This is a genomic window from Pseudomonas lini, from assembly GCF_001042905.1.
Taxonomy (GTDB): domain Bacteria; phylum Pseudomonadota; class Gammaproteobacteria; order Pseudomonadales; family Pseudomonadaceae; genus Aquipseudomonas; species Aquipseudomonas lini.
The window spans coordinates 230,686-346,028 of sequence record NZ_JYLB01000004.1 but is presented as its reverse complement, the minus strand read 5'-3'; the positions used below and the strand labels follow the sequence as shown (position 1 = coordinate 346,028).

Sequence of the window (115,343 nt, the reverse complement as noted above, 5' to 3'; positions counted from 1 at the left end):
TTTTCAGGTAAAAGTCGTCCCTGTCCACGATCGCTGCGGGCGGTTCCGTCAGCAACTTGCGCTGGTAAGGCCCCAGTCGTGACGCATGGGCCAGAGCACGCCCTGCATCGACATCCCAGGCTCCGGTTTGCAGAAAGTAGGGGGAAGACAAGTCGATCATGTGCACAAAGTTGCCGACCGACAGACCGTGGTGGCGCGCGACGGCGTCAATGGATACCCAGTGCTGGTAATAAGGCAGTCCGTTCGGATAACGTGCCTGGATCAAGGCCTCTTCAAGATCTTGCTTCGGTCCATGCTCGGTGATGAATTTTTCCAGCACCGCAACGATGATGTCGACCGAGGACACCGCTTGATGCACCGCGTTGAAATCCACAGACAACAGCTTCAAGTCTTTGCGGCGATCATGCAGCGGGTATTTTTGCTCGGCGACGCCATAGGGCTCGATACGGTCGCGGATCCACCGCAACAGCTCGATCAGATACGCAACCGGCGAAGCGCAGGACTCCAGGGCATCCGGTGGGCATAGCTCATCAAAAGGTGTGGCGAACAGCCGCTCATAACTGGGCCCGGCAACCATCGACAGCAATCCACTCGAAGGCCCTGCTGCGTGCTGTCGGTTGCCCGTCAGCCTGTGTTCGATGAACTGGCGACGCACATAGGTGGCCAGGCTGTTGGCCCGGCGCAAAAACTGCCGGGAATCTTTATCGTTCACCCCGTATTCGCTGACCAGTGCCTGGACGCCCTTTTCCACCAAAGGAAAGATGGAGCCGCCCTCTTTAAAGTAAGCCTCCAGCTCGGCATGTTTTTCATCCTTAAACACCTGCTGAAACAGTTGCAAGGCAGGGTGGTCGCTGGAGTCGCGATCGCTAGAGTCAGCCATGATCAGGTTCCTTGGGTCGATAACGATCCTGAACAGCCTGACGAACCCGTCAGGCCATACGTTCTGTCAATGAAGATTTGGCGCCACAAGCCGGCCACCGCATACTGCCAGAAATGACAGTAATGATGACCGTTCATCAGGAAGCTTGGGCTCAGGGCTCCGTGGAAGTCCCCGGCAACACTTCGAAGCGTTTGCTTTCGACCCAGTCAGATATCGTTGCGCCGTCCGCGTTATCGGTAATGGATTGCTTGAACCGGCACCAATTGCCGCCCTGGGGCAGCGTCTGCGATGCCCCGCCTTGCCAGCCCCCGACGTTGACAGGCACAACAGGCGTCCACATTTGCTCAGGGTTATACCAACTCACCACTTGCCCGCTGCCCGGCCTGCCCTGGCCTTTAAAGCTGACCGGATGGCCGGGCCAGTGTCCGGCTGCCGGCAGGTCAAAAGCCGGCATAAACGTCCCCAACAGAACGGGGCGCTCGGGAGAGTCTTCTGAGTCGAATTCGCCATACGAGGCCACGGCCACCACACCATAGCGACCACCGGGCAGATCGATGTCCACCGTCACCGACCAGGTACGGTCCTCAAGCACCGGGCTTCGTCCCTGCACCATGCGCCCGGCGCCGGCCAGTTTCACCGCGACCGTATCCCCCGGCACGCCGAAGCCTGACACCACTACCCGCCGACCGATGTGCTCGCCCGTGGCCGGGGTTTCGATAAACGGTGCGGCCGGCACGACGCTATAGGTCAGTGGAAGGCTGTCTTTGGAACTCTGGGTTTCAAAGGTTTGCCGGGCCCGGAGGGTTTTGGTGCCGACCGGCAACGTCACTTGGCCTTCCCAGCGACCATCGGCGTCCACTGGAATATCCCTGAGCAAAGGCTCGTTCACGCCCTCCAGCAGGACTTCGACCCGCCCGCCCGGCATTGCTGTCCCTGACAGCTTTGAGGTTCGCGGCAGTTTCCCGCCTTGCTGCGGCACTTCGATGGCCGGTGGCAAGAGCACCACGTCAAAAACGCAAGGAACACTGCGCTCGGATTCCCGACCATTGCGCACCTGCTTTGCGTCGATGGTGTAGCGACGAAAATCCAGAGTCCTGAGATCAATCGGCCACTCACCGTTGCTTGTGAGTGTTTCGGGCGAGCCCAAATCCCTGCCGAACTGAGCATCACGCAATTGCATCGTCGCCCCGGCCATGCCGTCCTGCCCCCAAACGGTGACGTCACGGCCCACCTCCGAGTTGGCGGTGGGGTATCTGATCACGGGTTTGGGAATGGGTGCATACACCACGAAGGTTTTGGACGATTCCTGGGAAGTCTGCTCGGCGCTGACCTGGGTGACGGTGACGGTATGGGTGATTTCCGTTGCAAACGGCGTATCGCGTCGAAATGTCCAGGTGCCGTTGTTGCCAGAAGGACGATGCACCGTGGCGCTGTCACTGTATTTGACATTCACCACAGCACCTGGCCAGCAAGTACCACTGAGCTGTGGCGACAGGCCGTTCTCTACAGGCGCGTCGAGGCCGGGCGCCAAGGGCGGGATGGTGACTTTGACAGTGACATAGTTCGGCGACCATTGATCGCCTACGAACTGCTTGATATGCACAGGTCGTTCGAACGTCGGCCCCCACACCGCGGATGCCCTGCTCGACCACTGGCCGCCGGCCACAATCGCATCAGGAGCGGGATGGGTGGCACCGCCTTCGTCAAAAAACCTCACCGTGGCACTGGTAAAGCCTTTGCCCGAAAAGGTCGGCTGATAGTCGGTCGTGTACCTCACATCGCTCACATCCGGCATTCCCCTCGCGACGGCAAAAGAGAATGGTTGCGAGGTTATCCAGCCACCGGCATTGTCGGAAACCTTCTGCATCGCCGTCAGCTGATAATTGCCAAAAGGCCAGTTGGTTGCTGTCGTTTCCCATTGCCCTCCTGTTACCTGGACAGCAGGTGGCGCCGTTCCACCTGGCCCGCTGACCACGGTGATCTCGACCGTTGCGCCGGTATGGCCAGTACCTGAAAACTTCACGGTGGTTTCGGTCGGGAAGGTGACAGTGGGGGCGGTCAAGGCAGGTGGACGAACCTTGACCGCCCGAGGATCACTGATACTGGATGGGACACTTTGTAAGGTTTGTCGCGCGACAATCGAAAACGGACCAGGGGGCATATCTCTGGTGAACGTCGTAATGTTCCACTGCCCGTTCGGGCCTACGGTCCCCTGTCCGACCTTGAACGAATGATCTAGATCCTTGAACACCTCGACCATCGCGCCCGAAGTGCCACCACCTCCGGATATCGGCCCTCGCGGATCGGTAACAGCGCCATTACCCGGGGTGGTAATCGTTGGCTTGCCAAGCAAAATGAAAGATTGTGGCGGTGACCAATCATTCATATTGAGATGTCCCGCCGTTATCTCAACGGTACCGCCATTTGGGTAGTTGGCCAGATTGAACTCCGCATCCCACGTGCGATTAGCTTTAACCGTTGCCGTTGCGTGCAGAATTCCCCCGCCGGGTGTCATGACGTTTATTGTTTTATCCGGCGTGCCCCGTCCTTTTAGTGAAAGCTGGCTACCTACCGCCACAACCTCACCCGGTTTCGGGGAGTCGATGACCGGTGCCACCCTCAACAAGGTCACCGTCTTCTGATTGGAGTTGACGGAAAAGTAGCTTCCGATTTGCTGCCTGGCGTAGAACGTCAGGGGTTGCGTCTCGCTTGGCAGGGTGACAGTCGCCATCCAGCGCTCTCCTGACTGCCACACATCTTCTCTCAACGGCCGGTTATCAGCGGCGTTATAGACGATAATCGTGCTGCTGTTCACGGCACCACGTCCTTCTACCGTGAATTGTGGTGTCAGTATTTCTCCGGAAGGGCTGTCTATGACCGGTGCGGGTACTTGCAAATTGAGGGTGATGGAGGTTGCTAATGCCTGGTATACCTCCAACCGATAAGCACCTGGCGCATATGGTCCATTTAACGTAACACCCCATGTACTACCATTTATTGCAGCGGTCGTGCCTCCGACGAACGTCGTCCCGCTGTACAGGCTCACCAAAATGGGCATCGAATCACCAAGGCTGGTGGTTCCGCTGACCGAAAGAGCGACAATAGGTATCGTGGCATAGTCCTGAGGGGAACTAATGACTGCGTTAGTGGGTTCAACCCCTTCATCATATTTCTGAGACATTGAAACGCCCCTTAAAAGCAGTTATCAAACGTTGTTATTTAATACAACCGCTCAAGCAAACTCACAACCACACAAAAAAGAGAGTTTAACGGGGACAGGTCAATAGGCAGTCACGCTTGCCGCCATAAATTCTAAAAAACGTGATGCTGTTCGTTACCCCACATATTACCGTCATTATTTGTTCCATCGAACTGGCACATGATATTTACATACAACCCTGAAGAAGCAGCGACAACGTCAACATATTTTACATAGTTATGCCACTCACCATCCTGATGGAGTGAATCCGGTGACTTCTCGAGTTTTTCATTCGAGGACCTAACCCTAAAGTCCATGTTTGCCCGGTACCAATTCTGGTATCGGGTCGTCATCCTGTACCGTAAAGTTCTAGTGTGTATCGTGCTTCCATTCGCTGACTTTTTGTATTGATACGTCATCCATCCCTGCAACTGTGGAACACGAGAGTGCTGACAAAAAACTTCGGCCGTTGGTGCGCCCGCCCAAAAATCCTCGTTAAGTAGTTCCTCTTCACTTATTTCATTATTAACTTCGCCGCTCATTTCAGCACCCTCCAAATAAAAGCGAATTACACGCTGAAAACCTAACTCAATTCAGAAAGAGCGACCACTATCAGAACTGACAGTCATCAATATCAAAACCACATATAAATGGACGTTTTAATTTCGAATGAGCTCTGGACATCGGCTGAAAACTACAACGTCTTGCGCCTTTGCCTACAGATCCGCCAGAATCCGCCGGCTTGTGCACCTTGGCGTTGCCCCGTAACTTGATCCGCGTCGCTGCCAATCAGCGGCCGGGTTTAGTCGCCCGGGCAGGTATTACGAAAGGTGCATAAGCGTCATCCAGTCGGGTATTCCCTATCCCCGCACTCGATGGTGGCTGTGCGCAGGGCGCCCTCGGGCGCGCCGGTTTTTTCGTAATCCTTCCCGGTCGACTAACCTGCGTACAGCCGCCACCCCCTCGTTTAGTCGCGAGACGGTGGCAGCCCCATTAGAGGATTTACGTTTATGTTCAAAGCAACTCCAAATCCCCCAGAAACCGACCCGATTTCCCCCTACGCCTCCCTCGATTCAAAAAAGCTCCACGCCGCCGCCGAAAAGGCCCTCGACCACTACCTCAAACCCGATATCGAATCGCTGCGCTCATCCCAGGACCGTGCCATGAAAATGTTCACCGTCGTACCTGATGCCAACCCCGAAGCCCTCGCCATCCAGACCTACGAAACCTTTTCTTCGGTGAGCATTCTGCTGCTCGACCTGGCTGAAAGCCTGGACGACAAGCCGCGGCATCTGGCGATGGCGATTTATCAGATGAGTGAGATGGGGTTGTTGTTGGCGGAGAGGTTGCTGGAAAGCGAGCGGGCGATTAAGCCGACGTAACGTCAAGATCAAAAGATCGCAGCCTTCGGCAGCTCCTACAGGGATTGACGTTCGTCCGCGATAGTGCGGCGAACATCAATCCCTACGTTCATCCGCGTTACTGGCGGCGAATACGTTCAATGTAGGAGCTGCCGCAGGCTGCGATCTTTTTGCCGTTCAGGCAGAGGCCGGCAAAGGCTGAAAACTGAAGTACTGCTTCAGTGCCTCGACCAATTGCCCATATTCCGGCGGTGCCTGTTGCAGGCTGAAGCCGGCGTCATAGTGGTGAGGGGTTTCGTCCTCGTGGCACCACAGGCAGCAGGCATTGAGGTCGATCACCTGCTGACAATGGCCATCCATGGGGATTTTCAGGCGCAGATTAAAATCGGCGCCCACCATCATTGGCAACTGGCTGATCAACATCAGCCCGTCCTCGGACAGATTGCCCAGAAAGCCAATGGGCTTGTCGGTGACGCTGTTGAACACTTTGAGAAAATACGGCAGTTGATGCCGCTCGATCCGGCGGTCAGTGAACATGCTGATTTCGCTACGCAAGGCCCTTAAGCAGGGCCGCACTAATGCTTCGGAACGGGGCCTGCTCTACTGCTTTATAGGCATAAGCCGCGCTCTCCCCGATCCTGGTGCGACAGTCCATCCATCCGCTGCCGCTTACTGCTGCCGATCACAGGTGTTACCTCGAATTAGAAACAAGGCTCTAAACCGATCTATTCGACTATAGCTCACCGCCGCCGGTCAGCCAGCCGCTTCAATCAGAACCGGGTCGGGCGCACCGCCGCCGCACTGCGAGTCGGGTAATGCCCCAGGCTCTGCAAGGTTTCCAGGCGGGCACGGGCGCGATACGCGTATTCGCTCTGCGGGTACGAGGCGATGATGAACTGGTAAGTCTGGACCGCGTCGACAAACATTTTCTGCCGCTCCAGGCACTGGCCGCGCATCATCGACACTTCCGGCCACACATAAGGCCGTGCGCGGCTGGCGCGCTCGACCTTGGACAGTTCGAGCATCACTTGCTCGCAGTTGCCGCGCTCATAGGCGCTGTAGGCGTTATTCAAATGATGGTTCATCGACCAACGGGTGCAGCCCACAACACTGAGGGCAAGAACGGCAATGAGCACGAATCGCATGGGGGATCTCCTGTCTTGAGCTCTGTATCGACCCGTTGTCGGAAATCTTCAGGAGGGCTTGCTGCAAAGTTGTCGGGTTCAATAAAGAAAGCAATAAGTAGTGCAAACGAACAATGACTACACCCAAAGACCATAGTAGCCTCTGCTTGCGCTTGAACTCAGGAGTCTTTGCATGTCCGTCCGTCGTACCAAAATCGTCGCTACCCTTGGCCCGGCCAGTAACTCGCCGGAAGTTCTCGAACAGTTGATTCTTGCTGGCCTGGACGTCGCCCGTCTGAACTTCTCCCACGGCACCCCCGACGAGCACAAGGCTCGCGCGAAGCTGGTGCGTGACCTAGCCGCCAAGCATGGCCGCTTCGTCGCCCTGCTGGGTGACCTGCAAGGCCCGAAAATTCGTATCGCCAAATTCGCCAACAAAAAGATCGAGCTGAAGATCGGTGATCAATTCACCTTCTCCACCAGCCATCCGTTGACCGAAGGCAACCAGCAAGTGGTCGGCATCGACTACCCGGACCTGGTGAAAGACTGCGGCGTGGGCGACGAGCTGCTGCTCGACGACGGCCGCGTGGTCATGCGCGTCGATACCGCCACCGCCACCGAGCTGCATTGCACCGTGACCATCGGCGGCCCGCTGTCGGACCACAAAGGCATCAACCGTCGCGGTGGCGGCCTGACCGCACCGGCCCTGACCGAGAAAGACAAGGCCGACATCAAGCTCGCAGCCGAAATGGAAGTCGACTACCTCGCGGTGTCCTTCCCACGTGACGCCGCCGACATGGAATACGCCCGTCAACTGCGCGACGAAGCCGGCGGTACTGCCTGGCTGGTGGCGAAGATCGAACGCGCCGAAGCCGTGGCCGACGACGAAACCCTCGACGGCCTGATCAAAGCCTCCGACGCGGTGATGGTTGCCCGTGGTGACTTGGGTGTGGAAATCGGCGACGCCGAGCTGGTAGGCATTCAGAAGAAAATCATTCTGCACGCACGCCGCCACAACAAGGCTGTGATCGTCGCGACCCAGATGATGGAGTCGATGATCCAGAACCCGATGCCAACCCGCGCCGAAGTGTCCGACGTAGCCAACGCCGTGCTCGACTACACCGACGCCGTAATGCTTTCGGCCGAAAGTGCTGCCGGTTTGTACCCGCTGGAAGCCGTACAGGCCATGGCGCGCATCTGCGTCGGTGCTGAAAAGCACCCGACCAGCAAGACCTCCAGCCACCGTATCGGCACAGTCTTCGAAAGCTGCGACCAGAGCATCGCGCTGGCGGCCATGTACACCGCCAACCACTTCCCGGGCGTGAAGGCGATTATCGCGTTGACCGAAAGTGGCTACACGCCGTTGATCATGTCGCGCATCCGTTCCTCGGTGCCGATCTACGCGTTCTCCCCGCACCGCGAAACACAGGCGCGCGCGTCCATGTTCCGTGGCGTCTACACCGTACCGTTCGACCCGGCATCGCTGCCGCCTGAGCAAGTCAGCCAGGCCGCGATCGACGAGTTGCTCAAATTGGGTGTGGTCGAGAAAGGCGACTGGGTCATCCTGACCAAGGGCGACAGCTACCACACCACCGGCGGCACCAACGGGATGAAAATCCTGCACGTTGGCGACCCGATGGTCTGAGTGATCGCTCGCTGAAAAACAAAAGCCCCGCCATGTGAATGGTGGGGCTTTTGCATTCTGATCCGAAAGAGATGTTGTTCGGTCTGGCCTCTTCGCGAGCAAGCCCGCTCCCACAGGGGATTTGTGGGTGACACAAAACCTGTGAACACTGCAGATCCAATGTGGGAGCGGGCTTGCTCGCGAAGAGGCCGGCCCAGACAACGAAAAACTCAATGCCGTTTGATGAATCCGGACAACGCCATCATCGCTTCCGGCGAACGCAGCCGCTGGGTGAACAACGCGCCCTCCTCTTCTATTACCTTGCGCACCAGTTCCCGATCCGGTGCTTTCATCAATTGCTTGCTGATGCGCACCGCCTCCGCTGGCAACGCCTCCAAACGCAACGCCATCTCCCGCGCCTTGGCCAACGCCGCTTCGCCACTGCCCAAGGCTTCAGTCGCTATCCCCCACGCCGCCGCCTGCTCACCACTGAACGCTTCGCCGAGCAGCAACAATTGCGCGGCTTTGGCATGCCCGAGCAGACGCGGCAGGATCAGGCTGGAACCAAACTCCGGGCACAAACCAAGATTGACGAATGGCATGCGCAACCGCGCATCCGTGCTGACGTAAACCAGATCGCAATGCAGCAGCATCGTCGTACCAATCCCCACCGCCGCACCGGCTACGGCGGCGATCACCGGTTTACGGCACTCCAGCAAATTGAGCATGAAGTGGAACACCGGGCTGTCGAGGTTGCTTGGGGGTTGCTGAAGGAAATCAAAGATGTCGTTGCCGGCGGTGAAACACTCAGCGCTACCGGTGATCAACACCGCATTGATTTCAGGATCGGTATCGGCTTGTTTCAGGGCCTCGGCCAGGTGACTGTACATCGCGCGAGTCAGGGCGTTTTTCTTCTCGGGGCGATTGATGCGCAGGGTCAGCAGGCCGCGCTCGCGTTCAAATCGGATGGTATCGGGCATGGTGAGTCTCGCGTCGTTAAACGATGCGCTCAACCACGGGGTAGAAAGACATCCGCCAGCAGTTGATTGCGCGGCAAACCGGCCAGGTACAGGCGCCGGGCAAAGGCGTCGACGCTGTCGGGGGCCCCGCAGACTAAGGCCAGGGTTTGCCGCGAAACAAGGCGCAGTTGCGCCAAAGCCGCGGGCAACTCGGCCGCCGTCCACAGCTCGATGTTCAGGTTCGGACGGCTGGCGGCCATGGCTTGCAGGGGTTTGGCCAGATAATGTTCATCGGCATCATGGGCCAGATGAATGACACGAATGGCGCCCTGGTGATCCTGACGCAACGCTTCGCGCAAAATACCGAACAACGGCCCCAGACCGGTGCCAGCCGCCAATAACCACAGCGGTCGGGTGTACCAGTCCGGATCGTAATGCAGTGCCCCGCCGCGCAACTCGCCGAGGCGGATCGGGTCGCCGATTTTCAAGCAACGCGCCGCATCACTGAATTCCCCCGGCTGACGGCAATCGAGGTGGAACTCCAGAAAGCGGTCTTCTTCCGGCAGACTGGCCAAAGAATACGGCCGCGCCACCTGGCCCGCCCACAACACTAGATGCTGCCCCGCCTGATAGCGCAACGGTCGCTCACTGGTCAGCCGTAAACGCAAAACGCTGGGGCTCAGCCAATCGCTGGCGGCTACCTGAGCGGCAAGCCCGTCACGCAGCGGGTCAAAAGTTTCGATTTGCAGATCATCGACCACCTGGCACTGACAGGCCAGCCGCCAACCCTGCTGACGCTGCTCATTGCTCAAGGCATCTGGACGGCTGTCGCTGGGCAAGCCCTCGACACATTTAACCAGGCACGCATGGCAACTGCCGGCGCGGCAACTATAGGGCACCGACACGCCGTTCTGATTCAAGGCATCGAGCAGGTTGCTGCCCGGCGCCACCGTCCATTGGCGTTCGCCGACCCGTAACTCAGGCATCGACATTCTCCCAGGCCGCCGCGCAACGGTTACGGCCATCCCGCTTGGCGCGGTACAGCGCCTGATCGGCGCGGTGCAAGGCGTCATCCAGATCGTCACCCAGTTCCAGCAACGTCATGCCCGCCGACAGGCTGAGGTGACGCACATTGAGGCCGATCATCTCCACATCCATAAAGGCAACGCGCAATCGTTCGCAGCAAGCGGTCAGACGTTCGGGATCACAATCGGGCAACAGCACCACGAACTCTTCACCGCCATAGCGGGCCAGAATATCGCCATCGCGCAGGCAGGCGGTGGCCACCCCGGCGAACGCTTGCAACACCTGATCGCCGGCGGCATGGCCGTGAACATCGTTGATGCGTTTGAAGTGATCGAGGTCGATCAACGCCAGGCCATGCACCACATCGGTTTCCATGGCGTTCAACTCGCGGGAGGCCAGGCGCAGGAAATGTCGGCGGTTAAACAGCCCGGTGAGTTCGTCGGTCGCCACCAGGTCTTCGAGCTGGCGCATCATTCCGCGCAGGGTGTCTTGATGCGCCTGCAAGGCGAACCGCCGCTGACGCATACGCTGGCGCGACATCTGCACGTAGCGGGCATAAAACACCAGCCACCCGAGCACCACAAACAGCACGCACACTTGCAACAGGGCCAGCGTCGGATCGGGCAGCTGAAAGTGGTAGCCCTCCCACAAGGTGATGGCGCTGAAACTGAAAAACACCAGAAACGCGCAACGGGCGAAAGCCGTGCGCGACAGATGAAACAACCCGAACAACAGAATCAGCAGGTAAAACACCAGAAACGCGCCGCGTGCCTCGTCCAGATGGGCGATCAGCCAGGTTTGCCAACCCAGCCCCAGCAGTATTTGCACTTCGGTCAGGCTCGGGTCGGAAAAGCGCAGGTTGCGGCCGCTGGAGAACACCGCGAACAACGCCGCCTGGCTGAGCACTACCAACGCGCTACCGATCGCCATGCCGGTGGCGGATTCTTGGTAGTGACCGGTGAAAAACGCCAGCCACAGCAGCAGCAAAGCCAGGGCGTAGGTGCCAGCTGCGAGGGCAAAGCGTTTGAGCAAAAGCCGCTGGATGGCGTTATGGGTCAATCGTTGATTCACCGTGAGAAAGGAGGCTGCCCGAGTGTCCTACTCTACAAGCCGAATGCCACTTTAGTGGCGAGTCTGATAAATGACCATTCAATTTTTGGGGCAAAAAACTGGCGTCAAAGCCATGACCCGAGTTCGGGATACCCGTGGCGAGGGGGCTTGCCCCCGTTCGGCTGCGCAGCAGTCGTAAAACCTGCCAATGCGGTATGTGTGTGTGTGTGTGTGTACCAGAAAGAATGTCGGGGAGCGCTTCGCACTCCAACGGGGGCAAGCCCCCTCGCCACAGGCAAGCCCTCTCGCCACAAAATCAGGTGCGTGTACAGGCCATCGAGGCGCGGTATACTGCCGCGCCTTTTTAGCGTCGCGCCAGCATGCCCGGCGTGCCTTGAAAGGTGCTTGCAACCGACCGATGCACCCAAGCTGCAAGCACCTTATTGAATGTTCCCGTCTTTTAGAGGAGCGCGACTCATGACCGTGATCAAGCAAGACGACCTGATTCAGAGCGTTGCCGACGCCCTGCAATTCATTTCCTACTACCACCCCGTGGATTTCATCCAGGCGATGCACGAGGCCTACCTGCGTGAAGAATCGCCGGCAGCCCGCGATTCCATGGCGCAGATCCTGATCAACTCGCGCATGTGCGCTACCGGCCACCGCCCGATCTGCCAGGACACCGGTATCGTTACCGTGTTCGTGCGCGTGGGCATGGACGTTCGCTGGGATGGCGCCACCATGGGCCTGGACGACATGATCAACGAAGGCGTGCGCCGGGCTTACAACCTGCCGGAAAACGTCCTGCGTGCCTCGATCCTCGCCGACCCGGCGGGCGCTCGCAAAAACACCAAGGACAACACCCCGGCCGTTATCCACTACTCCATCGTTCCGGGTAACACCGTGGAAGTGGACGTGGCGGCCAAGGGCGGCGGCTCCGAGAACAAGTCGAAAATGGCCATGCTCAACCCATCCGACTCGATCGTCGACTGGGTGCTGAAGACCGTTCCGACCATGGGCGCCGGCTGGTGCCCACCGGGCATGCTCGGCATCGGCATCGGCGGCACCGCCGAGAAAGCCGCCGTCATGGCCAAGGAAGTGTTGATGGAGTCCATCGACATTCACGAGCTGAAGAAGCGCGGCCCGTCCAACCGTATCGAAGAGATGCGCCTGGAACTGTTCGAGAAGGTCAACCAACTGGGCATCGGCGCCCAGGGCCTGGGTGGCCTGACCACCGTGCTCGACGTGAAGATCATGGATTACCCGACCCACGCCGCTTCGTTGCCGGTGTGCATGATCCCCAACTGCGCCGCCACCCGTCACGCCCACTTCGTGCTCGACGGTTCCGGCCCGGCTTCGCTGGAAGCGCCACCGCTGGACGCCTACCCGGAAATCGTCTGGGAAGCAGGTCCGTCGGCCCGTCGCGTCAACCTCGATACCCTGACACCGGAAGAAGTGCAGAGCTGGAAGCCGGGCGAAACCGTCCTGCTCAACGGCAAAATGCTCACCGGTCGCGACGCTGCGCACAAGCGCATGGTCGAGATGCTGAACAAGGGTGAAACCCTGCCGGTGGATCTGAAAGGTCGCTTCATCTACTACGTCGGCCCGGTCGATCCGGTCGGTGACGAAGTGGTTGGCCCTGCTGGTCCTACCACCGCGACGCGGATGGACAAGTTCACCCGTCAGATCCTCGAGCAAACCGGCCTGTTGGGCATGATCGGCAAATCCGAGCGCGGCCCGACCGCAATCGAAGCGATCAAGGACCACAAAGCCGTTTACCTGATGGCTGTCGGCGGCGCGGCTTACCTGGTGGCGCAAGCCATCAAGAAATCCCGCGTGGTAGCTTTCGCCGAACTGGGTATGGAAGCGATCTACGAGTTCGACGTCAAAGACATGCCTGTGACCGTTGCGGTCGATAGCAAGGGCGAGTCGGTGCACATCACCGGCCCTGCGATCTGGCAGCAAAAGATCAGTGAAAGCCTGGCGGTAGAAGTGCAGTAAGCACCTCCCTCACTGCCAAAAAGGCCGGGCCGTCTCCCCAGACGACCCGGCTTTTTTTTTGGATATCGATTTAACCCTTCGATCTAAGCAGCCACTTCGACCAATCCATTCGGTCTAGAAAAAACAGTTCTACCTGTCAGATCTGACAGGTTACGTTTCGCCTCCATCTTGATAGCGTTGATCCACCCACGCCCTACCGCGTGCGCACTGGATGAAACCCATGGCAGATCAAGACCTCAGCATCACGACGCCGTCCATCGCGAAAAGCTCATCGATCGCCACGATCGGCAAGAGTTGGGGCGCCGTGGGCCCGACGGGAGCTTCGGGGTTTGAGCTGCCGATACCGAATTCCTCAGGGCGGGGTTGGGATCCGCAACTGTCACTGACTTACAGCAGTCAGGCCGGTAACGGGACGTTCGGCATTGGCTGGAATCTGGGGCTCGGCCAGATCAGCCGCCGCACCAACAAGGGCGTGCCGCGTTACACCGACCATGACGAGATCATCGGCCACGATGGCGAAGTCTGGATGCCCGAGCTCGACGACGAGGGCGAGATCGAATCCCGCACCGAAAGCAGCTACAACGGAGTGGGCGTCGGCGAGCACACGGTGGTGCGTTACTGGCCACGAGTCGAAAGCGACTTTGCCCTTCGCGAACGCTGGCAACCCCAAGGTGATGTTCCGCCATTCTGGCTGGTGCATGGCAGTGACGGCTCGTTGCATGTCTATGGCAAAACCGCGGCTTCGCGCCGCTCGGATCCCGACAATCCGTTACACGTCGGTTCCTGGCGGCTCTGCGAGAGCATGAACGCTCACGGCGAGCACATCTGCTTCGATTACAAAATCGATGACCAGGATCCCGACCCCATCCATGACTACCGAGCCCAGTGTTACCTGCACCGGGTGTTCTACGGCAACTTCACGGCCAACCAGAATCTATACGCCTGGACAGTGGAAAACCCCGCTGAGCTGGATTGGCATTTTCATCTGCTGTTCGACTATGGCGAGCGCACCCGGTCGCTGACAGAAAAACCCGTGTATGACGGCGCCACGCTGCAACCTTGGCTGACCCGCCCCGATCCCTTTTCGACCTATGGGCAGGGTTTTGAGGTGGGCACGCGCCGACTCTGCCAGCAGGTGTTGATGTTTCATTATTTTCCTGACGAGTCAGGCGACAGAAAGTTGCTGGTTCGACGCCTGCTGCTCGAGTATTCGAAGAGTACACCGGCATGGACTTTCAGCCAGATAACCGCGGCTCACTATCAAGCGTACGACACCAGCGGTGCCGTGGAAAACACCCCACCGGTGGAATTCGATTATTCATCCTTCGTGATCAATAAAACCCCCGCACGGCTGCTTGAGCTGGACAATATGCCGGGCATCGAGGATGGCCAGTATTACCAGTGCGTCGACCTGTATGGTGAAGGGGTGCCGGGTTTCTTCTGCCGCTATGACCAGTGCTGGTACTACCGCGAACCCCTGCGCGCCGCATCGGGACCTGATGACATCGGCTACGGCCCTTGGGCAGCACTGAACAAAATTCCCGTCGCGAACCGCAACGCACCCGTGCAACAGATACTGACTGATCTGACCGGCGATGGCCGCCTGGACTGGATCACCGTGCAACCAGGCATGAGCGGCTTTCGCACGTTGAACTCGGATCGCAGTTTCGCTGAATTCATTCCGTTTACCGCGTTCCCGGTAGAGTTTTTGAATACCCTTTCGCAACTCGGCGATCTGTCTGGCGACGGGCTCAGTTCGCTGGCATCGATCGGCCCGCGCTCCGTGCGCATCTACGCCAATCGTCGCGAGGAAGGTTTTGCCCGGGGCGAAGAAGTCGAGCATAAGCCGGTAGATGACCGGTTACCGCTGTTCAGCAATTCCCCCAGCGAACTGGTGTTGCTGAGCAATTTGTTGGGCAGCGACATGAGCGAGCTGTGCCGCATCCGGCATAACGAAATCAAATGCTGGCCAAACCTGGGGCACGGCAAGTTCGGTGAGGGACGGGTGATCAGCGCCCTGCCGTTCGAGTATGGCGAATTCGATTCTGCACGGGTGCGGATCGCCGACCTCGATGGCTCCGGTGCGCCGGCACTGATCTATCTGAAATCCGATGCGTTCGAGATTTATCTGAACCGCGGCGGCAACGGGCTGGAGCAGATACCCGTCACCGTGCCGTGGCCCGAGGGCGTGCGCTACGACCGGCTGTGCCGGGTCACCTTCGCCGACCTGCAAGGCCTGGGCTGTGCCAGCCTGATCCTGACAGTGCCGCACATGAAGCCGCAGCACTGGCGTTACGATTTTGTGTCGGCCAAACCCTATCTGTTGACGGCCAGCAACAACAACATGGGGTGCAGTACCCGGGTGGTCTATCGCAGTTCCGCGCAGGAATGGCTGGATGAAAAACCGGCCGAAAACCCGGTGTGTCACTTACCGTTCCCCGTCCAGGTGGTCAGCAAACAGCTGCAGCTGGACGAAGTCACAGGCAACTGCCTGACCCAATCGTTCAACTATCGCCAGGGTGTTTACGACGGCCGGGAACGCGAATTCCGCGGCTTTGGCCAGTTGCAACAAACCGACAATGAAACCGCCACCGGCGACGACGACCCCGGCTTCACCGCGCCCGTGCGGATGTGTACCTGGTTCCATACCGGTCAGGCCATGGACAGGCCAAGGGATGGCTATTTCAATCGCGACGCAGAGGCCTGCCCACTGGGCGACACGTTATTCAGCCGCTATCACGCCAATGATGAATGCGACGAACCGGTTACGCCGCCCGACGCCACCACGGAGTACGAAATCGCCCGAGCGCTGGTAGGCTCGATCGCCAGAGCCGAAATCTGGGCTGCCGGGGACAACCCGGCCACGGCTCAGCCGTACTCGGTGGAGGAACACCGCTACCTGGTTCGCGAAGTACGGCCCAGAGATCAATATGCCGCTGCGGTGCTGCTGCCATTGGCGCTGGAGAAGATCGCCTACCAGTACGAACGTTTTATCGACGACCCGATGTGCCAGCATGGCGTGACCCTGTGCTGGAACGGATACGGCTTGCCCACCCATGCCGTGACCGTCAACCATGCACGCCGCCGCACCGAGTCGGACACGCCGCCCTTTACCGACCCCGATCAACAACAGTGGTGGCGCGACGCCCATGACGATGCGCAACAGTTTTACTACCTGAGCGAAACCCGCGCCCGGTTCATTGATCCGGATGAGGATCCGCAGCACTGGCGGCTGGGGTTGCCGTGGCAGCAACGCAGCAATGCGTTGGTGCTGCCCAAAGGTTCGCTGCCCGCGGGCCTCGCGCCGAATCAGGTTTCATATGAGCAACTTACGCAGCATCAGGGCTCACCCGAGTGGAATGCCCAACGAGTGCTGACGATGCAATCGGTTCAGCGTTACCTCAAGACCGCCGATCAGTCGCTTCTGCCCGAAGGCCGGGCCGAGTTCGAAGCCCTGGCCGGCCCGCTGGAAGTGGCACAACTGGACAAGACCGCGCTGGACGCCTACAGCAATCTGCCACCGCCCTTCGACATCCGGACCGAACTGGCCAGCATCGGTTACACGCCCATGCCATTGCTGTTCGAAACGCCCTCCCCGACAGATGACTTGTGGTCCGCCCGCTACGGTTTCGCCAAGTACGACAGCGTCGACCGTTTTTTCAAAGTGCGCGAATATCACGAGACCCCCAGCCACGGAGTGACCAAGGCCGAATACGATCCCTATTGTCTGGCGATCATCAGCGTCGAACTGCCGGACGGCTGTATGACCCGGATCGAATACGACTACCACGCGCTGCAACCGGTGCGCATCATCGATGCCAACGACAACGTTCAGGAAGCCATTTACGAACCGTCCGGACAGCCGTTGGCGATCAGTTTCTACGGCACTGAAGAGGGCATCGCCGCTGGCTTCAGACCGCTGAGCGAATTTGTGCGTCCGGTGGATCATCACCCGGATCCAGCCATCGAGAACCCGGTGGATGCCATACAAAAAGCCGCCAGCACGTTGCGTAAGGATTTGTTCAGCTGGATGGGGCAATTGCCACCTACCGTCAGCCTCGAACAACTCGCCGAATGGATCGCCAATGGTTATGTCCTGCCCAGTGGGCACATCTGCGCCAGCGCCCGTCAGCGGTTGCGGCAAGGCACCGACCTGACCGTGTCGAAACAAGCGTTGAGCGAGCTCATCGCGACAGTTCATCGCGAGCCGGTGCACAGCGTCGTCCTCAGCGCCGACCGTTATCCCGACGACCCTGTACCGGCACAGATCCAGATCGTCAAAGCCTGCGTGGACGGCTTCGGCCGGTCGCTGCAAACCCAACAACTGGTCGAACCGGGCATGGCGTATGCGGTGGCCGCCGATGGCTCGTTGATCGTCGACCGGGGCGAGTTACGCGAGGAGCTCGCCGCCACGCGCTGGCGCATCAGCGAACGGGTCGAATACAACAATAAAGGTCTGCCGGTTCGACAATTCCGGCCGTTTTTCGCCAATACCCATGGCTACGTCAACGACCATTCCCTGCATAAACGGGGCTATTTCGATCAACTGTTCTATGACGTGCTCGGTCGCCCGATCAAACTGATCAACGCCAAAGGGTATTTCTCCCGCGAGACCTATCATCCGTGGTACCACATCAGCGAAGACTTCAACGACACCGATGAGCCACCCCTGTCGGCGGAACCGCAGGGGTCGTGCCCATGACAGCCAGTGTCCATCGGCGCACGCCCTCGCTCACGGTAAGTGACAGTCGAGGCCTGCCCATTCGCCAGATCGCGTATCTGCGCACCGTCGTCGGTGAAACGGCTACCGCCCTGGTGAGCCGCCAACAGTACGATGCAGCTGGACGCCTGGTGGCGCAATGGGATCCGCGCCTGACCAGACCCAACCTCGCCACCGTTTATGGGTTGCGCGGTGCCCCCTTGAAAGTCGATAGCGTCGATGCCGGTTGGCGTTTGAGCCTGCCGGGGCTGGCCGGGCAGACGCTGCAACGCTGGGACGCCCGCGGCAGTCATTGGCGCACGACCTACGATGATCAGTTGCGGATGGTGGCCGTCGAGGAAAACGCACAACCAGACGTCGAAACCTTCACTTACGCCGATACCGCAGCCGGCGCCGGCCACAACCTGCGCGGCCAGTTGCTCGAACAAGTTGATCCGTCAGGCACCTTGCGCCTGAACAGCTACGGCCTGCTCCGCCAGCCGCTGCGCGAAACCCGCACCTTTGACGATGCCAAGGCCTTTGTCAGCCGCCGCACCTACAGTCCGCTGGGCGCCGTGCTGGAACAGACCGATGCTGGCGAGCACCGGCAACAATCGTGCTACGACCTCGCTGGGCAACTCAAACAGGTTCAGTTGAAGATCAACGGGCAAACCGACTGGCAGCCGGTTTTGGAGGGCGCGCAGTACAACGCCGCCGGGAAAATCATCGAACAACAGGCGGGCAATGGCGTGATCAGCCGCTGGAGCTACGACCCGGCCGACGGGCGTCTGCAGCGGCAACACGCGCAAAAAGATCAGCAGCCCACCCTTCAGGACTTTGAATACGTTTACGATCCGGTGGGTAACATCACCCACATCCTCGACCATGTCTTCTCTCCCAGCCATTTTGCCAATCAGCGGGTCGACGGCCATCGCGAATTCAGCTACGACTCGCTGTACCGACTGCACAGCGCCAGCGGTTACGACGACGGCCCGCCCGCAGACATCCCGGGCCTGCCACAGCCGACTGACCCTCAGGATCGACGCAACTACACACAGACTTACCAGTACGATCATGGCGACAATCTGATCAAGCTCAGCCATGTACGCGAGGGTGCCAGCCACACCCGCCAGATGTTCATCGACCCTGTCAGCAACCGTGGCGTGCGCTGGACTGAGGGTGATCCCGACCCGCAGTTCGACACGCTGTTCGACCGCCACGGCAACCTCCAGGCCTTGCAGCCGGGGCAAGGCCTGCGCTGGAACGCGCGCGATCAACTGGCATCGGTAACGCTGGTCCATCGCGACAACGGCCCCAACGACGAAGAGCAGTACCGCTACAGCCAAGGCGCGCGGGTCTACAAACGCCATGAAACCCATACCGCCACCACCCGCCATTTTCACGAAGTGCGCTATTTGCCGGGACTGGAGATCCGCACCCGGGACAACGGTGAGGTGCTGCACGTGATTATCCTGGGTAACGCCCGCTGCTTGCATCGGTTCGCCGGCAAACCGCTGGACATCGACGCCCATCAGCTGCGTTACAACCTGGACGACCACCTGGGCTCCTGCCTGATGGAACTGGATCAACAGGCACGACTGATCAGCCACGAAGGTTATTACCCGTTCGGCGCCACGGCGTGGATGACGGCACATTCGTCGCTGGAGGTCAGTTACAAGACCGTGCGTTATTCGGGCAAGGAAATGGATGTCAGCGGCTTGTATTACTACGGGGCGCGTTATTACGCGCCGTGGTTGCAGCGCTGGGTCAGCGCCGATCCGGCGGGGGATGTGGACGGGCTGAATCTGTACGGGTTTGTCGGCAACAATCCGTTGTCGTACGTGGATCCGGACGGCAGCCAGAAAGAGAAGCGCGAAATCGTCGATTACTCAAAGTTCATTACCGTACTCGGTGGCTATGCCGCCACCACACTGGACCAGATGCTCAATGTTGCCCATCAGCAGAATATCGGTAAGGAACTGCTGAAAAACCTGGTGGGAGAATCCATCAATGCCGGGATCGGCTTCGTCGGCGGCTATTACGGCAGCCAGAACTTCGACTTTCTCCTGCCCGATGACCTGCATGTGGCCAACTTCACCCTGCAGAGCAAACCCATGTATTCGCAAGGTGTGGTTGGCGGGAACATCGGCGGCGATATGGCGGGAGGGACAATCGCTCCCTTCACTCCGGCCGCAAGCCTGATCAGACCACTGATTCCACAAACGTCGGCGATGACCATACAAGCCATTGATCAAGAGGCCGGCATCAGCACGTCAGATGATTCGACGGACCGGGTGCAGGAAAGTGTCGGTTTCTTTCTGAACCGTGTCGTCGGGTCAGTGGTGCCGGCCGTCAGTGTGGCGCTCAACATGGGCTCCCGGGTGCAGGAAGCCGAGGACATCAAGAATCGCCTGGACCCGGTCAAGATCCAGAAGATCGAAACGATGCTTGAGAGCTGGAAACAAACCATTGAAGAGCGCTCGGCAGGCGTCGAAATGGCGTATGGCCGCTTGAAGCAGGAAACGGTGAATCCAATCGACCTGATCCCCAATGTGACGCACATGACCGACAGGTCAAATTACCAGCCCATCCGACGCAGTACCTTGCATCAACAGGGCAAGGCTGTCCTGGGGATGATCGAAAGCACCCAGACAATCGTGTCCTGGTACAAGGAAGATGGCACCACAGATAACCAGTACCTGAAGAAACAGGCACGTGAGAGCAATCGCGCGAACCAGCGACGTTGAGTTCGAGCCACAGCCCTTGAGCAAAAGGTTGCGACATGAGTCCACTGATGCATTGGCACACTCCGGAAATCACAGCCAGAGACCCTCGCGGGTTACCGGTGCGCCATGTCGCCTATTTGCGCAACGTACTCGATGGCCCAGTGCAGTCACTGATTTCCCGTCAGTCGCACAACGCCGCCGGCCATCTGGTCGAACAACGCGATCCACGGTTGGCCGAAGCTCCCTCACCGGCCAACCAGCAAACCATCCATCGCCTTGACGGCATGGCACTTAAAATAACCAGCGTCGATGCCGGCTGGCGGCTGAGCCTGTCGGGCCTGGCCGGGGAAGCGCTTGAGCGCTGGGACGCACGCGGCAGTCATTGGCGCACGACCTACGATGATCAATTACGCGTGACGACGGTCGAGGAAAATGCACAACCTGATGTCGAAACCTTCACTTACACCGATGCCTCGGCCGACGCCGGTCATAACCTGCGCGGCCAGCTGCTGAAACAAATAGATCCGTCTGGCAGCTTGTCCCTCGATAGCTACGGCCTGCTGGGTCAGCCGCTGCACGAAACCCGCACCTTTGACGATGCAAAAGGGTTTATCAGCAGCCGCACCTATAGCCCAATGGGCTCGCTGATCACCCAGACCGACGCTGGTGGCCATCAACAACAGATGCGCTACACCGTCGCCGGGCAACTCAAGCAGGTTTTCCTGCGACTCGCGAATCAAAGCCAGCCAAAGCCGATTCTGCAGGAGGCCCGGTACAACGCCGCCGCGCAAATCGAAACGCAGACGACCGCCAACGGTGTCGTCAGCATCTGGAGCTATGAGCCTGCCGACGGCCGCCTGATGACGCTCAAGAGCGGCAAGCCTGGCGAGACGTTACGACAAAACCTCGCCTATCACTATGACCCGATGGGCAATGTGTTACGTATCGAAGACCACAGCCTGGCAACGGTGTACTTCGCCAACCAGCGGGTCGATGGCCATCGCGACTTCACTTACGACTCGCTGTACAGACTGACCGGCGCCAGCGGTTTCGAGGCGCAAGTGCCCAATCTTCAACCCGGTTTGCCAGAACTGATCAGCCCCATCGACCCGGGTCGTCGCTACCATTACCGCGAACAGTACGACTACGACGCAGGCAACAATCTGACCGAACTGCGGCATGTTCGCGAAGGCAATACTTACACCCGGCGGATGCGCATCGATCCCCATGGCAACCGTGGCGTGAGCTGGGAGCAAGGTGATCCGGAGCCGATTTTCGACGAACGCTTCGACCGGCATGGTAACCAGTGCTACCTGCAAACAGGCAGCCAACCGCTGATCTGGAATGCCCGGGATCAACTGGCCAAAGTGACGTTGCTTACGCACAGCAACGGCCTGCCAGACGATGAAGAAACCTATCGCTACAGCCAGGGTGAACGGGTCTACAAACGCCACGTGACCCATACGCCGTCAATCACCCATAGTCGTGAAGTCCGTTACTTGCCGGGGTTGGAGATTCATGCCCGCAGCGACGGTCAGACGCTGCACGTCATCACCCTGACACTGGGGCTGAGCAGTACTCGCTACCTGCATTGGGCCGCCGGTCAGCCCGTTAATATCGAACCCGATCAATTGCGCTACCACTACGATGACCACCTGGGGTCGTGCAGCGTGGAACTGGACAGTCATGGCGCACTGATGAGCCTTGAGGCTTATTATCCGTTTGGCGGCACGGCGTGGTGGGCGGCGCACAATGCAGTGGAGGCCGATTACAAGACGATTCGCTACTCCGGCAAGGAAATGGACCTCAGTGGCCTGTACTACTTCGGCGCGCGTTACTACGCGCCATGGCTATGGCGCTGGATCAGCGCCGATCCGGCGGGTGATGTCGATGGCCTGAACCTATATGCGATGGTCAGCAACAACCCACTGCGCTACATCGACTCCATCGGCGCGAACCTGGAAGAAAGCGCGGCCCGCCAACAGATCACCGAGTATTCGAACCTGCTGTCGCAAGTGAACAGCGAGGTGAAAAAACTCAACTATCAACTTTATAACCTCACCCGTACCCGAGACATTTACAAAACCGGAGCCAAGAAACTGGCGTTTAGCGTGGTGACATTCGCCGTCACGATCAAAGCCGGAGCCTTCGGTGCCGTGATCGGGGGCGGAGCCGCCAGTGTCACCGGGCCGGCGGCACCTGTTTTAATGCCAGTCGCTGCTGCGGTCGGTGGTATTTTCGCTGCGGATGCGGCTAATAAAGTCATGGAGAAACTGGGCAACGAAACCACCCTGGGATACACCATCATGCCCGATCCCTCGGCACTGTCGGTGAGCCGGCTGAAAAGCAAGGCATCGGCCACCCCTTTCAGCGTGAAATCGGTGGTCAACAGTTTCAATCCACAGACTTCTGATGGTCTGACCAAAACGGTGATCGAAACCACCGCCAGAACCATGGGCAAACATCTTAAGGTGTCTTATCTGAAACAGGGTCTCGCCATTGCACGGCAATCGGCCCAATTGACCGAAGCACTCAATGATTCCTGGGGTCAGGGCGATCTTGATCAAATCAGCGCCAAACTGGATGAACTGACGACTTTTCTCGACAGCGAAGAATCCAAGGCCCTGATGAGTTTTGAAATATTGACAGACGCAGCGCCCGCCTCTGAGCAACTGGTCGGCGCAGCCCATATGCCGATGCCATCGGACAATGACCTGCCGACACTCCAACAGCAAATGAAGGTTGCCCGAAGTGCTATCAAGCAATCTAGAAGCTTGCTCGGTCGGGTGTCGCAATATTTAGTGGAAAAACGGCACGCGGCGTAATGCTCATGACTGTACCGAGGGTCTGAACATGACTTCATCCATTCATCACCGCACCCCAAGCGTAAAGGCCCACGACCCTCGCCGCTTGCCCGTCAGGCACGTGGACTACCTGCGCAAGGTGGCCGGCGGGGCCGTGGAAACCCTCATCACCCGCCAACAGCATGACGGTGCCGGACGCTTGGTGGCCAAATGGGATCCGCGCCTGTTCGGCATTGCCTCCGAACCCAACCTGGCCACGGTCTACACCCTTGCCGGCGAACCGCTGAAAATCGACAGCGTTGATGCCGGCTGGCGAGTCAGCCTGGCCGGTCTCGCCGGTGAAGCCCTGCAACGCTGGGATCAACGCGGTCACCATTGGCGCACCACCCATGATCCGCAGTTGCGGGTCATTGCCGTGGAGGAAAACGCTCAGCCCAACGTCGAAACCTTTACCTACGCTGCAGCCTCGGCCGACGCCGGTCACAATCTGCGGGGGCAGATGATTGCGCTGAACGACCCGTCGGGTACGGTGACCTTCCACAGCTTCGGTCTGCTCGGTCAGACGCTCAGCCAAACCCGCACGTTTGACGATGCCAGACCCCATTTCAGTCGCCAGACCTACGGCCCTCTGAACCAGACGCTGACACAAACCGATGCCGGCGGCCACTTCCAGGATTTGCGCTACGACGTCACCGGGCAGCTCAAGCAGGTGTTTCTGCTACGCAGCGACGCCAGCCAGCCACAAGCCGTTTTGCAGGATGCGCACTACAACGCCGCCGGCCAGATCATCGAATGGCACGCGGGTAACAATGTAGTGACCCGCTGGCGTTACGACGCCGCCGACGGCAGGCTGACCGCCGTTCAGGCCGCAGTGCCCGGGCAAGAACAACTGCAAGACCTGGAGTACGTCTTCGACCTGGTCGGTAACATGTTGCGCATCAATGATCACACCTTCAACTCCGTGTACTTCGCCAACCAGTCCATCGACGGCCACCGTGAATTCACCTATGACTCGCTCTATCGACTGAACAGCGCCAGCGGTCACGACGTTACACCGGCCTCTGACGTGCCCGGGCGTCCGCAGCCAAGCGACCCCAATGACCTGCGCAATTACACCCAGCATTACGAGTACGGCCTGGGCGGCAATCTGATCAAACTGGTACACAGTCGCGAAACGGGAGGTTACACCCGACAGATGCGAGTCGACCCGTCGAACAACCGCGCCCTACGCTGGAAAACGGGCGATCCACCGCCGGATTTCGCGGCGTTCTTCGACCGTCACGGCAATCAGGTGAAACTCCAGCACGGGCCGGACTTGATCTGGAACGCGCTCGATCACTTGAGCCAGGTAACGTTGCTCAAACACAGCAACGACCTGCCCGATGACCGGGAGGTTTACCGCTACAGCCAGGGCGAACGAGTCTCCAAACGCCACGAAACGCATACCGCCAGCGCCACCCATTTTCACCAGGTACGTTATCTGCCGGGCCTGGAAATCCGCACCCGGGATAACGGCGAAGAGCTGCATGTGATCACCTTGCCCGGCAACGTGCGCTGCCTGCATTGGCGCCATGCCCCCCCCGGGGACATCGAAAACAATCAGCTGCGATACAGCCTCAACGACCATTTGGGTTCAAGCCTGACCGAACTCGATCAGCGCGCCCGGGTGATCAGTCAGGAAACCTACTACCCCTTTGGCGGCAGCGCGTTGTGGCTGCCAGCCTCCAGCACTGTTGTCGACTACAAAACCCTCCGTTATTCGGGCAAGGAAATGGATGTGAGTGGGTTGTATTACTACGGCGTGCGCTATTACGCGCCGTGGTTGCAGCGTTGGGTCAGCGCCGACCCGGCGGGGGATGTGGACGGGCTGAATCTGTATGGGTTTGTGGGGAACAATCCGCTGCGGTATATCGATGAGTCAGGTTTTGTCAAAACAGAATCTCAAAGACGCGAAGAGTTGCGGGCGTTTGCCAGTAACATTTCTTCCGCAAACAAGATCGTCGACCGGTACGACTCCCTGCTTGGAAGGCTTTTTGAATCCAGCGAAAAAAATAAAATGATCGGCAAAAACGTCGCGATTACCTTGATAAGCGGCTTTTTAACCACAGGCGCGGGCATTGCAGGAGGTGTTCTCGGCGGGTTGGCAGGATCGGCCATACTTCCTGGGCCAGGAACCGGGGCAGGTGCCGCACTGGGTGCGCTGGCAACCAAAGAAGCCGTTTCTTACGGCATCAAGGAGCTCGGTAAAAAGATCAATATGGAACCGGGCCTGGTACCCAAGGCGAAAGAAATTACCTGGCAAAAAGCCGAGCAGAAAAATCTCCCGATATTTTCTCTAGCGTATGCCGAGATGACTTACAACGACTATCAACTAGGCACAGAGCAAGGACAAAAAAATGCCTTTAAATGGCTTGTAGAAAAGAATCTGAAAAAACTCATTACGTATGGTGCAGGTACTCTGATCAAGCTGGGGCAACTCTCCGAAGAGGCCGAAGATGGGCAGGACGGCTTAAGTCCCATGAAGCTGCAGCGTCTGGATGATGCCTATAGAGAAATGGAAATCGCTGCCACTGCGGGCTTTGAAAACGTCATGGAAAACTTTGCCCAAGAAGATTTCGTCATTCATAAGCCCGCCGGATTGAGATCGGATGAACAGACGATCACGTCTCAGAGCATTACCAATGACATGAACGCATTTCGGGGAAAAATCAAAAGGGCACGCGAGACAATAGTCAGGTACAAACAGCGGCAGGGCCAGGCTATTCCCTCAAGTCAGCGCGCGGCATAAATCGACATGGCTGTGCCATGGAAACCCTCATCACACATCAGTGACAATGCCGGACGCTTGATGGCGCAGTGGGGGTCGGCATCGCCCCCAAGCCTAATCTGCAGAGGGTCTACACCCTCGTCGGCGAACCGCTGAAAATCGAAACCTTCACTTACCCCGATGTCTCCGCCGACGCCAGCCAGCCGCAGACCATTTTTTGCAGGGTGCACATTACAACGCCGCCTGCCAGATCACCCCTGAGCACCGCGAATGGCGCGAACAGGACGCCGAGCCGAGCGTCTGCATGATATGGTGCCCGCCCGTCCTGCCATCCGTTAGCTCCAGCATGCTGCCGACTTCCCGTACCCTGCGTCTGTCGTTGTACACCCTGCTGATCGTCGCCGGTGCCGTCCTTGCCGCGACCCTGGCCATCCGCCACGCCGAGCGTCAGGCGCTGGAGGAAGACGCCGCCCGCGCCAATCAGCAGCTGGCGCTGTACGCCAATGCCCTGCACACCCTGATCGACCGCTACCGCGCCCTGCCCGCGGTGCTGGCACTGGATCCGCAGTTGCGTTCGGCCCTGGCCGGCCCGGTCAGTGCCGAACAGCAAACGGCACTGAATCTGAAACTGGAAAAAATCAACGGCGCGGCACAGTCCTCGACCCTGGAATTGCTCGACCGTACCGGCCTGGCCGTGGCCGCCAGCAACTGGCGCCTGCCCAGCAGTTATGTCGGCCACAACTATGGTTTTCGTCCCTACTTCAGCCAAACGCGGACCCAGGGCACCGGACGTTTTTATGCGGTGGGCGTGACCAGCGGCATTCCCGGCTACTTCCTGTCCAGTGCAGTGCTGGGCGACAACGACGAGTTCCTCGGGGCGATGGTGGTCAAGCTGGAATTCCCGGAACTGGAACGCGAGTGGAGCCAGGGCAGCGACACGCTGTTGGTCAGTGACGCACGCGGGATCATCTTCATTGCCAATCAGCCCGGCTGGCGCTATCGATCCCTTCGCCCGCTGAATGCCGGTGATCACGCCGAACTCAAAGCCACTCGCCAATACGACAAGCAACCCCTCACGCCGCTTGAGTTTCAATCCCTGCGCCGCTTCGACGACAACAGCGACTTGACCCGGGTCGAAGGCCCGGCCGGCACCGCGAATTACCTGTGGGAATCCCTGCCGCTGACCGCCGAAGGCTGGACGCTGCACCTGTTGCGTCGCCCGCAGGTGGCGTTTGAAGACCTGCGTAACGCCGGGCTCGCCGCCGCCGGGGCCTGGCTGACGCTGGTGTTTCTGTTGCTGTTCCTCAACCAGCGCTGGCGCCTGGCCAAACTGCGTCAGCGCAGCCGTGAAGAACTCGAGCGACTGGTGGAAGAACGCACCCGGGATTTGCGCACCGCTCAGGACGGGCTGGTGCAATCAGCCAAACTCGCAGCCCTCGGCCAGATGTCTGCGGCGCTGGCCCATGAAATCAATCAACCATTGACCGCCCAGCGCATGCAGCTTGCTACTCTGAGGCTGCTGCTCGATCACGGCCGTGTCGAAGACGCCTACAAGGCGCTCAAACCGGTGGACGACATGCTCACGCGCATGGCCGCCCTCACCGGCCACCTGAAAACCTTCGCCCGCAAAAGCCCCAGCGGTTTGCGCGAACGGCTGGATTTGGCGGCGGTCGTCGACCAATCCCTGCAGTTGCTGGATGCGCGCCTGCGTGACGAGCACATCAGCACCGTGCTACATCTGACTCGTCCGGCCTGGGTGCGTGGCGATGCGATTCGTCTGGAACAGGTGCTGATCAACCTGCTGCGCAATGCCCTGGATGCGATGCACGACAAACCCTGCAAGCGTCTGGAAATCCGCCTCGAAGCCGATGAACAATTGTGGCGCCTGACCGTCGCCGATAACGGTGGCGGCATTGCCGAAGAGCACTTGGCCAACGTGTTTGATCCGTTCTTCACCACCAAACCGGTGGGCGATGGCCTGGGCCTCGGGTTGGCGGTCTCCTTCGCCATCGTCCACGAATCGGGCGGACGCCTGAGTGTCGATAATGGTGAAAACGGCGCGGTGTTTACTATGACGTTGCCCATTGATCTGGAGGTGCCTGGCTGATGCTCAATTCGGTGATGGTGGTCGATGACGAAAGCAGCATCCGCAGCGCCGTCGAACAGTGGCTGAGCCTCTCGGGGTTCGAAGTGCAACTGTTCAGTCGCGCCGATGAGTGCCTCGCGCAACTGCCAAAACATTTCCCCGGGGTGATTCTCAGCGACGTGCGCATGCCTGGCATGACCGGGCTGGAACTGCTGGCCGAAGTCCAGCGCCGCGATGCCGACTTGCCGGTGATATTGCTGACCGGTCACGGTGATGTGCCGATGGCCGTCGAAGCGATGCGCGACGGCGCTTATGATTTCCTCGAAAAACCTTTCAGCCCGGAAACCCTTCTGAGCAGCCTGCGCCGCGCTCTGGACAAGCGTCGGCTGGTGCTGGAAAACCGTGCCCTGCACGAGCAAGCAGACAATCGCGCCAAACTCGACGCCACCCTGCTGGGGGTTTCCCGTGGCTTGCAGACGTTGCGTCGGCAAGTGCTGGACCTGGCGACGTTGCCGGTCAATGTGCTGATCCGGGGCGAAACGGGCAGCGGCAAGGAATTGGTTGCCCGTTGCCTGCACGACTTCGGTCCCCGCGCGGACAAGCCCTTCGTGGCGCTGAACTGCGCGGCGATTCCCGAGCAATTGTTCGAGGCCGAACTGTTCGGCCATGAGAGCGGCGCGTTCACCGGCGCCCAGGGCAAACGCATCGGCAAGCTCGAATACGCCGACGGCGGCACGCTGTTTCTCGATGAAATCGAAAGCATGCCGCTGGCCCAGCAGGTGAAATTGCTGCGGGTGTTGCAGGAGCAGAAGCTTGAGCGATTGGGTTCCAACCAGAGCATCCACGTGGATTTGCGAATCATCGCCGCGACCAAACCCGACTTGCTGGATGAAGCCCGGGCCGGACGTTTTCGCGAAGATTTGGCCTATCGATTGAACGTCGCCGAGTTGCGTCTGCCACCGTTGCGTGACCGGCGTGAAGACATTCCACTGTTGTTCGAATTCTTCGCCCAGAGTGCCGCCGAGCGTTTGGGCCGCACCTTTGCGCCCTTGAGCGGGCCGCAACTGAGCCATCTGCTGAGCCACGACTGGCCGGGCAATGTGCGCGAACTGGCGAACGTCGCCGAACGACAAGTGCTGGGCCTTGGCGAACCGGAACCGGTGGGGATCGATCCTGGCCAGTCACTGGCGGCGCAGCAGGAAGCCTTCGAAGCGCATTGCTTGCGCGCGGCGTTGACCCGGCATAAAGGTGATGTGAAAGCGGTGCTTGAAGAACTGCAACTGCCGCGCCGTACCTTTAATGAAAAGATGCAGCGGCATGGGTTGAACCGTGAGATGTTTTTGCAGGACAGCTGATTTGTGGTGCCTGAACTGGCCTCTTCGCGAGCAAGCCCGCTCCCACAGTTAATTCGAGGTGTGGGCAAATTCTGTGTTCACCGTAGATCCAATGTGGGAGCGGGCTTGCTCGCGAAGGGGCCAGCACTGACGAAGCAATACCACGCGTGAATAAGCGGTTTTCCGCTCGAACCCGCCCCTGAATAAGCGGATTTCCGCTCAACAGAACCCACTACCCCCTCTAAACCGGCCCTCCTCTCCTTGGCACAGCTCCTGCTATAGCTCCAGCAGGCTGCGTTTTAACGCGCTCCACAAAAACAATTAAACGAAGGATCCTTCAATGGATAACTCCAACGCCTTGCCTCTTGGGTCGGCTGCCGCGCCGGCTACAGAAAGAACCACCGCTAGCCGGATCAAATCGATCTTCAGCGGCTCTGTCGGCAACATGGTCGAGTGGTACGACTGGTACGTCTACGCCGCCTTCTCCCTGTACTTCGCCAAAGCCTTCTTCCCCAAAGGCGACACCACCGCACAACTGCTCAACACCGCCGCGATCTTCGCCGTGGGCTTCCTGATGCGCCCGATCGGCGGCTGGCTGATGGGCCTCTACGCCGACAAGGCCGGTCGCAAGAAAGCGCTGATGGCTTCGGTGTACCTGATGTGTTTCGGATCGCTGCTGATCGCCCTGAGCCCGGGTTATGAAACCATTGGCATCGGCGCACCGATCCTGCTGATTTTCGCCCGTTTGCTGCAAGGCCTGTCGGTCGGTGGCGAGTACGGCACCTCGGCGACTTACCTCAGCGAGATGGCGACCAAGGATCGTCGCGGCTTCTACTCCAGCTTCCAGTACGTGACCCTGATCTCCGGCCAGCTCATCGCCCTGGCGGTGTTGATCGTGCTGCAACAGACCCTGACCACCGAAGAGCTGTACGCCTGGGGCTGGCGCATTCCGTTTGCCATCGGCGCACTGTGTGCGGTGGTCGCGCTGTACCTGCGTCGTGGCATGGAAGAAACCGAGTCGTTCACCAAGAAAGAGAAAGCCAAGGAAAGCGCGATGCGCACCTTGATGCGCCATCCGAAGGAACTGATGACCGTGGTCGGCCTGACCATGGGCGGCACGCTGGCGTTCTACACCTACACCACGTACATGCAGAAATACCTGGTGAACACCGTCGGCATGAGCATTTCCGACTCCACCACGATTTCTGCCGCCACGCTGTTCCTGTTCATGTGCCTGCAACCGATCATCGGCGGGCTGTCGGATAAAGTCGGTCGTCGTCCGATCCTGATCGCCTTCGGTATTCTCGGGACACTGTTCACCGTGCCGATCCTGACCACCCTGCACACCATCCAGACCTGGTGGGGCGCGTTCTTCCTGATCATGGCAGCGCTGATCATTGTCAGCGGCTACACCTCGATCAACGCGGTGGTTAAAGCTGAATTGTTCCCGACCGAAATCCGTGCACTGGGCGTCGGCCTGCCGTACGCACTGACCGTGTCGATCTTCGGCGGTACCGCTGAATACATCGCGCTGTGGTTCAAGAGCATCGGCATGGAAACCGGTTACTACTGGTATGTCACGGCGTGCATCGCGGTGTCGTTGCTGGTGTACGTGACCATGAAAGACACCCGCAAGCATTCGCGGATCGAGACGGACTGACAGCTACATTGATGGAGGCTGTTATAGCCTCTTCGCGGGCAAGCCTCGCTCCTACAGGGATTGTGGTGCCCTTGTAGGAGCGAGGCTTGCCCGCGAAGGCCATGACTCGGTCTCACCTGAACAGCCCCCGCAATCTGCAACACCACAGCCCGGCCTTCGCCGGGCTTAGTCGCTTCTGGGGAGCACAGTGATTGAGGATGGGCTGGAAATATGCCGCTAGCCCTTGCACCATGACCGCCTCCCGAACGCCCCAGGAATTCACTGTATGCCCGACGACATCCATTTCTACGAACCCGCCAACGGCCACGGCCTGCCGCATGACCCGTTCAACGCCATCGTCGGCCCGCGTCCTATCGGCTGGATTTCCTCCCAGGACGCCAATGGTCGCCTGAACCTGGCGCCCTACAGCTTCTTCAACGCCTTCAACTACATCCCGCCGATCATTGGGTTTTCCAGCGTCGGGCGCAAAGACAGCCTGAATAACATCGAGCAAACCGGTGAATTCGCCTGGAACCTGGCGACCCGCCCATTGGCCGAGCAGATGAATCAGAGCTGCGCCATGGTCGGGCCGGAGGTCGATGAGTTCGAACTGTCCGGGCTGACCACCGTCGCCTCGAAAGTCATTCAGGTGCCACGGGTCGCCGAAAGCCCGGTGTCCTTTGAGTGCAAGGTCACGCAGATCATTCAGTTGCAGCGTGCAAACAAGGAAGTGGTGCCGAGCTGGCTGATTCTCGGCGAAGTGGTCGCCGTGCATATCGCCAAGTGGCTGTTGAAGGATGGGGTGTACGACACCGCCGCGGCAGAACCGATTCTGCGCGGCGGCGGGCCGGCGGATTACTTTCAGCTGGGGCCAGAGGCATTGTTCAAGATGTTCCGCCCGGGGGCGGTCAAGTAATTACCAGAGCAGGTCGGCGTCTTCTTTAACGTCTTTGAGGCGGGTCAGCTCTTTGGCCGCGGCCTCGTCGGCTTCATGAGCGGTCTTGAAAGTCTGGCCTTCCAGCACTTTGTGAAAAGTCGGGGCACCGGAACCACCGAGGGCTTTGACGGCAATCGCGGCGTGGTAACCGTCCTCGCCCGGTACTACTGCTGAAACGGCTTCGAAGTGTTCAAAGGCTTTGCGTGCCATGTCGCGGATCCTGGCTAATGGAGAATTGCGCCATTAAACCCTCAACCGACGAGTTTGTGTACCGCTGCCTGGGACTGGCCAAGGGCCTGGGCCGCCGAGACATCCTTGAAGGTATGGAAATCCAGACTATTGACCACCAGCTCCTGCACCAGCTCGGCAAAAATCTGCATTGCCGGGCTGCCGAAGTAAGCGGTCATGGCCTGTTGGTTGTCCCAGAAACCGGACACCAGCCACAGCTCTGGATCGCATTGCGAGTGCTGCAGGGCGAAGCTCAGGCAACCCGGCGCGTTGCGCGACGGCTCGATCAGGGCGCTCAGGCGCGCACCGAGTTCTGCCGAACGCCCGGCGCGGGCGCGGACGAAGGCCATATGACTGACGGGGATCTGCGTAGACATGTTCAACCCTCCCAGGTCATCCAGTGGCAGCCGAGGACGGGCTGCGACAGGATCCAAGATTAGGCGGCGCGCTCTGGTCGTCGTTAGTCGATTTCTGCCGGCTTGTTGCACAATCCTGCGCGGCTGCAGAAAGCGTCTGTAACAGCATGTAAACCATGGTCATGGCACTGTCATATGAGATTCGGGCAAGTGTGCTGAACTCATGTAGGAGCTGCCGCAGGCTGCGATCTTTTGATTTTGAAAGACCAAGTCAAAAGATCGCAGCCTGCGGCAGCTCCTACAAAAGCAAAGCCGCGCCCGGCAAACGTTGGAGCGCAGATCCACCCCGTGCAGAATCAGGCAAGCTTTTGGCAGGATGTGTCTACCGTTGTCCCTTGCACAAATTTAAGCTCAGCCCATCACCAACGCGTCACCGAGGATGCCCTGCATGTCGTCGCTCGATCATTTTCAAGCCCCGCTGGATGCCGACATGGAAAAACAGCGCGCGGAACTGGCCGCCCTCATCCGCCGTAACACGATGGAGGATGGCACTTATGCCACCGCCGTTGGTTCGCTGTTCATGTCGCGCCACAGTAAAAACCACGACTTCGCTCCAGTGCTGGCGCAACCGGCCCTGTGCATCATGGCCCAGGGGCGCAAGGAAGTGCGGCTGGCGGATGAATACTTCAATTACGACCCGCTGAATTACCTGGTGGTGTCGGTCTCGATGCCCTTGAGCGGGCGGGTGGTGAACGTCTCGCCCGAGGAACCGATCCTCGCCGTGCGGCTGGACATCGACCCGGCGGAAATCAGCGCGCTGATTGCCGACGCCGGGCCCATCGGCGTCCCCACACGGCCCACTGGCCGCGGCCTGTATGTGGAGCAGATCGACACGGCAATGCTTGATGCCGTGCTGCGTCTGGCGCGTTTGCTGGATACACCCAAAGACATCGCCATGCTGGCGCCGCTGATTCGTCGAGAGATTCTGTATCGGCTGTTACGCAGCCAGCAGGGTCATCGGCTGTATGAGATTGCCATCGCCAACAGCCAGAGCCATCGCATCAGCCAGGCGATCAAATGGCTCAACGGCAATTATGAGCAACCGCTACGCATCGATGATCTGGCGCGGGAAGTGAACCTGAGCGTGTCGACATTGCATCACCGATTCAAGGCGATGACGGCGATGAGTCCGTTGCAGTATCAGAAGCAGTTGCGCCTGCAAGAGGCGCGGCGGTTGATGCTGGCCGAAGGGCTGGAAGCTTCGGCGGCGGGTTATCGGGTGGGGTATGAAAGCCCTTCGCAATTCAGCCGGGAGTACAGCCGATTGTTCGGGGCGCCGCCGTTAAGGGATTTGGCGCGGTTGCGGTTGACCGTGTAATCAGATTTGCCCCCCCTGTAGGAGCGAGGCTTGCCCGCGAAGGCGTCGTATCAGCCAACAACAATGCTGAGTATGAAATCGCCTTCGCGGGCAAGCCTCGCTCCTACGGGGTGGTGGTGTTTTCTCAGGCGCTCAACACTCGACAAGCCTCCACCGGCAACGTCAACGACACCGGATGCCCAACACTCAAACCAATCCCCTGACACGGCGTGCTCAGCGCCGTAAACGACACCCCGGAACACTCGACCGTGGTCTCGATGGTCGCGCCGATATCCCGCACAAAGGTCACCTTGCCCAGCAAGCGATTGCCCGCCGTCGCCTGCGGTGCCGACAGTTGCAGGTCCTCCGGGCGGATCAGCATTTTCACCTTCTCTCCCACCACAATGCTGCTGCAGATCGGCACTTGCAGGGCATCGCCACCGGGCAAGCTGACCTTGCCGTTGCCCAGCGCCGTGGCCGGGAAAATATTCCCCGAACCAATAAAGTCCGCAACGAACTCATTGGCCGGATGCCGATAAATTTCAATCGGCGTACCCACCTGCTGCACCCGATGCTCACCCAGTACCACCACAATGTCGGCCATGGTCATGGCTTCGCGCTGGTCATGGGTGACCATGATGGTGGTGATGTTCAAACGCTGTTGCAGCTGACGGATTTCCACCTGCATCGACTCACGCAGCTTGGCGTCCAGCGCCGACAGCGGTTCGTCGAGCAGGAGGATTTTCGGCCGCGAAGCAATCGCCCGGGCAATCGCCACACGCTGACGCTGACCGCCGGAGAGTTTTGCCACCGGGCGATCAATCATTTCCTGCAGCTGAATCAGCTCCAGCAACTCCACCACCCGCGCCTGTTGATCAGCCTTGCTGACCCCACGCAGTTTCAGCGGATAGGCGATGTTCTCCCCCACCGTCATGTGCGGAAACAGCGCCAGCGATTGGAACACCATGCCGAAATTACGCTGATGCGCCGGCGTATGGCCGATGTCTTCACCGTCCAGGCGAATCTCGCCGCCGGTCAGGGTTTCAAGCCCGGCAATCATCCGCAGCAAGGTGGTTTTGCCGCAGCCCGAAGGGCCGAGGAAACACACCAGTTTGCCCTCGGGCAAATGCAGGTTCACATCTTTTACCGCGCAGGCCGAGCCGTAATGTTTCTCGACGTTTTCCAGAATCAGACCAGTCATGTTGCACCTCAAGAATCAGAACGAAACGCCACCTTCACCGACCAGCTTCTCCAACGCCCAGATCAGGACGAAGTCGATCAGCACGATCAGCACGGCAAACGAGAAAACGGTAGGGTCGAGCGAAGACACTGTGCGGCTGTACATCCAGATCGGCACGGTCATGACGTCGATGGTGTAGAGGAAATAGGTCACGGTGAATTCGTTGAACGAGACGATGAACGCCAGCAACATGCCCGCCAGAATCCCCGATTTCATCAGCGGCACCACCACATCGACAATCGCCCGTAGCGGTGAAGCGCCGAGCATTTGCGCGGCTTCCTCGACTTCGCTGCCGATGGAGAGCATCGCCGCCGTGCAGTTTTTCACCACGAACGGCAGCGCCAGAATCACGTGGGCAATCACCAGTCGCGAGGTGGTGATGTGGAAAGGCAGGCTGTCGAATACCAGCAGCAAGGCCAGGCCCAACACCACCATCGGGAACACCAGTGGCAGCGACATCAATTGCAGCGCCACGGCCTTGCCGCGAAACTCGCAACGGGTCAGGGCATAGGCTGCCGGCACCGCGATAATCGTGGCGAAAATCATGGTCAGGCAGGCCACCATCAAACTGGTGGTCATGGCTTTGCCGAGGCTCAGCACATCGCTGGAATCTGGCGATACGAAGGTGTTCCAGGCGGCCTCGTACCATTGCAGGCTGTAGCTGCTGGGCGGGAAGTCGAGGTTCGATGCGCCACTGAACGACATGACAATCATGGTCAGAATCGGCAGCACCGCCAGCAGCAAAATGAAGCCCGACAGGATGCCGGCGAACTTGCCGGTATCGCCCGGCAGCAGCGAGTGGCGCTTCTTGATCAGGGTACTCATTGCGAAGCCTCCAGCATGCGCCGACGACGGCCAGTGATGTATTCGGACAAGGTCATGATCGCCAGGGTGGTAACGATCAGCACCACACCGGCAGCAGACGCGGCGGGCCAGTTCATCAGCGGGGCGATCTGGTCATGCACCATCACCGCCAGCATCGGCACGCGCCGACCACCGAGCAGCAGCGGCACCACAAAACTGCTGGCGTTGTAGGCGAACACCAATGTCGCGCCAGTGATAATCCCCGGCAAACTCATCGGCAACACCACCTGGCGAAACACCTGCAAGCGACTGGCGCCGAGGGTGGCAGCGGCTTCTTCGTAAGTGCGGGCGACGCCGCGCATGGCGCTGGCAATCGGCAGCACGGCCAACGGGAACGCGGTTTGCACCAGGCCCATCAACACGCCGTTCTGGTTGTAGAGCAGCATGATCGGGCGCTTGATCAGGCCCAGGCCCATCAGCGCCTGATTGAGCATGCCGCCGGGGCCGAGAATCACCAGCCAGCCGTAGCTTTGCAGCAGCAGGTTGACCAGCAATGGCAGCAGCACCGCCGCGAGGAAGATCCGCCGCACAAACGGCGAGGTCAACCGCGACATGGTGTAGGCGACGGGGATCGCCAGCAGCACCGCAATCACCGCACTGATCAGCGCCAGGCGCAACGTCAGCAGCAACGATTTGAGGTAATAGGGTTCCAGCAATTGCGCGTAACTGGCCAGGCTGAACCCGGTCCATTCCGCGCCTTTGGTGCCGACGCTCATGCGCAGCACCAAGAGGCTCGCGGCAATCAGCACGCCGAGAAACAGCATCGACGGCGAGAGGAAAAGCCAGGCGCGCGCCGTCGGTGAGACACCCCGATTGATGCGCACGGGTGCGGCGCTTACCGGATGGGTCAGAGGTTGGTGTTCCATAGCAAAGGGTCTCGTCAATGGAAGATCAGGAATATCTCGCGCCCGGCCCGTGTAGGAGCTGCCGAAGGCTGCGATCTTTTGATCTTTTTCAGAGCCACCGAAGAGCAAGATCAAAAGATCGCAGCCTCCGGCAGCTCCTACGGATCAGGAAGAAAAGATTTCCGTGTAACGACGAATCCATTGGTCATGCACGGAGGCCAGGAAGGCGTTGTCGTGCATGATCGCCTTCTCGGCAATCTGCTCCGGCGTGAGGATGTACGGGCTCTTGCGTGCTTCGGCGGAGATGATCGCCTTGGCGTTGACCGGGCCGTTGTAGATGTCTTCGGCCATCTTGCCCTGCACCAGCGGGTCCAGAGAGTGGTTGATGAAGGCGTAGGCCAGGTCGATATCGCCCGGACGATTCTTCGGCATCACCGACAACATCAGGTCGGTGTAGAAGCCTTCCTTCATGCCGAACGTAGCGCCCAGACCGTAGGCCGGATCGCGAATCTGTTTCGGGAAAAACGCCGGCGCGTACAAGCCGCCCATGTCCAGAGAACCGGTGCGGAACAGCTCGGCGATCTGGTTCGGGTTTTCGCCCAAGGTCACGACGCGATCTTTCAGCTCGGCGAGTTTCTTGAAGCCTGGCTCGATGTTGTGTTCGTCACCACCGGCCAGTTTGGCGGCGATGATGATCAGGTCCATGGCCTCGGTCCAGTTCGGCGGCGGCAGGAAGATGTTCGGCGACAGCTCCGCGTCCCACAGGGCGGCATAGCTGTCTGGCGCTTCTTTGATGGTGCGGGTGCTGTAGACCAGGCTGTTGCACCACAGCAGGTAACCGATGCCGTGACCGTTGGCGCCAGTGCGGTATTGCTCCGGCACGTCGATCAGGTTAGGGATGCGGTTGAGATCGGGTTTTTCCAGCAGGTTGGCAGCAGCCAGACCTTCGGCGCCGACGCCGGCCAGGGTGATGATGTCGTACTGCGGACGATCGCCGCCGGCCTTGAGTTTGGCGACCATTTCCGAAGTGCTGCCGGTGCGGTCAGCGATGACTTTGCAGCCGTACTTGGCTTCGAAGGTTGCCGCGATATTGCGCAATGCTGCAAGGCCGGTGTCATCGGACCAGGTCAGCAGGCGCAGGGTCTTGCCCTGGAAGCGTGTGTCGCTGGCATTGGCCTTGATGAACGGCATGCTCATGGCCGCCGCCGCCACGGACGCCACGCCCACGGTTTTGATGAATTGACGTCTGTTCAGATCGTGCTCGCCCATGAAGGACTCCCTTTGTTTTTTTAAGTATGAGGTTGGTCGCAACCGTTGCATCCGCGCGGCCAGATCAGCTTCAAGCCCCCGGTTTTCAATGGGCCTTGGCGCTGCCAGCGGGTTCATCCTGAGGTCGTGCAAAACACCTGACTATCGATAAAAACTCATTGAAGCCATGACGCTGGCGCATGCCTCATCGCGAGGCATGCGCTCGCCTTTTTCGTGCTGTCAGACGGCCCGAATCACGTGTTTGATTTCCTGGAAAGCCTGCAAGCCCCATGGCCCCAATTCGCGGCCGATGCTGCTCTGTTTGTAGCCACCCCAAGCGGTCTGCGGGAAGATCACTTGCGGCGCGTTGATCCACACAAGCCCCGCCTGCAAAGCGTTGGCGACCCGATCAGCCGCTTCGGCGTCGCGCGTGACCACGCTGGCCACCAGGCCGAATTGGCTGTCGTTGGCCAGGGCAATCGCCTCGGCTTCAGAGGTAAAACTGCGCACGCAAATCACCGGACCGAAAATCTCTTCGCACCACAGCGCACTGTCGAGGGGCACGTCGATGAAAATAGTCGGCTGCAAAAAAAAGCCGCGTGACAGGTCCGCCGGACGATTACCGCCGCAGATCAACTTCGCCCCAGCGCTCAAACCGCGATCGATGTGCCCCAGCACACGTTGGTATTGCGCCTGATTGACCAGTGCGCCCATTTCCACGTTCGGGTCGAACGGGTCGGCCACGCGAATGGCTTCGGCGCGGGCCTTCAATCGCGCTACAAATTTATCCGCCAGCTCATCGGAAACCAGCACGCGGCTGGTGGCGGAACACATCTGCCCGGCGTTGAAGAAACCACCGCCACAGGCCACTTCCACGGCCAGCTCGATGTCGGCATCGGCGAGCACCAGCAGCGAAGATTTGCCGCCCAATTCCAGGCTCACACCCTTCACGGTTTCCGCCGCCCGCTGCATCACCTGCACCCCCACTGCGTTGCTGCCGGTGAAGGAAATCTTGGCGATGCGTGGGTCAGCCGACAGTGGTGCGCCAACAGCCAGGCCGGTGCCGCAGACCAGATTGAACACACCGTTTGGCAGACCGGCCTCGGCAATGATCGTCGCCAGTTCCAGCTCCGGCAGCGGCGTCACTTCCGACGGTTTGAGCACCACGCAGCAACCGGCGGCCAGGGCCGGGGCGAGTTTCCAGGCGGTGGTGACCATCGGGAAATTCCACGGCACGATCAGCCCCACCACACCGCATGGCTCGCGGCGCAAACGGGCGCTGAACTCGTCGCTCGGCAACGCCACGGCGTTGTCCTGTTTCGCGTCCAGGCCTTCGGCCAGATCGGCGTAATACTCGAACGTGGCGATTACATCGTCGACGTCGATGGCCGCTTCGAACAGCGGTTTACCATTGTTGCTCGACTGCAACTTCATCAACTGCTCACGACCGGCCTGCACGCCTGCGGCGATTCTGCGCAGGATCGCCCCGCGCTCGGCGCCGGTGGTTTTCGACCATTCTTTGAAAGCGTTGGTCGCCGCCGTGACGGCCTGATCGACAGCGTGTTCATCGCCGCCGTTGACGGTTGTCAGCAGCGCTTCGGTCGCCGGGTTGATCACGCGTAAATGTTCGTTGCCGGCCGACCATTGACCGTCGATGTACAGACCGTCGAGTGCCGTTGGGAAAGTCATGCGGAAAGTCATTTCGACACCGCCTTCATCCACGAAGTCTGATCGATTTCAATCAGGGTCGGGCCCTGGCGATCGGTGGCGAGACGCAGCGCGCTGCGCAGTTCTTCGACACCGCTAACTGCCTCGGCCGCGCAACCCAGCGCCTTGGCTACACCAATGAAGTCCGGGGTGTAGATGTCCACGCCAACTGGCTCGATGTCGCGGTTGACCATGTATTTCTTGATCTCTTCGTAGCCCTGGTTATTCCACAGCAGGACGATCACCGGGGTGCGCGCTTCCACCGCACTGGCCAGCTCCGGCAGAGTGAATTGCAGACCACCGTCGCCAATCAGGCACACCACCGGAGGGCGTGCGCCACCTTCGACGCTGCCACCGAGCCAGGCGCCAATCGCCGCTGGCAAGGCGTAACCGAGGGTGCCGTAACCGGTGGACGAGTTGAACCAGCGGCGCGGGCGTTCCGGGTTAAATGTGAGGTTGCCGGTGTACACCGGTTGGGTCGAATCGCCGACAAAAACCGCGTTCGGCAATTCGTGCAAAACAGTTTCCAGGAAGCGGGTCTGGGCCAGCGTCGGGGCGTCCCAGGATGCGGCCAATTCATCGCGCAAACGCACGGCACGCACCTGGCCCCAATCGTTGCGACGCTCGGCCAGCGACTGGTGGGACAGCGCACTCAGCAAGGCCTGAGCGGCGTTGCGCGAGTCGGCGACCAACGCGACTTTCGGCGGGTAATTACGCACGGTCTGGTCGGGGTCGATGTCCACGCGCAGCAGCACGCCGGGAATGTCGAAGCCGCCAGCGAAGGTGATGTCGTAATCGGTTTCGGCCAGTTCGGTGCCGATGGCCAGCACCACGTCGGCTTCGGCGACCAGCGCGCGAGTGGCTACCAGGCTTTGGGTCGAACCGATCAGCAGCGGGTGGCTGGATTCGAGCATGCCTTTGGCATTGATGGTCAGGGCCACCGGCGCATCCAGCAGTTCCGCCAGTTCAGTCAGTTCGGCCGCGGCATCGATGGCGCCACCACCGGCGAGAATCAATGGGCGCTTGGCACCGGCCAGCCAGTCGGTCATGCGGCTGATCGCGCTTGGCGAAGCACCAGCGCGATCGATGTTCACCGGCACGCTGGCGAGCAAGTCATCGGCCTCTTCGACCAACACGTCCAACGGGATTTCGATGTGTACGGGACGCGGACGGCCAGCCTGGAACAGCGCGAAGGCGCGGGCCAACACGCCCGGCAATTCAGCCGCCGACATCAAGGTGTGGGAGAACGCCGCCACGCCGCCGACCAGCGCGCTCTGGTTTGGCAGTTCATGCAGCTTGCCGCGACCGCCGCCCAATTGGCTGCGCGATTGCACGCTGGAAATCACCAGCATCGGGATAGAGTCGGCGTAAGCCTGACCCATGGCGGTGGTGATGTTGGTCATGCCAGGGCCGGTGATGATGAAGCACACACCCGGTTTGCCGCTGGTGCGCGCATAACCGTCGGCCATGAAACCGGCGCCCTGTTCGTGACGCGGAGTGACGTGGTTGATGCTCGAACGGGCCAGCCCGCGATACAGCTCCACGGTATGCACCCCGGGAATGCCGAACACCTGCTCGACCCCGTAATCTTCGAGTAACTTGACCAATACTTCGCCGCACGTCGCCATGTCTTTGCCCTTTTTGTTCGTTTGAGACGCCGGGCCTGCGCAGTGTTTATGATGGGTTGGCAGGTCCAGGGATGGCCTCATTGGAACGGGCGACGCGTAGCCGCAACAATGGATAAAAAGTCATACTAGCCATGTCTTCACGTCATACCTTGGATCCCAATGAAACGATTGCCTCCCCTGCCGGCGCTGCACACTTTTCTGATCACCGCGCAGTGCTGCAACTTCACCCGGGCCGCCGAACAGCTGCACATCACCCAAGGCGCGGTGAGCCGGCAGATCGCCGGGCTGGAAGATCATCTGGGTTATGAGCTGTTCATTCGCCAGGCGCGAGGCTTGAGCCTGACCGCCGAAGGACGGGAATGGCTGCCACGGGTGCAGCAGATTTTCGGCCTGATCGACGAGGCGGTGGAGCAGATCGGCGAGAAGCGCGAAACCCTGCAACTGAAAGCCCCGACCTGCGTGATGCGGTGGCTGTTGCCACGCCTGTTGCAGTGGCAAAAGGAACGCCCGGACGTGCCGGTGGAATTGACCACCACGGTGAAACACGGCGTGGATTTTCATCGCGAGCAGTTCGACGCGGCGGTGATGTATGGCCCGCCGCCGGACAGCTCACTGGCCTCCCGGCATCTGTTCGATGAGCAACTGACGCCCGTGTGTTCCCAACCGATGCTTGAAGGGCCGATGGCTTTGCAGACCCCGGCCGACCTGCAGCAACACTTGTTGCTGCACCCCACCCGCGATGAACGGGACTGGAACGCCTGGCTGAAGGCTGCGGATATTCGGCTGAGCAATGTCGGCAAAGGTCAGCATTTCGAAACCCTGGACCTGGCGATGTCGATGGCGTCCCAGGGGACAGGTGTAGCGATTGGCGATTGGTCGTTGATCGGCGATGACCTGAGTGCCGGACGGCTGGTCATGCCCTTTGACTTGAAGGTGAAAACCGGGTTGGCGTATTACCTGGTGTTCCCCGAGAAACCGGAACCTTCGCCGAAGTTGCGTGAATTGATGGGGTGGTTGGTGGAGCAGGCGCAGAGCCGCTAAGAGATGATCGTTCCCACGCTCCGCGTGGGAATGCAGCCCGGGACGCTCCGCGTCCCTTCCAAAGCCGAACGCGGAGCGTCCGTTGAGGCATTCCCACGCAGAGCGTGGGAACGATCAGACGATCAATACCCGACAGTAAACCGCTGGCGGGAATGCTTCGGTGTTTCCACTTCATCGATCAGCGCAATCGCGAAGTCAGCAAAGGTAATCCAGCTACGGCCTTCGGCACTCACCAGCAAGTCATCCTTGCCAACCCGAAACGAGCTGGTGCGCTCACCTTCGACGAACTCCGCCGACGGCGACAGGAAGGTCCAGTCCAGGTCCTTTTCCTGACGCAAGGTATTCAGGAACGCGGCACCGGCGCTGGCCTCGGCCTTGTATTCCTCGGGGAAGCCTTCGCTGTCGATCACCCGTGAGCCGTCCGGCAGCAACAGCGAACCGGCACCGCCGACCACCAGCAGCCGTTTTACCCCAGCCCTCTTCACCGGCTCGATAATCGCGCTGGCAGGGATGGTGGAGAAATGCGCAGCGCTGATCACCGCATCGTGCCCGGCCACGGCGGCTTGCAATGCTGCGGCGTCGAGCACATCGACGTTTTTGCTCACGACATCGGCACGCGGGGTGATTTTCGAAGTGTCGCGAGCGATGGCGGTGACGCTGTGACCGCGACGCAAGGCCTCTTCCAACAGTTGGCTACCGGCACGACCGGTGGCACCGATGATTGCGATGTTGCTCATGACGTTTCTCCAGTTGGCTTGGGTGAATCTGTATTGAGTTGTGCGGCATCGGGCGACGCAGAACCTGTGGGAGCGTGGCTTGCCCGCGAAGAACGATGACGCGTAATCCCTGAAAAACCGCGGTGCCTTCTTCGCGGGCAAGCCACGCTCCCACAGGATTTTCGTCATCCTCCTCTCCACTGCTCAGCGGATTACCACTTCATCTCGCCCTTGGCGACTTTGGCGCTCAGCTCCAGCGAGCTTTCTTCGCCCAGGGTCGGGTAGCGTTTTTTCATTGCCGCGATCAGTTCGGCAGCGTCTTTCGCCTTGGCGGTTTCTTCGTCGAAAGCCTTGATGTAACCGGCAGTGAACTGCACCGCCGCCAGAGAGCGAGCGCTCTCACCAAGGTAGTGACCCGGTACGATGGTTTTCGGCTTCAGCGCTTCGATCGCCTGCAACGTCGTCAGCCAATCGGCATGGGATTGCGGGGTCTGGGTGTCGGCCATCCACACGTGAATGTTTTCCGCGACCACCACGCCACCGACCACAGCCTTGATCGACGGGATCCACACAAAGCTGCGATCAGGCTGCTTGCCGTCCAGGCCGATCACCTGCAATTTTTGCCCTTCCAGCATCAGGCTGTCGCCCTTGAGCACCTGCGGCACGATGGTTTTGTTCGGTACGTCAGCGCCCATTTTCGGGCCCCAGAATGCCAGTTTGCCGTCGACGGTTTTTTTGATGTGATCAACCGTCGGTTGCGAGGCCAGCACCTTGGCTTTCGGGAACGCTTGGGTGACGGTGTCGAGACCGAAGTAGTAATCCGGGTCACCGTGGCTGATGTAGATGGTGGTCAGTTGCTTGCCGCTGGCGCGAATTTTTTCCACCACCTGTTCGGCCTGGGCTTTGCCGAATTGCGCGTCCACCAGAATCGCTTCTTTCTCGCCGCTGACCAGCACCGAGGTCACCGGGAAGATCGCGTTGGTGCCTGGGTTGTAGACGTCCAGCGTCAGGGTGGACGCCGCAGCGGCATGGGCCGCGAAGCCGAGCGTGGCGGTTGCCAGAAGAATGCGTTTGATTGAAGTGAAGCCGATCATCTGTTGCTCCGTTGTCCGAATGCCGTGTTTGGCGATGGGACAGAGCTTAGTTGCCTGGTTCGATACAAAAAATGCGATGCTTGAACATAGTTTGTTTCTGAAAGCGGGCAAATCATGGATCGTCTACAAGCAATGCGGGTGTTCGTTACGGTGGTGGACCTGGGCAGCCAATCGGCTGCAGCCGATCACCTGGACCTGTCACGGCCGGTGGTTTCACGCTATCTGGCGGAACTGGAAGACTGGGTCGGCGCGCGCCTGATGCACCGCACTACGCGCAAATTGAGTCTGACCGCCGCCGGCAGTGAGATCCTGCCTCGCTGTCGGCAGATGCTCGATTGGTCCACCGACATGCAGGCCGCCGTCAGCGAACCGGACGACGCACCGCGAGGCCTGTTGCGGATCAGCGTCAGCACCTCATTCGGCCAAGCGCAACTGGCGGACGCCATGGCGGCCTACGTCAAACGTTACCCCGGCGTCAGCATCGATATGCAAATGCTCGACCGCACGGTGAACCTGGTGGACGAACGCATCGACCTGGCTATCCGCACCAGCAACGACCTGGACCCGAACCTGATCGCCCGGCGGCTGACGGTCTGCCGCTCAGTGATCTGCGCCTCCCCCGCTTACCTGCGCGAGCACCCGACACCGCAACGGGTCGAGGACCTCAGCCTGCACAACTGCCTGACCCACTCCTACTTCGGCAAAAGCCTCTGGCATTTCGAACAGGACGGAGAGCCTGTTTCGGTGCCGGTGCAGGGCAATATCAGCGCCAACGAAGCCAGCACGCTGTTGCGCGCGACGATGGCCGGCGCCGGCGTGGCGATGCTGCCCAGCTATCAGGCGGGAGTGCATATCCACAGCGGTGAACTGATCCGCCTGCTGCCCCAGGCCGAGCCTCGGCAGATGAACATTTATGCGGTGTATGCCTCACGCAAGCACATGCCGGCGGCGTTGCGCAGCATGCTGGATTTTTTGGTGCTCAGATTTCCCGAAGAACCGGAGTGGGATATCGGGCTTTAAAGCTTCGCCAACTCCTGGATTTGGAATGCATTACTCTGTAGGAGCTGCCGAAGGCTGCGATCTTTTGATCTTCAACGGCGCCGAGAAGATTAAGATCAAAAGATCGCAGCCTTCGGCAGCTCCTACACAACTCACCCGCGCTGACCTATGCTCAAAGCAGTACCGGAAGGTATTCGTTCAGAGGTCAACGCCATGAACATCAAAACAAAAAGATACCTCGCCATTTTCATCACTTGCGCGGCGACGCTGGCGCTGTATGGCACGGCCGCCTGGCGTGTCGAGCAGTTGCGACAAGTGCCCCGCGAATACGCGAGCTGCAACTTCGAACGCTGCATTCCCCACAACGCGACCCTCAATGCCCTCCGGTAACGAACACCCTGTGGCGAGGGGTCAGGCCTCGTTGTCCTGATCGGCATGGTCCTGATCGGCCTTCAAACGGTCGCGAAAGGCCTTCGGTGAAATCCCCACGCGACGCCTGAACAGGCGTGTGAAGTTGGTCGGATCGGAAAACCCCAACACGTCGGACATTTCATAAATGGTCATGCTGGTGTAGGTCAGCAAGCGCTTGGCCTCCAGCAATTGACGCTCGTGCATGATCTGCAACGCCGGTTGCCCCGCCAGCTCACGGCACGTGCCGTTGAGGTGGGACACGGAAATTCCCAGCCGATGAGCCAGGTCCTCGACCTTGACGTGCTGGCGATAGGTTTCTTCCACCAGCTGAATAAAGCCATTGAGGTATTCCCGGGCCCGCTGCGGACGCTGGGTGGCGGTTTGGCGCTGAATCACCTGACGGCTGATCCACACCATGATCACGCTGACCAGCGAATGCATGAGCATTTCGCGCGCCGGTTGATGGCCGGTGTATTCGCTTTGCAGCGCTGAAAACAGGCTGTTGAGGTACTCGCTGTCCTTGCCCGCCGGGTAGCTTTCGGCCTGTGCTAGAGCGTTCACCGAATTGCCCAATTGTGCTTGCAGGTGGGCGATCAGCGGCGCGGCCAGCGTGACGACGAAACCTTCGACGTTCTCGGAAAACCGATAACCATGCACCGATAACGGCGGCAGAATCAGGATTGCCGGCTCGGTCAATTGTGAGCGTTTGCCTTCGATTTCAAGCTCTGCCTGACCTTTGAAAACGAAGAGTAACTGACACAAATCGGCGTGGCGGTGGGGTTTGATTTCCCATTGATGTTCGCGGCTGCGTTTGGAAATGGTTTCACAGTGCAATAAGTCAGGGGTCGGCCAGTCCAGGCTTTCACCGTAGAGTTTGAACACCGGAATCGATGGCAGGTCAGGCTTGTTCATCACTTCAATCCAGGCCTCGAGGGTAACGGGGCGATAATCGCACCGATTGGCAGAATGTACAGGTATCGGCTCAGTTTTCCCCTTCAATTGACAGACTCGCAAGTGAAAAATGCAAGTACTCGATCCATAAAAATCATTCACCGGTCTTGGCCGTGTGGAGCTTGCGAGTCATAAAAACAATGAAAACACTGAAAACCCAAGTCGCGATCATCGGTGCCGGCCCCTCTGGCTTGCTACTCGGCCAATTGCTGCATAACGCCGGCATCGACACCCTGATCCTCGAACGCCAGACCCCGGACTATGTGCTCGGACGCATCCGCGCCGGTGTCCTCGAACAAGGCATGGTAGAGCTGTTGCGTCAGGCTGGAGTGGGTCAGCGCATGGACGCCGAAGGGCTGGTGCATGCAGGCTTCGAACTGGCCCTCGATGGGCGCCGGGTACACATCGATTTGCAGGCGCTGACGGGCGGCAAAACCGTAACGATCTATGGCCAGACCGAGGTCACCCGCGATCTGATGGCCGCTCGTCGGGACGCCGGTGCACAGACGATCTATGAAACCAGCAACGTCGTACCCCACGGCATGAAAACCGCTGAACCCTTTGTCACCTTCGACAAGGACGGCGAAACGTATCGACTCGATTGTGACTACATCGCCGGTTGCGACGGTTTCCATGGCGTGGCGCGGCAGTCGATTCCTACGGACTGCCTGAAAGTGTTCGAGCGGGTTTATCCGTTCGGCTGGCTGGGGATTCTCGCCGACACGCCGCCGGTACATGAAGAGTTGGTCTACGCGCGGCATGAACGGGGTTTTGCGCTGTGCAGCATGCGTTCGCCGACACGTACCCGTTATTACCTCCAGGTTCCGGCCCAGGACAAAGTCGAAGATTGGTCCGATCAGCGCTTCTGGGATGAGCTCAAATCCCGTCTGCCGACTGCCCTCGCCGCCTCTCTGGTGACCGGCCCGTCGATCGAAAAAAGTATCGCGCCGCTGCGCAGTTTTGTGGTCGAGCCGATGCAGTACGGGCGGATGTTCCTGGTCGGCGACGCCGCGCACATTGTCCCGCCCACCGGCGCCAAGGGCCTGAACCTGGCGGCCAGCGACGTCAGTACGTTGTTCAATATTCTGCTGAAGGTTTACCGCGAAGGCCGTGTGGATTTGCTGGAGAAGTATTCCGAGGTCTGCTTGCGGCGGGTGTGGAAAGCCGAGCGGTTTTCCTGGTGGATGACCTCGATGCTGCATCGCTTCGACGAGCATGACGCGTTCAGCCAGCGCATCAGCGAATCGGAGCTGGCCTATTTCGTGGACTCCGAGGCCGGCCGAAAAACCATTGCAGAAAATTACGTCGGCCTTCCTTATGAGGCTATCGAATAGCCTGCTACCGACTTACACTGGCGAGCATCCCGCTCGCCTTGGCTGCTGCGGGTCCATTACTGCCCGCAGGTTTTACCCGTGACCAATCTCAACCAGCCTGAAACGCCCAAACCGGCCATTCGCAGCGTGCTGATCGCCCTGATGCTGGCGATCTTTCTGGGCGCGCTGGACCAGACCATCGTCGCCGTGTCGATGCCGGCCATTTCCGCGCAATTCAAGGATGTCAGCCTGCTGGCCTGGGTGATTTCCGGGTACATGGTGGCGATGACCGTGGCGGTGCCGATCTACGGCAAACTCGGCGATCTGTATGGCCGCCGCAAGTTGATGCTGTTCGGCATGGGGGTGTTCACCCTGGCGTCGTTGTTCTGCGGCATGGCGCAAAGCATGGAGCAACTGGTGCTGGCGCGGATCCTTCAGGGCATCGGTGCCGGCGGGATGATTTCGGTGAGCCAGGCGATCATCGGCGACATCGTTCCGCCCCGCGAACGCGGTCGCTATCAGGGTTACTTCAGCAGCATGTACGCGGTGGCCAGCGTGGCCGGCCCGGTACTCGGTGGCTACATGACCGAATACCTGTCTTGGCGCTGGGTGTTCCTGATCAATATTCCACTGGGCCTGGGTGCCTGGCTGGTAGCCCACCGCACGCTGGTGGGTTTGCCAGTGCCGCAGCGCAAGCCGATCATCGACTACTTCGGCACCTTGCTGATGATCATCGGCCTGACGGCGTTGTTGCTGGGCATCACTCAGGTCGGCCAGGGCCATTCGTGGCGCAGCACCGAAGTGTCGGGTTTGCTCGGTTGTGCGGTGGTGGTGCTGGCCGTGTTCGTCTGGCATGAACGGCGGGCGCGGGAACCGTTGCTGCCGATGCACTTGTTCACCAACCGCAGTGCGATTCTTTGCTGGTGCACGATTTTCTTCACCAGTTTCCAGGCGATTTCCTTGATCGTGCTGATGCCCCTTCGCTTCCAGAGCGTCACCGGCGCCGGGGCCGACAGCGCTGCGCTGCATCTGTTGCCGCTGGCCATGGGTTTGCCGATAGGCGCGTATTTCGCCGGACGCCAGACCTCGGTGAGCGGTCGTTATAAACCGATGATCCTGACTGGTGCCCTGCTGATGCCGTTCTCGATTCTCGGCATGGCGTTCAGTGCGCCTCAGGCGTTTGTGCTGAGCACTCTGTTCATGTTGCTCAGCGGCATCGCCAGCGGTATGCAGTTCCCGACATCGTTGGTGGGTACACAAAACTCGGTGGAACAACGGGATATCGGCGTCGCAACCAGCACGACGAATCTGTTCCGTTCCCTGGGTGGCGCGGTGGGTGTGGCGTTAATGTCGGCGCTGCTGCTGGCGTTGTTGCAGGATTCGAGTTTCGCGCATCTGGCCGGCTCATCGCTGATTGCCGAGGGCCATTCGGGGAATGTCTTGCTCGATGGTTTGAACGCCGCACCGGGGGATGCACAAAACGCCCTGCGCACTGAGCTGCTGCTGACCTTCCGGCATTTGCTGATGGTCAGCGCGGCGGTGTCGCTGTTGGGGCTGGCAGCGGCGATTGCCATGCCGAACAGAGTGTTGCGGGGGCGGGAGGACACGGTTCGATAGGAAGACCGAGGCGCCTGCAATCGCGAGCAGGCTCGCTCCCACATTGGATCTCGGCCGTATGCAACATCTGTGACCAATGGAGATTTACTGTGGGAGCGGGCTTGCTCGCGAAAGCGGTGAGTCAGGCAACATCAATGTTTGCTGTGTCGCCGCCTTCGCGAGCAAGCCCGCTCCCACATGGATTGCGCTTAACTGACTGGCATTGCTCCACAGGCCCCATCACTGCATCGGACTATTAAGGCCGGGTGCGCAGCTGTTGCTGCAGATTCTGGATCTGCGCCTGCAGGGTGTTGATGTTGCGGGTGACCTGGCCGCGGAAGGCGTCGAACTCGGCGGTGTTGGTGCCACCTGGTGTGGCGGCCGGGCGGTTGTCCTGTTGGCTTTTGAGTACGATCATGTCTTGCTCCAGGCGCTCGATAGCGGCGCTTGGATTGCCTTGTTTCTTCAGCGCAACGATGTCAGCGCCCAGGCTTTTGAGTTGGGCGTCGAATTGGCTGGTATCGTCCGGCGCGTTCTTCAACGCGGCCAGTTCGCCGCTCAGGGCTTTGACCTGGGCCTGCAACTGAGCATTGGCGGTTTGTTGTTCGGTGGCTTGCGCGGTCATTTGCGCCAGGCGTTTATCCAGATCAGAGGTCTGCCCCAGTACGCCTTGCTGCTGTTTGCTCTGGTCCTGAAGCTTGCTTTCCAGCTGCTTGCTCTGGTCCTGGAGTTTGCTTTCGAGCTGTTTGATTTGCAGCTTCAACGCTTCACTGCCGGTATTGACGTTGGACTGGCTGGCCACGACCTTGCCGGAAATGTCCTGCAGGCGCCCCGCCGCTTCCTCACTGATGCGCGCGAAACTTTCCTGGGTCGCCACCAGTTGCTGTTCCATCAGCGAGATCTGCTGAAAACTCCACCAGGCAAGGCCGGCGAAGGCAAAGAACAATGCGCCGACCAATGCCCACAGAGGGCCGGTGCTCGGGCCTTTGACCTTGACCACCGGTGTGGTGCGCGAATGCACGGAAGTGCGAGCGGTGGTCGGAAAATCATCGTCATCGAGACTGTTGGCGCGCAGGCTCGGGACATCGTCGAAGTCGTCGTTGGCATCGTTACGCATGGGCATTAGGGTCAACCTTTGTAAAACGCGGTGATGGCTTGATGCGGCGAAGTATAACCCCCGCTGCCGCACCGGTTGACCCTGAACCCCGAACTCGGTTCAGTCAGGGCCGCCCTTGTGTGTCAGCGAATGTCCTGAGCCTTCCACCAGCCGCAGAATTCATCGAGGGCGGTCCAGAGGCTGACTTTCGGATCGTAGTCCAGATAATGCCGTGCGCGACTGATGTCCAGGGTGAAGTTTTTGTTCATGACCTGCATGCCCAGCCGCGACAGTGTCGGCTCGGGACGACCAGGCCACAGCTTGCACACACCCTCGTTGAGCGCGGCAAGGCTGTAGGCCAAACCGTAGGAACGGTAACGGGTAACCTGTGGGACATCCATTTGGCGCATCACGTAATTGACCACATCCCACAACGGAACCGGCGCTCCGTTGCTGATGTTGTAGGCCTTGCCCAAGGCCGAACCGCTGGCCAGCAAGCTGCTGAGCAACGCTTCATTGAGGTTTTGCACGCTGGTGAAATCGACCTTGTTCAGGCCATTGCCGATAATCGCCAACCGCCCTTTGCGCTGCATTTTCAGCAGCCTGGGGAAAATGCTCATGTCGCCGGCGCCCGTCACGAAACGCGGGCGCAGGGCCAGGGTTTCGAGGCCGAATTCCTGCGCACCGAAGACTTTTTGCTCGGCCAGGTATTTGGTCGCGGCATAGGGATGTTTGAAGCGCTTGGGCACCTGTTCTTCAGTCAACCCCAGGTGATCGCGGCCATCGAAGTAGATCGACGGCGACGACAAATGCACCAGGCGCCGAACGCGCTGTTTCAGACAGGCCTCGACCACGTTCTCGGTGACTTCGACGTTGCCTTGATGAAAGTCCTGATACCGCCCCCACAAACCGACAGCGCCGGCGCAATGGACCACGGCGTCAACGTCTGAACACAGGTCGCGCGCCAGTTGCGGGTCGCTCAAGTCGCCCTGAATGAACTCGGCGCCACGGCGCACCAGATGCTCGACACTTTCGGCCCGGCGACCGTTGACCCGCACGTCCAGGCCCTGCTCCAGGGCAAAACGCGCAAAGCGTCCGCCAATGAAGCCGCTTGCGCCGGTGACCAGAATCTTCATGAATTGCTCCGAATATTTCGTTTTGCGTTTTGCGCTTTGCATATTGCGTAGGGCGTGAGGTCTTGACGCTGCCCGTCAGTCCAACGGCACCAGCCATTGCTTCGACGAGCGCACCAATTGATCGGTGAGTAACCCCAACAGCTGACCGCCATTGCGCCAATGATGCCAGTACAGCGGCACATCGATCGGCTTATCTGGCAAAAGCTCCTGCAATTGACCGCGCTCCAGTTGCTCGCGCACCTGCAACTCAGGCACCAGGCCCCAGCCAAGCCCTGCTTCCGTGAGGCGAAGAAAGCCTTCGGACGATGGGCATAAATGATGTTCGAAACCGCCGTCCACACCGAGGGAAGCGAGGTAGCGATGCTGTAGGAAGTCATCCGGGCCAAACACCAGGGCTGGGGTTTTGGCCAACTGATCGGCGCGCACACCGTCGGGAAAATGCCGGGCAATGAAGGCCGGGCTCGCCATCGCACGGTAGCGCATCGCCCCCAACAGAACGCTGCGCGCTCCGGCCACCGGCCGTTCACTGGCGCAGACACACCCCGCCACTTCGCCTGCGCGCATGCGTTTAAGGCCAACGGTCTGGTCTTCTACTACCAAATCGAGCAACAGATGTTGTTCCGCGCAAAAGTCGCCCACCGCCTCGGCCCACCAAGTTGCAAGACTGTCGGCATTCAGCGCGATACGCAGGCGTTCCGGCAGGCCTTCTTCGTCCAGCGCCGGGACCAACGTTTGTAGATCGCGCTCAAGCAATCGCACCTGCTGCACATGGTTAAGCAATCGCCGGCCAATCTCCGTCGGCGCCGGAGGTGTGACCCGCACCAGCACCGGTTGGCCGACGCGTGCCTCCAGCAGTTTGATCCGTTGGGAGATGGCCGATTGGGACAAACCCAACACCTGCGCGGCGCGTTCGAATCCGGCCTGTTCGATCACGGCGGCGAGCGCGGAAAGTAATTTGTAGTCGAACATCAGTTTTCCTAATGGGCGATCAGTACTATTGGTTTTTCTTATACAGCCTTCAACTGGAGAATGGCCAGCAAGAACTCTTGAACAAGGATCACCGATATGGCTGGCGAAACGTCATTGGCAACCCTGCTGCGCAGCATGAGCCCGCAACTCAACGACGGCGAATACGTGTTTTGCACATTGCGCGACGGCAAGCTGCCTGCCGGCCTTGAGATTGTCGGCAGCTTTCGCGAGCGGGAAGGCCTGACGGTGATTCTGGAACGTTCCCACGCTGAAAAGGCCGGTTTCAGCTTCGACTACGTCGCCGCCTGGATCACCTTGAACGTGCACTCGGCCCTCGAAGCCGTCGGTCTGACCGCCGCGTTCGCCACCGCATTGGGCCAGGCCGGCATCAGTTGCAACGTGATCGCCGGCTATTACCACGACCATTTGTTCGTCGGCCAGGCCGATGCCGAACGCGCCCTGCAGGTACTGCGGGATCTGGCGTCCAACGCGGAGTAATACGTATGTGGCAAAGCTATGTGAACGGCCTGTTGGTGGCCGCGGGGCTGATCATGGCGATCGGCACCCAGAATGCATTTGTGTTGGCGCAGAGCCTTCGGCGTGAACATCACCTGCCGGTGGCGGCGCTTTGCGTGACCTGCGATGCGTTGCTGGTGGCCGCCGGAGTGTTCGGCCTGGCGACGGTGCTGGCGCAAAACCCGACCCTGCTGGCCATCGCCCGTTGGGGTGGCGCAGCGTTTTTGCTGTGGTACGGCAGCCTGGCGTTGCGTCGGGCTTGCTCGAAACAAAGCCTGCAACAGGGTGAAAATCAGACGGTCCGTTCATTGCGGGCGGTGCTGCTGAGTGCGTTGGCGGTGACGCTGCTCAACCCGCACGTTTATCTGGACACCGTGTTGCTGATCGGTTCTCTCGGCGCACAACAGACCGAGCCCGGTGCTTATGTGGTGGGCGCGGCCAGTGCGTCATTGTTGTGGTTTTTCACTTTAGCCCTTGGCGCGGCATGGCTCGCACCATGGCTGGCACGGCCAAGCACCTGGCGAATCCTCGACCTGTTGGTCGCCGTCATGATGTTCACCGTAGCGTTCCAGTTAATCATCGCTTCATGATTTATTCCAAAAGGCTCTGGAACCTCTATTCCACACAGTTGTTGCGTGGTTATGCCGCACCCCCGGTGCTATGATCCGATCCCTGCGCCGCAAAGAGTACAAACTCCCCGGCGCATGTCTGGCCGCCCGTGATCGGCCTTGCGCTCACCGCAACTGACCTGATTAGGAGAATCATCATGGCTTTCGAATTGCCGCCGCTGCCTTACGCACACGATGCCCTGCAGCCGCACATTTCAGAGGAAACTCTGCAATACCACCACGACAAGCACCACAACACCTACGTCGTGAACCTGAACAACCTGGTGCCAGGCACCGAGTTCGAAGGCAAGACCCTGGAAGAAATCGTCAAGACTTCCTCGGGCGGTATCTTCAACAACGCCGCTCAGGTCTGGAACCACACTTTCTACTGGAACTGCCTGGCGCCAAACGCCGGCGGTCAACCAACCGGCGCGCTGGCGGATGCCATCAACGCAGCTTTCGGTTCGTTCGACAAGTTCAAGGAAGAGTTCAGCAAAACCTCCATCGGCACCTTCGGTTCCGGTTGGGGCTGGCTGGTGAAAAAGGCTGACGGTTCCCTGGCCCTGGCCAGCACCATCGGCGCCGGCAACCCGCTGACCAGCGGCGACACTCCGCTGCTGACCTGCGACGTCTGGGAACACGCTTACTACATCGACTACCGCAACCTTCGTCCGAAGTACGTCGAAGCGTTCTGGAACCTGGTCAACTGGAAGTTCGTGGCTGAGCAGTTCGAAGGCAAAACCTTCACCGCTTAAGCTTCACGCCAGTCAAAAAACCCGGCTTTTGCCGGGTTTTTTATGGGCAGGGGAAATGGGTACATCCCTACAGCCGCCTTCGCGGGCAAGCCTCGGGGGAGCGGTCATATACAAAATCTGTGTACGACACAAATCCTGTGGGAGCGGGCTTGCCCGCGATAGCGGTGTGTCAGGCTCAGGGATGTTGGATGTGCCGCCGTCATCGCGGGCAAGCCCGCTCCCACAGTATTGCGGTGTATTTGAGAGCTACGCCGTCCGTCATGGATGGGTCAGTTGTCAGGCAGTCTTCGGGGGCAAGCCTCGCTCCTACAGTAGGAGGGCGCTTTCCCACAACACGAGTGGCATTCGCCCTCTTGCCCTCACATCGCAGCGGTCTAACATCAACCACAAGGAAAAATTGTCCCGCTCCCCTCAAGTTGAGGCCCCCAACAACCGACACAGTACTAATAGGGCAAATACTCAAAACAACAGCATATCGGCCAAGCTACCGGCAAAATCACCTGGGTTGGAATGTCCCTTTGACTGACATCACGGGATTGCCAATACTCATGGCAACTTGACGCTACCCGCACGGAACAAGGAATAACCCTTTGAAGCTGGAACTCAAGAACAGCTTGTCGGTGAAGTTGCTCCGGGTCGTGCTCCTGTCGGCATTGATCGTCGGCGTAGTCTTGAGCTGCGCGCAGATCGTTTTCGATGCCTATAAAACACGTCAGGCCGTAGCCAGCGATGCCCAGCGCATCCTCGACATGTTCCGCGACCCCTCGACCCAGGCCGTCTACAGCCTGGACCGGGAAATGGGCATGCAGGTGATCGAAGGCCTGTTTCAGGACGATGCCGTGCGCATGGCCTCCATCGGCCATCCTAACGAAGCCATGCTTGCGCAAAAAACCCGTGAACTGCAGCACTCCAACAGCCGCTGGCTGACTGACCTGATCCTCGGCAACGAACGCACCTTCACCACCCAACTGGTGGGCCGCGGCCCCTACAGCGAGTACTACGGCGACCTGAGCATTACCCTCGACACGGCCACCTACGGCAAGGGATTCATCGTCAGCTCGGTGATCATCTTCATCTCTGGTGTATTGCGCGCCCTGGCCATGGCTTTGGTGCTGTATCTGGTCTATCACTGGCTGCTGACCAAACCGCTGTCGCGGATTATCGAGCACCTGACCGAAATCAACCCGGACCGGCCCAGCGCCCACAAGATTCCGCAGCTCAAGGGTCATGAGAGAAACGAGCTGGGCGTCTGGATCAACACTGCCAACCAGTTGCTCGAATCCATCGAACGCAACACTCACCTGCGCCACGAAGCGGAAAACAGCCTGCTGCGCATGGCCCAGTACGACTTCCTCACCGGTTTGCCGAACCGCCAGCAATTGCAGCAACAACTGGACAAAATCCTCGTCGACGCTGGCAAATTGCAGCGTCGGGTTGCGGTGCTGTGTGTCGGGCTCGATGACTTCAAAGGCATCAACGAACAGTTCAGCTATCAGACCGGCGACCAGTTGCTGCTGGCCCTGGCCGATCGCCTGCGGGCTCACAGCGGTCGCCTCGGCGCCCTCGCCCGTTTGGGTGGCGACCAGTTCGCACTGGTCCAGGCCGACATCGAACAACCCTATGAAGCGGCCGAACTGGCCCAAAGCATTCTTGATGATCTGGAAGCGGCGTTCGCCCTCGACCATCAGGAAATCCGCCTGCGCGCCACCATCGGCATCACCCTGTTCCCCGAGGACGGTGACAGCACCGAGAAGTTGCTGCAAAAAGCCGAGCAGACCATGACCCTGGCCAAGACTCGCTCGCGCAATCGCTATCAGTTCTATATCGCCAGCGTCGACACGGAAATGCGTCGGCGCCGCGAGTTGGAAAAAGACCTGCGCGATGCCTTGATCCGCGACCAGTTCTACCTCGTTTATCAACCGCAGATCAGCTATCGCGATCATCGCGTGGTGGGCGTCGAGGCGTTGATTCGCTGGCAGCATCCCGAACACGGGCTGGTGCCGCCGGACCTGTTTATCCCGCTGGCCGAGCAGAACGGCACCATCATCGCCATCGGCGAATGGGTGCTGGATCAGGCCTGTAAACAATTGCGCGAATGGCACGATCAGGGTTTCGACCTGCGCATGGCGGTGAACCTGTCCACCGTGCAATTGCACCACGCCGAGTTGCCGCGGGTGGTCAACAACCTGTTGCAGATGTACCGCTTGCCACCGCGCAGCCTGGAACTGGAAGTCACCGAAACCGGCCTGATGGAAGACATCAGCACCGCCGCCCAGCATTTGTTGAGCCTGCGTCGCTCCGGCGCGCTGATCGCCATTGACGACTTCGGCACCGGTTATTCATCACTGAGCTATTTGAAAAGCCTGCCGCTGGACAAGATCAAGATCGACAAGAGCTTCGTTCAGGATCTGCTTGATGACGACGACGATGCGACCATCGTTCGCGCCATCATCCAGCTGGGCAAGAGCCTGGGCATGCAGGTGATTGCCGAGGGTGTGGAAACTGCCGAGCAAGAGGCCTACATCATCTCCGAAGGCTGCCACGAAGGTCAGGGTTATCACTACAGCAAACCGCTGCCGGCACGGGAATTAAGTGTCTATCTGAAACAGGCGCAGCGCAGTAACGCGGTTATTTTGTAGAAGATCAAAAGATCGCAGCCTCGTTTCACTCTGTAGGAGCTGCCGAGTGAAACGAGGCTGCGATCTTTTGATCTACCTCACGTGTCCCCGTGAATAAGAAATATTTACAAGCACAACCCTTTACACATAATGCGAAAGATTTGCATTATGTCGCAGTTTTGCGCGCCCTCCACGCGCGTCCATCAATCACCGAAGCAGGATGTTCGCCATGATTCGTATGCCTCTGGCCACCGCCAGTCTGCTGGCCATCGCTATTTCCCTCGCCGGTTGCGGCGAAGGCAAAGACAAGGCTGCCGCTCCACAAGCGCCGACCCCGGCCGCCAGCACCTCTGCCCCGGCTGCGCCTGCTGCTACCGGTAAAATTGATGAAGCCGCCGCCAAGGCTGTGGTTGCGCACTACGCCGACATCGTCTTCGCCGTTTACAGCGATGCCGAATCCACCGCGAAAACCCTGCAAACCGCCGTCGACGCATTCCTCGCCAAGCCGAACGCCGACACCCTGAAAGCCGCCAAGGCTGCCTGGGTCGCGGCCCGCGTGCCTTACCTGCAGAGCGAAGTGTTCCGCTTCGGCAACACCATCATCGACGACTGGGAAGGTCAGGTGAACGCCTGGCCACTGGACGAAGGCCTGATCGACTACGTCGACAAATCCTACGAACACGCACTGGGTAACCCGGGCGCCACCGCCAACATCATCGCCAACACTAAAGTTCAGGTCGGCGAAGACAAGGTCGACGTGAAAGACATCACCCCGGAAAAACTCGCCAGCCTGAACGAGCTGGGCGGTTCCGAGGCCAACGTCGCCACCGGCTACCACGCCATCGAATTCCTGCTCTGGGGCCAGGACCTGAACGGCACCGGCCCTGGCGCCGGCAACCGTCCAGCTACCGACTTCCTGGAAGGCAAAGGCGCTACCGGCGGTCACAATGATCGTCGCCGTGCTTACCTGAAATCCGTGACCCAACTGTTGGTCAACGACCTGCAAGAAATGGTCGGTAACTGGAAGCCGAACGTGGCCGACAACTACCGCGCCACCCTGGAAGCGGAACCGGCTGAAACCGGCCTGCGCAAAATGCTGTTCGGCATGGGCAGCCTGTCCTTGGGCGAATTGGCGGGCGAGCGCATGAAGGTTTCCCTGGAAGCCAACTCCCCGGAAGACGAACAGGATTGCTTCAGCGACAACACCCACAACTCGCACTTCTACGACGCCAAAGGCGTGCGTAACGTGTACCTGGGCGAATACACCCGCGTAGACGGCAGCAAAATGACTGGCGCCAGCCTGTCGTCGCTGGTCGCCAAAGCCGATCCGGCTGCCGACACCGCGCTGAAAGCCGACCTGGCCGCCACCGAAGCCAAGCTTCAGGTCATGGTCGATCACGCCAACAAGGGTGAGCACTACGATCAACTGATCGCTGCGGGCAACACTGCTGGCAACCAGATCGTGCGCGACGCCATCGCCTCGCTGGTCAAGCAGACCGGTTCGATCGAAGCGGCCGCCGGCAAACTGGGCATCAGCGACCTGAACCCGGACAACGCTGATCACGAGTTCTGATCAACGCTGGCTGAATGAACAGAAAGGCGACCTTCGGGTCGCCTTTCTGTTAGCCCGAACGCAGATCAAAATGTGGGAGCGGGCTTGCTCGCGAAGGCGGACTGTCAGCCAACATCGATGTTGAATGTAAATCCGCTTTCGCGAGCAAGCCCGCTCCCACAGGGGCTTGCACTGAACCTGTGGGAGCGTGGCTTGCCCGCGATGGCCGCGACTCGGTCTCAAGTGAAACCCTGCCCCACATCAACCAAACGATAATTCCTCTTATTCAAACTCCCCTGCCCTGTTAGACTTTGCGCCCTTGTTTTGCTCGTCTTGCAGGATGTCCGATGCCCTCGCTGCCTCTTCGCTTGTCTGCACTGTTGCTGGCCCTGGGCCTGAGTGCCTGCGATGACGCCCCGCGTTTTACCCAGGCCGAACCCGGTGAAGCCCGCTCCGGCGGCAGTGCGACGGTGCGCAAGACCGATCAGAATTCATTTTCCCTGCCGTCCGCCAACCTGCCGCCGTCACGGCGCGTTGATTTCAGCGTCGGCAACAGTTTCTTTCGCAGCCCTTGGGTGATTGCGCCGTCGACCACCACCGCCCGCGATGGCCTTGGTCCGTTGTTCAATACCAACGCCTGCCAGAACTGCCACATCAAGGACGGGCGCGGTCACCCGCCCGCGCCCGATGCGCCGAATGCGGTGTCGATGCTGGTGCGTCTGTCGATTCCTGATGCGCCGGCCTACGCCAAGATCATCGAACAACTGGGCGTGGTGCCAGAGCCGGTCTACGGCGGGCAGTTCCAGGACATGTCGGTGCCCGGCGTCGTCCCGGAAGGCAAGGTACGTGTCGATTACACAGCGGTCCCGATACGCTTCAAGGACGGCAGCGAAATCGAGTTGCGTAAGCCGACCCTGCAGATCACTCAACTCGGCTATGGCCCGATGCACCCCGACACGCGCTTCTCGGCGCGCATCGCACCGCCGATGATTGGCCTGGGCTTGCTTGAGGCGATCCCCGACGAGGCCATCCTGGCTAACGCCGAGGCTCAGGCGCGGGAGAAAAACGGCATCGCCGGACGACCGAACCGGGTCTGGGACGACGCGCAGCAGAAAACCGTCCTCGGGCGATTTGGCTGGAAGGCCGGGCAACCGAACCTCAATCAACAAAACGTTCACGCGTTCTCTGGAGACATGGGTCTCACAACCAGCCTGAGAACCGTTGATGACTGCACCGACGCGCAAACCGCTTGCAAGCAGGCACCCAACGGCAATGGCCCGGATGGTGAGCCGGAAGTCAGCGATAACATCCTGCGTCTGGTGCTGTTCTACAGCCGTAACCTCGCGGTACCGGCCCGTCGCGATGTCGGCGCGCCTGAGGTGCTGGCCGGCAAGAATCTGTTTTCCCAGGCGGGATGCCAATCCTGCCACACCCCTCAATACACCACCGCCGCCAACGCCGCGGAACCTGAATTGGCCAATCAAGTGATTCGCCCTTACAGCGACCTGCTGCTGCATGACATGGGCGATGGCCTGGCCGACAACCGCAGCGAATTCCAGGCCAGCGGCCGCGACTGGCGCACGCCGCCGTTGTGGGGCATCGGCCTGACACAGGCGGTCAGCGGCCACACCCAGTTTTTGCATGACGGCCGCGCCCGTAACCTGCTCGAAGCCGTGCTCTGGCATGGCGGCGAGGCAAAGGCGGCGCAGCAACAGGTTTTGTCTTTCAATGCCGAGCAGCGCGCGGCGTTGCTGGCGTTTTTGAATTCTCTTTAATACGTTTTCCTTCAGCGGGAGCCCGACATGTTCCGTCCCAAATTGTTGTTCACCAGCCTTGCCGCCCTCGCCCTGGGCGCCTGTTCGCCCCAGGATCCGCAAGCGGTCACGTCGGCGGCCATTGCCAAGCAAGTCATCCTGCCGACCTACAGCCGCTGGGTCGAAGCCGACCGTCAATTGGCGGTCAGCGCCCTGGCGTTCTGCCAAGGCAAGGAAACCCTGGACACCGCCCGCGCCGACTTCCTGCACGCGCAGAAAGCCTGGGCCGAGTTGCAACCGCTGCTGATCGGGCCGTTGGCCGAGGGCAACCGTTCGTGGCAAGTGCAGTTCTGGCCGGACAAGAAAAACCTCGTGGGCCGTCAGGTCGAGCAACTGGTCACCGCGCAACCGCAGATCGATGCCGCCGCCCTGACCAAATCCAGCGTTGTGGTACAAGGCCTCTCGGCCTATGAGTACATCCTGTTCGACAGCAAGATCGACATGGCTGACAGCGCGCAGAAAGCCAAATACTGCCCGCTGCTGACCGCCATTGGCGAACGTCAGAAGCAACTGGCTGAAGAGATCCTGTCGCGCTGGAACACCAACGACGGCATGCTCGCGCAGATGAGCAAATTCCCGAACCAGCGCTACGCCGACTCCCACGAGGCGATCGCCGATCTGTTGCGCGTGCAAGTGACGGCGCTGGACTCCCTGAAGAAAAAACTCGGCACGCCGATGGGCCGTCAGAGCAAGGGCACGCCACAGCCGTTCCAGGCCGATGCCTGGCGCAGCCAATCGTCGCTGCAAGGCCTGCAAGCGAGCCTGAGCGCGGCGCAAACCGTCTGGGTCGGTGTCGACAACAAAGGCCTGCGCGGTCTGTTGCCGAGCGAGCAGAAACCCTTGGCCGACAAGATCGACGCGGCCTACGAAGCGTCTCTGAAACTGTTCGCCAGCAACCAGCGCTCGCTGACCGACATGCTCACCAACGATGCCGGGCGCCAGCAGCTCAACGCGATCTACGACAGCCTCAACGTTGTCCATCGCCTGCACGAAGGCGAGCTGGCCAAGGCGCTGGGCATCCAACTGGGCTTCAACGCCAACGACGGTGACTGATGAGGGCAAGTGCCATGCTGCGACGCCAGGCTCTGACGTTAGGGAGTTTGCTGCTGGGTGCGGTGACACTGGGCGGCTGGACGCTGTTCAAGCAAAAGGACAAAAGCCCGCTACTGCTCTCGGCGCGGGACGATGGTGACGGCAAGCATTACGCCGTCGGTTATCGGCTGGACGGTACCCGGGTGTTTGCCACCCAGGTCGGCCAGCGTTGCCACGACATCATCAACCACCCGACGCTGCCGATAGCGCTGTTCGTCGCTCGGCGTCCGGGCACCGAAAGCTACCTGATCGACCTGCGCGACGGCACGTTGCTGCAAACCGTGGTCTCGCGGCCGAACCGGCACTTCTACGGTCACGCAGTGATTCACCACAGCGGCGACTGGTTGTACGCCACCGAGAACGACACGTCCGACCCGGGCCGAGGCCTGCTCGGTGTGTATAAGTTCGAAGGTGAGCGACTGGTGCACAGCGGCGAGCTTTCCACCCACGGTGTCGGTCCGCATCAGGTGTCGTGGATGCCCGATGGCGAGACGTTGATTGTCGCCAACGGCGGCATTCGCACCGAGGCCGAAAGCCGGGTCGAGATGAACCTCAACGCGATGGAGCCGAGCCTGGTGCTGATGCAGCGCGACGGCACTTTGTTGAGCAAGGAAACACTGGCCCAGCAGATGAACAGCGTGCGGCATTTGGGCGTCGCCAGCGATGGCACCATCGTCGCCGGCCAGCAGTTCATGGGCGCTGCCCACGAGTCATCGGAGCTGTTGGCGATCAAGCGTCCCGGACAACCGTTCGTGGCGTTCCCGGTGCCCGAGCATCAGTTGCAGGCCATGGGGCATTACACCGCCAGCGTCGCCGTGCACAGCGAACTGCGTCTGGTCGCCTTGACCGCGCCGCGGGGCAACCGCTTTTTTATCTGGGACCTGGACAGCGGTGAAGTACGCCTGGACGCGCCACTTCCAGATTGCGCCGGTGTCGGGGCCGTGGCCGATGGTTTTGTCGTGACCTCCGGTCAAGGACGATGCCGGTACTACGATTGTCGCCAGACAACCCTGGTTGCAAAACCTCTGGAGTTGCCTGCGGGGCTCTGGGACAACCATCTTCATCTGATCTGACTTCATCCTCCCTTGTAGGAGCGAAGCTTGCTCGCGAAAGCGGTGTATCAGTCAGTACATTAGTTGGCTGACACACCGCTTTCGCGAGCAAGCTTCGCTCCTACAGGGTTTGCGTCATTCTGTAATAACTGCCAGTTGGAATCCCCCTCGCACTCGGAGTAATGTTCCCGCCTGTCTCACCTGATTTTCTCCAAGGAACTGGATATATGCTGCGTCGCCGCATGCTGATCATGTTGGGTGTTGTTCTGCTAATCGTGCTGGTCCTGGCCGGTTACAAAGCCTTCTCTATCTACACGATGATGCAAGGCTTCTCCGCGCCGAAACCGCCGATAAGCGTCGCCGTGGCCACCGCCACCGAACGTCCGTGGCAAAGCCGTTTGCCAACGGTCGGCACCCTCACGGCGCTGCAAGGGGTCGACCTGAGCCTGGAGATCGCCGGCACTGTCAAAGAGGTGCAATTCGAGTCCGGGCAGAAGGTCAAGGCCGGTCAGCCGATCCTGCAACTCGACACCGCCGTTGAAACTGCCCTGCTGGCAACCGCTCAAGCCGACCTGGGATTGGCGCAACTGGATTACGGACGCGGCAGCCAATTGGTGGGCAGCCAGGCTATTTCCAAAGGCGAGTTCGACCGACTCTCGGCGGTGTTGCAAAAGAGCCGTGCCACGGTCAATCAGCTCAAGGCGGCACTGGAGAGAAAACGTATCCTCGCCCCGTTCAGCGGGACCATCGGCATTCGTCAGGTAGACGTCGGCGACTACGTGGCCAGCGGCACGATGATCGCCACCCTGCAAGATATCAGCAGCCTCTACGTCGACTTCTTCGTGCCCGAGCAATCGGTGCCGAAAATCGCACTCGGCCAACCGGTACAGGTCATCGTCTCGGCCTACCCGACGCAGAGTTTCCCCGGGACCATCAGTGCAATCAACCCGAAGGTCGAGAGCAGCACCCGCAACGTGCTGGTGCGCGCTACCCTGGCCAACCCCGATGGCAAACTGTTGCCGGGGATGTTCGCCAGCCTGCAGGTGATGTTGCCTGATCCGCAGCCACGCATCGTCGTGCCGGAAAACGCGATCACCTACACCCTTTATGGCAACTCGCTGTACGTCGTCGCGCAGAAAAAGGCCGAAGACGGCAGCCTCGAAAAAGACGACAAGGGCGAACCGATTCTGATCGCCGAACGACGCTTCGTCGAAACCGGCGAACGCCGCGACGGGATGGTCATGATCACCAAAGGCGTGCAGAACGGCGAAAAAGTGGTCACGGGGGGCCAGATCAAACTGGACCACGGCGCACACATTGCCATCAGCGACGACAAGACCCTAGCCGAGAAGAGCAGTCAGCCGCGCGCTGACTGATCAAGGAATCCCCATGGCTTTTACCGATCCGTTCATCCGCCGCCCGGTGCTCGCCACCGTGGTCAGCCTGTTGATTGTGCTGCTGGGCTTCCAGGCCTGGAGCAAGTTGCCGCTGCGCCAATACCCGCAAATGGAAAACGCCCTGATCACGGTGACCACCGCTTACCCCGGGGCCAACGCCGAAACCATCCAGGGTTACATCACCCAACCGATGCAGCAGAGCCTGGCCAGCGCCGAGGGCATCGACTACATGACCTCGGTCAGTCGCCAGAACTTCTCGGTGATCTCGATCTACGCGCGCATCGGTTCCAACAGCGACCGTTTGTTCACTGAACTGTTGGCCAAGGCCAACGAGGTGAAGAACCAGCTGCCCCAGGATGCCGAAGACCCGGTGCTGAGCAAGGAAGCCGCCGACGCCTCGGCGCTGATGTACATCAGCTTCTTCAGCGACGAGCTGAGCAATCCGCAGATCACTGATTACCTGTCACGGGTCATCCAGCCGAAACTGGCGACCTTGCCGGGCATGGCCGAAGCCGAGATTCTCGGTAATCAGGTATTCGCCATGCGCCTGTGGCTGGACCCGGTGAAACTCGCCGGTTTCGGCCTGAGCGCCAGCGACGTGACCAACGCCGTGCGCCAATACAACTTCCTCTCCGCCGCCGGCGAAGTGAAAGGCGAGTACGTGGTCACCAGCATCAACGCCAACACCGAACTCAAATCCGCCGAGGCCTTTGGCGCGGTCCCGCTCAAGGTCGAGGGCGACAGCCGCGTACTGCTGCGGGACGTGGCGCGGGTCGAGATGGGCGCAGAGAACTACAACACCATCAGTTCCTTCGGCGGCACGCCCTCGGTGTACATCGGCATCAAGGCCACGCCCGGCGCCAACCCGCTGGACGTGATCAGGGAAGTGCGCAAGATCATGCCGGAGCTGGAAGCCCAGCTGCCGCCGAACCTGAAAGGTGAAATCGCCTACGACGCCACGCTGTTTATCCAGGCCTCCATCGACGAAGTGGTGAAAACCCTGTTCGAAGCGGTGCTGATCGTGATCGTGGTGGTGTTCCTGTTCCTCGGCGCCCTGCGTTCGGTGGTGATCCCGGTGGTCACCATTCCGCTGTCGATGATCGGCGTGATGTTCTTCATGCAGATGATGGGCTACTCGATCAACCTGCTGACTTTGCTGGCGATGGTATTGGCCATCGGGCTGGTGGTGGACGACGCCATTGTGGTGGTGGAAAACATCCATCGGCACATTGAAGAAGGCAAGACACCGCTGGATGCCGCGCTTGAAGGCGCTGCGGAAATCGCCATGCCGGTGGTGTCGATGACCATTACCCTGGCGGCGGTCTATGCGCCGATCGGCTTCCTGACCGGCCTGACGGGAGCGCTATTCAAGGAGTTCGCCCTGACCCTGGCCGGGGCGGTGGTGATTTCCGGCGTCGTAGCCCTGACGCTGTCGCCGATGATGTGCGCCCTGCTGCTGCGCCACGATGAAAACCCCAGCGGCCTTGCCCATCGCCTGGACGTGATCTTCGAAGGCCTCAAGCGCCGTTACCAGAGTGTGCTTCATGGCACCCTCAACACCCGGCCGGTGGTGCTGGTGTTCGCGGTGATCGTGCTGTGCCTGATTCCGGTCCTGCTCAAATTCACCCAGTCGGAACTGGCGCCGAACGAGGACCAGGGCGTCATATTCATGATGGCCAATGCCCCGCAACCAGCCAACCTCGACTACCTGAACACCTACACCGACGAGTTCCTCGCGATTTTCAAGGAGTTCCCCGAGTACTACTCCTCGTTCCAGATCAACGGCTTCAATGGCGTGCAATCGGGGATCGGCGGCTTCCTGCTCAAACCCTGGAACGAACGCGACCGGACCCAAATGCAGATCCTGCCCGAGGTCCAGGCCAAACTGGAGAGCATTCCGGGCTTGCAAATCTTCGGCTTCAACCTGCCTTCCCTGCCGGGCACGGGTGAAGGCTTGCCGTTTCAATTCGTGATCAACTCGGCCAACAGCTATGAGTCATTGCTGGAAGTGACGGACCGGGTGAAAAAAAGAGCGATGGAGTCCGGCAAGTTTGCCTTTGTCGACGTCGACCTGGCCTTCGACAAACCCGAAGTCGTGGTGGATATCGATCGCGCCAAGGCCGCACAGATGGGTGTGTCGATGCAAGACCTGGGCGGCACCCTCGCGACGTTGCTGGGTGAAGCGGAGATCAACCGTTTCACCATCGAAGGTCGCAGCTACAAAGTCATTGCACAGGTGGAACGGCCCTTCCGGGATAACCCCGACTGGCTGAACCATTATTACGTCAAGAACACCAAGGGCGAATTGCTGCCCCTATCGACCCTGATCACCGTGACCGACCGGGCGCGCCCGCGCCAGTTGAACCAGTTCCAGCAACTCAACTCGGCGATTCTTTCCGGGGTCCCGCTGGTCAGCATGGGTGAAGCCATCGACACCGTGCGCCAGATCGCCCGGGAGGAGGCGCCGGCGGGTTATGCCGTCGACTATGCCGGTGCGTCACGGCAATACGTTCAGGAAGGCAGCGCGCTGTGGGTCACCTTTGCCTTGGCGCTGGCGATCATCTTCCTGGTGCTGGCGGCCCAGTTCGAAAGCTTCCGCGACCCATTGGTGATTCTGGTCACCGTGCCGCTGTCGATCTGTGGCGCGTTGATCCCGTTATTCCTTGGCTGGTCGAGCATGAACATCTATACCCAAGTGGGATTGGTGACGTTGATCGGGCTGATCAGCAAGCACGGGATTCTGATCGTCGAGTTCGCCAACCAGCTACGCAAGGAGAAGGGCTTGTCGCCTCGCGAAGCGGTGGAGGAAGCGGCGGCCATTCGTCTGCGTCCCGTGTTGATGACCACGGCGGCGATGGTGTTCGGCATGGTGCCGTTGATCATCGCCACGGGCGCGGGAGCGGTCAGCCGGTTCGACATCGGCACGGTGATCGCGACGGGGATGTCGATCGGGACGCTGTTCACCTTGTTCGTGTTGCCGTGCATCTACACGTTGCTGGCCAAACCCGATAAACCTTGACGTCAAAAGATCGCAGCCTTCGGCAGTTCCTACACGATCGTTCCCACGCTCTGCGTGGGAATGCAGGCCGGGACGCTCCGCGTCCCATCCAAAGCCGAACGCGGAGCGTCCGTAGAGGCATTCCCACGCAGAGCGTGGGAACGATCGACGTCAAAAAGCAAAAGGCCTCGCATTTGCGAGGCCTTTTATTTGGGCTTCAATCTGTTCAACTTTGTGGCCTCAGTCCCTGAGAGAGTCCGAACATGAACAGTAACAAGTCATGATCGGGTTGAGTAGCCACGGGTGCTTTGGCAACCCGGGGCAACGGACAATGCGCGTCACCGTGCACGGAGCTGAGGACTTGCGTGCGGGGCTGCTCCCACGCTGCCACCGCCAATGAAGTAACTGCCAAGGCTCCGGCTAAAAACAAACCTCGTGCAATTTCGAGTTTCATTGTTATAAGCCTTTGATAGCGCTGCCAAACGCCGTCTTATAAAAATAGACGAGTTTTTCCCAGTCCGTATCGCGGAACGACGAGTGGCGACGCAGTTGTTTCAGGTCATGGGTCGCCGCTTGACGAGCGGTCAAACGCTGCCGACATTTCTCCAGATCGATCAAGGCAATTTCGACCTTGGCTGACTCGCCCTCGCCGGTTACCCGCACGAATACGTGCTTGATGTAGAGGCAGCTGTGCTGCCAACGGCCCTTGTGCATGCGGACCAGGTTGTCGGCCAGCTCCTTCAATACGCGATCATGCACCGCCTCACCGTAACGCTCCCGACCGCCACCCGCGTACCAGTGTTCGATTTCTTCGAAGCCATCCAGGGACTTGGTAACCAGCAATGCGCGCCATTTATGCACGGGATCACGCTGTGCCCCACAGAAAACGATTTCCGGAACACTAACGTCGAGCAGGCGCAGGCCAATGAGCGCATCGCGCTCGCGCAATACTGTTGGCCGGCCGAACGGGTGTAACCCGCTGCGATAGATATGCCCGGTTTGACGCTTGGTGTAGAGCAGCTGTCCATCACTGCCCATGACGCGCTGCACGCCACTTTCTCCACCACGACGGACATTGGGTTCTTCTACCCATTCACCGCGCAGGTTCCAGAAGTAGTCAAAGCGGTCCTGAGAAGCAACTTCCGTTTGTGCTGCACACTGCACTGCCATCTTGTTACCTCTTGCGTAATACATAGACCCGCCACATGGCGTAGAGCGGTAAAAAGTCCAGTTGCTCCTGGATACGGAAACCCGCCTGCTCGAATTCTTTTTCAACCGTGGCAGCCGGTAACACAAATCGATTTTGGTAACTTTCCTGCTCACGCGTCTGCTCAAGGCGTTTGCGTTTCCAGGCTTTGAAATTGCCGTCCACCCACAACGAAACAATCACGCTGTCACGGGTGACGCGCTCGAATTCGCTCAGGATGGCCAGGCGATGCTCGGCTTCACCGATGTGATGGAGCAATCGCATGCAGAAAATGCTATCGACGGCGTTATCAGGCAAGGCAATGTCGAATGCAGAAGTGTGCAAGGGTTGTACCCGTTTTACGACGTCAGCGGGTTGCGCCCGCATGGCAATCTTCAACATGGACTCCGAGTTGTCGGCTCCAATGATGACACGGTTGTGTTTTTCCGCCAGCAATGGCCAGAAACGCCCCGCGCCACACGGAAGATCGAGAACCAGCCCCGGTTCACCAACCAGAGTCAGAGCCTTGCGTGCCAGTTGCTCGTCACGCCAATGGGACAGTTTGCGACTGAGGCCATCCTGATGCTTGAGCAGATATTCTCGTGCGTGTTGATCGTCGTACTTTTCGGAAAAATCGAGTTTGATCGGGCCAGCCATCACTGCAGTCTCCTGAACGTCTGATGACTACCACCTTAGGTAGCGCTGCGTCAGCGTCAGGTCGTGCCTTTGTGAAAAAATTGTCATGTAAAACCTGGAATTATTACGAGGTTTTACAGGATCGAATGCGGTCTTTTCGGCCCCTATCAGATCCGGGACAGACTCAACTCCACCTGAAAACGGCAGCCATTGGGTTCCATGTTGGTCAAGCTGACGTTCCAGCCCTGGTTCTCGCAAATCCGCTGCACCAGCGACAGTCCCAGCCCCAGGCCCTCGCCGCGTTTTTCGTTGCCGCGCACGAAAGGCTCGAACATCGCCTCGCGTTTTTCCTCGGGAATGCCGACACCACTGTCCTCGACCACGAACCCTGTATCCGTCAGGGCGAGGCGAATGTAACCGTGCTCGGTGTAATGCAGCGCATTACGCAACAGGTTGCCCATCACCGCATGCAAAAGGGTCGCGTTATAGCGGGTGTCCGGCGGATTGCCCGGCTCAAAGTTCAGCGTCAGACCCTTGGCTTCGATCGGCTCGCGCCATTGAGAGAGCAGCCCGTCAGCTACCTGGCTCAGGGTCTGCTGGGGGGCCATGCTGGCGTCTTCATGTTGAGCACGAGCCAGCATGAGGAAGGTTTGCACCAGCTCGCGCATCTCAGCGCACGCACGAGCGATTCGCTCGACCTGAGCACGGCCGCGCTGATCGATACCGGGGTTTTCCAGCAACAGCTCACAGGAACTGGCCAACACCATCAACGGTGTGCGCAGTTCGTGGCTGACATCACTGGTGAACAATCGCTCACGGGTCAACGCCTGACGCAAGCGCCCCAGGGTAGCGTCGAAGGCCACGGCCAGTTCGCCCACTTCATCGGCGGCATAATCCGGCGCCAGCGGCGGCGCCAGGCCCAGCAACTGATCGCGATGACGCACCTGACGGGCCAGTCGCACCACCGGCGCCATGACCTTGCGCGCCAACACCCAGCCAAGAAATACCGCCAATGCCAGGCTCAGGACGAAACCCACCAGCACCACGGCAAACAGCACCCGCTCGCGCTCTTCGAAATCGCTCTGGTCCTGCAACAGCACGTAACGCCGACCGTCGACGATTTCGACCATTGCGTGATACGACAGCTGCTCGCGAAAGACCTCATGAAAGCCTGAGTCCAGGTGCCGCAAATCCTTGGGCAATTCAAAGTCGCCCGGCCCACCGCTGAAATAGAACAGCTGGTCCGGCTCGGGACGGTGGCTCCAGTCCGACACGCTGTCCATCAGCAACAGGCGTTGCAAATCGCCGCCCAGACCTGCCGAAATAAGCTTTTCTTCCACCAGGTGCACGGTCGCCACAATACCCATGGCGAAGGCTCCCGCCACCAGTGCACTCATCAACGCAAAGGCGATGATGATCCGTTGAGCAAGGCTCTGTTTAAACTCCATCACGGCCCTCGGCCAAGCGATAACCGACGCCATGCACCGTGTGCAACAAGGGCTTGTCGAAAGGCTTGTCGATCACCTGACGCAGTTGATGGACGTGGCTACGCAGGCTGTCGCTGTCCGGGCAATCATCGCCCCACAGGGCCTCTTCGAGAACCTCGCGGCGTAACACATGAGGGCTTTTCTGCATCAACACGGCCAGCAACTTCAGGCCCACCGGATTGAGTTTCAGCAGACGGCCTTCGCGCGTCACTTCCAGGGTATCGAGGTCGTAGCTCAGATCACCGACTTGCAAGGCTCGGCGACCGCCCCCTTGGGCACGGCGCATGACCGCCTCTATCCGCGCGGCCAGTTCAGACAGGGCAAAGGGTTTGATCAGGTAATCGTCGGCACCAGACTTGAAGCCTTGCAAACGGTCATCCAGTTGATCGCGCGCAGTAAGCATGATCACTGGCGTGTCACGGCGAGCGTCTTCGCGCAGGCGTTTGCACAGGGTGTAGCCGTCGATGCCGGGCAGCATGATGTCGAGCACGATCAAATCGTAATGCTCGGTGGCGGCCAGGTGCAGGCCCGACAAACCGTCCTGCGCACAATCCACGGTGTAACCCTTGAGCCCAAGATAATCGGCCAGATTGGCCAGGATATCGCGGTTGTCTTCAACCAATAGAATTCGCATCGGCACCTCCTCCGTACACAGTAACGGCTGTCTTGGCGCGCAGCTTAAGGCCAAGTGTGGCTCAGGGATAGGGTGGCGTGCAGGGGTAAATCCGACAAAAAAAACCTGAAACGGCCTTAACAACTTTTTCACCATCGATTCACAGGCTGACGACAGGGGCGTGTACAGACTCCCCGCGGTTGCGCTCTTCAGAACATTTTACTCACCAAGGAATTGCCATGGCTTCGACCGCTGCCCGCCCCGCTTCCAGGCCAATGAATGCCTGGCTATTCCTGGGATTGCCCGCCATTGCGGCGATCACCCTGCTGCTGCTCGAACTGACGTCCCTGGACATGGACCTTGCCAAGCGTTTCTATGACCCGGTGGCAGGCGAGTTCATCGGACGGCACAGTTACTTCCTGGAAAACATCCTGCATGACCGGGCCAAGCAAGTGGTCATCGCCTTTTCGGTGTTCGCCATCCTGGGCTTCATCGGCTCCTTTTTCATGGAAAGGCTCAAACCGTTCAAACGTGAACTGGGTTGCCTGGTGTTGTCTCTGGCACTGGCAACCTCGTTTGTCACCCCGGTCAAAGCGGTGACGGCGGTGCAATGCCCATGGAGCCTGGAGCAATTCGGCGGGCACGAAACCTACAGCGAACTGCTCAGCCCTCGCCCGCACACCGACAAGCCGGGCCGCTGCTGGCCTGGCGGTCATGCGGCGACTGGCTTCACGTTGTTTGCGCTGTTCTTCGTCCTGCGCGACCGTCGTCCGCGCCTGGCGCGCAAGGCGTTTGTCCTGGCCTTCACGTTGGGCTCGGTGTTTTCCCTCAGCAGGATGATGCAGGGGGCGCACTTCTTTTCGCACAATGTGTGGACGGCGATTTTCTGCTGGCTGATTTGTTTGGGGGCGTATTACTACATTCTTTATCGACCAGCTTCCAAGGCTGAGCTAGTCACCAAGGCACAACCAGTCAGTACCTGAAACACAATTCCAATGTGGGAGCGGGCTTGCTCGCGAAGGCGGCTTAACATTCACCGAAGATGTTGAATGTCAGACCGCTTTCGCGAGCAAGCCCGCTCCCACAGGGGGCCGATGTAGATCCCATGATCGGGACAAACTCCGGGCAATAAAAAACCCCGCCTGCTCAACGCAGACGGGGTTTTTATGTACGGGGTAAGGCTGGCTTACATCATGCCGCCCATGCCACCCATACCACCCATGTCTGGCATGCCGCCGCCAGCTGGGCCGTCTTCCTTGATCTCGGCGATCATGGCTTCGGTGGTGATCATCAGGCTGGCAATCGACGAAGCCGCTTGCAGAGCCGAACGAGTCACTTTAGCCGGGTCCAGGATACCCATTTCGATCATGTCGCCGTATTCGCCGGTAGCAGCGTTGTAACCGTAGTTACCCGAACCCTGCTTGACCTTGTCGACTACTACGCTTGGCTCGTCGCCGGAGTTGGCAACGATCTGGCGCAGTGGCGCTTCAACAGCGCGACGCAGCAACTGGATGCCAACGTTCTGGTCATCGTTGTCGCCTTTCAGCTCGGAGATAGCCTGCAGGGCGCGAACCAGTGCCACGCCGCCGCCAGGTACCACGCCTTCTTCAACGGCTGCACGGGTAGCGTGCAGGGCGTCTTCAACGCGGGCTTTCTTCTCTTTCATTTCAACTTCGGAACCAGCGCCAACCTTGATCACTGCAACGCCGCCGGACAGTTTGGCCAGACGCTCTTGCAGTTTTTCACGGTCGTAGTCGGACGAAGTATCAGCCACTTGCTGACGGATCTGCAGAACGCGAGCCTGGATATCAGCCTCAACGCCGGCACCGTCGATCACGGTGGTGTTTTCTTTGGACAGGATCACGCGCTTGGCATTACCCAGGTGTTCCAGGGTAGTGCTTTCCAGGCTCAGACCGATCTCTTCGGAGATAACGGTACCGCCAGTCAGAACAGCGATGTCCTGCAGCATTGCCTTGCGACGGTCGCCGAAGCCTGGAGCCTTGACGGCTGCGACTTTAACGATGCCACGCATGTTGTTCACAACCAGAGTCGCCAGGGCTTCGCCTTCAACGTCTTCGGCAACGATCAGCAGCGGACGGCCGGCTTTGGCAACGGCTTCCAGTACTGGCAACATTTCGCGGATGTTGGAGATCTTTTTGTCGACCAGCAGGATCAGCGGACCGTCCAGCTCGGCAGTCATGGTCTCTGGCTTGTTGACGAAGTACGGGGACAGGTAGCCACGGTCGAACTGCATGCCTTCAACAACCGACAGTTCGTTTTCCAGGCCCGAGCCTTCTTCAACGGTGATCACGCCTTCTTTACCGACTTTTTCCATGGCTTCGGCAATGATGTCGCCGATGGAGCTGTCGGAGTTGGCCGAGATGGTGCCGACCTGAGCGATGGCCTTGGTGTCAGCGCAAGGCTTGGACAGGGCTTTCAGCTCTTTGACGATAGCGATGGTCGCTTTGTCGATGCCGCGCTTCAGGTCCATCGGGTTCATGCCGGCAGCGACGGCTTTCAGGCCTTCGTTGACGATCGATTGAGCCAGAACGGTAGCGGTGGTGGTGCCGTCGCCTGCGTCATCGTTGGCACGGGAGGCAACGTCTTTGACCAGCTGCGCGCCCATGTTTTCGAAGCGATCTTTCAGCTCGATTTCTTTGGCAACGGACACGCCGTCCTTGGTGATGGTCGGAGCGCCGAAGCTCTTCTCGATGATCACGTTACGGCCTTTAGGGCCCAGGGTCGCTTTTACTGCGTCAGCCAGGACGTTGACACCGGCGAGCATTTTCTTGCGGGCGGAATCGCCGAATTTAACTTCTTTAGCAGCCATGATCGATATTCCTTAAATACTTTGTAGTAGCGGGAAAATGAGCGGGGAATCAGCCTTCGATAACGGCGAGGATTTCGCTCTCGCCAATTACCAGCAGGTCTTCGCCGTCAACTTTCACAGTGTTGCTGCCGGAGTAAGGGCCGAACACAACCTTGTCACCCACTTTCACGGCCAGCGCACGCACTTCACCGTTGTCCAGTGCTTTGCCTGGGCCTACAGCGAGGACTTCACCCTGGTTTGGCTTTTCAGCAGCCGAACCTGGCAGGACGATACCGCCAGCGGTTTTCTTTTCTTCTTCGCTGCGACGGACGACGACGCGGTCATGCAGAGGACGAAGCTTCATTGTCGATCTCTCCTAATTGTGGTTTTCATCGGCCGGTGTAGTCCCGGCGGGTTTAACAAATCCGGCGGAGCCGGGTGCGGTTCGTCAAGCGAACCGCGGAAGTCTGTCTGGCGCAATTGCCAGAAACCTTGCGGTGACCGTTACATAAGGGCGTACAAGCTTATTTCAAGGGCGGGGAGCGAAAAATTTTTACCTCTACGCCCTGAAAACGAACACGGCACCCGAAGGTGCCGTATCGATGGAAGTGTTACTTAGAGTCGCGGTGTTCGAACTCGCCTTCGATCACATTGGGCTCACGGCCCAGTGGCTGCTGCGGAGCAGGACCGCCCCGTGGCTGAAGGTCATCGGCGAACGCACGCTGACGCATCGCTTGTTCCTCGGCACGCAGGCGCATTTTGTTGGCCAGCAGTCGACGAGAGATCGGCAGCAACATGATCAGACCCAGCACGTCGGTGACGAAGCCCGGCAGGATCAACAAACCACCCGCCAGGGCCAGCATCAGGCCTTCGAGCATGGTCTGAGCCGGCAGCTCGCCGCGGCTCAGGCTTTCACGGGCGCGCAGCGCAGTAGCCAGACCGGCGATACGCAGCACGAACACGCCGAGCATCGAGCCGAGAATGATCAGCAGCAGGGCCGGGAAAAACCCGATCGCCCCGCTGACCTTGACGAATACGAACAGCTCCAACACCGGGAACAGTACAAAGAGCAATAAAAAAGGGCGCATCAAATGGTTCCTCAACGCAAGAATGCCTTGCCAGTCTTCCCTAGATGACGTCGCCGTTTCGTGAATTCAAGCGTCGGCCACTTCATTTTTCGGCCAATGCTCGGCGTGAGCCAGAAAAACCAAGGCTTCCCGGACTTGTGTCGGCGTATTACAGGGCGTTTGAAACGGCAGCCAGTAGAGCCCCTGACCGATGCGCAAGTGCATGCCTTCGGTGTCGATGCCGGCCAATTGCGCCGGAGCGGTTTTCGGCAGCCCCGCCAGCTCGACGTAGTGCGCAATGGCTTTAGCGTGATCGGCATTCATGTGCTCGACCATGCTCACTTCGGCCTTGCCGGCGAACGGATTGGCGAGGGTCAACTGATCGATCCAGTGGATCGCACCGAAGCCACCGATGTAGCGGTGACGTACCTCGTTGAGCACCCAGAAATCGAAATCATGGGCCTTGTGATAGTTCTGCGAATCAGGGAAATAGCGGTAGTAACGCTCGGCCGCCGCTTCGATAGCAGCGGGGTCTTGAAGCTTTTCTGCCTCGGCGAGGTAAGTCAGGCGACCAACGGCTTGTACGTCTTCGGCTTCACGCTCACCCACCAGCAGCGAACATTTTGGATCTTTCTGCAGATTGTGAGTGTGCTGAGCGATGCGGCTGATAAGGATCAGCGGCCGGCCCTGCTCGTCCAGACAGTAAGGAACCACGGAGCCAAACGGAAAACCGGGCATCGATTTGGAGTGCGTCGAGAGCACTCCACGGTATTCCTTGAGAAGCAATTCTCGGGCATGCTTAGCCACTACAACGCTCAATTTATGACTCCTTATATAGAATCCGTCAAAAAAACGGACAGGCGCCTGGATAAAGTCTCAGCACGCCATAGGGGCAGTTCTCATGTGCAGCCAAGCCATATCAGGCTCAGATCGAGAGGCCCTCTAGGAAGGAAAACCAATCCGATCTGCTATGGGGCTATGCGAATGCAACTCACTGACAAAGTAATCATTATCACCGGCGGTTGCCAGGGTTTAGGTCGTTCCATGGCCGAGTATCTCGCAGGCAAAGGCGCGAAGCTGGCGCTGGTGGACCTGAATCAGGAAAAACTCGACGCCGCCGTCGCGGCGTGCAAAGCCAAGGGTGTCGAGGCCCGCGCCTACCTGTGCAACGTCGCCGATGAAGAGCAAGTGACCCACATGGCCGCCCAGGTGGCCGACGACTTCGGTGCGATCCATGGCTTGATCAACAACGCCGGCATTCTGCGCGACGGCCTGCTGTTGAAGGTCAAGGACGGCGAAATGACCAAGATGAGTCTGGCTCAATGGCAGGCAGTCATCGACGTCAATCTGACCGGTGTGTTCCTGTGCACCCGTGAAGTCGCGGCAAAAATGGTCGAGCTGAATAACAGCGGCGCGATCATCAATATCTCGTCGATTTCGCGCGCCGGCAACGTTGGCCAGACCAACTACTCCGCCGCCAAGGCCGGTGTCGCTGCGGCGACCGTGACCTGGGCCAAGGAACTGGCACGCTACGGCATTCGCGTGGCAGGCATTGCGCCGGGTTTCATCGAGACCGAGATGACCCTGAGCATGAAGCCGGAAGCGCTGGAGAAAATGACTTCGGGGATTCCGCTCAAGCGCATGGGTAAACCTGAAGAGATCGCCCAGTCGGCGGCCTACATTTTCGAGAACGACTACTACACCGGTCGGATTCTGGAATTGGATGGCGGGTTGCGGATCTAGAGCAAGATCAAAAGATCGCAGCCTCGCTTCGCTCGACAGCTCCTACAGGTGTAAGCCTATCCATGTAGGAGCTGTCGAGCGAAGCGAGGCTGCGATCTTTTCAGCGAATCAATCGTCGCTGACGGTAATGTTCGGCATCGCCGGCGTTGCCGCTTCCTGCAACACAATCCGCGCGCCGACATGGCGAGCCAGTTCCTGGTAAACCATCGCAATCTGACTGTCCGGCTCGGCGATCACTGTTGGCTTGCCGTCATCGGCCTGTTCGCGGATCAGCATCGACAGTGGCAACGAAGCCAACAGTTCGACACCGTACTGGTTGGCCAGCTTCACACCGCCCCCCTCACCGAACAGATGCTCGGCATGCCCGCAGTTGGAGCAGATGTGCACGGCCATGTTTTCCACCACGCCCAGCACCGGGATGTTGACCTTGCGGAACATCTCCACGCCCTTGCGCGCGTCCAGCAATGCCAGATCCTGCGGGGTGGTCACGATTACCGCACCGGCCACCGGGACTTTCTGCGCCAGGGTCAGCTGGATATCGCCGGTGCCTGGTGGCATGTCGATGACCAGGTAATCCAGGTCGCCCCAGGCCGTTTGCGTGACCAGTTGCAACAGGGCGCCGGACACCATCGGACCACGCCAGACCATCGGCGTGTTGTCGTCGGTCAGAAAGGCCATGGACATCACTTCGACGCCATGGGATTCAATCGGAATGAACCACTTCTGATCCTTGACCTTTGGTCGGGTGCCTTCGGGGATACCGAACATGATGCCTTGGCTCGGACCGTAGATATCCGCGTCGAGAATCCCGACTTTGGCGCCTTCACGGGCCAGCGCGAGGGCCAGGTTGGCAGCGGTGGTGGACTTGCCCACGCCACCCTTGCCGGACGCCACGGCCACGACGTTCTTGACGTTGGCCAGCCCCGGAATCTGTGCCTGGGCCTTGTGCGCGGCGATCACACTGGTGATCTCGACGCGCGCGGTGACGACGCCTTCCAGGCCTTCGATGGCCAGTTGCAGCAACTGCGCCCAGCCGCTCTTGAACAGACCGGCGGCGTAACCCAGCTCCAGCTGGACGCTGACGCGATCACCCTGGATGTCGATGCTGCGCACGCACCCGGCGCTGACCGGGTCCTGGTTCAGGTAAGGGTCGGTGTATTGGCGAAGGACGGCTTCCACCGCTGCGCGATTGACGGCGCTCATGGGCAACTCCGATAGCAAGACTGGAAAATCAGGCGGGTATCGTACCTGTTCTGATCGTTCGGCGGGATGCCATCAAAAGATCGCAGCCTTCGGCAGCTCCTACAGGGCCTGCGTATGACATCGCTTTTGTAGGAGCTGCCGAAGGCTGCGATCTTTTGGCGGCACCCCCCCATTCATCATCGGAGGAAACAACCTCACGGGGTGAAATATATTTCCCAGCGCTTTATAGTGGCCGACCTCCGTTTCATCAAGTAGCCGAGCCCCATGTCCGAGCCACGCAAGATCCTCGTCACCAGCGCCCTGCCCTATGCCAATGGTTCGATCCACCTCGGCCATATGCTGGAATACATCCAGACCGATATGTGGGTGCGCTTCCAGAAGCATCGCGGTAATCAATGCATTTATGTCTGCGCCGACGACGCCCACGGTTCGGCCATCATGCTGCGCGCGGAAAAGGAAGGCATCACCCCGGAACAACTGATCGCCAATGTCCAGGCTGAACACAGTGCCGACTTTGCCGAGTTCCTGGTGGACTTCGACAACTTCCACTCCACTCACGCTGAAGAAAACCGTGAGCTGTCGAGCCAGATCTACCTGAAGCTGCGCGACGCCGGGCACATCGCCACGCGCTCGATCACTCAGTACTTCGACCCGGAAAAGAAAATGTTCCTGGCCGACCGCTTCATCAAGGGCACCTGCCCGAAATGCGGCACCGAAGACCAGTACGGCGACAACTGCGAAAAATGCGGTGCAACCTACGCGCCGACCGACCTCAAAGATCCGAAGTCGGCAATCTCCGGCGCCACCCCGGTGCTCAAGGATTCCCAGCACTTCTTCTTCAAGCTGCCGGACTTCCAGGAAATGCTGCAAACCTGGACCCGCAGCGGCACGTTGCAAGAGGCCGTGGCCAACAAAATCGCCGAATGGCTGGATGCCGGCCTGCAACAGTGGGACATTTCCCGCGATGCGCCGTACTTCGGCTTTGAGATTCCCGACGAGCCGGGCAAGTATTTCTACGTGTGGCTGGATGCGCCAATCGGCTACATGGCCAGCTTCAAGAACCTCTGCGCTCGCCGTCCGGAACTGGACTTCGATGCGTTCTGGGGCAAGGATTCCACCGCCGAGCTGTACCATTTCATCGGCAAGGACATCGTCAACTTCCACGCCCTGTTCTGGCCAGCCATGCTTGAAGGTTCCGGTTTCCGCAAACCGACCGGCATCAACGTGCACGGCTACCTGACTGTCAACGGCCAGAAGATGTCCAAGTCCCGCGGCACGTTCGTCAAGGCGCGGACTTACCTGGATCACCTGTCGCCGGAATACCTGCGCTACTACTACGCCGCCAAGCTCAGCCGTGGCGTCGACGACCTGGACCTGAACCTCGAAGACTTCGTGCAGAAGGTCAACTCCGACCTGGTCGGCAAAGTCGTCAACATCGCCAGCCGTTGCGCCGGTTTCATCCATAAAGGCAACGCCGGTGTGTTGGTAGCCGGCAACGCCGCGCCGGAACTGACCGATGCCTTCCTGGCCGCCACGCCAAGCATTGCCGAAGCCTATGAAGCTCGCGACTTTGCCCGTGCCATGCGCGAAATCATGGGCCTGGCCGACCGCGCCAACGCCTGGATCGCCGACAAGGCGCCGTGGTCGCTGAACAAACAGGAAGGCAAGCAGGATGAAGTCCAGGCCATTTGCGCCTTGGGCATCAACCTGTTCCGCCAGCTGGTGATTTTCCTCAAACCGGTACTGCCGCTGCTGGCCGCTGATGCCGAGGCATTCCTGAACGTCGCCCCGCTGACCTGGAACGACCACGCGACCTTACTCAGCAATCATCAGCTGAACGAGTTCAAGCCGTTGATGACCCGCATCGACCCGGTAAAAGTACAAGCCATGACCGACGCCTCGAAAGAAGACCTGACCGCCAGCGCAACCGACACCGGCGAAACTGCACCTGCAGGCAACGGTGAACTGGCCAAGGATCCGCTGTCGCCAGAGATCGAGTTCGACGCCTTTGCCGCCGTAGACCTGCGCGTGGCGCTGATCGTCAAGGCCGAAGCCGTGGAAGGCGCCGACAAACTGCTGCGCCTGACCCTGGACATCGGTGACGAGCAACGCAACGTGTTCTCCGGGATCAAGAGCGCTTACCCGGACCCGTCCAAGCTCAATGGTCGCCTGACCATGATGATCGCCAACCTCAAGCCCCGCAAAATGAAATTCGGGATCTCCGAAGGCATGGTGATGGCCGCTGGTCCTGGCGGTGAAGAAATCTACCTGCTGAGCCCCGACAGCGGCGCCAAGCCGGGTCAGCGCATCAAGTAAAGGTCTGCGGTAAACCGATCCCACAGTCGTGCCCGGCGCGACTGTGGGATTTTCATGTCTGGCCCATACTATCTCTGAAGTCCGGCCTCACCTTGTAGGAGCTGCCGAAGGCTGCGATCTTTTGACTTTGCTCTTTCAAGATCAAAAGATCGCAGCCTTCGGCAGCTCCTACGGAGTTATTCAACAGCCATCAGCAATGTGTGGATACGGACCCTTCAGGTAGACAGATCATGACCGAACTGCTTCTTACGCTTATCAGCGCTGCCCTGATCAACAACCTCGTGTTGCACTGGCCGCTGGGCGTCGATCCGGTGCTGGGCAGCGAGCGGCCACAGGTCCACGCGCTAGGCATCGCGACAACTTGTCTGATGCTGATCACCGGCACGCTTGGCTATGCGCTCTATTACTGGCTACTGGTGCCTTTGGGGCTGACGTCGCTGCGTCTGTTCGTGTTCTTGCCGCTGAGCGTTCTGCTGATCGGCCCGCTGCTGAAGCTGCTTTCACGGTTATTGGCAAAGCTTTCATTCGATGGTCTCTGGCCCCTGCTGCTGGGGAATGCCGGGGGGCTTGGGCTGACATTGCTCAACGCTCAAGACGACAAGGGAATTTTCCACGCCATAGCCCTGAGCCTTGGCGCCGGGCTGGGTTTCTGGCTAGTACTGAGTTTGTTCAGCGACTTGCGCCAGCGCACACTCGACAACGATATCCCCCTGCCCTTTCGCGGCCTGCCAATCGAGTTGATCGGCGCCGGATTGATCGCGGTGGTTTTTCTCGGATTCAGCGGGCTGATCAAAACATGAGTCTGATTCAACGCATCGACGCCCTCTTGCCGCAGACCCAATGCGGCAAGTGTGGCCACCCCGGATGCAAACCCTACGCCGAAGGCATCGCCAGCGGCGAGCCGATCAACAAGTGCCCACCGGGCGGCAGCGAAACCATCGCGGCCCTGGCCGACCTGCTGAAGGTGCCGGTGCTGGAACTGGACGTCAGTCGCGGTTCGGCACCGGCGCAGATCGCTTACATCCGCGAAGCCGAATGCATCGGCTGCACCAAGTGCATTCAGGCCTGCCCGGTCGATGCCATTGTCGGCGCGGCGAAATTCATGCACACGGTCATCGTCGACGAATGCACCGGTTGCGACCTCTGCGTGGCGCCCTGCCCGGTGGATTGCATCGAGATGCATCCGTTACCGCTGGCCACGGTGCTGCCGATTGTCGGCGGGCTGGCGTTCAGCCTGGAGGAACAACAGGCCCGGGCCGCCAAGCGCAATCACGCGCGACGCCGTTTCGAACAGCGCAATGCCCGTTTGCATCGCGAAGAGGAACAGAAACACGCCGAACGCCAAGCCCGCGCCCAACGCGCCGTGCAGCACAGCGAAGTAACGCTCGACCCGGTTCAGGCTGCACTCGAGCGCGTCCGCGCACAGAAGGCCGACAATGCCGATGCAGCATTGAAAAAGGCCAAGGTCGATCTGGCGATGAGTCGGGCGCAGTTGAACAAATCGCTCAAGGCCTTCGGGCATCCGCCAACCTTCGAACAGCAATCGCAACTGATCGTGCTGCAACAGCAGTTCGAAGCCGCCGAACAGGCGCTGGCGCAACTGGAGATCAGCGCACCGCCGGTCTCCGCGCCACCTGCCCCCGCAAAAGATGCCGAGTTGAAACGGGCGAAGATCCAATTGGCCATGCGCCGCGCCGAACTCAAGAAAGCCCAAACAAGCGAAGCGCCGGCCGAACAGATCGAAGCGTTGCAACATGCGCTCAGCGAAGCCGAGCGTCAGGTGGATGCCTATGTCACCCCTTGAATCGGTGGACGAACGCCTTCAGCAAGCCATGAAGCTGGTATTGCTGGCCACCGTGCCGGGGATGCTGATGTTGTTCTGGCTGTATGGCTGGGGCGTATTGATCAACCTGATTCTGGCGGCGGCTACTGCATTGGCCGTGGAAGCGACGGTATTGCAGCTGCGCAAGCAACCGGTAAAACCGACGCTGAGCGATGGCAGTGCGCTGGTCAGTGCGACGCTGTTGGCACTGGCCTTGCCGCCTTATTGCCCGTGGTGGCTGACAGTCAGTGCTGCGGCGTTCGGACTGTTTTTCGGCAAGCACTTGTATGGCGGCGTCGGCAAGAATCCGTTCAATCCGGCGATGCTCGGTTTCGCGCTGGTCCTGGTGATGTTTCCCCAGCAAATGACCCATTGGCCGGCGTCCCATGGCATGGATTTGTTCGGTGGGTTGCAACAGGTGTTTGGCTTCAGCTTTGGCCAGGCTCCCGATGCCTGGGCTCAGGCCACGGCGCTGGACAGTCTGCGAATCAACAAAAGCCTGACCATGGAAGAACTGTTCGCCGGCAATCCGGCATTCGGCCGTTTTGGCGGCCGAGGCGTGGAATGGGTCAACCTGGCGTTTCTGGCGGGCGGTGCGTTTCTGCTGCAGCGGCGGGTATTCAGCTGGCATGCGCCGGTCGGCATGCTCGCCAGCCTGTTCGTCATCAGCCTGTTATGTTGGAACGGTACGGGCTCCGACTCTCATGGCTCGCCACTGTTTCATCTGCTTACCGGCGCGAGCATGCTCGGTGCCTTCTTCATCGTGACAGAACCGATATCCGGCGCGAAAAGCCCCACTGCCCGATTACTGTTCGGCGCAGGCGTGGGGTTACTGACTTACCTGATTCGGACGTGGGGCGGTTATCCGGACGGCGTGGCCTTTGCGGTTTTGCTGATGAACCTCTGTGTACCGGCGCTGGAACGGTTTGCCGCCTCCAGACAGGAGCAGGTTGCCCCATGAACCGAGCGACGAGCGTTGTGATCCTGATAGTGCTGGCAGGCTTGGGGATGGGCGCGACTTACCTCGTGCAGCACACCAGCGCCGCGCGCATTGCCGCTGAACAACGCCTGATCGACAGCCGCCAGTTACTGGATCTGCTACCGTCCGACAGCTACGACAATCAGCCACTGGAACACCCCCTCAGCCTCGAAAGCACTCGCCTGGCCAACAGCACACTGTTGGGGGGCTACCTGGCGTCCAAGGCTGGACAACCGAGCGCCGTGTTGCTGCGCAGCCAGACTCTGGGCTACGCCGGCGCCATTGACTTGCTGATCGCCATCGACCCCCAGGGCAAGTTAGTGGGGGTCAAAACCCTCAAGCAATCGGAAACCCCAGGGCTGGGCGGCAAGCTCGCCGACTGGCCCAATGCCTGGCTTCAGGTGTTTACCGGCAAGTCTCTGATCGACCCCGATGACAATGGCTGGGCCTTGAGAAAGGACCAAGGGCAGTTCGATCAGATCGCGGGCGCGACCATCACCTCAAGAGCGGTGATCAATGCCACCCATGATGCGTTGCGCTACTTCGACGAACACCGGCAACCGCTGATCGGGAGCAGCTCCCATGAATAAGTCATCGACCCTGCAGAACTCGCTGATGCTTACGCCGTTGATCGGCGTCACTGATTCATTGGTAACGGCCCTGGGCTTGTGGCTGATGTTCGCCCTGGTGCTCAGTGCTTATGGTGTGAGCATGAGCGTCTTGCGCTCGCGAATGATTCCGGCAACACATTTGCTGGCATGCCTGCTGCTGACTGCCACGCTGACCAGTTGCGCGGAACTTGCCACACAAGCCTGGTCGCTCCAATGGCACCAGCATCTGGGTTTCTACGCAGGATTGATCGCCTTGCAATGCGTCGTGCTGGAACATAACGGTTTTTTCCAGAGCCCACGGCGTGATCGACTGCGTCTGTGTGGCCTGTTCGGCGCCTTGATGGTGGGCTTGGGCCTGCTGCGCGAGTTCATCGGCAACGGGACACTCGCTAGCCATTTGTCCTGGATGGCCGGTGCCACGCAACCGGACTGGCAAGGCTGGACGCTGATCGCCGACGGTGGCCTGCATCTGGCCACGTTGGCCCCTGGCGGGTTTATTCTGCTGGGACTGTTGATCGCCGCACATCAAGCCTGGACCCGCCGCCCGGCTGCCCCACATTGACCGCCTTCGAGGAAACGCATCGCCCATGAATGCCGCAAAACGTCTTGAAATTTTCCGCAGGTTTCACGAAGACAATCCTGAACCGAAGACCGAACTGGCCTATTCCTCGGCGTTCGAATTGCTGATCGCCGTGATTCTCTCGGCGCAGTCAACCGATGTCGGCGTGAACAAGGCCACCGCCAAGCTGTTCCCGGTGGCCAACACGCCAGCGGCGATCCATGCCTTGGGCGTCGGAGGGCTGTCGGAGTACATCAAGACCATCGGCCTGTTCAACAGCAAAGCAAAAAATGTGATCGAAACCTGTCGCTTGCTGGTGGAGCGCCATGGAGGTGAAGTGCCGCAGACCCGCGAGGCGCTGGAGGCATTGCCCGGCGTTGGTCGCAAGACCGCCAACGTGGTGCTCAATACCGCCTTTCGTCAGCTAACCATGGCCGTGGACACTCACATTTTCCGGGTCAGTAACCGCACCGGCATTGCTCCGGGCAAAAATGTGGTGGAGGTGGAGCAAAAACTGATGAAATTCGTGCCGAAGGAATATCTGCTCGACGCCCATCATTGGCTGATTCTCCATGGGCGCTACGTCTGCCTGGCCCGCAAGCCGCGTTGTGGCAGCTGCCGGATCGAGGACCTGTGCGAATACAAGCAAAAGACCTCGGACGATTGAGGCGCTATTAGTTTTTTTGATTGATCGATTGAAAAAATCTTTTTTACCCGCCGGGAAATTGTCGATATAAGGAGCGCCAAAGGCAGCCTTAGCCTGGAGTTAACCTTATGAGTACTGGCAAAGAGCAATTGGACGTAGAAGACGACTTCACTCCCGTTGAGGCCGATGATGCTGAGCCGGTAGTGGAAGTGGCAAAGACCAACCTGAGCAAACGCCGCACCATCGACAATCTGCTGGAGGAGCGCCGACTGCAGAAGCAATTGGCCGATTACGATTTTGACTTGTAACACTTAAAAGCCTCCCGAAACGGAGGCTTTTTACTAAGTGCCGACCCCTGATAAACGCCCGTTCATCGCGCCTCGTCAAACGCAGGCAGCTTCATACCAGGCCGTTGCGCTGGGCCAATTCAATAAGGTCGACCAGTGAGCGAGCATTGAGCTTTAACAGAAGACGAGTCTTGTAAGTACTGACTGTTTTATTGCTGAGGAACATTCCATCGGCAATTTCCTTGTTTGTCTTTCCTCGGGCCAGTTGTTGCAGGACCATCATCTCTCGCCCGGACAAACGATCCACCATATCGGCTTCACTGGCGTTCCCAAGACTGGAACGCACGGTATGCAGAGCCTGATTAGGAAAATAGCTGTAGCCTGACAGTACGGCTTTTATTGCACTGAGCAACTCAGTGAGATCCTGTTGCTTACAGACATATCCGGCGGCACCCGATTGCATGCAACGCATGGAAAAGTGCCCTGGTGCCTGGGACGTCAATATCAGTACTTTAAGAGGCATCGCCGTCGATGTCAGACGCGCGATGACTTCCAACCCATCCAGTTTCGGTATTCCAATATCCAGAATGACAATATCTGGCATTAGTTCACGGGCAAGTTGTAATGCGTCCACACCATTATCTGTTTCTGCAATGACTTCGTAGCCATGACGTTCCATTAGCATACGTACCGCAAGACGAATGACGGGGTGATCATCCACGATCAGCACTTTATTCATGGGCAAGTCCAATTTTCGCTGTTCGAATTTTCAGAGCCCGCACCATAGCCTAGTCGTTTCACCCATGGCATGCCGTCACCCCCGGCCACCCGCAGCGAGAGACATGGCCTACAAACAACACGGATTATTCCTACAAAAAATCATTGCATATCATGAGCCATGAGAAGGCTACTAGCCGAACGCTGTTCAGCACTTCGACAGTTTTTTGTATCGACGTACAACCAAAAAAAACACAATAACAGGGTTTGATACTAGTCATCCGACAGGCTGCGACTATTGAGCTACTCTTAAAAGTAACGAGCATTTTCCACCCCCCTGTACAACTCGGCTCGAACGACTTATGAAAGCTCACATACAGCAACATTTCACCAACAGAATAAACACATATAACTTTAAAACAAATGAACAGCCATACCTGAACCAAGAACAATACAGTTACTATAATGACCTACATCACTTATCAAAAAAAAGGAGCCCAACATAACAACAGAAAAATATCACTCATTAGTTATCATCCTGAAATCCACCCCCTTAAACAAATCGAGAAGAAATAATATCTCATGAGCAGAAGACATGATAAAACTCAAAAAAAGAATCACCAACCCCATGACAATCATTGCAATATTTGCAGCACTGTCTGAAACATCGGCTGCTGTATCCCTCCCCTTCCTCGACAACAAGGAGAGAGAACTCTATGTCTGGTTTCTGATTAGCTTTCCCTTTTATTTGCTTTTTCTTTTCTTCGTCACACTCAACTTCAACTATCGGTCGCTTTACGCGCCCTCCGATTTCGAGAAAGGGAAGCACTTCATGAAAGCCATGGACAACGTTAACCGGTCAGGAAACGATCCTTCCAGGGTACCGCCTGAAAGCTCGACCCAGCACCACGTGCGCCTGCCCGAGCACTTGAAAGACCTGCATATCATTGATGCACGCTGGATGAACAACAAAATGGCATTCAGCGCCCTGCTGGAGAAAATACAGCAAGCACAGGAAAATCCTGCGCAGGTGATCGTATTTCTCACCTGTGCCGAGTCGGAGACGCTGCTGAAGGAAAGCGCGCTCCGGCTTTCAAAGCACACCAAGAAACGCAACGGCGCAACGTTCTGCATTGCTTACAATTTGAATTCACACGGCCTGACGATGATTGGTCAAAATCTTTACAGGCACACAGCAGTCAGCTCTTGAAGAGCTATCGGGGAAAGAAGCGAAGAAAGGTATTAGCAGAGACAAGAAAAAAAGCTGAAAACGCAATATACGGCAGGTTATCCCTCTTTCAGATTTGTGGCCTCATCAGCAAGGCCACAAATCCATTACCGACTCAAAGGTCTCAGAAAAGCTTCCGGCCTTTGTTTGCCGCGATACGCATGCGCAAGGCGTTGAGCTTGATGAAGCCCGCCGCATCGGCCTGGTTGTAGGCGCCGCCATCTTCCTCGAAGGTCGCGATGTTGGCGTCGAACAACGACTCGTCGGACTTGCGACCAGTGACGATCACGTTGCCCTTGTACAGCTTCAGGCGCACTACGCCATTCACGTGGGCCTGGGAAGCGTCGATCATCTGTTGCAGCATCAGACGCTCTGGGCTCCACCAGTAACCGGTGTAGATCAGGCTGGCGTATTTAGGCATCAGCTCGTCTTTGAGGTGAGCCACTTCGCGGTCCAGGGTGATCGATTCGATCGCACGGTGAGCGCGCAGCATGATGGTGCCGCCCGGGGTTTCGTAGCAGCCACGGGACTTCATGCCCACGTAACGGTTCTCGACGATGTCGAGACGGCCGATACCGTGTTCGCCACCGATACGGTTCAGGGTCGCCAGCACGGTGGCCGGGGTCATTTCGACGCCGTCCAGTGCGACGATGTCGCCGTTGCGGTAGGTCAATTCCAGGTATTGCGCTTTATCTGGAGCCTTCTCCGGGGAGACGGTCCATTTCCACATGTCTTCTTCGTGCTCGGTCCAGGTGTCTTCCAGCACGCCGCCTTCATAGGAGATGTGCAGCAGGTTGGCGTCCATCGAGTACGGGGATTTCTTCTTGCCGTGACGCTCGATCGGGATGTTGTGCTTTTCAGCATAATCCATCAGCTTTTCACGGGAGAGCAGGTCCCATTCGCGCCAAGGAGCGATCACTTTCACGCCTGGCTTCAAGGCGTAGGCGCCCAGTTCGAAACGAACCTGGTCGTTGCCCTTGCCGGTCGCGCCGTGGGAAATGGCGTCAGCGCCGGTTTCGTTGGCGATTTCGATCAGGCGCTTGGCGATCAACGGACGAGCGATGGAAGTACCCAGCAGGTACTCGCCTTCGTAAACGGTGTTGGCGCGGAACATCGGGAACACGAAATCGCGCACGAATTCTTCGCGCAAATCGTCGATGTAGATTTCTTTTACGCCCATGGCCTGAGCCTTGGCGCGGGCCGGTTCGACCTCTTCGCCCTGACCCAGGTCAGCGGTGAAGGTCACTACTTCACAGTTATAAGTATCCTGCAGCCACTTGAGGATCACCGAAGTGTCCAGGCCGCCGGAATACGCCAGAACGACCTTGTTTACGTCCGCCATGCCATCACTCCACGGGGTTCTACGGAAAGCCGTCAAGTCTACCGCTCATGCAGAATAATTTACAGAGGCGCGACAGCTTATGACGACGAAGCGACAGATTATGTCGAGCGAGCGACGATTTCAGCAGGTTCAGGAGGCCTTCGCGCTGCCCGCGGAAGCGGTGGCTTGAGGCGCCGGTTGCTCGGTCGGCGCTACCCGTTCAAGGCGTACGGCAACCCGACGGTTCTTCGCCCGATTGGCGGCGTTTTTGTTCGGCGCCAGCGGATAGCGCTCACCATGAAAACGCAGGGTGATCTGCGATTCCTGGATACCATTAGCCTTAAAGAAATCCATCACGGCCAGCGCCCTGCGTCGCGACAGTTCGCGGTTGGTCAGGCGGTTGCCGCTGTTGTCGGAATGGCCGTCGAGTTCAATGTGATTGACCGTCGGATCAGCTTTCATGAATTCCAGCATGACCTGCAAATGGGCCTTGGCTTGTGCATCGAGATCGATGCCCTCCCCTGGAAAGCCGATTTCGGATTGCTTCACCTGCTCGAAATTCTGCGGCAGCAACTTGGCCACGCAACCCTGGTAGTCACTGTAGGCCTTGCTGAATTTGACCGGCAACAGACGGATTTCAGATACCCGGCCGTCGCCTGAAGAGTGTCGAACGACCGGGCTGCGACCGTCCATCAACCCACTGATCAGGCGCCCGGCCTGAACTTGCGAGCTGTTGAACAGCACGTTGCCACTGCCGATTCGTACCGAACCCAGGTTGATGTCGCCACGCCCCGGCTGCCATGGCGCAGCGGCCGCCAACAAGGTCGCGGAACCGCCACCGATCATCGAGTTGTAGGCCTTCAGACGAAATGTCGCCTGCTCGCCGGCGCGACGCACGAACTCCCCCGAACCGAAATCGGTGATGGGTTGAGTCAGGCGGCATTCGAACTTGTCACCTTCGACCGTCCACTCGATGCTCTCCAGACGGGTCTGGAAAGTGAGCGCCATCGCGGGAAGGCTGGCAAACACACTGAGCAAGGCTAAATAACGCTGGCGCACGGGAGGCTCCACTGGCTTCTGCAACAAAAAGACCGACACACATATTTACGGCATACCTGTTGGATATCGGAAGCTTGCCGCAAAACTTGATAGCGAGTGCCTGCAAGAGTCTTTTCCGGTAGCATTCCCCTGAGTTTGACCCGCCTGGAATCCCCTCATGTCCGACCGCCTGACCCTGCTGCGTCCCGACGACTGGCATATTCATCTTCGCGATGGTGCTGTGTTGACCAATACCGTCGCGGATGTCGCGCGCACCTTTGGTCGCGCCATCATCATGCCCAACCTGGTACCGCCGGTGCGCAACGCGGCTGAAGCCAATGGCTATCGCCAGCGGATTCTCGCCGCGCGTCCGGCCGGCAGCCGTTTCGAACCGCTGATGGTTCTGTACCTGACCGACCGCACCCAGCCCGAAGAAATTCGTGAGGCCAAGGCCAGCGGTTTCGTTTACGCCGCCAAGCTGTATCCGGCCGGCGCGACCACCAATTCGGATTCTGGCGTCACCAGCATCGACAAGATTTTCCCCGCACTCGAGGCCATGGCCGAAGTCGGGATGCCCTTGTTGGTTCATGGTGAAGTCACCCGGGGCGATGTCGACGTTTTCGATCGCGAAAAAATCTTCATCGATGAGCATATGCGTCGGGTGGTCGAGCGTTTCCCGACCCTCAAAGTGGTGTTCGAACACATCACCACCTCCGACGCCGTGCAGTTCGTCAATGAGGCTTCGGCCAATGTCGGCGCAACCATCACCGCGCACCACCTGCTGTACAACCGCAACCACATGCTGGTGGGCGGGATTCGGCCGCACTTTTATTGCCTGCCGATCCTCAAGCGCAATACCCACCAGGAAGCCCTGCTCGACGCCGCCACCAGCGGCAGCGACAAGTTCTTCCTCGGCACCGACTCGGCGCCCCATGCCCAGCACGCCAAAGAAGCGGCTTGCGGTTGTGCCGGTTGCTACACCGCTTATGCCGCGATCGAGATGTATGCCGAAGCCTTTGAACAGCGCAACGCGCTGGACAAGCTCGAAGCCTTCGCCAGCCTTAATGGCCCGCGTTTCTACGGCCTGCCAGCGAACACCGATCGCATCACCCTGGTCCGCGATGAGTGGACCGCCCCAACCAGCCTGCCGTTTGGCGAGCTGACCGTAATCCCGCTGCGCGCCGGTGAAAAACTGCGCTGGCGCCTGCTGGAGGAACACGCGTGAGTGAAGACCATTTCGACGACGAACAGGACGGTAATGGCGGCGGAGGCGGTTCCCGCCATCCAATGGCAGCCAGGTTCCGTGGTTACCTGCCGGTCGTTGTCGACGTAGAAACCGGTGGCTTCAACTCGGCCACCGATGCCCTGCTGGAAATCGCCGCCACCGTGATTGGCATGGATGAAAAAGGCTTTGTGTACCCTGAGCACACCTACTTCTTCCGGGTCGAGCCTTTCGAAGGCGCGAACATCGAAGCGGCAGCTTTGGAATTCACCGGGATCAAGCTCGATCACCCGCTACGCATGGCCGTGAGTGAAGAAGCGGCCCTGACCGATATCTTCCGCGGTGTGCGCAAGGCTCTGAAGGCCAACGGCTGCAAACGGGCGATTCTGGTCGGGCACAACAGCAGCTTCGACCTGGGCTTCCTCAACGCCGCTGTCGCGCGCCTGGACATGAAACGCAACCCGTTTCACCCGTTCTCCAGCTTCGACACGGCGACCCTCGCCGGTCTGGCCTACGGTCAAACCGTATTGGCCAAGGCCTGCCAGGCAGCGGATATCGACTTCGACGGTCGCGAGGCACACTCGGCCCGCTACGACACCGAGAAGACGGCTGACCTGTTCTGCGGCATCGTCAATCGCTGGAAACAAATGGGCGGCTGGGAAGACTACAACGATTGATGCCTGTCGCCGGTTAATTCCGCCCATAAAAAAACCGGCCTCAGGGAGGCCGGTTTTTTATTGCCTGACGCCTGCCTTACAGCGCAGCAGCGTGCTCGGTCAGGTAAGCCGCAACACCTTCGGTGGAAGCGGTCATGCCTTTGTCGCCTTTTTTCCAGTTGGCAGGGCAAACTTCGCCGTGCGCTTCGTGGAATTGCAGAGCGTCGACCAGACGGATCAGCTCTTCCATGTTACGGCCCAGCGGCAGGTCGTTGATGATCTGCGAGCGGACAACGCCTTTGTCGTCGATCAGGAACGCGCCACGGAAAGCCACGCCGTCAGCGGACTGAACGTCGTAGGCCTTCATGATTTCCTGCTTGATGTCGGCAGCCATGGTGTAACGAACCTGGCCGATGCCGCCATTGTTCACCGGGGTGTTGCGCCATGCGTTGTGGGTGAAGTGCGAGTCGATCGACACCGCGACCACTTCAACGTTGCGTTCGGCGAAGTCACCCATGCGGTTGTCCAGAGCGATCAGCTCGGACGGGCAAACGAAGGTGAAGTCCAGTGGGTAGAAGAACACCAGGCCGTATTTGCCTTTGATGGCCGAGGACAGGGTGTAGCTGTCTACGATTTCGCCATTGCCGAGTACGGCCGGTACGGTGAAGTCAGGGGCTTGTTTGCCTACGAGTACGCTCATTGGATATCTCCTGGTGTAATAACGGTGAAGAACAGGGTTCGTACCAGCCTGCCACCCTCAGGCGACAGCCCTGTGACACGAACCTCCTTCGCAAAAGGCCGACCATCATACACCGCGTTTTTGGCCTGTCCTCAACGGTTTTTTCTGGAAGGTAAAAAGGCCGCTGCTATATTTTCTTCATGACAAGTGTGAAAAGAGGCCGTTCGTCAGTCACACGCCTTTATGACGAAAAGCTTTCAGAAACCACTTTGACAATCATTCTCGTTAACATTAAGATCCATCGCAATTGAGTCACAACCAGCGACGGTTCTCACTTATGTATGTCTGCCTCTGCACTGGCGTCACCGACGGTCAAATCCGCGATGCAATCTATGAAGGTTGCTGCAGCTATAAGGAAGTCCGTCAGGCTACTGGCGTAGCCAGCCAATGCGGTAAATGCGCCTGCCTTGCCAAGGAAGTGGTGCGCGAAACCCTGGGCAAACTGCAAACGGCTCAGGCCGCGATCCCCTACCCCGTAGAATTTACAGCCGCATAACTACCGTATTTCAAAAAACCGGACTTGATGTCCGGTTTTTTTATGTCTGGAAATCAATCGCTTAGGCGCTAGACGCGGAACAAAAACACTCTTATTCCGATTAATTTTCATTTAAGTTTCAATAACTTAGGTTTGACACTCTTAAATACGCGGCTCAAACTCTGCCTTATAGACAGCTACTCAGGGCAGGACCCCATCATGAAAGGCGACGTTACAGTCATCCAGCATCTCAACAAGATCCTTGCCAATGAGCTGGTCGCGATCAATCAATACTTTTTGCATGCACGCATGTATGAAGATTGGGGCCTGAACAAGCTCGGCAAGCACGAGTACCACGAATCCATCGACGAGATGAAGCACGCCGACAAGCTGATCAAGCGCATCCTGTTCCTTGAAGGTCTGCCGAACGTCCAGGACCTGGGCAAGCTGCACATCGGCGAACACACCAAGGAAATGCTTGAGTGCGACTTGAAGATCGAGCGCGACGGCCATGCCGATCTGAAAGTCGCTATCGCTCACTGCGAAACTGTCGGCGACTTCGGTAGCCGCGAACTGCTCGAAGACATTCTTGAATCCGAAGAAGAACATATCGACTGGCTGGAAACCCAACTGGGCCTGATCGATAAAGTAGGTCTTGAGAACTATCTGCAGTCGCAGATGGGCGAGTAGGAGCTGTCGAGTGAAACGAGGCTGCGATCTTGGCGATGGCAGCGACGACATTGCAATAACTTATTTAAGCGCAATAAAAAGCCCCGCCCCTCGATAGAGGGGCGGGGCTTTTTAGTTACTGAAGATCAAAAGATCGCAGCCTCGTTTCACTCGACAGCTCCTACAGGGGAGCCAATCGTCTTAGGCGTCGGTCTTGTTGGCAGCAGCAGCTTCAACAGCGGCTTTGATCGTCGCTTGCAACGAACCGTCAGCAGCCATTTCAGTCATGATGTCGCTACCGCCGACCAGCTCACCACCGACCCACAGCTGCGGGAAGGTTGGCCAGTTGGCGTACTTTGGCAGGTTGGCGCGGATTTCCGGGTTCTGCAGGATGTCCACATAGGCAAACTTTTCGCCACAGGCCATTACAGCCTGAGCGGCTTTCGCGGAGAAGCCACACTGTGGGGCATTCGGCGAGCCTTTCATGTAAAGCAGAATGGTGTTGTTGGCAATCTGCTCTTTAATCGTTTCGATGATATCCATGGAGCACCTCGGCTGAACTTTCCGACTCAGTGGTCGGCACGGTGGCGCATTGTAACGGAAACCCGAGCGCCATGCTCGGCCTCCCCGACAGTCATGTTCATGCCGCCGCCACGGTGACCGGCACGCCGTTCAACGCCGCATTGCCCGACAACTCATCGAGCTGACATTCGTCAGTCAGGTCATTGGCGCTGGAGCCAGGTTGACTGCTGGCAATCGTCATCTGCACCCCCGGTCGCGCATGACCCCAACCGTGAGGAAGGCTGACCACACCTTTCATCATATCCAGGCTGGCGACCACTTCAACCTCGATCACGCCGACCCGCGAACTGACGCGCACCCGCTGCCCATCGCTGAGCCCGCGGCTGGCCAAATCGTCCGGGTTCATCAGCAGTTGATGGCGTGGTTTGCCCTTCACCAGACGGTGATAGTTGTGCATCCATGAGTTGTTGCTGCGCACATGGCGGCGGCCGATCATCAGCAGCTCATCGGCGGCCGGTGCTTGCAGTGCCGCGAAGCGCGCCAGGTCGGCGAGGATCTCGACAGGCGCTGCCTGGACTCGCTGATTAGCGGTTTTCAGGCGTGGCGCCAGGTTGGGTTTAAGCGCGCCCAGATCGATACCGTGAGGATGATCGAACAAGGTCGCCAGCGACAACTTGTGTTCCGAAGCGTCGCCATACAGGCCCATCCGCAGCCCTCGGTCGATCATCTGCGCCGGCGCGATAGTCGGTTTCAGTTCCTTGCCGGTCTTGGTCGCAAAGGCTTTGGCCAGCCCCACGAAGATTTCCCAGTCATGCAACGCGCCTTCGGGCTTGGCGAGGATCGCCCGGTTGAAGCGGGTGACGTTGCGCACCGCGAACATGTTGAACGTGGTGTCGTAATGATCGTTTTCCAGCGCCGAAGTCGACGGCAGGATCAGGTCGGCATAACGCGTGGTTTCATTGATGTACAGGTCGACGCTGACCATGAACTCCAATCCATCCAGCGCCTGCTCCAGTTGCCGGCCATTAGGCGTGGACAGCACCGGATTACCCGCCACGGTGATCAGCGCGCGGACCTGCCCTTCCCCTTCGGTGAGCATCTCTTCGGCCAGCGCCGATACCGGCAGTTCTCCAGCGTATTCCGGACGCCCGGACACCCGGCTCTGCCACCGGTTGAAATGCCCGCCCGAGGTCGACGCCACCAGATCCACCGCAGGCTCGGTGCACAGCGCACCGCCCACCCGATCGAGGTTGCCGGTGACCAGATTGATCAATTGCACCAGCCAATGGCACAGGGTGCCGAAAGCCTGGGTCGAAACGCCCATGCGGCCGTAGCAAACCGCTGTCGGCGCTGCCGCGAAGTCCCGTGCCAGTTGACGGATCTGCTCGGCAGGCACTGCGCACAGCGGGCTCATGGCCTCGGCGGTGAAACCTGCGATCGCCTCACGCACTTCATCCAGGCCGTCGACCGGTAAATGACTGTCGCGGGTCAAGCCTTCGGCGAACAAGGTATTGAGCAGCCCGAACAACAGCGCCGCATCGCCACCGGGGCGCACGAACAGATGCTGATCGGCAATCGCCGCCGTTTCGCTGCGACGCGGGTCGACCACCACCACTTTGCCGCCCCGGGCCTGAATCGCCTTGAGGCGCTTCTCTACATCCGGCACGGTCATGATGCTGCCGTTGGAGGCCAATGGATTGCCGCCCAGGATCAGCATGAAATCGGTGTGATCGATGTCCGGAATCGGCAACAGCAAGCCGTGACCGTACATCAAGTGACTGGTCAGGTGATGGGGCAATTGATCGACCGACGTCGCGGAAAACCGGTTGCGGGTTTTCAGCAGGCCAAGGAAGTAATTGCTGTGGGTCATCAACCCGTAGTTGTGCACGCTGGGGTTGCCCTGATAGACCGCCACCGCGTTCTGCCCGTGACGCTCCTGAATCGCCGCCAGGCGTTCGGCCACAAGACTGAAGGCATCTTCCCACTCGATAGGCTGCCATTCGCTGCCTACCCGCAGCATCGGCTGACGCAGGCGATCCGGATCGTTCTGGATGTCTTGCAGGGCAACCGCTTTGGGGCAGATATGCCCGCGGCTGAAGGTGTCTTGGGGGTCACCCTTGATCGAGGTGATCTGTACGCCGCTGCCTTCGACCTCGGTGGTTTCGATGGTCAGGCCGCAGATGGCTTCACACAGGTGGCACGCACGGTGATGGAGAGTCTTGGTCATGGCCAGTCTCTGTTTTGTTCTGGGCGGGCAATATCGGCCGCGGGAACAAAACTATGGCGCGCGACTCGCCCCTTTGCCAGCGACGTTCGTCTTGTGAATCGGCGACTATCAGGCCAGCCGATGACAGCAAGGGATCAGTTCGGCGGCAGACTCGGCGGCGCCTGCAACTGGATCTCCTCGATGGTTTCGATCTGCTCGTGGGCGACATGCACGCCGGTGAGCTCGCCGATCAGTCGCCAATGCTCGTCGAGCCCGGCGCTGATGGTGGCCATGCGGTCGATCATGCGCCGGCCGGCCACCTTCGTGACTTCGTCTTCACTACGCATCAGCTCGAAAGACATCGAGGTCATGGAAGCGGTGAGGTGAGTCAGGGAGCGGGCCGTAAGGCCGAGTAGCTCCATTAACAGTTGTTCTTTCGATTCCATTCCTGAGGCTTCCTGCGTCACTCGTGCTCTAGTTATAACCCAGCACTTTGCTTTAGCAAATGTTTCGGACAAGACACATTGCCCGCCAAAGACCCGAATGACAGGTCAAAAACCGACCGCCAGCGTGTCGCCCGCGCCCTGTTTGATTGCCAAGCCCGGCGAGCCCGGTGTACAAATGGTTAGCTGCTGTCAGGAAACAGGCTTCAAAAGCGCTACTGCGGTCACCTCGTAGCCCCTCTGAAATCCCCAAACACCGTAGCCTATTGGAAAAACGCGACATTTAATGTCAATATCGCGCCTCCCCCTATTTCGTCGCCCCGTGCGGCTTACGCCGCAGGTCTCGCCCGTTTTTCAGTTAAACAAGGCTTTGAGTATCTGCGGTCTGTTGCAAAAAGGTAGTCAATGATGAGCGCAAGGCACTTTCTCTCCCTGATGGATTGCACGCCCGAAGAGCTGGTCAGCGTGATCCGTCGAGGCGTTGAGCTCAAGGACCTGCGTAACCGCGGCGTACTGTTCGAGCCTTTGAAGAACCGCGTCCTGGGGATGATTTTCGAGAAGTCCTCGACCCGCACCCGTATCTCGTTCGAAGCCGGCATGATCCAGCTCGGTGGCCAGGCGATCTTCCTGTCGCCACGCGATACGCAACTGGGTCGCGGCGAGCCGATCGGCGACTGCGCCATCGTCATGTCGAGCATGCTCGATGCGGTGATGATCCGTACCTTTGCCCACAGCACCCTGACCGAATTCGCCGCCAACTCCCGCGTGCCGGTGATCAATGGCCTGTCCGATGACCTGCACCCGTGCCAGTTGCTGGCCGACATGCAAACCTTCCTCGAGCACCGCGGTTCGATTCAAGGCAAGACCGTGGCCTGGATAGGCGATGGCAACAACATGTGCAACAGCTATATAGAAGCGGCGATCCAGTTCGACTTCCAGTTGCGCATCGCCTGCCCGGAAGGTTACGAACCCAACCCAGAGTTCGTGGCTAAAGCCGGCGATCGGGTGACCATCGTCCGCGATCCACAGGAAGCCGTGCGCGGAGCGCACTTGGTGAGCACCGACGTCTGGACCTCCATGGGCCAGGAAGAGGAAACCGCCAAGCGTCTGAAGTTGTTCGCACCGTTCCAGGTCAACCGTGCCCTGCTCGACCTGGCCGCGCCGGACGTGCTGTTCATGCACTGCCTGCCGGCCCACCGTGGCGAAGAAATCAGCCTTGACCTGCTCGACGACTCGCGCTCGGTAGCCTGGGATCAAGCCGAAAACCGTCTTCACGCACAAAAGGCCCTGCTCGAATTTCTTGTCCCGCCTTCGTATCACCACGCATGAGCCAGACCTTACTGCTGAACCTGCGCAACCTGGCCTGCGGTTATCAAAACCAGCGGGTTGTGCAGAACCTCAACCTGCATTTGAATGCCGGCGATATCGGTTGCCTGCTGGGGTCTTCGGGCTGCGGCAAAACCACCACCCTGCGGGCGATTGCCGGTTTTGAACCGGTGCACGAAGGTGAAATCCAGCTGGCAGGCGAGACCATCTCCAGCGCCGGCTTCACCCTCGCCCCGGAGAAGCGCCGGATCGGCATGGTGTTCCAGGATTACGCACTGTTTCCGCATCTGAGCGTGGCCGAGAACATCGCTTTCGGGATCCGCAAGCACCCGCAAAAGGATCGCATCACCGAAGAGCTGCTCGAACTGGTCAACCTGAAAAACCTCGGCAAGCGCTTCCCCCATGAGCTGTCCGGCGGCCAGCAGCAACGTGTCGCCCTCGCCCGCGCCCTGGCGCCGGAACCGCAGTTGCTGCTGCTCGATGAACCGTTCTCCAACCTCGACGGCGAATTGCGACGCAAGCTCAGTCATGAGGTACGCGATATTCTCAAGGCTCGCGGCACCAGTGCGATCCTGGTGACCCACGATCAGGAAGAAGCCTTCGCGGTCAGTGACCACGTGGGCGTTTTCAAGGAAGGTCGCCTGGAGCAGTGGGATACGCCCTACAACCTCTATCACGAACCACTGACGCCATTCGTGGCCAGTTTCATTGGCCAGGGTTACTTCATTCGCGGTCAGCTGAGCAGCCCGGAGTCGGTGCAGACCGAGCTGGGTGAGTTGCGCGGCAACCGCGCCTACACTTGGCCAATCGGTTGTGCCGTGGACGTGTTGCTGCGCCCGGACGATATCGTCTATGCGCCGGACAGCCCACTGAGGACACAGATTATCGGCAAGAGCTTCCAGGGGGCATCAACCTTGTACCGCTTGCAGTTGCCTACCGGCGCGCAGCTGGAGTCGATTTTCCCGAGCCATGCCGATCATCTGGTCGGTGCTGAAGTAGGCATTCGGGTGGCGGCTGAACACCTGGTGTTATTCCAGGCGAACGGCAGCACGGCGGCGCAGATTCCGGTGATCGAATCCGGTGTTCGGCGGTATAGCTCCGCCAGCTGAACCATCGCTAAAAGATCGCAGCCTTCGGCAGCTCCTACAATGGAATGTGTACTCCTGTAGGAGCTGCCGAAGGCTGCGATCTTTTCAGCTCAACCCAACATCAGCTTGCCACTCGCAAACAACGTCGCATTGCCGCCAATACTCACCCGATCCCCTTCCAACTGGCAAAACAACTCCCCGCCCCGCGCCGAGCACTGATAAGCCGTCAGACTCGACTTGCTCAAGCGTTCCGACCAATACGGAATCAGGCTGCAATGGGTCGACCCGGTCACCGGGTCTTCGTTGATGCCGATTGCTGGCGCAAAGTACCGCGATACAAAATCATGCGTGTTGCCCTTGGCCGTCACAATGGCACCCGGCCACGGCAGTTTGGCCAGCGCAACCATGTCCGGCTGACAATCGAGCACCGCTTGCTCGGACTCCAGCACCACGAACAGTTCTTTCGAACCCAACACATCGACTGCTTTCACACCCAAGGCGCGCTCGACATCCAGGGTCACGCCCACGTCTGTCGGCACGATGGCCGGGAAATCCAGCCACAAGCGCTTGCCCTCACGGCTGACACTCAGTGGGCCGGACTTGCAGATAAAGTCCAGCCGCTCGACCGGTTCCTTATAGATTTCAAACAGAACATAGGCGCTGGCCAGGGTTGCATGGCCGCATAACGGGACTTCGGTGGTCGGGGTAAACCAGCGGATGTGCCAGACGGCACCCTCACGTACCAGAAATGCGGTTTCGGCGAGGTTGTGTTCGGCGGCGATTTTTTGCATCAACTCATCGTCGAGCCAGGTATCGAGCCGGTACACCATCGCCGGGTTGCCACTGAACGGCCGATCACTGAACGCGTCGACCTGATGAAACTCTAGCTGCATGGCACTTCTCCCTTTTTCAGGTCGACGAGCATGAAGCCACGAAGAGCCATTCACCAGTGACAGAACCAATCAATTTCCACCATACAGCGCCGAGCTGAACGCCCGAAACCCTCTGCTCAGGCGCGACCAATATCGGCGAACTTCGCCTGGGTGTGTTCAGCCAACACGGCGGGCGCCAGCTCAACTTCCAGACCACGCCGTCCGGCGCTGACGAAGATGCTGGAAAAAGGCTGAGCCGAATGATCAATAAAGGTACGCAGGCGCTTCTTCTGCCCGAGCGGGCTGATGCCGCCCAACAAATACCCCGTCGAACGCTGTGCAGCCGCGGGGTCGGCCATTTCGACTTTTTTTACGCCAGCGGCCTGCGCCAGCGCCTTCAAGTCCAGACTGCCGACGACCGGCACCACCGCCACCAACAATTCCCCCTTTTCGCTGGCCGCCAGCAATGTCTTGAACACCTGAGCCGGGTCCAAACCCAGTTTTTCCGCGGCCTCCAGACCATAGGACGCTGCCTTCGGATCATGTTCGTAACTGTGCACGCGATGTTCGGCACGAACTTTTTTCAACAAATCCAATGCGGGGGTCATGGCAGCTCCAAGCTTGGCGGCAGAAGAAAATACTGCGCAGGATTCTAGGTCATTGATCGATAAAAGGCTCTATTACAACGCCATTTCAATAGCTTGGCCGGGCTTCTGTACCGTTCGTCCACGGTCGGCATGCCTGATGAACGATGCGGTCATTCACGTGACTAATAGTTCAATTGTGACCGACAGTTCACTTTCGACCTTTGACAGCAGCGTTTCTTGTCTATATTTTTTCGAATCTGAATACTGTACGAATGTCTCACCGCAGCACCCAGCAGTAAGCCGAGCGCAGGATGGGGATCCTGCCTCGGTGAAAATCGCGCTTTGACCTTGATGAAAAAGCGCCAGACAACAACAAAAACGAGGTTTTCAATGACAACTGCTTTACAACAACCGTCGCTCTCGAGCCAATGCATGGCCGAGTTTCTGGGTACTGCACTGCTAATCTTTTTCGGTACCGGTTGCGTTGCCGCGCTCAAGGTTGCGGGTGCCAGCTTCGGGTTGTGGGAAATCAGCATCATCTGGGGGGTTGGCGTCAGCATGGCGATCTACCTCACCGCTGGCGTTTCCGGCGCACATCTCAATCCTGCCGTGAGTATCGCGCTAAGCATTTTCGCTGACTTCGAAAAGCGCAAACTGCCTTTCTATATCTTCTCCCAGGTAGCCGGCGCCTTCTGCGGGGCCTTGTTGGTTTACACGCTGTACAGCAATCTTTTCTTCGATTTCGAACAAACTCACCAAATGATTCGTGGCACCCAGACCAGTCTTGAATTGGCTTCGGTGTTCTCCACTTTCCCAAACCCTGCCCTGACCACAGCCCAGGCCTTTTTGGTTGAAGTGATCATCACCGCCATCCTGATGGGCGTGATCATGTCGTTGACCGACGACAACAATGGCCTGCCCAAAGGGCCGCTGGCGCCGCTGCTGATCGGCCTGCTGATTGCCGTGATTGGCAGCTCGATGGGCCCGCTGACCGGTTTCGCGATGAACCCGGCCCGTGACTTCGGCCCTAAACTAATGACTTTTTTCGCCGGCTGGGGTGAAATTTCCTTCACTGGCGGGCGCGATATCCCGTACTTCCTGATCCCGATTTTTGCACCGATTGTCGGTGCCTGCCTCGGTGCTGCAGCTTATCGCGGGCTGATTGCCCGTCATCTGCCCAGCGCCATACCTGCTACAAAGGATGCAGCACCGGCCATTGACGGCAAACCAAGAACGTCTTGAAACCGTTGGCGCGCGATCCTGTCCATGCGTTCCCGCGCCTGACCTCACTTCCTAATTTTCGTCCAAGGCAATCGACATGACCGACATTCAGAATAAGAACTACATCATTGCCCTCGATCAGGGTACGACCAGCTCCCGCGCGATCATTTTCGACCGTGACGCGAACGTGGTCTGCACCGCCCAGCGCGAATTCGCACAGCATTACCCGCAAGCCGGTTGGGTCGAGCATGACCCGATGGAAATCTTCGCCACCCAAAGCGCCGTGATGGTCGAGGCCCTGGCGCAAGCCGGCCTGCATCACGACCAGGTCGCGGCCATCGGCATCACCAACCAGCGCGAAACCACCGTGGTCTGGGACAAGACCACCGGCCGCCCGATCTACAACGCGATCGTCTGGCAGTGCCGCCGCAGCACCGAAATCTGCCAGCAGCTCAAGCGCGATGGTCACGAGCAATACATCAGCGACACCACCGGCCTGGTTACCGACCCGTACTTCTCCGGCACCAAGCTCAAGTGGATCCTCGACAACGTCGAAGGCAGCCGTGAGCGTGCGCGCAAGGGTGAACTGCTGTTCGGCACCATCGACAGCTGGCTGATCTGGAAATTTACCGGTGGCAAGGTGCACGTCACCGACTACACCAACGCCTCGCGCACCATGCTCTTCAACATCCACACGCTGGAGTGGGACGCGAAGATGCTGGAAGTCCTCGACATCCCGCGCGAGATGCTGCCGGAAGTTAAGTCCTCATCCGAAATCTACGGCCACACCAAAAGTGGCATCGCCATTGGGGGGATCGCCGGCGACCAGCAGGCGGCCCTTTTCGGTCAAATGTGCGTCGAGCCAGGCCAGGCGAAAAACACCTACGGCACCGGTTGCTTCCTGCTGATGAACACCGGCGACAAAGCGGTGAAATCCAAACACGGCATGCTCACCACCATTGCTTGCGGCCCGCGTGGCGAAGTGGCCTACGCCCTGGAAGGCGCGGTATTCAACGGTGGCTCCACCGTGCAGTGGCTGCGTGACGAGTTGAAAATCATCAACGACGCCCACGACACCGAATACTTCGCCAACAAGGTCAAGGACAGTAACGGTGTGTACCTGGTGCCGGCCTTCACCGGTCTGGGCGCTCCGTACTGGGACCCGTATGCCCGTGGCGCGCTGTTCGGCCTGACTCGCGGCGTACGCGTGGATCACATCATTCGCGCCGCGCTGGAGTCGATTGCCTACCAGACCCGCGACGTTCTGGACGCCATGCAGCAGGATTCCGGCGAACGCCTCAAGTCCCTGCGCGTGGACGGCGGCGCAGTTGCGAACAACTTCCTGATGCAGTTCCAGGCCGACATCCTCGGCACTCAGGTCGAGCGTCCGCAAATGCGCGAAACCACAGCGTTGGGCGCGGCTTATCTGGCTGGCTTGGCTTGCGGCTTCTGGGGCAGCCTGGACGAGTTGCGCGGCAAGGCAGTGATCGAGCGCGAGTTCGAACCGACGCTGGACGAAACCGCGAAGGAAAAACTCTACGCCGGCTGGAAAAAAGCCGTCAGCCGCACCCGTGATTGGGAACCGCACGAAGGCGCTGAATAAGCCAAGGATGGGGTTCTAACTGGTAGGGAGCAGATTCCTGCGGCATCATGGGCAAATTTTGCACGGCAGCCCAAAGGAAGCCCCATGAATCTGCCTCCCCGTCAGCAGCAAATCCTCGAACTGGTCCGCGAACGCGGCTATGTCAGTATCGAGGAAATGGCTCAGCTGTTCGTCGTTACACCGCAAACCATCCGCCGCGATATCAATCAACTGGCGGAAGTCAATCTGCTGCGTCGCTACCACGGCGGCGCAGCCTATGATTCCAGCGTCGAAAACACCGCCTACGCCATGCGCGCCGATCAGATGCGCGATGAAAAGCAGCGTATCGGCGAAGCCATTGCCGCTCAGATTCCCGATCACGCCTCGTTGTTCATCAATATCGGTACCACCACCGAATCCATCGCCCGGGCGCTGCTCAACCACAACCACCTGAAGATCATCACCAACAACCTGCACGTCGCCTCGATGCTCAGCGCCAAGGACGATTTCGACGTACTGCTGACCGGTGGCAACGTGCGGCGTGACGGTGGCGTGGTCGGTCAGGCCAGCGTCGACTTCATCAACCAGTTCAAGGTCGACTTCGCGCTGGTCGGCATCAGCGGTATTGATGAAGACGGCAGTTTGCTGGACTTCGATTATCAGGAAGTACGGGTGTCCCAGGCGATTATCGCGAATGCCCGACAGGTGATTCTGGCGGCTGACTCCAGCAAATTCGGGCGCAATGCCATGATTCGCCTGGGCCCGATCAGCCTGATCGATTGCCTGGTCACCGACCAGCAGCCTTCGCCGGCCCTGGCGCAGTTGTTGAGCCAGCACAAGATTCGGTTGGAAGTGGTTTAACCCCCTCGCGACTCTCTCGTTCCCACGCTCTGCGTGGGAATGCCGCCTGGGACGCTCCGCGTCCCGCCTCAAACGCTGACGCAGAGCGTCTATTGATGCATTCCCACGCAGAGCGTGGGAACGATCTGTGCGCGAATGTTCGTAAATTTTCCTTTAACCGCCCTTCGATCAGTATTTTCAATCGAAGTTGACTGGCTGTGGGCGTCTTTATGGGCTAATATTTTCGCAAATGAACATTAATGTTCGAATTCAAATATATAATTTCAAAAAACCCGAGGCCAGCCGATGCCCACTTCTACCTTGCCTACGCCCCCTCTCGCCGAGGTTTACGATATCGCCGTCATCGGTGGTGGGATCAATGGCGTGGGGATCGCAGCGGATGCCGCCGGTCGCGGTCTTTCGGTATTCCTTTGCGAAAAGGATGACCTGGCCAGCCACACTTCGTCCGCCAGCAGCAAGCTGATCCATGGCGGCCTGCGCTACCTCGAACATTACGAATTTCGCCTGGTACGCGAAGCCCTCGCCGAGCGTGAAGTGCTGCTGACCAAGGCGCCGCACATCGTCAAACAGATGCGTTTCGTGCTGCCGCACCGCCCGCACCTGCGTCCGGCCTGGATGATCCGTGCCGGCCTGTTCCTTTATGATCACCTCGGCAAACGGGAAAAACTCGAAGGCTCGAAAAGCCTCAAGTTCGGCCCGGACAGCCCACTGAAAAGCGAAATCACCAAAGGCTTCGAATACTCCGATTGCTGGGTCGATGACGCACGCCTGGTTGTACTGAACGCCATGGCCGCCCGCGAGAAAGGCGCTCACGTCCATACCCAAACCCGTTGCGTCAGTGCCCGTCGCACCAAGGGCCTGTGGCACCTGAATCTGGAACGCGCCGATGGCAGCCTGTTTTCGATCCGCGCCAAAGCGCTGGTGAATGCAGCCGGCCCGTGGGTCGCCAAGTTCATCCGTGACGACCTGAAGATGGAATCGCCCTATGGCATCCGTCTGATCCAGGGCAGCCACCTGATCGTGCCGAAACTATATGAAGGCGAACACGCGCATATTCTGCAAAACGAAGATCAGCGCATCGTGTTCACCATTCCTTACCTGAACCACTTCACCCTGATCGGCACCACCGACCGCGAGTACACCGGCGACCCGGCTGCCGTTGCAATCACTGAAAGCGAAACCGATTACCTGCTCAAAGTGGTCAACGCTCACTTCAAAAAGCAACTCAGCCGCGACGACATCCTGCACAGCTATTCCGGCGTGCGTCCGCTGTGCAACGACGAATCCGACAACCCGTCAGCCGTCACCCGCGATTACACATTGGCGTTGTCGGGCAGTGGCGAAGAAGCGCCGTTGTTGTCAGTGTTCGGCGGCAAACTGACGACTTACCGCAAATTGGCCGAGTCGGCGCTGGCGCAACTGGCTCCGTACTTCACGCACATCAAGCCAAGCTGGACCGCCAGCGCCACCCTGCCTGGCGGTGAAGACATGACCACTCCACAGGCCTTGAGGTCGCGGATCCGCGACAAGTTCGACTGGGTGCCCACCGAAATCGCCCGACGCTGGGCCACTACTTACGGCAGCCGCACCTGGCGCATGCTCGAAGGAGTGGAAGGCCTCAGTGATCTGGGCGAACACATCGGCGGCGGTCTCTACACCCGCGAAGTCGATTACCTGTGCAGCGAAGAGTGGGCGACCACCGCCCACGACATTCTGTGGCGCCGCAGCAAGCTCGGGCTGTTCACCACCCCGGCGGAACAGCAAAAGCTCAAGGATTACCTGAACAAGGTCGAACAGAACCGCAGCAAGATCGAAGCGGCCTGATCGGGAATCCGGTTGAACCCAAGCCCCTGAATCGAAAGGTTCAGGGGCTTTTTGCATTCTAGAGAACACCATTGATCAACTGTGGGAGCGGGCTTGCTCGCGAAGACTGACTAACATTCAACATCTCCGTCGGCTGATAGAACGCTTTCGCGAGCAAGCCCGCTCCCACAGGGTTTGAGTAAAATCCAAGATTGTATTCGGTTTTCCGAACGCGACTTGTCGGTCGATTCGGTTAACCGGATTACTGATCATGAAAAAACACGCCACAAATATTTAATACCCTTATAAATCAATAACTTGATCTATATCGCCTGGCCTGGCACGAGTCATGCTCTACACTCTTGGACGAATGCCTGTTGTGCCAACACTTCAGGAGCCGTCAGGCATTCGAAGCACCAATAGGCCGATGAACTGGCTCCATATAAAAACAATGTCGAGGAAAATTTGATGCGCATCGTTCCCCATATCCTGGGCGCAGCCATTGCTGCCGCTCTGATTAGCACTCCAGTTTTCGCCGCCGAACTCACCGGCACACTGAAGAAGATCAAAGAGTCCGGCACCATCACCCTCGGGCATCGTGACGCTTCCATTCCGTTTTCCTACATCGCGGACGCTTCCGGCAAACCGGTTGGCTACTCCCACGATATCCAGCTGAAAATCGTCGAAGCCATCAAGAAAGACCTGGACATGCCCAACCTCCAGGTCAAATACAACCTGGTGACCTCGCAAACCCGTATCCCGCTGGTGCAGAACGGCACCGTGGACGTCGAGTGCGGCTCCACCACCAACAACGTCGAACGTCAGCAGCAAGTTGACTTCTCCGTCGGCATCTTCGAAATCGGCACCAAGCTGCTGTCCAAGAAAGATTCCCCGTACAAAGACTTTGCCGACCTCAAAGGCAAGAACGTCGTGACCACCGCGGGCACCACGTCCGAGCGCATCCTCAAGTCGATGAACGCCGACAAGCAGATGGGCATGAACGTGATCTCCGCCAAAGACCATGGCGAGTCCTTCCAGATGCTGGAAACCGGCCGTGCCGTGGCTTTCATGATGGACGACGCCTTGCTGGCCGGTGAAATGGCCAAGGCCAAGAAGCCGACTGACTGGGCCGTGACCGGGACTGCGCAGTCCAATGAGATTTACGGCTGCATGGTTCGCAAGGGCGACGCACCGTTCAAGAAAGCTGTCGACGACGCCATCATCGCGACCTACAAGTCCGGCGAGATCAACAAGATCTACGAAAAATGGTTCATGCAGCCAATCCCGCCAAAAGGCCTGAACCTGATGTTCCCGATGAGCGAAGAGCTCAAGGGCCTGATCGCCAATCCAACCGACAAAGCGGCTGACGAAAAGAAATCCTGATTTCTGACTAACCTTATCCCTTGAGAGGGCCTCTGCCCTTTCAGGGGGTTGTCATTCCCTGCTGGCATTTCTGGAAAACACTCGAACCGGTGGCTGTCGAGCCGCTCGTGTGTGCCTGATCTTCAAGGTCGGGCGGGAACGGAGCTTCCCCAGGCGGGCATTTGTAAATCGAACGAATCCGAGGGGAGACCCTAATGAATTACAACTGGGACTGGGGCGTGTTCTTCAAGTCCACCGGCGTGGGCAGCGAGATTTATTTCGACTGGTACCTCTCCGGTTTGGGCTGGACCATCGCCATCGCCATCGCAGCCTGGATCATCGCGCTGCTGCTGGGCTCGATTCTGGGTGTCATGCGCACGGTACCGAATCGCATCGTATCGGGTATCGCGACCTGCTACGTCGAACTCTTCCGTAACGTGCCACTGCTGGTTCAACTGTTCATCTGGTACTTCCTGGTGCCCGACCTGCTGCCTGCGGACATCCAGGAGTGGTACAAACAGGATCTCAACCCGACCACCTCGGCCTTCCTCAGTGTCGTCGTGTGCCTGGGTCTGTTCACCACCGCTCGGGTTTGCGAACAAGTGCGCACCGGTATCCAGGCGCTGCCTCGCGGCCAGGAATCCGCTGCCCGTGCCATGGGTTTCAAGCTGCCGCAGATCTACTGGAACGTGCTGCTGCCCCAGGCTTACCGCATCATTATTCCGCCGCTTACCTCGGAATTCCTGAACGTATTCAAGAACTCGTCCGTGGCCTCGCTGATCGGCCTGATGGAGCTGCTCGCGCAGACCAAACAGACCGCCGAGTTCTCCGCCAACCTGTTCGAAGCCTTCACCCTGGCAACGCTGATCTACTTCACGCTGAACATGGGCCTGATGCTGGTGATGCGTGGGGTCGAGAAGAAAGTCGCCGTACCGGGCCTGATCTCCGTAGGGGGTAAATGATGGAATTCGACTTCTCGGGCATCATCCCGTCCTTGCCGGGCTTGTGGAACGGCATGGTCATGACCCTGCAACTGATGGCGCTGGGCGTCGTCGGCGGGATCATCCTCGGCACGATCCTGGCACTGATGCGCCTGTCCCACAGCAAACTGCTGTCGAACATCGCCGGCGCCTACGTTAACTACTTCCGCTCGATTCCATTGCTGCTGGTCATCACCTGGTTCTACCTGGCGGTGCCGTTCGTACTACGCTGGATCACCGGCGAAGACACTCCGATCGGCGCGTTCGCCTCCTGCATCGTGGCGTTCATGATGTTCGAAGCGGCGTACTTCTGCGAAATCGTCCGGGCCGGCGTGCAGTCGATTCCCAAAGGCCAGATGGCGGCTGCCCAGGCCATGGGCATGACTTACGGCCAGATGATGCGGTTGATCATCCTGCCGCAAGCGTTCCGCAAGATGACCCCGCTGTTGCTGCAACAGAGCATCATCCTGTTTCAAGACACCTCGCTGGTTTACGCGGTGGGCCTGGTGGACTTCCTCAATGCCTCGCGCGCCAGTGGCGACATCATCGGCCGCTCCAATGAGTTCCTGATCTTCGCCGGTTTCACATACTTCATCATCAGCTTTGCCGCCTCGCAGCTGGTCAAGCGTCTGCAAAAAAGGTTTGCCGTATGATCTCTATCAAGAATGTCAACAAGTGGTATGGCGACTTCCAGGTACTGACTGACTGCAGCACCGAGGTCAAAAAAGGCGAAGTGATCGTGGTGTGCGGGCCATCCGGCTCCGGCAAGTCCACCCTGATCAAATGCGTCAACGCGCTGGAACCGTTCCAGAAAGGCGACGTGATCGTCGATGGCACATCCATCGCCGACCCGAAGACCAACCTGCCAAAACTGCGTTCGCGCGTCGGCATGGTGTTCCAGCATTTCGAACTGTTCCCGCACCTGAGCATCATGGATAACCTGACCATCGCGCAAATCAAGGTGCTGGGCCGCAGCAAGGAAGAAGCCAGCAAAAAAGCCCTGCAACTGCTTGAGCGTGTAGGCCTCTCCGCCCATGCCAAAAAGCACCCGGGCCAACTCTCCGGTGGTCAGCAACAGCGTGTGGCGATTGCCCGTGCGCTGGCGATGGATCCGATCGTCATGCTGTTCGACGAACCGACCTCGGCGCTGGACCCGGAAATGGTCAACGAAGTACTCGACGTGATGGTGCAACTGGCCCACGAAGGCATGACCATGATGTGCGTGACCCACGAAATGGGCTTCGCCCGTAAAGTGGCGGACCGGGTGATCTTCATGGACCAGGGCAAGATCATCGAAGACTGCAAGAAAGAAGAGTTCTTCGGCGACATCAATGCCCGTGCCGAGCGTACACAGCACTTCCTCGCGAAAATTTTGCAGCACTAAGAACGGCACCGCTCCCCAACTAATGTGGGAGCGGACTTGTGTGGGAGTGAACCGCTTTTCGTAGGAGCCAGGCTTGCCGGCGAAAGCGCACTTAAGGACGCCTTCGCCGGCAAGCCTGGCTCCTACGGGTCCCATTGGGTTTGCCCCCTCACCACACCCCGCTCCCACAGGGGGCTCGTGGGTATATGGATATTTGTGTTGTGGTTGACCCAAGGCATCTGTGATGAAATGCGACTCCACTCTCTATCGCGCCGCGCCGCCATCACTCGCCGTGAAACCCCGTTTGATTCGCCATCTGTTCCTGCCGCCGCTGGTCATCGCCCTGATGATCGGATTGGGTTATATCGGCTTCTGGGTCAGTGAACACTACGGAATTCGCGGCCTCAGCGAGAACGGCCAGCGTCAGTTGGAACTGCACGCCCGCGCCGTCGAGAGCGAGATCAGCAAGTACACCTACCTGCCCAGTTTGCTGGAACTCGAATCCAGTGTTTCAAAACTGCTGGCCGACACGTCGCCGGAACACCGGCAGACGGTCAACGAATACCTCGAAGGCCTGAACCGGCGCAGCCGCAGTCGGGCCATTTATGTGATGGACACCACCGGTCGCGTACTGGCCACCAGCAACTGGCGCGATGTCGACAGTTATCTGGGTGAAGACCTGTCCTTCCGTGCCTATTTCCAGAATGCCGTGCGCGGTCAGCCGGGGCGTTTCTACGGAATCGGCAGCACCAGTGGCGAGCCCGGCTATTACCTGGCGCACGGTCTGGAAGAGCACGGCAAGATCATCGGCGTCGCCGTGGTCAAGGTCCGCCTCGAAGCCATGGAAGAACGCTGGCAGCGTGCGCGCCTGGAAGCCTTCGTCAGCGACGAGAACGGCATCATCATTCTCTCCAGCGATCCGGCGCGGCGGCTTAAATCGGTTGTGCCATTGAGCGAGGAAACCAAGGAAAAACTGGCCCGTAGCCTGCAGTACTACTGGTTTCCACTGAACGAACTGCAACCGCTGGCGCGGGAGAAACTGGCCGAAGGCGAGGAAAAACTGACCTTCCCCGCCAACAGCGAATTGATGTCCGATGAAGAGAACATCAGCTACCTCTCGCAAACCCGGCCGCTGAGCGACACACCATGGAATTTCACCCTCCTCACCCCCCTGCAGGATTTGCGGCGTGAAGCGATCAATCAGGGGATTCTGGTGGCGGTGGCGTTTGCCCTGGTGGCGTTTCTGCTGATCGCCTGGAACGAGCGGCGCAAGGTGATCGCCACCCGCCTCGCGGCGCGGGAAGCCTTGCAGGAAGCCAACAATCAACTGGAGCGTCGGATTACCGAACGCACCACTGACCTGCGCGCCAGTAACGAACGGCTCAAGGGTCAGATCCGCGAACGGCGGCAGGCGGAAGAGACGTTGCGCCGTGCCCAGGATGAACTGGTCCAGGCCGGTAAACTGGCGGCCATCGGTCAGATGTCCACCAGCATCGCTCACGAATTGAACCAGCCGCTGGCAGCCTTGCGGACCTTGTCCGGCAATACCGTGCGCTTTTTGGAACGCGGTCAGCTGGATGTGGCCAGCACCAACCTCAAGACCATCAATGAGCTGATCGACCGCATGGGCCGGATCACCGCGAGCCTGCGCTCCTTCGCCCGGCGCGGTGATGACAAGGGCCAGGCCAGCTTTGGCAAAGCCGTAGACGCCGCCCTGCAATTGCTGGGCAGTCGGATGGAAAGCGCGCACCTGCAATTGCACCGCGACTTCAAAGACGTGCAGGTGCAGATCGACCAGACCCGGCTGGAGCAGATTCTGGTCAACCTGATCGGCAACGCGCTCGACGCCATGCAGTCGCAGCCTCAACCGGCATTGTGGCTCGAAGGCGAGGAATTCGACGGCAAGTATCGCCTGCGGGTACGCGACAACGGCCACGGCATCGATGCCGAAGCGCGCAAGCATCTGTTCGAACCGTTCTTCACCACCAAACCCGGCGAACAAGGCCTGGGCCTCGGCCTGACGCTTTCAGCCAGCCTGGCCGCCGCCACCGGCGGGCATCTGGGTGTCGAGCACCCGGCCAGCGGTGGTACCACCTTCGTCCTCAGTTTACCGTTGGTAAGCCCCACTCCCGCCGAGCCAATATGAACAACGACCTTAGTGTGCTGATCGTCGAAGACGACCCCCATGTCCTGCTCGGTTGCCAACAGGCGCTGACCCTGGAAGACATTCCCTGCGTGGGCGTCGGCAGCGCGGAAGAAGCGCTGGAGCGAGTCGGCGATAACTTCGCCGGCATCGTCATCAGCGACATCCGCCTGCCGGGCATCGATGGCCTGGAACTGCTGACCCGGCTCAAGGCCCGCGATCGCAGCCTGCCGGTGGTGCTGATTACCGGCCACGGCGACATCTCCATGGCCGTCGGCGCGATGCAGAAAGGCGCCTACGATTTCATGGAGAAACCCTTCTCCCCGGAACGCCTGGTGGATGTCGCCCGCCGCGCGCTGGAGCAACGCAGCCTGGCGCGGGAAGTGTCGTCGCTACGTCGACAACTGTTCGAGCGCGATTCCCTCGAAGGCCGGATCATCGGGCGCTCGCCGGCCATGCAAAACCTGCGGGAATTGATCGCTAACGTCGCCGATACCTCGGCCAACGTGCTGATCGAAGGCGAGACGGGTACAGGTAAAGAACTGGTCGCGCGCTGCCTGCACGACTTCAGCCGTCGGCACACCAAACAGTTCGTCGCGCTGAACTGCGGTGGCCTGCCGGAGAACCTGTTCGAAAGCGAAATCTTCGGCCACGAGGCCAACGCCTTCACCGGTGCCGGCAAGCGGCGGATCGGCAAGATCGAACACGCCGACGGCGGCACGCTGTTCCTCGACGAAGTAGAAAGCATGCCGCTGCCGTTGCAGATCAAACTGCTGCGGGTGTTGCAGGAACGCACCCTTGAACGCCTGGGCTCGAACCAGAGCGTGGCGGTGGATTGCCGGGTGATCGCCGCGACCAAGTCCGATCTGGATCAATCGAGCAAGGCCGGCGAGTTTCGCAGCGACCTGTATTACCGCCTGAACGTGGTAACCCTGGAACTGCCGCCGCTGCGCGAACGCCGCGAAGACATCCTGCAATTGTTCGAACACTTTTTGCAGCAGTCATCCCTGCGCTTCGACCGCGCGGTGCCGGAACTGGACAACCAGACCCTGTCGAACCTGATGAGCCACGACTGGCCCGGCAACGTGCGCGAATTGCGCAACGTCGCCGAGCGTTTCGCATTGGGCCTGCCGGCCTTCAAAAAATCCGGCACCAGCGGCAGTAATCAGGGCCTGGCCTTCGCCGAAGCGGTGGAAGCCTTCGAACGTAACCTGCTCAGCGACGCCTTGCAGCGCAGCGGCGGCAACCTGACCCAGGCCAGTCTGGAACTGGGGATGGCCAAGACCACACTGTTCGACAAAGTGAAGAAATACGGGCTGAGTCACTGATGGACCTGATGTTCAAAGCGACCCTGGGCGCGGCGGTGGTGGTGATTCTGGCCATGCTGGCCAAGACCAAAAACTATTACATCGCAGGCTTGGTGCCGCTGTTTCCGACCTTTGCGCTGATCGCTCATTACATCGTCGGCAAAGGGCGCTCGCTGGATGATCTGAAAACCACCATCGTGTTTGGCATGTGGTCGATCATTCCGTACTTCGTCTACCTGGCGACCTTGTATGTGATGGTCGACCGGATGCGGCTGGAGGCTTCGTTGGCGGTGGCTGCGGTGGCGTGGTTGATCGCGGCGACGGTGTTGGTCAGCGTGTGGATGCGCCTTCACGGCTGACGCGACAAAACACCCGTAGGAGCTGCCGCAGGCTGCGATCTTTTGATCTTGATTCTCGACGGCCACCAGATCGCAAAAGATCAAGATCAAAAGATCGCAGCCTGTGGCAGCTCCTACAGGGGTACGGGGCGAGTCCCTGGATTACTGTCCGTAAACCTTCTGCAACTGTGCTTGTGTCAACGCATCTTCAAACGGCACCGGCACCGATTTCACCGCCCCGTAGAGGTTGCGATAACGCCAATAGTTACCGTTGTTGGCCAGTTGATAACCACGCTCGACCACTCGCTGGCCATCAAGGATATAACGCAAGGTTTCCTGGGCTGCCGCTGGCGGTGTCGACTGCATCAGGTCGGTGGACAAAACGCGCATCGACTCGTCGATACACTCGTCGAGCACGGCCGTGACCTTTGCCAAATCTAGGCCGCCGTCATCGATGCACTGCTTGCCACAGCGCCGAATCGGCTGGCTGACGACTTCGATCCGCATGCGATACAGCGCCGAACCGGCAATGTCCTGAACCTGCACCTGATTGACCAGCACGAAACTGCCGCGATCGGGGGTAAGCATCAGTTTGGGCTCAATCACCAAACGCGCGGTGACCTGCCCTTCTCCTTGCTTGAACCCGGCCACTTGCGAAGCCTGTTGATAGCGCTTTTGTAGACGCTCCTGCAACGGAACACCTGCAAGCAAGTCAGCCATCGGTCGCGCCTCCTTGAGCGCGGTTTTTTCCGCATCGCGCTGCAAGCTGCCGCTGCCCATCTGGGTGTTGATCAGGCTGGCGATCAGCAAACCGGCAAGCCCGGCAGTGTTGCCCGAACTGGCCACCAGGTTATGACTCGACGACGCAGCCTTCAAGGCCGCCTGGGAGTCAATCACTGTGCTCGCACCGACAAAGGATTGCGGCAACTGCACATCGACCTTAAGCCCGTGGGCCTGGACGTAAGGCAAGGCACTCTGGTCCTTGAAACCGACCTCAGGGGCCGGTTTTTGCGCACACCCCGTCAGCATCAGCAGGGCCAGCGCGCCGACCACTATGGGCAGGCGCTTCATTGCGCGAACGGGGTAATCATTTGCTGACGGCTATTGTCCACAGCCTGATAAAACGCGTTGGACAGGTTGGTGTAGGTCGGTTCATCCCACTCGCCCTGAGCGGCTTGCGTCACGACAAAGGGTTTGAACCACAGCAGCTTGTTGTCCGCCAGATCGATCACCATACCCTGTCCGCCCACTTGCGCCATCGGCACGCTGGTCGGCACGACGCTGTAGTAGCTGCGGGTGGCACCGGTGGCATAGACATTCACCAATAGCAGACGATCGACACCGTAGGTCGCCTTGACCGGCTTCAGGTCCCGGGTCATGTAGCCTTCGCGGAAGTCGGTTTGCTTGTAGACCGACAGGTCGACTGGCTCATCGATCCGCTTCGCCTTGTAACCCTTGGCCTGCAGCTTGGCGACGATGGCATCCGGCAAGGTGTTGAGGTCACGTACTTGCCATTTTTCGACGTTGCTACTGAGCTTGCTGTTAACGCCTTTGTTGATAGCGAATTGCAGAAGCCCCTGATTGCCGGTCAACGCCAGCACCGGCTCCGGCACTACGGTGATCGCTACGCCGATGGTCGACTCTTTGGCATCCCAGAATTGGTGGTCCAGCGGCACTGGAGGTTGCACATGAGCACAGCCAGTGAGGGTCAGGCAGGCGAGCAACGTCAGCACTGCCCAAGTGCGTAGAACGTGAAGATTCATGGATCAAGTCCCTATGATTATTAACGATGCTGCTTATGTCGGCAGCCTCGGCAAAAACCGTAGTAGCACATTGATATATTTTCGACCCGCAGCCGTCAGTTGACCGTACCGCCCTTGGCTTCACTCATGATCTG

General features: G+C 59.1%; 98 protein-coding genes (2 of these 98 only partly in view). 55 read left to right on the top strand and 43 right to left on the bottom strand.

All coding sequences use genetic code 11. The features are described 5' to 3' along the window. Positions 1-880, bottom strand: partial view of a Tc toxin subunit A gene (locus tag TU81_RS13765; protein WP_048395617.1) — the beginning only. It extends 2,741 nt beyond the left edge of the window; 880 of the gene's 3,621 nt are visible here — the first part of the coding sequence; it begins with the start codon at positions 878-880; the stop codon falls past the left edge of the window. 151 nt (positions 881-1,031) lie between these two features. Continuing rightward, entirely contained in the window at positions 1,032-4,061 is a 3,030-nt protein-coding gene (locus TU81_RS13760; RefSeq protein WP_231983814.1) for an Ig-like domain-containing protein, read from the bottom strand. A gap of 1,028 nt (positions 4,062-5,089) precedes the next feature. Between TU81_RS13760 and TU81_RS13750 the strand changes: the two genes are divergently transcribed. Continuing rightward, on the top strand, positions 5,090-5,461 hold the full coding sequence (locus tag TU81_RS13750; RefSeq protein ID WP_048395613.1) for a DUF6124 family protein: 372 nt from the start codon (positions 5,090-5,092) through the stop codon (positions 5,459-5,461). 156 nt (positions 5,462-5,617) lie between these two features. Here the strand turns inward: TU81_RS13750 and TU81_RS13745 are convergent, their stop codons facing one another. Continuing rightward, positions 5,618-5,977 (bottom strand): PilZ domain-containing protein, encoded by a 360-nt coding sequence (locus TU81_RS13745; RefSeq protein ID WP_038981931.1) that lies wholly within the window; start codon positions 5,975-5,977, stop codon positions 5,618-5,620. Between the two features lie 233 nt (positions 5,978-6,210). After that, positions 6,211-6,585 (bottom strand): tetratricopeptide repeat protein, encoded by a 375-nt coding sequence (locus tag TU81_RS13740; protein WP_038981930.1) that lies wholly within the window; start codon positions 6,583-6,585, stop codon positions 6,211-6,213. A gap of 172 nt (positions 6,586-6,757) precedes the next feature. Here TU81_RS13740 and pyk point away from each other — a divergent pair, with 172 nt between their 5' ends. Continuing rightward, positions 6,758-8,209: a pyruvate kinase gene (gene pyk / locus TU81_RS13735; RefSeq protein ID WP_048395611.1), complete on the top strand. Its 1,452-nt coding sequence runs from the start codon at positions 6,758-6,760 to the stop codon at positions 8,207-8,209. A 209-nt stretch (positions 8,210-8,418) separates the two neighbouring features. Here the strand turns inward: pyk and TU81_RS13730 are convergent, their stop codons facing one another. From TU81_RS13730 to TU81_RS13720, 3 genes are read right to left on the bottom strand one after another with little or no spacing between them, the layout of a single operon-like run. Then, positions 8,419-9,168: an enoyl-CoA hydratase-related protein gene (locus TU81_RS13730; RefSeq protein ID WP_048395609.1), complete on the bottom strand. Its 750-nt coding sequence runs from the start codon at positions 9,166-9,168 to the stop codon at positions 8,419-8,421. A 29-nt stretch (positions 9,169-9,197) separates the two neighbouring features. Then, entirely contained in the window at positions 9,198-10,133 is a 936-nt protein-coding gene (locus TU81_RS13725; RefSeq protein ID WP_038981927.1) for an iron-sulfur-binding ferredoxin reductase, read from the bottom strand. After that, a complete protein-coding gene (locus TU81_RS13720; RefSeq protein ID WP_038981926.1) occupies positions 10,126-11,232 on the bottom strand; it encodes a GGDEF domain-containing protein in 1,107 nt (368 codons plus the stop codon). The genes TU81_RS13725 and TU81_RS13720 overlap by 8 nt, the downstream gene beginning before the upstream one ends. Before the next feature lie 468 nt (positions 11,233-11,700). Between TU81_RS13720 and TU81_RS13715 the strand changes: the two genes are divergently transcribed. The 9 genes from TU81_RS13715 to TU81_RS13670 all read left to right on the top strand — a co-directional run bounded on the left by TU81_RS13715 (position 11,701) and on the right by TU81_RS13670 (position 32,195). Continuing rightward, positions 11,701-13,224 (top strand): fumarate hydratase, encoded by a 1,524-nt coding sequence (locus tag TU81_RS13715; protein ID WP_038981925.1) that lies wholly within the window; start codon positions 11,701-11,703, stop codon positions 13,222-13,224. A gap of 220 nt (positions 13,225-13,444) precedes the next feature. Next, complete coding sequence (locus TU81_RS13710; protein WP_048395603.1) at positions 13,445-17,926, top strand: SpvB/TcaC N-terminal domain-containing protein; 4,482 nt, start codon at positions 13,445-13,447, stop codon at positions 17,924-17,926. Continuing rightward, positions 17,923-20,670 (top strand): RHS repeat domain-containing protein, encoded by a 2,748-nt coding sequence (locus TU81_RS13705; RefSeq protein ID WP_048395602.1) that lies wholly within the window; start codon positions 17,923-17,925, stop codon positions 20,668-20,670. The genes TU81_RS13710 and TU81_RS13705 overlap by 4 nt, the downstream gene beginning before the upstream one ends. A gap of 35 nt (positions 20,671-20,705) precedes the next feature. Beyond that, on the top strand, positions 20,706-23,474 hold the full coding sequence (locus tag TU81_RS13700; RefSeq protein ID WP_038981922.1) for an RHS repeat domain-containing protein: 2,769 nt from the start codon (positions 20,706-20,708) through the stop codon (positions 23,472-23,474). 28 nt (positions 23,475-23,502) lie between these two features. Beyond that, a complete protein-coding gene (locus TU81_RS13695; RefSeq protein WP_082157844.1) occupies positions 23,503-26,241 on the top strand; it encodes an RHS repeat domain-containing protein in 2,739 nt (912 codons plus the stop codon). A gap of 325 nt (positions 26,242-26,566) precedes the next feature. Further along, positions 26,567-28,327, top strand: coding sequence for an ATP-binding protein (locus TU81_RS13685; RefSeq protein WP_048395601.1), 1,761 nt, complete (start codon positions 26,567-26,569; stop codon positions 28,325-28,327). Further along, positions 28,327-29,661 carry a sigma-54-dependent transcriptional regulator gene (locus TU81_RS13680; protein ID WP_048395600.1) on the top strand — a complete coding sequence of 445 codons (1,335 nt, stop codon included), beginning with the start codon at positions 28,327-28,329 and terminating at the stop codon, positions 29,659-29,661. Before TU81_RS13685 ends, TU81_RS13680 begins: the two co-directional genes overlap by 1 nt. 319 nt (positions 29,662-29,980) lie before the next feature. Further along, on the top strand, positions 29,981-31,300 hold the full coding sequence (locus TU81_RS13675) for an MFS transporter (RefSeq protein ID WP_038981918.1): 1,320 nt from the start codon (positions 29,981-29,983) through the stop codon (positions 31,298-31,300). A 265-nt stretch (positions 31,301-31,565) separates the two neighbouring features. Beyond that, positions 31,566-32,195 (top strand): flavin reductase family protein, encoded by a 630-nt coding sequence (locus tag TU81_RS13670; RefSeq protein WP_038981917.1) that lies wholly within the window; start codon positions 31,566-31,568, stop codon positions 32,193-32,195. On the opposite strand, the gene TU81_RS13665 is transcribed toward TU81_RS13670, so the two are convergent. Continuing rightward, positions 32,196-32,426, bottom strand: a complete 231-nt coding sequence (locus TU81_RS13665) for a hypothetical protein (protein ID WP_048395598.1) — start codon at positions 32,424-32,426, stop codon at positions 32,196-32,198. 41 nt (positions 32,427-32,467) lie between these two features. Beyond that, entirely contained in the window at positions 32,468-32,821 is a 354-nt protein-coding gene (locus TU81_RS13660) for a putative quinol monooxygenase (RefSeq protein ID WP_007898360.1), read from the bottom strand. Between the two features lie 427 nt (positions 32,822-33,248). Between TU81_RS13660 and TU81_RS13655 the strand changes: the two genes are divergently transcribed. Beyond that, complete coding sequence (locus tag TU81_RS13655; protein ID WP_038981916.1) at positions 33,249-34,178, top strand: AraC family transcriptional regulator; 930 nt, start codon at positions 33,249-33,251, stop codon at positions 34,176-34,178. Between the two features lie 124 nt (positions 34,179-34,302). Here TU81_RS13655 and TU81_RS13650 read toward each other — a convergent pair whose 3' ends face one another. From TU81_RS13650 to TU81_RS13625, 6 genes are all read right to left on the bottom strand, one after another. Continuing rightward, complete coding sequence (locus TU81_RS13650) at positions 34,303-35,358, bottom strand: ABC transporter ATP-binding protein (RefSeq protein WP_038981914.1); 1,056 nt, start codon at positions 35,356-35,358, stop codon at positions 34,303-34,305. Positions 35,359-35,373: 15 nt separating this feature from the next. After that, entirely contained in the window at positions 35,374-36,222 is an 849-nt protein-coding gene (locus TU81_RS13645; protein WP_038981913.1) for an ABC transporter permease, read from the bottom strand. Further along, positions 36,219-37,127 (bottom strand): ABC transporter permease, encoded by a 909-nt coding sequence (locus TU81_RS13640; RefSeq protein WP_030128156.1) that lies wholly within the window; start codon positions 37,125-37,127, stop codon positions 36,219-36,221. Before TU81_RS13640 ends, TU81_RS13645 begins: the two co-directional genes overlap by 4 nt. 144 nt (positions 37,128-37,271) lie before the next feature. Then, the gene (locus TU81_RS13635) at positions 37,272-38,375 is read right to left on the bottom strand and encodes an ABC transporter substrate-binding protein (RefSeq protein WP_048395597.1); all 1,104 of its coding nucleotides are present in this window, start codon (positions 38,373-38,375) and stop codon (positions 37,272-37,274) included. A gap of 219 nt (positions 38,376-38,594) precedes the next feature. Beyond that, entirely contained in the window at positions 38,595-40,043 is a 1,449-nt protein-coding gene (locus tag TU81_RS13630) for an aldehyde dehydrogenase family protein (RefSeq protein ID WP_048395923.1), read from the bottom strand. 8 nt (positions 40,044-40,051) lie between these two features. After that, positions 40,052-41,689, bottom strand: coding sequence for a 5-guanidino-2-oxopentanoate decarboxylase (locus tag TU81_RS13625; RefSeq protein WP_048395596.1), 1,638 nt, complete (start codon positions 41,687-41,689; stop codon positions 40,052-40,054). Positions 41,690-41,848: 159 nt separating this feature from the next. On the opposite strand from TU81_RS13625, the gene TU81_RS13620 reads away from it, so the two are divergent. Further along, positions 41,849-42,730 (top strand): LysR substrate-binding domain-containing protein, encoded by an 882-nt coding sequence (locus tag TU81_RS13620; RefSeq protein WP_038981908.1) that lies wholly within the window; start codon positions 41,849-41,851, stop codon positions 42,728-42,730. Positions 42,731-42,852: 122 nt separating this feature from the next. Here TU81_RS13620 and TU81_RS13615 read toward each other — a convergent pair whose 3' ends face one another. Continuing rightward, a complete protein-coding gene (locus TU81_RS13615; protein ID WP_048395595.1) occupies positions 42,853-43,467 on the bottom strand; it encodes an NAD(P)-dependent oxidoreductase in 615 nt (204 codons plus the stop codon). A 191-nt stretch (positions 43,468-43,658) separates the two neighbouring features. Continuing rightward, on the bottom strand, positions 43,659-44,540 hold the full coding sequence (locus tag TU81_RS13610; protein ID WP_048395594.1) for an MBL fold metallo-hydrolase: 882 nt from the start codon (positions 44,538-44,540) through the stop codon (positions 43,659-43,661). A 114-nt stretch (positions 44,541-44,654) separates the two neighbouring features. Between TU81_RS13610 and TU81_RS13605 the strand changes: the two genes are divergently transcribed. Beyond that, entirely contained in the window at positions 44,655-45,560 is a 906-nt protein-coding gene (locus TU81_RS13605; RefSeq protein WP_204369459.1) for a LysR family transcriptional regulator, read from the top strand. A 192-nt stretch (positions 45,561-45,752) separates the two neighbouring features. After that, positions 45,753-45,929, top strand: coding sequence for a hypothetical protein (locus TU81_RS30495; protein WP_167344819.1), 177 nt, complete (start codon positions 45,753-45,755; stop codon positions 45,927-45,929). 21 nt (positions 45,930-45,950) lie between these two features. On the opposite strand, the gene TU81_RS13595 is transcribed toward TU81_RS30495, so the two are convergent. Then, on the bottom strand, positions 45,951-46,862 hold the full coding sequence (locus tag TU81_RS13595) for a helix-turn-helix domain-containing protein (RefSeq protein ID WP_048395592.1): 912 nt from the start codon (positions 46,860-46,862) through the stop codon (positions 45,951-45,953). Positions 46,863-47,041: 179 nt separating this feature from the next. Between TU81_RS13595 and pobA the strand changes: the two genes are divergently transcribed. Together pobA and TU81_RS13585 are read left to right on the top strand one after the other, a co-directional pair. After that, positions 47,042-48,235 (top strand): 4-hydroxybenzoate 3-monooxygenase, encoded by a 1,194-nt coding sequence (pobA, locus tag TU81_RS13590; RefSeq protein ID WP_048395591.1) that lies wholly within the window; start codon positions 47,042-47,044, stop codon positions 48,233-48,235. 78 nt (positions 48,236-48,313) lie between these two features. Next, on the top strand, positions 48,314-49,831 hold the full coding sequence (locus TU81_RS13585) for an MDR family MFS transporter (protein ID WP_048395590.1): 1,518 nt from the start codon (positions 48,314-48,316) through the stop codon (positions 49,829-49,831). Positions 49,832-50,066: 235 nt separating this feature from the next. Here the strand turns inward: TU81_RS13585 and TU81_RS13580 are convergent, their stop codons facing one another. From TU81_RS13580 to TU81_RS13570, 3 genes are all read right to left on the bottom strand, one after another. After that, positions 50,067-50,933, bottom strand: coding sequence for a coiled-coil domain-containing protein (locus tag TU81_RS13580; RefSeq protein WP_173667520.1), 867 nt, complete (start codon positions 50,931-50,933; stop codon positions 50,067-50,069). A gap of 116 nt (positions 50,934-51,049) precedes the next feature. Further along, the gene (locus tag TU81_RS13575) at positions 51,050-52,042 is read right to left on the bottom strand and encodes an NAD-dependent epimerase/dehydratase family protein (protein ID WP_048395589.1); all 993 of its coding nucleotides are present in this window, start codon (positions 52,040-52,042) and stop codon (positions 51,050-51,052) included. Between the two features lie 75 nt (positions 52,043-52,117). Then, positions 52,118-53,011: a LysR family transcriptional regulator ArgP gene (locus TU81_RS13570; protein WP_048395587.1), complete on the bottom strand. Its 894-nt coding sequence runs from the start codon at positions 53,009-53,011 to the stop codon at positions 52,118-52,120. A gap of 96 nt (positions 53,012-53,107) precedes the next feature. Here TU81_RS13570 and TU81_RS13565 point away from each other — a divergent pair, with 96 nt between their 5' ends. From TU81_RS13565 to TU81_RS13520, 10 genes are all read left to right on the top strand, one after another. Next, on the top strand, positions 53,108-53,509 hold the full coding sequence (locus TU81_RS13565; protein WP_038981899.1) for an ACT domain-containing protein: 402 nt from the start codon (positions 53,108-53,110) through the stop codon (positions 53,507-53,509). Between the two features lie 5 nt (positions 53,510-53,514). Beyond that, complete coding sequence (locus tag TU81_RS13560; protein ID WP_038981898.1) at positions 53,515-54,117, top strand: LysE/ArgO family amino acid transporter; 603 nt, start codon at positions 53,515-53,517, stop codon at positions 54,115-54,117. Between the two features lie 176 nt (positions 54,118-54,293). Beyond that, on the top strand, positions 54,294-54,890 hold the full coding sequence (locus TU81_RS13555) for a superoxide dismutase (protein ID WP_007898423.1): 597 nt from the start codon (positions 54,294-54,296) through the stop codon (positions 54,888-54,890). Between the two features lie 590 nt (positions 54,891-55,480). After that, positions 55,481-57,529 carry a putative bifunctional diguanylate cyclase/phosphodiesterase gene (locus TU81_RS13550; protein ID WP_038981897.1) on the top strand — a complete coding sequence of 683 codons (2,049 nt, stop codon included), beginning with the start codon at positions 55,481-55,483 and terminating at the stop codon, positions 57,527-57,529. Between the two features lie 208 nt (positions 57,530-57,737). Next, on the top strand, positions 57,738-59,081 hold the full coding sequence (locus TU81_RS13545; protein WP_038981896.1) for an imelysin family protein: 1,344 nt from the start codon (positions 57,738-57,740) through the stop codon (positions 59,079-59,081). A 326-nt stretch (positions 59,082-59,407) separates the two neighbouring features. Then, on the top strand, positions 59,408-60,835 hold the full coding sequence (locus TU81_RS13540; protein WP_048395582.1) for a di-heme oxidoreductase family protein: 1,428 nt from the start codon (positions 59,408-59,410) through the stop codon (positions 60,833-60,835). Between the two features lie 27 nt (positions 60,836-60,862). Continuing rightward, a complete protein-coding gene (locus tag TU81_RS13535) occupies positions 60,863-61,927 on the top strand; it encodes an imelysin family protein (protein ID WP_038981894.1) in 1,065 nt (354 codons plus the stop codon). 14 nt (positions 61,928-61,941) lie between these two features. Further along, positions 61,942-63,039, top strand: a complete 1,098-nt coding sequence (locus TU81_RS13530; protein WP_048395580.1) for a DUF1513 domain-containing protein — start codon at positions 61,942-61,944, stop codon at positions 63,037-63,039. Positions 63,040-63,245: 206 nt separating this feature from the next. Next, positions 63,246-64,394: an efflux RND transporter periplasmic adaptor subunit gene (locus TU81_RS13525; RefSeq protein WP_038981892.1), complete on the top strand. Its 1,149-nt coding sequence runs from the start codon at positions 63,246-63,248 to the stop codon at positions 64,392-64,394. A 13-nt stretch (positions 64,395-64,407) separates the two neighbouring features. After that, entirely contained in the window at positions 64,408-67,434 is a 3,027-nt protein-coding gene (locus tag TU81_RS13520; RefSeq protein WP_048395579.1) for a multidrug efflux RND transporter permease subunit, read from the top strand. 205 nt (positions 67,435-67,639) lie between these two features. Here TU81_RS13520 and TU81_RS29580 read toward each other — a convergent pair whose 3' ends face one another. From TU81_RS29580 to colR, 5 genes are all read right to left on the bottom strand, one after another. Next, positions 67,640-67,867: a hypothetical protein gene (locus TU81_RS29580; protein ID WP_080772094.1), complete on the bottom strand. Its 228-nt coding sequence runs from the start codon at positions 67,865-67,867 to the stop codon at positions 67,640-67,642. A 2-nt stretch (positions 67,868-67,869) separates the two neighbouring features. Next, complete coding sequence (locus TU81_RS13515; RefSeq protein WP_038981890.1) at positions 67,870-68,583, bottom strand: lipopolysaccharide kinase InaA family protein; 714 nt, start codon at positions 68,581-68,583, stop codon at positions 67,870-67,872. A 4-nt stretch (positions 68,584-68,587) separates the two neighbouring features. Next, positions 68,588-69,256 carry a class I SAM-dependent methyltransferase gene (locus TU81_RS13510; protein ID WP_038981889.1) on the bottom strand — a complete coding sequence of 223 codons (669 nt, stop codon included), beginning with the start codon at positions 69,254-69,256 and terminating at the stop codon, positions 68,588-68,590. 146 nt (positions 69,257-69,402) lie between these two features. Beyond that, positions 69,403-70,683, bottom strand: coding sequence for a sensor histidine kinase (locus TU81_RS13505; RefSeq protein ID WP_048395578.1), 1,281 nt, complete (start codon positions 70,681-70,683; stop codon positions 69,403-69,405). Continuing rightward, entirely contained in the window at positions 70,673-71,356 is a 684-nt protein-coding gene (gene colR / locus TU81_RS13500; RefSeq protein ID WP_008069526.1) for a two-component system response regulator ColR, read from the bottom strand. Before colR ends, TU81_RS13505 begins: the two co-directional genes overlap by 11 nt. A 218-nt stretch (positions 71,357-71,574) precedes the next feature. Here colR and TU81_RS13495 point away from each other — a divergent pair, with 218 nt between their 5' ends. After that, positions 71,575-72,318: a phosphatase PAP2 family protein gene (locus TU81_RS13495; RefSeq protein WP_048395575.1), complete on the top strand. Its 744-nt coding sequence runs from the start codon at positions 71,575-71,577 to the stop codon at positions 72,316-72,318. 203 nt (positions 72,319-72,521) lie between these two features. On the opposite strand, the gene groL is transcribed toward TU81_RS13495, so the two are convergent. The 4 genes from groL to TU81_RS13475 all read right to left on the bottom strand — a co-directional run bounded on the left by groL (position 72,522) and on the right by TU81_RS13475 (position 76,030). Then, positions 72,522-74,165 (bottom strand): chaperonin GroEL, encoded by a 1,644-nt coding sequence (groL, locus tag TU81_RS13490; RefSeq protein ID WP_008155543.1) that lies wholly within the window; start codon positions 74,163-74,165, stop codon positions 72,522-72,524. A gap of 49 nt (positions 74,166-74,214) precedes the next feature. Further along, positions 74,215-74,508 carry a co-chaperone GroES gene (locus TU81_RS13485; RefSeq protein WP_007898444.1) on the bottom strand — a complete coding sequence of 98 codons (294 nt, stop codon included), beginning with the start codon at positions 74,506-74,508 and terminating at the stop codon, positions 74,215-74,217. Between the two features lie 247 nt (positions 74,509-74,755). Then, entirely contained in the window at positions 74,756-75,232 is a 477-nt protein-coding gene (locus tag TU81_RS13480; protein WP_048395571.1) for an FxsA family protein, read from the bottom strand. Positions 75,233-75,298: 66 nt separating this feature from the next. Beyond that, positions 75,299-76,030 carry a HugZ family pyridoxamine 5'-phosphate oxidase gene (locus tag TU81_RS13475; RefSeq protein ID WP_038981885.1) on the bottom strand — a complete coding sequence of 244 codons (732 nt, stop codon included), beginning with the start codon at positions 76,028-76,030 and terminating at the stop codon, positions 75,299-75,301. Positions 76,031-76,195: 165 nt separating this feature from the next. On the opposite strand from TU81_RS13475, the gene TU81_RS13470 reads away from it, so the two are divergent. Then, positions 76,196-76,954 carry an SDR family oxidoreductase gene (locus tag TU81_RS13470; RefSeq protein WP_038981884.1) on the top strand — a complete coding sequence of 253 codons (759 nt, stop codon included), beginning with the start codon at positions 76,196-76,198 and terminating at the stop codon, positions 76,952-76,954. Between the two features lie 108 nt (positions 76,955-77,062). On the opposite strand, the gene apbC is transcribed toward TU81_RS13470, so the two are convergent. Beyond that, on the bottom strand, positions 77,063-78,157 hold the full coding sequence (gene apbC / locus TU81_RS13465; RefSeq protein ID WP_038981883.1) for an iron-sulfur cluster carrier protein ApbC: 1,095 nt from the start codon (positions 78,155-78,157) through the stop codon (positions 77,063-77,065). Between the two features lie 264 nt (positions 78,158-78,421). Here apbC and metG point away from each other — a divergent pair, with 264 nt between their 5' ends. The 8 genes from metG (at position 78,422) to TU81_RS13425 (ending at position 85,398) form a co-directional block, all read left to right on the top strand. Next, the gene (metG, locus tag TU81_RS13460) at positions 78,422-80,473 is read left to right on the top strand and encodes a methionine--tRNA ligase (RefSeq protein WP_048395569.1); all 2,052 of its coding nucleotides are present in this window, start codon (positions 78,422-78,424) and stop codon (positions 80,471-80,473) included. 230 nt (positions 80,474-80,703) lie between these two features. Beyond that, complete coding sequence (locus tag TU81_RS13455) at positions 80,704-81,273, top strand: Rnf-Nqr domain containing protein (RefSeq protein WP_048395565.1); 570 nt, start codon at positions 80,704-80,706, stop codon at positions 81,271-81,273. Further along, positions 81,270-82,277 carry an electron transport complex subunit RsxB gene (rsxB, locus tag TU81_RS13450; RefSeq protein ID WP_038981880.1) on the top strand — a complete coding sequence of 336 codons (1,008 nt, stop codon included), beginning with the start codon at positions 81,270-81,272 and terminating at the stop codon, positions 82,275-82,277. The genes TU81_RS13455 and rsxB overlap by 4 nt, the downstream gene beginning before the upstream one ends. Next, positions 82,264-83,256, top strand: coding sequence for an RnfABCDGE type electron transport complex subunit D (locus TU81_RS13445; protein WP_048395563.1), 993 nt, complete (start codon positions 82,264-82,266; stop codon positions 83,254-83,256). The genes rsxB and TU81_RS13445 overlap by 14 nt, the downstream gene beginning before the upstream one ends. After that, the gene (locus TU81_RS13440; RefSeq protein ID WP_038981878.1) at positions 83,253-83,864 is read left to right on the top strand and encodes an RnfABCDGE type electron transport complex subunit G; all 612 of its coding nucleotides are present in this window, start codon (positions 83,253-83,255) and stop codon (positions 83,862-83,864) included. Before TU81_RS13445 ends, TU81_RS13440 begins: the two co-directional genes overlap by 4 nt. Beyond that, positions 83,857-84,447 (top strand): Rnf-Nqr domain containing protein, encoded by a 591-nt coding sequence (locus TU81_RS13435; protein WP_038981877.1) that lies wholly within the window; start codon positions 83,857-83,859, stop codon positions 84,445-84,447. Before TU81_RS13440 ends, TU81_RS13435 begins: the two co-directional genes overlap by 8 nt. Positions 84,448-84,472: 25 nt before the next feature. Beyond that, positions 84,473-85,111 (top strand): endonuclease III, encoded by a 639-nt coding sequence (nth, locus tag TU81_RS13430; protein ID WP_038981876.1) that lies wholly within the window; start codon positions 84,473-84,475, stop codon positions 85,109-85,111. Positions 85,112-85,218: 107 nt separating this feature from the next. After that, the gene (locus TU81_RS13425; RefSeq protein WP_007898493.1) at positions 85,219-85,398 is read left to right on the top strand and encodes a PA3496 family putative envelope integrity protein; all 180 of its coding nucleotides are present in this window, start codon (positions 85,219-85,221) and stop codon (positions 85,396-85,398) included. A gap of 91 nt (positions 85,399-85,489) precedes the next feature. Here the strand turns inward: TU81_RS13425 and TU81_RS13420 are convergent, their stop codons facing one another. Beyond that, positions 85,490-86,116, bottom strand: coding sequence for a response regulator transcription factor (locus TU81_RS13420; protein WP_007943575.1), 627 nt, complete (start codon positions 86,114-86,116; stop codon positions 85,490-85,492). A gap of 573 nt (positions 86,117-86,689) precedes the next feature. Between TU81_RS13420 and TU81_RS13415 the strand changes: the two genes are divergently transcribed. Next, positions 86,690-87,304 (top strand): hypothetical protein, encoded by a 615-nt coding sequence (locus tag TU81_RS13415; RefSeq protein WP_038981875.1) that lies wholly within the window; start codon positions 86,690-86,692, stop codon positions 87,302-87,304. A gap of 142 nt (positions 87,305-87,446) precedes the next feature. Here TU81_RS13415 and TU81_RS13410 read toward each other — a convergent pair whose 3' ends face one another. Then, positions 87,447-88,664 carry an argininosuccinate synthase gene (locus tag TU81_RS13410; protein ID WP_007898502.1) on the bottom strand — a complete coding sequence of 406 codons (1,218 nt, stop codon included), beginning with the start codon at positions 88,662-88,664 and terminating at the stop codon, positions 87,447-87,449. A 129-nt stretch (positions 88,665-88,793) separates the two neighbouring features. Beyond that, positions 88,794-89,702, bottom strand: a complete 909-nt coding sequence (locus tag TU81_RS13405; RefSeq protein WP_048395561.1) for a flagellar protein MotY — start codon at positions 89,700-89,702, stop codon at positions 88,794-88,796. Between the two features lie 157 nt (positions 89,703-89,859). Between TU81_RS13405 and pyrC the strand changes: the two genes are divergently transcribed. Beyond that, positions 89,860-90,906 carry a dihydroorotase gene (gene pyrC, locus TU81_RS13400; RefSeq protein WP_038981873.1) on the top strand — a complete coding sequence of 349 codons (1,047 nt, stop codon included), beginning with the start codon at positions 89,860-89,862 and terminating at the stop codon, positions 90,904-90,906. Beyond that, positions 90,903-91,580, top strand: a complete 678-nt coding sequence (gene rnt, locus TU81_RS13395; protein WP_007898509.1) for a ribonuclease T — start codon at positions 90,903-90,905, stop codon at positions 91,578-91,580. Before pyrC ends, rnt begins: the two co-directional genes overlap by 4 nt. A gap of 76 nt (positions 91,581-91,656) precedes the next feature. On the opposite strand, the gene TU81_RS13390 is transcribed toward rnt, so the two are convergent. After that, entirely contained in the window at positions 91,657-92,259 is a 603-nt protein-coding gene (locus tag TU81_RS13390) for a peroxiredoxin (RefSeq protein WP_048395559.1), read from the bottom strand. A 316-nt stretch (positions 92,260-92,575) separates the two neighbouring features. On the opposite strand from TU81_RS13390, the gene TU81_RS13385 reads away from it, so the two are divergent. Next, entirely contained in the window at positions 92,576-92,794 is a 219-nt protein-coding gene (locus TU81_RS13385; protein ID WP_007938921.1) for a bacterioferritin-associated ferredoxin, read from the top strand. Positions 92,795-92,992: 198 nt separating this feature from the next. After that, entirely contained in the window at positions 92,993-93,463 is a 471-nt protein-coding gene (gene bfr, locus TU81_RS13380; RefSeq protein ID WP_038981870.1) for a bacterioferritin, read from the top strand. 180 nt (positions 93,464-93,643) lie between these two features. Here bfr and grxD read toward each other — a convergent pair whose 3' ends face one another. From grxD to TU81_RS13365, 3 genes are all read right to left on the bottom strand, one after another. After that, positions 93,644-93,985: a Grx4 family monothiol glutaredoxin gene (gene grxD, locus TU81_RS13375; protein ID WP_007898513.1), complete on the bottom strand. Its 342-nt coding sequence runs from the start codon at positions 93,983-93,985 to the stop codon at positions 93,644-93,646. 97 nt (positions 93,986-94,082) lie between these two features. Then, complete coding sequence (locus tag TU81_RS13370; protein WP_038981869.1) at positions 94,083-96,191, bottom strand: molybdopterin oxidoreductase family protein; 2,109 nt, start codon at positions 96,189-96,191, stop codon at positions 94,083-94,085. Between the two features lie 134 nt (positions 96,192-96,325). Beyond that, positions 96,326-96,616 carry a hypothetical protein gene (locus TU81_RS13365; protein ID WP_038981868.1) on the bottom strand — a complete coding sequence of 97 codons (291 nt, stop codon included), beginning with the start codon at positions 96,614-96,616 and terminating at the stop codon, positions 96,326-96,328. Positions 96,617-97,021: 405 nt separating this feature from the next. On the opposite strand from TU81_RS13365, the gene argF reads away from it, so the two are divergent. Both argF and TU81_RS13355 read left to right on the top strand, forming a co-directional pair. Beyond that, positions 97,022-97,942: an ornithine carbamoyltransferase gene (argF, locus tag TU81_RS13360; protein ID WP_032830187.1), complete on the top strand. Its 921-nt coding sequence runs from the start codon at positions 97,022-97,024 to the stop codon at positions 97,940-97,942. Continuing rightward, positions 97,939-99,048, top strand: coding sequence for an ABC transporter ATP-binding protein (locus tag TU81_RS13355; protein WP_048395553.1), 1,110 nt, complete (start codon positions 97,939-97,941; stop codon positions 99,046-99,048). The genes argF and TU81_RS13355 overlap by 4 nt, the downstream gene beginning before the upstream one ends. A gap of 89 nt (positions 99,049-99,137) precedes the next feature. Here the strand turns inward: TU81_RS13355 and TU81_RS13350 are convergent, their stop codons facing one another. Both TU81_RS13350 and ybaK read right to left on the bottom strand, forming a co-directional pair. Next, positions 99,138-99,920 carry a PhzF family phenazine biosynthesis protein gene (locus tag TU81_RS13350; protein ID WP_048395552.1) on the bottom strand — a complete coding sequence of 261 codons (783 nt, stop codon included), beginning with the start codon at positions 99,918-99,920 and terminating at the stop codon, positions 99,138-99,140. A gap of 116 nt (positions 99,921-100,036) precedes the next feature. Then, positions 100,037-100,507, bottom strand: a complete 471-nt coding sequence (gene ybaK, locus TU81_RS13345) for a Cys-tRNA(Pro) deacylase (protein WP_007938929.1) — start codon at positions 100,505-100,507, stop codon at positions 100,037-100,039. A 369-nt stretch (positions 100,508-100,876) separates the two neighbouring features. Here ybaK and TU81_RS13340 point away from each other — a divergent pair, with 369 nt between their 5' ends. The 11 genes from TU81_RS13340 to TU81_RS13290 all read left to right on the top strand — a co-directional run bounded on the left by TU81_RS13340 (position 100,877) and on the right by TU81_RS13290 (position 113,467). Then, positions 100,877-101,728, top strand: a complete 852-nt coding sequence (locus TU81_RS13340) for an MIP/aquaporin family protein (protein WP_038981862.1) — start codon at positions 100,877-100,879, stop codon at positions 101,726-101,728. Positions 101,729-101,804: 76 nt separating this feature from the next. Then, positions 101,805-103,310, top strand: a complete 1,506-nt coding sequence (gene glpK / locus TU81_RS13335) for a glycerol kinase GlpK (protein WP_007898522.1) — start codon at positions 101,805-101,807, stop codon at positions 103,308-103,310. Between the two features lie 84 nt (positions 103,311-103,394). Continuing rightward, positions 103,395-104,150, top strand: coding sequence for a DeoR/GlpR family transcriptional regulator (locus TU81_RS13330; protein ID WP_007898523.1), 756 nt, complete (start codon positions 103,395-103,397; stop codon positions 104,148-104,150). 285 nt (positions 104,151-104,435) lie between these two features. After that, on the top strand, positions 104,436-105,974 hold the full coding sequence (glpD, locus tag TU81_RS13325) for a glycerol-3-phosphate dehydrogenase (RefSeq protein WP_048395550.1): 1,539 nt from the start codon (positions 104,436-104,438) through the stop codon (positions 105,972-105,974). 447 nt (positions 105,975-106,421) lie between these two features. Continuing rightward, the gene (locus tag TU81_RS13320; RefSeq protein WP_048395549.1) at positions 106,422-107,336 is read left to right on the top strand and encodes a glutamate/aspartate ABC transporter substrate-binding protein; all 915 of its coding nucleotides are present in this window, start codon (positions 106,422-106,424) and stop codon (positions 107,334-107,336) included. Between the two features lie 194 nt (positions 107,337-107,530). Further along, entirely contained in the window at positions 107,531-108,277 is a 747-nt protein-coding gene (locus TU81_RS13315; protein ID WP_048395548.1) for an amino acid ABC transporter permease, read from the top strand. Then, complete coding sequence (locus TU81_RS13310) at positions 108,277-108,948, top strand: amino acid ABC transporter permease (protein WP_048395547.1); 672 nt, start codon at positions 108,277-108,279, stop codon at positions 108,946-108,948. Before TU81_RS13315 ends, TU81_RS13310 begins: the two co-directional genes overlap by 1 nt. Next, complete coding sequence (locus tag TU81_RS13305; RefSeq protein ID WP_038981857.1) at positions 108,945-109,679, top strand: amino acid ABC transporter ATP-binding protein; 735 nt, start codon at positions 108,945-108,947, stop codon at positions 109,677-109,679. The genes TU81_RS13310 and TU81_RS13305 overlap by 4 nt, the downstream gene beginning before the upstream one ends. Positions 109,680-109,902: 223 nt before the next feature. Continuing rightward, positions 109,903-111,804 (top strand): two-component sensor histidine kinase AauS, encoded by a 1,902-nt coding sequence (aauS, locus tag TU81_RS13300; protein WP_048395546.1) that lies wholly within the window; start codon positions 109,903-109,905, stop codon positions 111,802-111,804. Then, positions 111,801-113,129, top strand: a complete 1,329-nt coding sequence (gene aauR, locus TU81_RS13295; RefSeq protein WP_048395545.1) for a two-component response regulator AauR — start codon at positions 111,801-111,803, stop codon at positions 113,127-113,129. The genes aauS and aauR overlap by 4 nt, the downstream gene beginning before the upstream one ends. A gap of 8 nt (positions 113,130-113,137) precedes the next feature. After that, entirely contained in the window at positions 113,138-113,467 is a 330-nt protein-coding gene (locus TU81_RS13290; protein ID WP_167344820.1) for a GlpM family protein, read from the top strand. Positions 113,468-113,608: 141 nt separating this feature from the next. Here the strand turns inward: TU81_RS13290 and TU81_RS13285 are convergent, their stop codons facing one another. From TU81_RS13285 to TU81_RS13275, 3 genes are all read right to left on the bottom strand, one after another. Continuing rightward, positions 113,609-114,517 carry a YajG family lipoprotein gene (locus TU81_RS13285; RefSeq protein WP_048395544.1) on the bottom strand — a complete coding sequence of 303 codons (909 nt, stop codon included), beginning with the start codon at positions 114,515-114,517 and terminating at the stop codon, positions 113,609-113,611. Continuing rightward, entirely contained in the window at positions 114,514-115,209 is a 696-nt protein-coding gene (locus TU81_RS13280; RefSeq protein ID WP_038981848.1) for a hypothetical protein, read from the bottom strand. The genes TU81_RS13285 and TU81_RS13280 overlap by 4 nt, the downstream gene beginning before the upstream one ends. A 95-nt stretch (positions 115,210-115,304) precedes the next feature. Then, positions 115,305-115,343, bottom strand: the end of a protein-coding gene (locus tag TU81_RS13275; RefSeq protein WP_038981847.1) for a DsbA family oxidoreductase. The gene runs 627 nt beyond the window's last position; only the last 39 of its 666 coding nucleotides appear in the window; the start codon falls outside the window, past its right edge — the gene reads right to left on this strand; it ends in the stop codon at positions 115,305-115,307.

What these genes read in the sequence shown, in the direction of transcription:
- glpD (WP_048395550.1), top strand. Translation starts at nt 104,436, where the DNA reads ATGCCCACTTCTACCTTGCCTACGCCCCCTCTCGCCGAGGTTTACGAT.
- TU81_RS13700 (WP_038981922.1), top strand. Translation starts at nt 20,706, where the DNA reads ATGAGTCCACTGATGCATTGGCACACTCCGGAAATCACAGCCAGAGAC.
- TU81_RS13495 (WP_048395575.1), top strand. Translation starts at nt 71,575, where the DNA reads ATGGCTTCGACCGCTGCCCGCCCCGCTTCCAGGCCAATGAATGCCTGG.
- TU81_RS13675 (WP_038981918.1), top strand. Translation starts at nt 29,981, where the DNA reads ATGGATAACTCCAACGCCTTGCCTCTTGGGTCGGCTGCCGCGCCGGCT.
- TU81_RS13630 (WP_048395923.1), bottom strand. Translation starts at nt 40,043, where the DNA reads ATGACTTTCCCAACGGCACTCGACGGTCTGTACATCGACGGTCAATGG.
- TU81_RS13695 (WP_082157844.1), top strand. Translation starts at nt 23,503, where the DNA reads ATGACTTCATCCATTCATCACCGCACCCCAAGCGTAAAGGCCCACGAC.
- TU81_RS13740 (WP_038981930.1), bottom strand. Translation starts at nt 6,585, where the DNA reads ATGCGATTCGTGCTCATTGCCGTTCTTGCCCTCAGTGTTGTGGGCTGC.
- TU81_RS13625 (WP_048395596.1), bottom strand. Translation starts at nt 41,689, where the DNA reads ATGGCGACGTGCGGCGAAGTATTGGTCAAGTTACTCGAAGATTACGGG.
- pyk (WP_048395611.1), top strand. Translation starts at nt 6,758, where the DNA reads ATGTCCGTCCGTCGTACCAAAATCGTCGCTACCCTTGGCCCGGCCAGT.
- TU81_RS13525 (WP_038981892.1), top strand. Translation starts at nt 63,246, where the DNA reads ATGCTGCGTCGCCGCATGCTGATCATGTTGGGTGTTGTTCTGCTAATC.
- TU81_RS13510 (WP_038981889.1), bottom strand. Translation starts at nt 69,256, where the DNA reads ATGGCTGGCCCGATCAAACTCGATTTTTCCGAAAAGTACGACGATCAA.
- TU81_RS13760 (WP_231983814.1), bottom strand. Translation starts at nt 4,061, where the DNA reads ATGTCTCAGAAATATGATGAAGGGGTTGAACCCACTAACGCAGTCATT.
- TU81_RS13635 (WP_048395597.1), bottom strand. Translation starts at nt 38,375, where the DNA reads ATGGGCGAGCACGATCTGAACAGACGTCAATTCATCAAAACCGTGGGC.
- TU81_RS13390 (WP_048395559.1), bottom strand. Translation starts at nt 92,259, where the DNA reads ATGAGCGTACTCGTAGGCAAACAAGCCCCTGACTTCACCGTACCGGCC.
- TU81_RS13680 (WP_048395600.1), top strand. Translation starts at nt 28,327, where the DNA reads ATGCTCAATTCGGTGATGGTGGTCGATGACGAAAGCAGCATCCGCAGC.
- TU81_RS13660 (WP_007898360.1), bottom strand. Translation starts at nt 32,821, where the DNA reads ATGTCTACGCAGATCCCCGTCAGTCATATGGCCTTCGTCCGCGCCCGC.
- TU81_RS13615 (WP_048395595.1), bottom strand. Translation starts at nt 43,467, where the DNA reads ATGAGCAACATCGCAATCATCGGTGCCACCGGTCGTGCCGGTAGCCAA.
- TU81_RS13515 (WP_038981890.1), bottom strand. Translation starts at nt 68,583, where the DNA reads ATGGCAGTGCAGTGTGCAGCACAAACGGAAGTTGCTTCTCAGGACCGC.
- TU81_RS13370 (WP_038981869.1), bottom strand. Translation starts at nt 96,191, where the DNA reads ATGACCAAGACTCTCCATCACCGTGCGTGCCACCTGTGTGAAGCCATC.
- aauS (WP_048395546.1), top strand. Translation starts at nt 109,903, where the DNA reads ATGAAATGCGACTCCACTCTCTATCGCGCCGCGCCGCCATCACTCGCC.
- TU81_RS13305 (WP_038981857.1), top strand. Translation starts at nt 108,945, where the DNA reads ATGATCTCTATCAAGAATGTCAACAAGTGGTATGGCGACTTCCAGGTA.
- TU81_RS13440 (WP_038981878.1), top strand. Translation starts at nt 83,253, where the DNA reads ATGAACCGAGCGACGAGCGTTGTGATCCTGATAGTGCTGGCAGGCTTG.
- TU81_RS13560 (WP_038981898.1), top strand. Translation starts at nt 53,515, where the DNA reads ATGTGGCAAAGCTATGTGAACGGCCTGTTGGTGGCCGCGGGGCTGATC.
- TU81_RS13655 (WP_038981916.1), top strand. Translation starts at nt 33,249, where the DNA reads ATGTCGTCGCTCGATCATTTTCAAGCCCCGCTGGATGCCGACATGGAA.
- TU81_RS13685 (WP_048395601.1), top strand. Translation starts at nt 26,567, where the DNA reads ATGCTGCCGACTTCCCGTACCCTGCGTCTGTCGTTGTACACCCTGCTG.
- TU81_RS13365 (WP_038981868.1), bottom strand. Translation starts at nt 96,616, where the DNA reads ATGGAATCGAAAGAACAACTGTTAATGGAGCTACTCGGCCTTACGGCC.
- TU81_RS13620 (WP_038981908.1), top strand. Translation starts at nt 41,849, where the DNA reads ATGAAACGATTGCCTCCCCTGCCGGCGCTGCACACTTTTCTGATCACC.
- TU81_RS13385 (WP_007938921.1), top strand. Translation starts at nt 92,576, where the DNA reads ATGTATGTCTGCCTCTGCACTGGCGTCACCGACGGTCAAATCCGCGAT.
- TU81_RS13750 (WP_048395613.1), top strand. Translation starts at nt 5,090, where the DNA reads ATGTTCAAAGCAACTCCAAATCCCCCAGAAACCGACCCGATTTCCCCC.
- TU81_RS13420 (WP_007943575.1), bottom strand. Translation starts at nt 86,116, where the DNA reads ATGAATAAAGTGCTGATCGTGGATGATCACCCCGTCATTCGTCTTGCG.
- TU81_RS13650 (WP_038981914.1), bottom strand. Translation starts at nt 35,358, where the DNA reads ATGACTGGTCTGATTCTGGAAAACGTCGAGAAACATTACGGCTCGGCC.
- TU81_RS13530 (WP_048395580.1), top strand. Translation starts at nt 61,942, where the DNA reads ATGCTGCGACGCCAGGCTCTGACGTTAGGGAGTTTGCTGCTGGGTGCG.
- TU81_RS13310 (WP_048395547.1), top strand. Translation starts at nt 108,277, where the DNA reads ATGGAATTCGACTTCTCGGGCATCATCCCGTCCTTGCCGGGCTTGTGG.
- TU81_RS13425 (WP_007898493.1), top strand. Translation starts at nt 85,219, where the DNA reads ATGAGTACTGGCAAAGAGCAATTGGACGTAGAAGACGACTTCACTCCC.
- TU81_RS13670 (WP_038981917.1), top strand. Translation starts at nt 31,566, where the DNA reads ATGCCCGACGACATCCATTTCTACGAACCCGCCAACGGCCACGGCCTG.
- TU81_RS13355 (WP_048395553.1), top strand. Translation starts at nt 97,939, where the DNA reads ATGAGCCAGACCTTACTGCTGAACCTGCGCAACCTGGCCTGCGGTTAT.
- pobA (WP_048395591.1), top strand. Translation starts at nt 47,042, where the DNA reads ATGAAAACACTGAAAACCCAAGTCGCGATCATCGGTGCCGGCCCCTCT.
- TU81_RS13330 (WP_007898523.1), top strand. Translation starts at nt 103,395, where the DNA reads ATGAATCTGCCTCCCCGTCAGCAGCAAATCCTCGAACTGGTCCGCGAA.
- TU81_RS13555 (WP_007898423.1), top strand. Translation starts at nt 54,294, where the DNA reads ATGGCTTTCGAATTGCCGCCGCTGCCTTACGCACACGATGCCCTGCAG.
- TU81_RS13605 (WP_204369459.1), top strand. Translation starts at nt 44,655, where the DNA reads ATGGATCGTCTACAAGCAATGCGGGTGTTCGTTACGGTGGTGGACCTG.
- TU81_RS13565 (WP_038981899.1), top strand. Translation starts at nt 53,108, where the DNA reads ATGGCTGGCGAAACGTCATTGGCAACCCTGCTGCGCAGCATGAGCCCG.
- TU81_RS13505 (WP_048395578.1), bottom strand. Translation starts at nt 70,683, where the DNA reads ATGGAGTTTAAACAGAGCCTTGCTCAACGGATCATCATCGCCTTTGCG.
- TU81_RS13710 (WP_048395603.1), top strand. Translation starts at nt 13,445, where the DNA reads ATGGCAGATCAAGACCTCAGCATCACGACGCCGTCCATCGCGAAAAGC.
- TU81_RS13595 (WP_048395592.1), bottom strand. Translation starts at nt 46,862, where the DNA reads ATGAACAAGCCTGACCTGCCATCGATTCCGGTGTTCAAACTCTACGGT.
- glpK (WP_007898522.1), top strand. Translation starts at nt 101,805, where the DNA reads ATGACCGACATTCAGAATAAGAACTACATCATTGCCCTCGATCAGGGT.
- TU81_RS13435 (WP_038981877.1), top strand. Translation starts at nt 83,857, where the DNA reads ATGAATAAGTCATCGACCCTGCAGAACTCGCTGATGCTTACGCCGTTG.
- TU81_RS13705 (WP_048395602.1), top strand. Translation starts at nt 17,923, where the DNA reads ATGACAGCCAGTGTCCATCGGCGCACGCCCTCGCTCACGGTAAGTGAC.
- TU81_RS13730 (WP_048395609.1), bottom strand. Translation starts at nt 9,168, where the DNA reads ATGCCCGATACCATCCGATTTGAACGCGAGCGCGGCCTGCTGACCCTG.
- TU81_RS13645 (WP_038981913.1), bottom strand. Translation starts at nt 36,222, where the DNA reads ATGAGTACCCTGATCAAGAAGCGCCACTCGCTGCTGCCGGGCGATACC.
- ybaK (WP_007938929.1), bottom strand. Translation starts at nt 100,507, where the DNA reads ATGACCCCCGCATTGGATTTGTTGAAAAAAGTTCGTGCCGAACATCGC.
- TU81_RS13580 (WP_173667520.1), bottom strand. Translation starts at nt 50,933, where the DNA reads ATGCCCATGCGTAACGATGCCAACGACGACTTCGACGATGTCCCGAGC.
- rsxB (WP_038981880.1), top strand. Translation starts at nt 81,270, where the DNA reads ATGAGTCTGATTCAACGCATCGACGCCCTCTTGCCGCAGACCCAATGC.
- pyrC (WP_038981873.1), top strand. Translation starts at nt 89,860, where the DNA reads ATGTCCGACCGCCTGACCCTGCTGCGTCCCGACGACTGGCATATTCAT.
- TU81_RS13540 (WP_048395582.1), top strand. Translation starts at nt 59,408, where the DNA reads ATGCCCTCGCTGCCTCTTCGCTTGTCTGCACTGTTGCTGGCCCTGGGC.
- TU81_RS13535 (WP_038981894.1), top strand. Translation starts at nt 60,863, where the DNA reads ATGTTCCGTCCCAAATTGTTGTTCACCAGCCTTGCCGCCCTCGCCCTG.
- aauR (WP_048395545.1), top strand. Translation starts at nt 111,801, where the DNA reads ATGAACAACGACCTTAGTGTGCTGATCGTCGAAGACGACCCCCATGTC.
- TU81_RS13640 (WP_030128156.1), bottom strand. Translation starts at nt 37,127, where the DNA reads ATGGAACACCAACCTCTGACCCATCCGGTAAGCGCCGCACCCGTGCGC.
- TU81_RS13725 (WP_038981927.1), bottom strand. Translation starts at nt 10,133, where the DNA reads ATGCCTGAGTTACGGGTCGGCGAACGCCAATGGACGGTGGCGCCGGGC.
- TU81_RS13280 (WP_038981848.1), bottom strand. Translation starts at nt 115,209, where the DNA reads ATGAATCTTCACGTTCTACGCACTTGGGCAGTGCTGACGTTGCTCGCC.
- TU81_RS13470 (WP_038981884.1), top strand. Translation starts at nt 76,196, where the DNA reads ATGCAACTCACTGACAAAGTAATCATTATCACCGGCGGTTGCCAGGGT.
- TU81_RS13445 (WP_048395563.1), top strand. Translation starts at nt 82,264, where the DNA reads ATGTCACCCCTTGAATCGGTGGACGAACGCCTTCAGCAAGCCATGAAG.
- TU81_RS13340 (WP_038981862.1), top strand. Translation starts at nt 100,877, where the DNA reads ATGACAACTGCTTTACAACAACCGTCGCTCTCGAGCCAATGCATGGCC.
- TU81_RS13665 (WP_048395598.1), bottom strand. Translation starts at nt 32,426, where the DNA reads ATGGCACGCAAAGCCTTTGAACACTTCGAAGCCGTTTCAGCAGTAGTA.
- TU81_RS13575 (WP_048395589.1), bottom strand. Translation starts at nt 52,042, where the DNA reads ATGAAGATTCTGGTCACCGGCGCAAGCGGCTTCATTGGCGGACGCTTT.
- TU81_RS13545 (WP_038981896.1), top strand. Translation starts at nt 57,738, where the DNA reads ATGATTCGTATGCCTCTGGCCACCGCCAGTCTGCTGGCCATCGCTATT.
- grxD (WP_007898513.1), bottom strand. Translation starts at nt 93,985, where the DNA reads ATGGATATCATCGAAACGATTAAAGAGCAGATTGCCAACAACACCATT.
- argF (WP_032830187.1), top strand. Translation starts at nt 97,022, where the DNA reads ATGAGCGCAAGGCACTTTCTCTCCCTGATGGATTGCACGCCCGAAGAG.
- nth (WP_038981876.1), top strand. Translation starts at nt 84,473, where the DNA reads ATGAATGCCGCAAAACGTCTTGAAATTTTCCGCAGGTTTCACGAAGAC.
- TU81_RS30495 (WP_167344819.1), top strand. Translation starts at nt 45,753, where the DNA reads ATGAACATCAAAACAAAAAGATACCTCGCCATTTTCATCACTTGCGCG.
- colR (WP_008069526.1), bottom strand. Translation starts at nt 71,356, where the DNA reads ATGCGAATTCTATTGGTTGAAGACAACCGCGATATCCTGGCCAATCTG.
- apbC (WP_038981883.1), bottom strand. Translation starts at nt 78,157, where the DNA reads ATGAGCGCCGTCAATCGCGCAGCGGTGGAAGCCGTCCTTCGCCAATAC.
- TU81_RS13520 (WP_048395579.1), top strand. Translation starts at nt 64,408, where the DNA reads ATGGCTTTTACCGATCCGTTCATCCGCCGCCCGGTGCTCGCCACCGTG.
- TU81_RS13290 (WP_167344820.1), top strand. Translation starts at nt 113,138, where the DNA reads ATGTTCAAAGCGACCCTGGGCGCGGCGGTGGTGGTGATTCTGGCCATG.
- bfr (WP_038981870.1), top strand. Translation starts at nt 92,993, where the DNA reads ATGAAAGGCGACGTTACAGTCATCCAGCATCTCAACAAGATCCTTGCC.
- TU81_RS13285 (WP_048395544.1), bottom strand. Translation starts at nt 114,517, where the DNA reads ATGAAGCGCCTGCCCATAGTGGTCGGCGCGCTGGCCCTGCTGATGCTG.
- TU81_RS13410 (WP_007898502.1), bottom strand. Translation starts at nt 88,664, where the DNA reads ATGGCGGACGTAAACAAGGTCGTTCTGGCGTATTCCGGCGGCCTGGAC.
- TU81_RS13715 (WP_038981925.1), top strand. Translation starts at nt 11,701, where the DNA reads ATGACCGTGATCAAGCAAGACGACCTGATTCAGAGCGTTGCCGACGCC.
- TU81_RS13455 (WP_048395565.1), top strand. Translation starts at nt 80,704, where the DNA reads ATGACCGAACTGCTTCTTACGCTTATCAGCGCTGCCCTGATCAACAAC.
- TU81_RS13610 (WP_048395594.1), bottom strand. Translation starts at nt 44,540, where the DNA reads ATGATCGGCTTCACTTCAATCAAACGCATTCTTCTGGCAACCGCCACG.
- TU81_RS13570 (WP_048395587.1), bottom strand. Translation starts at nt 53,011, where the DNA reads ATGTTCGACTACAAATTACTTTCCGCGCTCGCCGCCGTGATCGAACAG.
- TU81_RS13485 (WP_007898444.1), bottom strand. Translation starts at nt 74,508, where the DNA reads ATGAAGCTTCGTCCTCTGCATGACCGCGTCGTCGTCCGTCGCAGCGAA.
- metG (WP_048395569.1), top strand. Translation starts at nt 78,422, where the DNA reads ATGTCCGAGCCACGCAAGATCCTCGTCACCAGCGCCCTGCCCTATGCC.
- TU81_RS13350 (WP_048395552.1), bottom strand. Translation starts at nt 99,920, where the DNA reads ATGCAGCTAGAGTTTCATCAGGTCGACGCGTTCAGTGATCGGCCGTTC.
- groL (WP_008155543.1), bottom strand. Translation starts at nt 74,165, where the DNA reads ATGGCTGCTAAAGAAGTTAAATTCGGCGATTCCGCCCGCAAGAAAATG.
- TU81_RS13480 (WP_048395571.1), bottom strand. Translation starts at nt 75,232, where the DNA reads ATGCGCCCTTTTTTATTGCTCTTTGTACTGTTCCCGGTGTTGGAGCTG.
- TU81_RS13320 (WP_048395549.1), top strand. Translation starts at nt 106,422, where the DNA reads ATGCGCATCGTTCCCCATATCCTGGGCGCAGCCATTGCTGCCGCTCTG.
- TU81_RS13315 (WP_048395548.1), top strand. Translation starts at nt 107,531, where the DNA reads ATGAATTACAACTGGGACTGGGGCGTGTTCTTCAAGTCCACCGGCGTG.
- TU81_RS13415 (WP_038981875.1), top strand. Translation starts at nt 86,690, where the DNA reads ATGATAAAACTCAAAAAAAGAATCACCAACCCCATGACAATCATTGCA.
- TU81_RS29580 (WP_080772094.1), bottom strand. Translation starts at nt 67,867, where the DNA reads ATGAAACTCGAAATTGCACGAGGTTTGTTTTTAGCCGGAGCCTTGGCA.
- TU81_RS13745 (WP_038981931.1), bottom strand. Translation starts at nt 5,977, where the DNA reads ATGTTCACTGACCGCCGGATCGAGCGGCATCAACTGCCGTATTTTCTC.